The following is a 115,343-nucleotide window of genomic DNA, read 5'->3' as shown; positions in this document are numbered from 1 at the left end:
GTTCAGTTCCTTCAGCATCATGCCCAGCGTGGCGCTCATGATCCCCGCGCCTATCAGTACCACATCGGGCCCTATAATATCCTTTTCCTCGTTGTTATGCATCATAGTATACTTTCTTGATTTATCAGCCTGCCGCCTGGGGGCGGCAAAAGCAATTAACTTGAACTACGGAAAAAAGCGGAGGCATGGCGAAAATCTTCTGCAAGAGTGGCCGGCTGTATCGCCAAAAAGTATAAACCTTACCTAGGCCGCCGCAATGGTGGCGATGCTCACCTCCTCCGCACCCGCTGCCAGCAGGGCGCGGGCACAGGCTTCCAGGGTAGCGCCCGTGGTCAGCACATCGTCCACCAGCAGGATGCGCCTGCCCTGCACCTGCTCCGGACTGGCCACCTCAAACACCTGCTCCACGTTTTGCCAGCGGTCGAGGCGGCTCTTGCGGGTCTGGGTGCCGGTGTGGGTGTTACGACGTATGGCCTGGCCGCTGTAGGGTAGTTTCATACTTTGGGACAGCCCCCTGGCGAAACTCTCGGCCTGGTTGTAGCCCCGGCGGCGCAGCTTATACTTGTGCAGGGGCACCGGCACGATTACATCGAACTGGCTGCTGTAGTGGTAATCGGAGAGGAGGGAGCCGTAGCGCTGCCCCAGGTGCTCGCCCAGTTCTTTGGCGCCTTTATACTTTAGCTGGTGCAACAGCCGCTGCACACGCCCCTTGGGCATAAAGTATAGATAGGAGAATGCGAACCGCACCGGCACCTTGCCCCAGAACCTGCGCTGCAGCGGGTTCAGCTCGGTGGCCCCGTGCACGTGGAAATCGGTATAGGGTAGTTTTACGCTGCAGTTGGTGCAGATATACTTTTCGCCGCGCGCCAAAGAGCCGCTGCAGGCGTAGCAGGTTTCCGGAAAAAGCAGGCTCAGCAGGTCTTCGAACATGGGCTGGCATGATGGTTTAAGGTATTCTGATGATTTTGCCGTAACTTTATACTTGGACTTATTACAAAGTCATCCTAACAAAGAACAACCTAACAATGAGCTTAGTAGAAGAATTCAACGACTACCGCACGCGCATGAACGAGCGCATCATGTCATACGACAATAAGGTGATCAAGCGTTTCTTTAACCTCGACACCAACACCTACGCGGCCGGCGCCCTGGACGTGAAAACGAAGGAAATGCTGGGCCTGGTGGCCTCCATGGTGCTGCGCTGCGACGACTGCATCAAGTACCACGTGGGCAAGTGCTACGAGGAAGGCCTGACCGATGAGGAGATCATGGAAGTATTCTCCATCGCCAACCTGGTGGGCGGCTCCATCGTGATCCCGCACTTCCGCCGGGCAGTGGAGTATTGGGAGGAGCTGAAAGCAAGAGGCTCGGCCGAGTAAGAATTTATTGATGCTTGTTAATTGTTGATCGTTTATACTTTATGCGGATCAACATTTTAACAACCCAACGATTTAACAATCAAATGATATACGATAGCGATAACCTGGAACATAACTGGACACAGTTGCGGGCCAATATGATGAAGCGCTTCGGCAAGAAGCCGGACATGAACGCCATCCTGTTCCTGATCGGGATACAGGAACTGGGCATGGGCATCCGGGAGTTTACCAAGGAGGAGAAGCAGGACTTGATGCACATCGCCACCTGCCGCGTCTTCGCCGAGTCGGGCTACTACGAGTTCACCGGCCGCGACGAGGAGGGCTGGCCGCACTTCAAGGCGGTAAAGTCCCTTCCTTTCGCCAACCTGAAGGAGCAGGAGAAGATGCTGAAATGGCACGTGATCGAGTACTTTAACCATGCCGACGAAATCCGGAAACCCTAAAGCGTAGCACGTATTTCGTATCACGTAGCACGACTTCCATCAAAGTATAAACTCAAAGTATAAGCTTATGCAGAAGTATAAAATCCTCAAACTTATACTTGTAGCTTCACTCTTTCTACTTCCCAGTGATAGTGGAAAGAAGACAAATCGTGCCACCTGATACGGGCTGCGTGTGTCGCAAAAATTTCACCCATGAGAATTATTACCTATAACGTGAACGGCATCCGTGCCGCTGTTACCAAAGGCTTCGGTGACTGGCTGAAAGCCGCCAACCCCGATGTGCTGTGCCTGCAGGAGATCAAGGCCGATGAATCCAAATTCGACAAGGCCTTGTTTGAGGATATGGGCTACCATGTGTACCTGCATCCGGCCGTAAAGAAGGGCTACAGCGGCGTGGCCATCCTTTCTAAGGAAAAACCGCAGCACGTGGAGGTGGGCTGCGGCATAGACTGCTACGATTTCGAGGGCCGTGTTTTGCGCGCTGACTACGGCGATGTGTCGGTGATGAGCGTATACATGCCTTCCGGGTCCAGCGGGGAGGAGCGCCAGAAGTTCAAGTTCCAGTGGATGGATGATTTCCACGGCTACGTGGGCGACCTGAAGCAGACGCTGCCGGGGCTGGTGGTGAGCGGCGACTACAACATCTGCCACAAGCCCATCGACATCCATAACCCAAAATCCAACGCCAAGAGCTCTGGCTTTCTGCCCGAGGAGCGCGAGTGGATGTGCAAGATCGTGGACAGCGGCTTTATTGATACGTTCCGCCACTTTAACCAGGAGCCCCACAACTATACCTGGTGGAGTTACCGCGCCGGCGCACGCAACAAAAATCTGGGCTGGCGTATTGATTATAACATGGCCACCGAAAACCTGCGCGACCGTTTGAAGCGCTCCGCCATACTTACCGAAGCCCGCCACTCGGACCATTGCCCGGTGTTGCTGGAACTGGAGTAGGGGAGGCATACTAAAACGCGCTGGTATAGAGTTATACTATAGGCATTTATACTTTTTTACCACCTGAAGTATAAGGTGTTAGATGGATTTGCTTAACTTACAACTATAGCCGCCATGCCTTAACCTTGTAATAGCGAGACATGAAACATACCGATGCACTCGATCAGTTGCTGCATCAATTGCAGGAGTTCAAGCAGAAATTCTACCTCAACATGCTGTTGCGGGGCGGGATATTCGCGGTTGGGCTCCTGCTTTCCGTTTACATTGTCTACAGCCTGCTGGAGTACATGTTCTACTTTCCGGAGTATGTGCGCGCCTTTTTGCTGTTCTCGTTTGTGGCGGTGGTGGTTTATGTGTTTGTGCGCTGGATTGCCTTGCCCACAGCGGCGCTGGCGCGGCTGCGGCGGGTGCTCTCCGATGAGCAGGCGGCACAGCAGGTAGGGGCCTACTTTCCCGAGATCCGCGACAAGCTGCTTAACGCCATCCAGCTGCAGCAGCAGGACCGCAGCAACGAGTTGATCCGGGCGAGTATCGCCCAGCGCAGCCAGCAGTTGCTCTCCTTTAAGTTTAAGGAGGCTGTTTCGTACCGCGAAAACAGGCCGCTGCTGAAGTATATCGCGTTGCCTGCCCTGATCGCCTTCCTAATCATGCTGGTGTACCCGGCCATTTTCGTGCAGGGCACCGAGCGCATCATCCACTATAAAACGCATTACACGCCGCAGGCCCCTTTCAATTTTGTGGTGCAGAACGAGGGGCTGCAGACATTCCGCGGCGAGGATTTTATACTTAAGGTTGGAGTGGAGGGCAAAACCGTGCCCAGCGAGGTATACATCAACTACAACGGGCGCCGCCAAAAGCTAAGCCAGGACCCTGACGGCAGTTATACTTATACCTTTAAGCAGCTGCAGCGCCCCTTGGATTTCCAGCTGGAGGGCTCCGGATTCTTCTCCGACAACTATACCCTGAACCTGCTCTCGCGCCCGAACCTGAAGGATTTCCGGATGCTGGTGCAATACCCGAAGTACCTGAATCGCAAACCGGAGGAGATACAGAACACCGGCAACGCTACCGTGCCCGAGGGCAGCACCATCACCTGGAACTTCTCCACCTCCGAAACAGATAGTATAAAACTTACCTTCGAGGAGCCTGTTCAGAGTATAACAGCGCAGAAAGACGGCAGCACCTTTGCCGCCAGCAAGGATTTCAGCCAGAGCCAGAACTATAGCATCAGCCTGCGCAACGAGCATAGCACGAACAAGGAGCAGATCAGCTACCAGATCACCACCATCCCGGACCGAAACCCGCAGATCAGCCTGGAGCAGTACCAGGACACGGCGCTGTACTCCTTTATGGTGTTGGGCGGCGATGTGTCGGATGATTACGGCCTGACGCGGCTGGCGCTGCTGTACCGCATCAGCAACAGTAAAAACCCGCAGGCAAAGTATAAAAGCCAGGCGCTGCCCCTGAACAAGCAGCAGCTCAGCCAAACATACTATCACCAATGGAACACCGCCGCCCTGAACCTGCAACCCGGCGACAAGCTGGAGTACTTTGTGCAGGTATGGGACAATGATGGCATCCATGGCCCCAAGAGCGCCCGCACTCGCACCTATGAGCTCAAGGTTCCGGACAAGCGCGAGCTGCAGAAGGAGCTGGACAATAATTCTCAATCGGTGGCCAGCCAGATGAGTAAAACCCTGGAGCGGGCAAACCAGTTGGAGCAGGAGCTATCCCGGTCGGAGGAGAAGATGAAGACCAAGCGCGACCTGAACTGGCAGGACAAGAAGCAGCTCGAGGACCTGGCCGCGAAGAAGAAGCAATTGGAGCAGGACATCAACTCTATGAAGGAACTGTTTGAGGAGCTCAACAAAAAGCAAAATATGCTCAACGAGCCAAACAAGCAACTGGCCGAGAAGGCGCAGGAGCTGCAGAAGCTCATGAACGACCTGCTGGACCCGGAAACGAAGAAGCTGTACGAGGAGCTGGAGAAACTACTGCAACTGCAGCAGCCCAACGACCAGGACCTGCAGCAACTCCTGAGCAAGCTCGATAACCGCGAGAAGAACCTGGAGCGCGAGCTGGAGCGGGCGCTGGAGCTGTTCAAGCAACTGCAGTTCGAGCAGAAGCTCGACAACATTGCCAACAAGCTGGAGGAGATGGGGGAGAAGGAGGAACAGCTGGCCCAGAAAACCGAGCAGAAGCAAGAGGAGAACCAATCCCTGCAGGAGCAGCAGCAGGAGCTGCAGGAGGAGTTTGAGGATGTGAAGGAGCAGATGGAAGAGCTGAAAGACCTGAATAAGCAACTGGACAACCCGAACCAGCTAAACGAGGAGCAACAGCAGCAGGACCAGCAAAGTATAGAGCAGCAGATGGAGCAGAGCCAGGAGCAGCTTCAGAAGAACGAGAACAAGAAAGCCAGCGAGTCGCAGCAGAAAGCAGGGCAGCAGATGAAGCAGATGGCCCAGCAGATGGAGGAGATGAAGAGCAGCATGAGCATGTCGGGCATGCAGCAGAACCTCGACAACCTCCGCGACATCCTGGAGAACCTGATCACGCTCTCCTTCGACCAGGAGGATTTGATGAAGCAGTTCCGCAGCGTGAACCAGAGCGACCCGCGCATGGTGGAGCTCTCGCAGCGGCAGCTAAACATCCGTGACAATGCCCAGGTGATAGAGGACAGCCTGTTTGCGCTGGCTAAAAAGGTGTTTCAGATCGAATCGTTCGTGACCCGCGAGGTGGCCGCCATGAACCAAAGTATGGACAACAGCGTGCAGGAACTCCGCGAGCGCAACCTGGGCAAGGCCACTGGGCAGCAGCAGCTCGCCATGACAAGTATGAACAACCTGGCCCTGATGCTCAACGACGCCCTGAAGCAAATGCAGCAGGCGATGCAGCAAATGCAGGGCAGCATGGCCGGAAAACAGAAGGGCAATAAGCCAATGCCCGGCAACATGGGCGAGTTGCAGCAACAATTGAACAAAAAAATCGAAGATCTGAAAAAAGGAGGCAAATCAGGCAAGGCACTTTCTGAAGAATTAGCTAAATTGGCTGCGGAGCAGGAGGCGCTGCGGAACGCTTTGAAAGAACTGGAGAAACAGGGGGCAAAACCTGGCGAAAAGGGCCAAAACGGCAACCTGGGAAATATTAGCAAGATGATGGAACAAAGCGAAACTGATCTCGTTAATAAACGTTTGACTGAGCAAACCATTCAGCGGCAGCGCGAAATCCTGACACGTTTGCTTGAAGCAGAGAAGTCCGCAAGGGAACGGGAATTGGACAATAAACGTGAAGCAACGACAGCTCAGGAGGTTGCCCGCAATGTCCCCCCTTCGTTCGAGCGATATATAAAGGCTAAAGAAAAACAAACGGAACTACTCAAGACCATACCTCCTGCGCTTTCACCGTACTATAAGCAGAAGGTAAACGAGTACTTCCAAAACATAAGCAAATAACCAGCACCTATTTTACACTTAACGATTAATATGAATCAGGTTAAAATTCAGATTCCTTCCCTAATCGAAAACATCAGAGTAATAGAAAGCTTTATCGACAACTCTAAAGATGAGTTTGAGTTTGAAGATGACATCTATGGCAACATCATGGTTGCCGTAACGGAATCTGTAAACAACGCTATTCGCCACGGCAATAAGTTTGATAAAGACAAGAATGTGTACTTGACGTTACAGGTAGAGGAGAATAAGTTACTTTTTGAGGTGGCTGATGAGGGCCCGGGCTTTGACTACGAGCATTTGCCAGACCCCACCGCACCCGAAAACCTGGAGAACCCTGGTGGACGCGGCATCTTCCTGATGCGCAACCTGTGCGACGAGGTAAACTTCCTGGACGAAGGAAAAAAAGTACAGCTAATCTTTAACATCCCCTTTCCAGAGAATGGATCATCCAATTGAGTTCTTTAGCGAGGATGTAGAATTCGAGCTAAACAACCCAGAGCAGGTAGCGGAGTGGATTGCATCCATCGTCGCGCGCCACGGACAAGACCTCAGCAACCTCACCTACATCTTCTGCTCCGACGATTACCTCCACGAGATCAACGTCGAGTATCTCGACCACGATACGCTGACAGACATCATCACCTTCAATAATGCCGACGAGGATGGCATCATTGAAGGTGATGTTTTTATTAGCATAGACCGTGTGCGCGACAATGCCCAGGACCACGGCACTGCGTTTGAAGACGAATTGCACCGCGTCATCATCCATGGGGTGCTGCACCTGCTTGGTTTTAAGGATAAGACAGAAGCGCAAGAGGCACTTATGCGTAAAGAAGAAGATTCTTCGCTATCTTTGCGCAAATTTTAGTGTCTAACGGAATTACCAACCCCTTGCTGATGTTTCACGTGAAACATCTCTTAAACCAGAATACATGTTTCCAGAATACGATATTATAGTTGTTGGTGCTGGGCACGCAGGCTGTGAAGCCGCGGCGGCCGCAGCGAAGATGGGTTCGAAGGTGCTGCTGGCAACCATGAACATGAACACGATCGCGCAGATGTCGTGCAACCCAGCCATGGGCGGCGTAGCCAAAGGGCAGATCGTGCGCGAGGTGGATGCCCTCGGCGGCATGAGCGGCATCATCACTGACCAGACCATGATCCAATTCCGCATGCTCAATAAGTCGAAAGGCCCGGCTATGTGGAGCCCGCGCGCCCAAAGCGATCGCATGCGTTTTGCCGAGGCCTGGCGCCTGAGCCTGGAGCAAACCGAGAACGTGGACTTCTGGCAGGAGATGGTGACAAGCATCGAAGTGGAGAATGGTCGCGCCGTTGGCGTACGCACGAGCCTGGGGATAACTATACGTGGAAAAGCCGTTATACTTACGAACGGCACGTTTCTGAATGGCATTATCCACATCGGTGAGAAGCAGATGGGCGGGGGCCGCTCCGCAGAAAAAGCAGCGAAAGGCATCACCGAGCAACTGAAAGAACTGGGCTTTGAAGCCGGCCGCATGAAGACCGGAACACCGCCGCGCGTAGATGGCCGCTCGCTCGACTACAGCAAAATGGAGGAGCAGTTTGGCGATGAGAACCCAAGCAAATTCTCCTATACTGACACCCAGCCGCTGCCCAAGCAACGCAGCTGCTACATTACCTATACCAATCCGGAGGTGCACGAAATCCTGAAGACAGGCTTTGAGAAATCACCGATGTTCCAGGGACGCATCCAGGGATTGGGGCCACGCTACTGCCCAAGTATAGAAGACAAGATCAACCGCTTCGCCGACCGCACCCGCCACCAGATCTTTGTGGAGCCGGAAGGATGGAACACCGTGGAAGTATACGTGAACGGTTTCTCCAGCTCGCTTCCGGAGCACGTGCAATATGAGGCGCTGCGCAAGATTGAAGGCTTTGAGAACGCGAAGATGTTTCGTCCGGGCTACGCCATCGAGTATGACTTCTTCCCGCCCACGCAGCTGAACCTGACGCTGGAGACAAAGCTGGTACAGAACCTATACTTTGCAGGCCAGATAAACGGTACCACGGGTTATGAGGAAGCAGCGTGCCAGGGATTGATGGCAGCCATCAACGCGCACAACAAGATTAACGACAAAGAACCGTTCATACTTAAGAGATCCGAAGCATACATCGGTGTGCTGATTGATGACCTGGTGAACAAAGGCACCGACGAACCTTACCGCATGTTCACGTCGCGCGCCGAGCACCGCATCCTGCTGCGCCAGGACAATGCCGATATCCGCCTTACCAAGATGGGATATGAGCTGGGGCTGGCCGACGAAAGCCGCATGCAGGCTGTGGATAAGAAGATCACGGAAACGGCAGAAATCATCGCCTACTTGAATAACAAGCCGATTGAGCCCGGAAATATCAACAGCATGCTGGAGGAGCTGGGCTCTGCGCCGATAACAGAAAAGCAACGCGCTGGCCAGCTCATCAAGCGCCCGAACGTGGAGATCGAGGACATCGCCAGAGCCATACCCGCCGTAGCCGAATACCTGAGCAAGTTTAAGCCCGACAGCGTGGAGCAGGCAGGCATTCAGGTGAAGTATGAGACCTACATTGAGAAAGAGTATGCGATGGCGGCCAAGATGGGGGAACTTGAAAACTATACTATCAAAGGAAAAATAAACTACCGCGACATCCCTGCGTTATCTAAGGAAGCAAAGGAAAAACTACTGAAAGTGGAGCCGGAAACAATAGGCCAGGCCTCCCGGATCAGTGGCGTGTCGCCGGCTGACATATCGGTGTTAATGGTATACCTGGGAAAATAAATGAGCTACGAAAGACTGGAGCAATGCCCGATCTGCGGCAAGGAAGCCTTTAAAAACTTTTTAGTAGTAAACGACAACGCTGTCTCGAAAGAGAGCTTTGTGATTGTGGAATGTGAGAACTGCTCGTTCAAGTTCACAAACCCGAGGCCCGACGCGCAGAGTATAAGCCAGTACTATGAGTCAGATGATTACATCTCGCACTCCAACACCACCAACGGAATTATCAACAGGGCCTATCATGTGGTGCGCTCCATCACGACCAAGCAGAAGGTGGAGCTAATCAACAAATACGCACCCGTAAAAGGAAGTATACTGGACTATGGATGCGGCACCGGGGTTTTTCTGAGCGCATGCAAAAAGGATGGCTGGGAGATAAGGGGCATCGAACCAAATTCCAAGGCCCGAAAGAAAGCCACGGTGCAAACCGGAGAGATCATAGCCGAAACGCTGGAAGACATAGAGGGGGAGAAGTATGAAGTGATCACGCTGTGGCATGTGCTGGAGCATATCCATGCGCTGAACGAGACAATGGAGCAGTTGCTGGAGCACCTGCAGGAAGACGGAACCCTGATCATTGCCGTACCGAACGCCGACTCGCATGACGCGCAGGAGTACAAGGAGAACTGGGCCGCCTACGATGTGCCGCGCCACCTCTACCACTTTACGCAGCCTACCATGAAGCGCTTCCTGAAGAAGCATAAGATGAGGCTTGAGGAGGTGCTGCCCATGAAATTCGATGCTTATTATGTGAGTTTGCTGAGCGAGAAGCAAAAGCAGGGCAAGACAAAGATGCTAACGAGCGTGATGAACGGGTACCGCTCCAACAGCTATGCTGAGAAGAACGGCAACGATTACTCCAGTTTGATTTTTATAGCGAAAAGAAAATAATAGCGCCAAATTGCGCAGGAAAAAAAATAGGCAAGCGAGAGTTTGCCTATTTTGATTTGATGACCACACAGCCCATGAAGCTAATAAAAGCATTTATTGCAGCCGCCCTTGCCACAGGAATGGCTGCCTGCGCCACGCAAAGCCCACCGGAGGGAGGACCACGGGACCAGACCCCACCAAAATTGGTGAACAGTAACCCAAAGGACCAGCAACTGAATGTGGATACCCGCACCATCACGCTGGAGTTTGACGAAGAGGTTCAGCAGAATACATTGACCAAGGAGCTCCTCATCACCCCTAATGTCAACAATCCCTACAAGGTGATTCCGAACCGGAATGTGCTGACGCTGGAGTTTGAAAAGCCGCTGGAGGATAGCACCACCTACACCTTCAATTTCAGGAACGGAATAACAGACATCACCGAAAAGAACAAGGCTCAGGACCTCAGGCTGTCGTTCAGCACCGGCTCCTTTATAGACTCCAGCCGCGTGAGCGGAACAGTGGTGGACCTGATGAAGCAGACACCGGAGAAAGAGGCGCTGGTGCTGCTCTACCAGGCAGGAGACACCATGAGCGTGCGCAAGAACAGGCCATACTACCTCACCGCAGCGGATGCACAGGGCAACTTTACGATGGAGAATGTGAAGGAAGGCAGCTACCGCATGTACGCCCTGATAGACAAAAACAGCAACAGCTACTATGACTCGGAGGAAGAGCGGATTGCCTACCTGGCGAAGCCCATTACCATTACGCCGAATACCGATACAGTAAAGCTGCAGACGGTTAGGATAGACACCAAGAAACCCATACTTCTGAGCCGGGGCCGCTTTACTGACAGGTTTGTGGCAGGATACAATGAGGGGATACAGCAGTTCACGGCTATCCCTGTGGCCGGTAAAGACACGCTGATGAGCAAGAGGCTGCTAGACGGAAAAACAGCAGAGCTATTCAAGACAGCGAATTTCGGAGGTGGAAAAGTCATACTTGCGGCTGTTGATTCCGCGGGCAATATCGGCTCGGACACACTGGATATCGCGTTTGAGGGTAAACCTTCTACACGCATAAAAGGGGCCGCAATAAAAGTTATGAACAACGGGAACGCTGGATACAAGGTGGGGCAAGAGGTAGTAGTGGAGCTGCAGACACCCGTTCGCTTAGCCGGTAAAGCACCAGTGACACTGATGGCCGACAGCGTGGTGGTAGAAGCGTTGCAGCACCCCGAGCAGGTAAGCCTGGACAAGACAAACACAGAACTGCGCTTCGCTGTACCAAGCATCAGCAGTAACATCAGGCAACTGACGGTATTGTTGGACAGCACGGCCATACAACCACTGGAGGGACCGGCACTCTCGTTTGCACCGCTGCAGCTGGCCATAGCGGAAGGCAAAGGATCCACCGGAAGCCTGAGCGGCAACATCAGCACGGACCATACTTCCTATACTCTGCAACTCTTAAACAGCGAGTATAAGGTGGTAGAGGAACGCGGCGTAGGCAAGACTTTCCGGTTTCGGAATATTGCTCCGGGCAGTTATTACATTCGGGTGCTGATCGACGAGAACAAGAACGGCAAGTGGGATAAGGCAGATCCTGAGTTTAAAGTACAGCCGGAGCCAGTATACATGCACCCGGCCACGATAGAGGTTCGCGCAAACTGGGAGGTGGAGGACCTGGACCTGAAATTCTAGGACAGCCAAGTATAACGGGAAAAGGAGAAGCGGAAGCCTCTCCTTTTTTTATGCCCCGGCAAGTATAAACTCCAGCAAACAGAAGCATTAAATAAAAAAGACACCTATCTGAGGTACCAGAAACACGAGTCAGAAGGCACGAATACTATAAGAAGTATAGCAAGTGCTGGCCGCATAGACTCCAACAAGCAGGGAAGTATAAAACGTATCGAACCGACGAAGGAACTAAGTATAAACGGACATACTTGATCCAGATGCTTTCTGAAGTATAACTCACTGCCGCGCCAGCGGGCACAAAGTATAAACCAATCCTCAACGGCATCACCATAATAAGCCAAGTATAAATCCCGCTCAATTCCCTTTGCTGCTTTGGCCACAGCTGCAACAAAAGTCTGCCGCATCCTATTTGTCATTGCCATTTCATACTTTACCAAAGCCTCACCTCATACATTTAAAGCTGCTTTGCTGAGCAAAGCATTTACGTTGCTACTGCCAATCACAAACCTGCTGCGTGCGTAAGAAACCAAAGGCACTTACACGTGTGTAAGCTAACGGGCAGAGGTAACGACTACCGGCAAGTATAAAAGGCAGGTAAAAGAATGACTGAAATAGGCAGAAATGAGGAAGAAAACAGGGAGTCAGAAAATTTTTTCACTAATCCACAAAGTTGTGCCTAACCCTGTGGAAAAGCGTGGGTAAAGGTAAGGATAACTTGCACGCACAGATATTACACACCCCGGAATGGCTTACACAAAGGGTAAAAAGTGGATACCGGTGTATAATTCACCCTCCGTTTGGGCCTTTTCCACCTTTCTGTTTCCTGTTCATAAAGAAATACACACAAAAGGGCAAAAAGTGGATAAGAGGGCTAAGCTATTGGTACAAAAGCAGCTAAAATCCACATCTCAACCTTGCGGCTGGTGAAAAGAACAAACGATGTACACAAGTTATGGACCTTACACAAACCTGAGTAAAGTTGTCCACTTATAAACAGACCTAACAATGAAAGAGGATTCTATTTAAAAAATCTTCTTACAAAAATTATTAAGGACTGTGAAGTGTGGAAAGGTCGGGAAAAAAGACTGTGAAACGGGGCGGGGAGCTTACACAGGAGAAAAAAACAAGGAGAAAATCTGTATATTTAGAACTCGCAAAGCAAAAGGATACACACAACAAGATAAACTATGCTTTTAAAGGTAGACCTATCGCTCCCGTTCCACGAGCCAATACTGATATTCACGTTGGTGCTCCTGATCATTCTGGTGGTGCCGATATTCCTGAAAAAATTCAGTATACCGGGAATCGTGGGCCTGATTATAGCTGGGGTGATACTGGGGCCGAACGGGTTTCATATCCTGGAGCGGGACGCGAGCATCGTGTTGTTCGGAACGGTGGGCTTGCTGTATATCATGTTCCAGGCAGGCCTGGAGATAGACATGATAGACTTTAAGCGCTACAAGATACGGAGCATCGTTTTCGGCACCTTCACGTTCCTGATACCCATCTCGGTGGGTACGGTGGTTTTTCTCTACCTGCACGATTACGATATAAAACCAGCCATACTTCTGGCAAGTATGTTTGCCCCGCACACGCTATTGGCATACCCCATCGTCAGCCGACTGGGCTTAAGCAAGAACGAGGCAGTTACCATCACCATAGGTGGAACGCTGATAACCGACACAGCGGTGCTTTTTGTGCTGGCCATCATCATCAATTCAACGCAGGGCGAAACCAGCGCAGGCTTCTGGGTATGGATGGTCATCAAGATGATTGCCTTTGTGGTGGTGGTGCTTTGGGTGTTTCCCAAGATTGCCAAATGGATGTTTAAGCAACTGGAGAGCGAAAAGGGCGCGCAGTACATCTTCGTGCTCACTGTTATCTTCGCCGCAGCCTTCCTCTCGGAGCTGGCAGGCATGGAGGCCATCATCGGCGCATTCCTGGCGGGCCTGGCGCTCAACCCACTCATACCGCATACATCGCCCCTGATGAACAGGGTAGAGTTTGTAGGCAACAACATCTTCATCCCATTCTTTTTGATCAGCACCGGCATGCTGGTGGACCTGAAAGTACTCTTCACGGACACAAACGCCATGCTGATAGCGGCCACAATTGTGGTGCTCTCGCCGCTCACCAAGTATGCCGCTGCATTCCTTACGCAAAAAATATTCGGGTTCAGCGTGCTGCAGCGTAACCTGATATTCGGCCTGAGCAGTGCACACGCGGCGGCAACACTGGCCGTGGTGCTGGCAGGGTACGAGATAGGCCTGATAGGGGAGAGTGCCCTGAACGGTGCGGTGGTACTGATCCTGACCTCAAGTATGGTGAGCTCCCTGACGACGGAAAAGGTAGGCAAGAAACTGGCCATTTTCGAGAGCCGAAGGAAGCCGGACATCAGTCAGAAACCAGACCGGATCCTTGTGCCGATAGGGAATCCGAAAACCATCGAGCAGTTGATCGACCTCTCGATCATGTTGAAGAACCCGGCGCATAAGGCCCCGATTTTCCCATTGGCCGTGGTGATAGACAATGAGCACGCCGAGGAGGAGATCTTCAAGAAGAACAAGATGCTGCAGGAGGCCATCACACACGCCTCGGCCACAGACAATGATGTGCAGCTGGTTTCCAAGATTGACGTGAACGTATCGAGCGGAATTCTGAGGGCCATAAAAGAACTGATGATCACGGAGGTGGTGCTGGGCTGGAACGCCAAGATAACAACCCGCGACAGGATCTTCGGGTCAGTGCTGGACAACCTCCTCGAAAACACAGACGAGATGATCCTGGTATGCAAGATCATCCAGCCCTTGAACACGACGGGAAGGCTGATGGTGATCGTGCCAACGAACGCAGAACTGGAAAGAGGCTTCCTGAGGTGGATCAAGTCCGTGAAGCTGCTATCGACGCAACTGGGGGCGCCTATCGTATTCCGGTCCCGAAGAAGAACCCTCAACAAGCTCAAGAAAGCCGTAAGCGGCAGCAAGCCGACCGTGGAAGCAAGCTACCAGGAGTACACAAGTATGAAAGACATAGCCGGCATGAAGTCAGAGCTGCAGAAGGATGACATGGTGATCGTGATCTCGGCCAGAAAGAAAACGATTTCCTATAACAGCAACATGGATTACGTGCCGCGCGTGCTGTCTAGGGATTATAAGGACAACAGCTTTATCGTGATTTACCCGGAACAGTACTCAGAGCACCAGTCGGTGCCGGTGAAACAGACGACGGAGGCGTATGAAGAAACAAGCGAAAAAAGCGTTTAACTATAAGCTGGACTTCGATAAAACAGATTTCAGGAAGCACCCGGAGCTGTACAGGGTAGGAAAAGGAGAGCAAGGCGTATTGCTGGTGGAGCCGTACAAGTCGGAGATACTGCCGCACTGGCGGTTCAAAAACCCGGAAGTGGCGCGGGAATCGAGCGAGAAGATTTATACTTTGTTTCTGGAATACCTGGGGCAAAACGATTTTGTGGGCGCGGACATGGCCCGCAAGTTCCTGCAGATGGGCTACACCCGCAGCAGGCGCTACGCCAACCATCGCAGCGGCCAGAAGTATAATGGCCCCGTGCCGGACGATAAAAAAGGCCAGAGCGGCGCCCACGGCAGACCGCAACTCCCCCTCGATCCGGATCCCGTAAAAGCCGAGTCAGCGGCGATATTCAGGGAGAAGTGGGAGCAGGCGAAGGAGAACGAGAAGTATAGGCAGCTGATGGAGGAATTCAGAGACCTGCACGAATAGCCCGGGCAGAATAAAAAGAAAACCCAACGAAAGGTAAAAACCGTATCTTTGCACATATAAAAAATCACTATTGAACATGATCAATAAAGACATCAGGTTGGGCAAAGGGCTTGGTAAGATCAAGTTTGGCCTGACAATGGAAGAAGTAGAAGAATTGTTGGGCGAGCCTGAAGAGGTGGAAGAATCAGATGAGGAGGATGAGTTCGAGCATCAGGCCTGGAACTACTGGGAGGAGGGCTACTCGCTCTACTTCGATAAGGAGGACGATTACCGCCTGAGCTGCATCGAGACAGCCAACCGGGACGTGCAGATCTTCGGGGAGCGCGTTTTCGAGATGAGCCGCCAGCAGGTCCTGCAGCTTTTCACCGACCACGAGGTTACCAACCCGGAGGAAGAGGAGGCTGAAACCGGCGAGACCCGCATCTCTTTTGAGAAAGAGATGATCGACCTATACTTCGACGAAGACCAGCTGATCGCCGTAAACTTCGGGGTATTCATCAACGACGACCTGGAAGTAGTATGGCCTGAGAAATAGGTAAAACTGTTTATACTTTAAAAAAGGAAGAGCCCCGGCTAAATGATAGCCGGGGCTCTTTTTATGTCTCGTGCAAAGTATAAATCACCTGCCGTACCACGTGGATAAGTATACGCGAAAGCCACTGCGTTTACTCAAAAGGCCACTTTTATACTTCATGCTTTAAAAGGATGTCCACAGGTCCACCAACAAAAAAGCCCGGCAGCGATGCCAGGCTTTTAAGAGTCAGAAGCAGGTGAGAAGGCTATTCAAAGAAGAAGTTATATAACTCCTCCTGTATCACAGGGTTAATGGCAACTGCCAGGATTATGGAGATGGTCAAACCAATGGCTACCGACAGGATGTCTTTGCCGATCAGATTGAACGTCTTGGCGAACTTAACCGGGGAGTCTTGCGCGCGCAGGCGCATACCCAGCTCGCGGCCGGCCAGCAAACCCACAAAAACCCAGGTTGTGCTCATCGGGATGTTGTTCACTTCCTTGAATAAATAAAGAATGATGGCATACACCAGGTCGATGATGGTGGCGCTGCGAACGTCGCGCACCTCTGATTTCTCGTTGATGATGTTCTGGATCTTATCCCCTTTCTTGTAGAACAGGAAACCAAGGCCCAGGAAAATAAACAGGGTGAAAGTCAGGAACTCATATACATTGAGCTGGCGGGGCAGGTAAACGGCGATGTTGGCCAGGTCTTGGGCCAGCCAGGTGTACCACAGGAAACCGCTGATCACCCACTGGGCAACGGTCCAGGAAATGTGCGCCTTCCCCTTGATAAAACGTTTGATGACCTTGGTAAGCACCAGGTAGATAACCAGGGCCGAGAAAAAGGCCACGAAGTAACCGGCTATACTTTTGTTGATCATGCTCAGGATAGTACCCGATGTGGCCGTGAACACGCTGAGCAGCATGAACGTGGTGGAAACAGGAATGCGGAAACGGGTAAGCAGTAACAGGATGATGGGCGAAGCCAGCTGCAGGTATACAAAGCTGGTCGGTGCCGTCTCCAGACCAGGTGTGGCTAAACGCTGATACGACACATCGCCATCGAATACCACCCAGCTGTAGGTAATCGTGAAAACAAAAATAAGGCCCATGAACAGCCACTGCCAGTACCATTTCTTGTCCTCGTTGGAACCGATGAACGTGCCAATCGTCTGAATACTGTCGTTGGCGATGGCAGAGTAACCGGCAAAGGCAAAGCCCACCCACATGGCGATGGAGGGGTAAGGGTATAGCGCACCCGCAGCTATCAGGGAGAAGGCGATGAAGTATAGGAACTTCTTTTCCTTCTGAAAGACAACATCTACCAAACTATACCGCTTGGTGAACTTGTGTGGCTTGGCTGGTGCTACAGTACTTAGCTTCTTTCTAGTCTTAGCCATCATGAAATGTATGAGTGAGAAATAAAACGCTGCAAAGGTAAGTTATACCAATGTTAAGTCTTGATGTGCAATGTTAAGAAATTGTTACCACGCAGCAGGCAAAAAATTTAGTTTGAGCCAAAGTATGCAAGCGGGAAAACCAGTAAGTGCAGGGATAAAGAAGTGTAAGGGTAAAGGAGGGGCAAATACACGAATAAAAGTATAACTTAGCATTTGGCATAAACAGACACGAAAGAAGTATATTTGCGGCATGGCGACACAAGAAAAAACACCTGTAGAAAACGCTCAGTTAAAAGACATCATCTCGCACGCGAAGGAGTATGGTTTCATATTCCCGTCCAGCGAGATCTATGATGGACTGCAGGCCGTGTATGACTACGGCCAGATGGGCGTGGAGCTGAAGAACAACATCAAGACCCTGTGGTGGAAAAGCATGACGCAGCTAAACCAGAACGTAGTTGGCCTGGACGCGTCGATCTTTATGCACCCGCTGGTTTGGAAGGCCTCTGGTCACGTGGACAGCTTCAACGACCCGATGATCGACAACAAGGACTCGAAGAAACGCTACCGTGCCGACGTGCTGATCGAAGACAAAGCGGCCCAGTACGAGAAAGACGGCCACTACGAGAAAGCCAGCGAACTGCTGGTAGAGATGGGTAGGCTGCTCGGCGCTGAGGACCTGGACAGTGTGCGCGAACTTATCATCAAGGAAAATATCAAATGCCCGGTCTCCGGTACCACCAACTGGACGGAAGTGCGCCAGTTCAACCTGATGTTCTCCACCCAGGTGGGCTCTGTGGCCGAAGATTCGCAGACCATTTACCTGCGCCCCGAAACGGCTCAGGGCATTTTCGTAAACTTCCTGAACGTGCAGAAGACCGGCCGCATGAAGGTGCCGTTCGGTATCGCCCAGATCGGAAAGGCCTTCCGGAACGAGATCGTGGCGCGCCAGTTTATCTTCCGCATGCGCGAGTTTGAGCAGATGGAGCTGCAGTTCTTTGTGCGCCCTGGCACCGAGATGGAGTGGTACGAGCAGTGGAGAGATACGCGCCGTAAGTGGCACGAGGCCATTGGGGTGCCAACCAACAAACTGCGCTTCCACAACCACGAGAAGCTGGCCCACTACGCCAACGCTGCCCTGGACATCGAGTTTGAGTTCCCGTTTGGTTTCAAAGAGGTAGAGGGTATCCACTCCCGCACCGACTTCGACCTGACGCAGCACCAGGAGTTGAGCCGCAAAAAGCTACAGTACTTCGACAACGACCTGAACGAGGAAGGCAAGCCTTACGGCAACTACGTGCCTTACGTGGTGGAGACCTCCGTAGGCGCTGACCGCCTGTTTTTGATGGTACTGTGCAGCGCCTATACCGAAGAAGAGATTACCGAGGGTGAAAGCACCAAGAGCCGCACCTTCCTGAAACTGCACCCGGCGCTGGCCCCGGTGAAAGCCGCCATACTTCCGCTGACCAAGAAAGACGGGCTGCCGGAGAAAGCTTCCGAGATCTACGACAGCCTGAAGTATGATTTCAACCTGATTTACGAAGACCGCGACAGCATCGGCAAGCGCTACACCCGTCAGGATCTGATCGGCACGCCTTTCTGTATTGCTGTAGACCACCAAACGCTGGAGGATAATACCGTAACCGTGCGCGACCGCGACAGCCGTGAGCAGGTGCGCATGCCCATCAGCGAACTGCAGGCCTACATCAGCAAGGCTGTCAGCTTTAAGAGCATTCTGGAAAAGCTGGCCTAAGTATAAAGTATAAAATGGAGAAAGCCGAAGGTGCAGCAGCGCCTTCGGCTTTTTTTATGTTCTTGTGGCTTAGCCTGTTTTAAACCCCCCGATACCGCGGCTCGTTTATAGAAGTATAAATCAAGCATTAAAACCATGAGAGAAACAGAATACAGGGCCCGCGGCAACTGGAATGAGCTAAAGGGCAAAATGAAGCAGCAATACGGAGACTTAACCGATGACGACCTGACCTATGAAGAAGGCAGGCAGGACGAGTGGCTTGGACGGATGCAGCAAAGAGTAGGCAAGACCAAGCACGAGATAAAGGAGTGGATTGACCGCCTCTAAGGCTCCGTAGAACTGCAAGTATACCGTCTTAATAGGGACACCATTCATCGCCCCATCTCCTTCACCGGTGTATGGGGCGATTTGCGTTGAACGCACCGGCCTCATACTTTGCCAACCCCGTTCCAAGTATAAAGTATAGAGCGAAAGAATCACAGGCGTTAGAACTTGTCTTTAAGTGTGAAAGTTATGTAAAGTATAAAATGTGGATTTATGCGTGTTAAAATGTATAAGGAGGAGCGTGAAAACAGTGGATTAGATGTGTAAAAGGCGAAAGCTTGAAAGTTATACACATTTGTGTCGTGTAAAAAACTGCGGGAAATACACATATTGGGAGGAGAACGCGGCACAGGAGGCTAAACAGGCATCAGCATGTGAAAAACAAGTATGAAATCGCGGCAGGAAGTATAAATGGGCCGATTGTACTCCTTTTATGCACAGCCAGCAGCAGGCGCGGGGAGAGGCAGGGAGCGTAAGGGAAGCCCAGCGCTTATCTGACCAGACGTAGCAGATTCATAGCCACTTAGGCAGGTTCGTTTCAGCAGCTTTATGCGTTTGCAGCCTCCCGGTGCCGCAAAAAATCTGTACCTTTGCAGAACCAATGCCATAGCAGCGTGTTGGAATGCAGTGGAAGCTGGCCTCATCGATTGAAATGTGGCCAAACCTGCTTAAATTGCCATCTTGCTGACCACGACTTTACATGCGCTGGAGACCATTCACAGGCAATCAAAGGCAAACTGAACGTGAGGCGGCAAAGCAAGAAAAAGAGAATAACGGTTGAGGAAGTTATAAAACCTATAAACGGTGAAGTACAACGAGTATAAAAACCTGAATTACGCCAAGGTAGGCGAAGAAGTGCTCTCCTTCTGGAAGCAGCACAATATCTTTGAAAAATCAGTAGCCACCCGTGAAGGCAACACGCCTTTTGTGTTTTATGAGGGGCCGCCTTCTGCCAACGGCACGCCGGGAATTCACCACGTAATGGCCCGCGCCGTGAAGGATATTTTCTGCCGCTACAAGACGCTGAAAGGCTTCCAGGTAAACCGCAAAGGCGGCTGGGATACGCATGGACTGCCCGTAGAACTGCAGGTAGAGAAGGAACTGGGCATCACCAAGGAAGACATTGGCAAAACCATCTCGGTAGAAGCGTACAACCAGCACTGCCGCGAAACGGTGATGCGCTTTAAGAACCAGTGGGACACGCTCACTGAGCAGATGGGCTACTGGGTCGACCTGAACAACCCCTACATCACCTTCGAGGATGAGTACATCGAGTCTTGCTGGGCCCTGCTGAAAAGGCTCTACGACAAAGGTTATCTGTACAAAGGCTATACCATCCAGCCCTTTTCGCCGGCTGCCGGCACCGGTCTGAGCTCGCACGAACTCAACCAGCCAGGCTGCTACAAGATGGTGAAGGATACCACCATTGTGGCGCAGTTTGAGGTGAAGAAGATTACCCGCAACATGTTCCTCTTCGAGCATGAGGAGGAGAGAGTATACTTCCTGGCCTGGACCACCACGCCCTGGACACTGCCGGCCAACACAGCGCTGGCCGTAGGCAAGAACATCAAGTATGTAAAAGTACAGACCTACAATCAGTATACGTTCGAGCCGATCTCGGTTATATTAGCCAAGGACCTGGTGAGCCGCTACTTCAACCCCAAAGCCGCTGAACTGGCCCTGACCGGTTACAAGGCAGGCGATAAGCTGATCCCTTACAAAGTCGTGGAGGAATTTACGGGCGCTGACCTGGCAGGCGTAGAGTACCACCAGTTGATGCCCTACGTGCAGCCGGACAAGCCCGCCTTCCGCGTGATCATCGGCGACTATGTAACGACTGAGGACGGTACCGGTATGGTGCACATCTCGCCAACCTTTGGTGCGGATGACGCTCGCGTTGCCGCCCAAAACGATATCCCGGCGCTGCTGGTGCTCGACGAGAACGGCAAACCTGCCCCGATCGTGGACAGGCAGGGCCGCTTTGTACCAGAAATCACCGACTTTGCCGGCATGTACGTGAAGAACTATGCCAAGGAAGATGAGTCTTCCCCAGAGTATAGGCCGACCGACGTAAAGATCGCCATCAAGCTGAAAGAGGAGGGCAAGGCCTTTAAAGTAGAGAAGTATGAGCACACCTATCCGCACTGCTGGCGTACCGATATGCCGGTGCTCTACTACCCGCTGGATAGCTGGTTCATCAAAACCACGGCCGTGAAGGACCGCCTGATCGAGCTGAACAAGACCATCAACTGGAAACCGGAGTCTACGGGCACGGGCCGTTTTGGCAACTGGCTTGAGAACCTGGTGGACTGGAACCTGTCGCGCTCCCGCTACTGGGGTACGCCGCTGCCGATCTGGCGAACAGAAGGCGGCGAGGAAGAGATCTGCATCGGCTCCATCGCGCAGCTGAACGAGGAGATTGCCAGAGCTGTGGACGCCGGTGTGATGGATGCCTCGGTAGAGGTGAAAGACCTGCACCGCCCGTACGTGGATAACGTAGTTCTGTTGAGCGACTCCGGCAAGCCAATGTACAGAGAGCCAGACCTGATCGACGTGTGGTTCGACTCCGGCGCCATGCCTTATGCACAGTGGCACTACCCGATCGAGAACAAGGAAATCTTCGAGCAGAACTTCCCGGCCGACTTCATTGCCGAGGGGGTGGACCAGACACGCGGATGGTTCTTCACGCTGCATGCGCTGGCTGTGATGCTGGAGGATAGCGTGGCCTACAAGAACGTGATCGCTAACGGCCTGGTGCTTGACAAGAATGGCAACAAGATGAGCAAGCGCCTCGGCAACGCCATCGACCCCTTCGAGATGATCGGCCAGTACGGCCCGGATGCCGTGCGCTGGTATATGATCTCGAACGCGCCGCCATGGGACAACCTGAAGTTTAACCCGGATGGGGTAGTGGAGACGCAGCGCCGATTCTTTGGCACGCTGCAGAACACGTACTCGTTCTTCGCGCTCTACGCTAACCTCGATAATTTCACTTATTCTGAGGCCGATGTGCCGATGGCGCAGCGCACCGAGTCGGACCGCTGGATCATTTCCAAGCTGAACACCCTGATACAGGACGTGGACGGCTACTATGCCGACTACGACCCGACCCGTGCTGCCCGTGCCATCCAGGATTTCGTGGTGGACGACCTGAGCAACTGGTACGTGCGCCTCAACCGCAAACGTTTCTGGAAAGGCGAGTACAACCAGGACAAGATGGCCGCTTACCAGACACTTTATACCTGCCTGGAGAACATCGCCATACTTGCCGCGCCGGTGGCGCCGTTCTTTACCGAACAACTCTACCGCGACCTGAACGCGGTGAGTAGTAGGCATAGGGAGGAGTCGGTGCACCTGGCCTATTACCCGGAGGTAAATCACGAGGACATCAACAAGGACCTGGAAGAGCGCATGCAACTGGCCCAGTCTGTTTCCTCACTGGTGCACTCGCTGCGCAAGAAGGAGATGATCAAGGTACGCCAGCCGCTGCAGCGCATCCTGATTCCGGTGCTTAACCCGAAGATGAAGCAGCAGATAGAAGCTGTGGCTGACCTCATCCTGAGCGAGGTGAACGTGAAGACCATCGAGTACATCGACGACACATCGGGTATCCTGGTGAAGAAGATCAAGCCTAACTTTAAAAAGCTGGGGCAGGTGTTTGGGCCGAAGATGAAGCTGGTGGCCGCCGCCGTGCAGCAGATGGAGCAGAAGGACATTGCGGAGCTGGAGCGCGAAGGAGGCTTTAAGATCATGCTGAATGAGGAGGAAACTGCTGTGCTGACGCCGGAGGATGTGGAGATCTCCTCAGAGGACATCCCGGGTTGGCTGGTGGCCAGCGAAGGCAAGCTGACGGTGGCCCTGGACATTACAATCACGGAGGAGCTGAAGCAGGAGGGCATCGCCCGCGACCTGGTGAACCGCATCCAGAACCTGCGTAAGGACTCCAACCTGGAGGTGCAGGACAAGATCCACATCGCCATGCAGCAGTCGGCGCCGGAGGTAAATGCGGCGGTAGCCAACTATAGCAACTACATCTGCGCCGAAACGCAGGCCCTGGGCCTGGAGGTGGTACAGGAGTTGCCAAGCGCCACGCTGCTGGACATTGATGAGTACAAAGTATACATCCGCATCCAGACGGAGCAAAACGCAATTGTGTAAACCAGAGAGCGCCAGGAAACTAAAAGGGGTTCCTGGCGCTTTTATACTTTTAAGGAGGTCTATTGCGGCGGAAAGCAAGTATAAAGCGCTGCTGCTTAATGTTCAGATATGAAATACGGAAAATATTACCTGGCTGCGCTTGCTGTCATCCTCATCGATCAGGTTGTGAAGCTGATCGTGCACTATAACATGGAGATGGGCCTGCCAGGTGAGATCCATTTGATAGGAGACTGGCTGAAGCTGCACTACACCCTGAATCCGGGCATGGCCTTTGGCGTGGAGCTGGGATCAGAGTATGGCAAACTCATGCTGACGTTGTTCCGCCTGGTGGCTATGTTCGGTATTAGTTACTACCTGTACTACCTGGTAAAGCATAAAGCCCCGAAAGGCCTCATCTGGTGCATCGCGCTTATACTTGGCGGCGCCGTGGGCAACCTGATTGATAGCACCTTTTATGGCGTGTGGTTCGATAACGCCCCGTATGGTTCCTCTACACCGTGGTTTCATGGGCAGGTAATCGATATGTTCTATGTAGATATATGGGAGGGCATCGTGCCGAACTGGATCCCGATCTTCGGCGGCAAGCCTATGTCGCTGTGGCCGATCTTTAACGTAGCCGACTCCGCCATATTCATCGGTGTGCTGCTGATCCTGTTCAACCAAAAGCGTTTCTTTGGCGAGCACCACGAAGAGCCGAAGCACAAACTTGCAGAACAGCAGGGGCTGTAATCCGAAGTATAAAGTATAAGTATAAATGCAGATGGCTGCTCCGGGTGGGGCAGCCTTTTTGTTTTGCCTGGGGCTGGTTATCTTTAGCAGGATGAAAAAAGACTTGAACAAGCTCGACCTGATGATAGCGGCGCTATACTTGCGTTATAGGCGAAGGGAAGACCATTGGCTTAGTGCATTCTGGACAAAGCTATTTTTTGGTCTTCTTGGGATGGTATGGGCTTGGTGCCTGTTTGAGTGGAGCTTATACTTGATAGGATTTCCTCGCCCTGACTTCATTCATGAGCCATACTTTATGGGTGTAATATTTGGTCTTTGGTCTTTGAGTGGCTTTATCATCCACAAATCCACGCTATCTTTCGAAGAACTTTCAACGATAGATTTATACCCTGAGGAGTACATCAGAGGCAATAAACTGGCGTTTTATATCACCATATTAACCGCAGTAATTATCCTGCTTCATTGATTTGGCTGGATAGGCAGTAAGGAAACCAATTATTTTATCTGTCATTCTGAAAGAACCTTGGTAGGAGGGAGGTTAAGCAGACGCTACTGGCCTACAAGATCCTTTCAGAAGGACAGAAAGAATAGAGAAGCCCCACTTCCAACGGGGAGAAGTGACATCCTAATCTCGGAAGACAACTCGCCACCTTCTCCCAAAAATTCATACTTTTACTAAAAGCCAAACCCTTACTTCTCCCTTGCCAATCAAAACTCCCATACTTCAAGTCAGAGAATTAGAGACTGTTTTCTCCACACGCCACAGCACCACCAAAGCGGTGGACAAGGTATCGTTTGAAGTATACCCGGGCGAGGTATTGGCCATAGTGGGCGAGTCGGGATCAGGTAAGTCGGTAACGGCGCTCTCGCTGATGCGGCTGCTGGATGCGGCAGGCACAACAGGGGGAGAGGCGGTTTTCCAATCCGGAAAGTATGGCAAGGTAGATTTGCTGCAGCTGTCGGAAAAGCAGTTGCAAGGCATCCGGGGCAGCGAGATAAGTATGATTTTCCAGGAGCCGATGTCGTCACTGAACCCGGTTTATACTTGTGGAAAGCAGGTGGCGGAGGTGCTGCTGTTACACACCAACCTTTCTAAAAAAGAGGCCAAAGAACGCACGATACAGCTTTTCGAGAAGGCAAAGCTACCAAACCCTGACAAGGTTTTTGATACTTATCCACACGAGCTTTCGGGCGGACAACAGCAGCGCGTGATGATTGCCATGGCCATGGCCTGCGCGCCAGGTATACTTATTGCCGACGAGCCCACCACTGCCCTGGATGTGACGGTGCAGGCGCACATGCTGCAACTGCTGGACGAACTCCGGGTAAAGGAAAGCACCGCCATACTTTTCATTACCCACGACCTGGGCGTGGTGGCCGAAATTGCCGACCGCATCCTGGTGATGTACAAAGGCAAGGTGGTGGAGCAGGGTAGGGTGCTGGACATCTTCACTGATCCGCAGCACCCCTACACCAAAGGCTTGCTGGCCTGCCGCCCCAGGCTGTCTGCCCGGCCGCAGTCCATACTTCCCACCGTGGCGGATTTTATGCTGGAGGACGCCCAGGGCAATATCATTGAAAGAAAGAAAAAAGTATGCGAGCCCTCCTTGGCAGATGTGGTGAACACGTACATAGGCACGGTAGCAAGTATAAAACAGGAGCAGGAAAACAAGCAGAAGCCGCCGCTGCTGCAGGTGGAGAACCTGAAAGTATACTTCCCGGTCCGGAAAAGCTTCTTTAGCCGCTCTACTGATTTTGTAAAAGCCGTGGACGGCGTGAGCTTTGAGGTGATGCCCGGCGAGACGATAGGCCTGGTAGGTGAGTCGGGGTGCGGCAAGACTACGTTGGGCCGGGCGCTGCTGCGGCTGGTGGAGCCCACTGGTGGCCGCGTCCTGTTCAACGGCCGCAACATGGCCCATCTCAATCCCAAGCAACTCCGCCAGAGCCGCCACGACTTCCAGATGGTTTTCCAGGATCCGTACGCCTCCCTCAATCCGATGCATACGGTGGGCGAGGCCATCATGGAACCGATGCAGGTGCATAACCTCTACGAAAACAGCCACGAACGCCGTGGAAAAGTCTTGGAACTGCTTGAGAAGGTAGGACTTATGCCGGAGCACTTCCATCGTTATCCACATGAGTTCTCGGGTGGGCAGCGGCAGCGCATCAGTATAGCCCGGGCGCTGGCGCTGCAACCCCAGTGCATCATCTGTGATGAGTCCGTGTCGGCGCTGGATGTGTCGGTGCAGGCGCAGGTGCTTAACCTGCTTAACAGGCTAAAACGGGAGTTTCACATCACCCTTATATTCATTACCCACGATTTAGCAGTAGCAAAGTATATGTCGGACCGTATACTAGTGATGCGCAAGGGCCGGATTGTGGAGAGCGGAACGCCGGAACAGCTCTTCCGTCAACCGCGGGAGGAGTATACGCGTACGCTTATGAATGCCATCCCGAAAGGCGAGCCGGAAGATATTTTAGCCGCGCAGCAGAAACGGGAGGCCCTGAAAGCAGGAGCATAGCCCCGGCAACTTTTGCCGCTGCTGTGCCCTGGCGTAAGTATTTTAGAGGTAGTAACGTATGGAACAGACGCATCACGAACCAGATTGGGAGTTTCATTTCAGGAGCGTAGACAATAAGCCCGGCTCCATAGCCGTAGACCTGGGCCTTGCCAAAGTTGCCCCTGTGGCCGAAAAGCCGAACCTGCTGCAGGTGTCGGTGCAGATGGTGGACCCCAGGCCCGACGGGCTCTCATCGCTGCAGGAGACGATTGTGCTGCAGAGCCTGGAGGATGACCTGGAGGAGGTGCTTCGGGAGTTCTGCAAAGCCACCTACGCGGGCCGCCTGACCTCCAACGGGCACCGCAAAGTATACTTTTACATGGGCGCGCCCAACGGGTACGCGGAGCATGTGCAGCAGGTAATGCAGAGTTACAACGGCCACGCCTATACCGCAAAGCTGACAAAGGACGAGAACTGGAGCCGCTACTTCAACTTCCTGTACCCCGAGCCGGAGCAGCTGCAAAGTATAAAGAACCGCAAGGTGCTGGAGGAACTGGAGAGCAACGGCGACGACCTGAGCAAGGCGCGGCAGGTGGATCACTGGATCTACTTTAAGACCGCAGAAGACAGGGCCTCCTTCCTGCAAAGTATAGCCACGGAGAACTACAGCGTCGTCACCAGCGATTACCTGGCCTCCTCGGAAGACTACCCGCACCGCCTGCACATCAGCCGCACCGACAAGATTGATCAGCTAAGTATAGACAAGGTAGTCCTGCTGCTGCGGCGCCTGGCCCAGAAGCACAACGGCGACTACGATGGCTGGGAGACGTCCATCGAAGTTTAAGCCCTTTCCTTTTACCTTACCCGCGCCCCCAAATTCGCTTCCACACCCCACATATATAGAAAATTCTCTATAAATTGAAGTCGATTTACAGCACACGATAGCCAAAGAGCCCGTAGCGGCGTATAGTAACCTTAAACTATTTAGGCTAAAGATTGTAAATGGCAGAGGCGGCTCTATTGGCTGCCCCCATAGCGACGAAGATACATGAGAAGCAAAAAAGACAACAAAGGCGGCAAAGACAAAGAGAGTCGCAACGACAGAAGTGACCGAGGCCGCTCCCGCAGAAGAGGCGGCGACGCAGCAAGCAATAAAGAGTCAGCCCGGGAGGCATACGCCCGTAAGGAGCCATCCAACCGCAAAGGCGGTCCAAAATCGCCGAAGGCGGTGGTGCTCGAGGTGTTCTCCAACAGCCCCGACACCGTGTTTACCATGCGCCAGGTTACCCGCCGCCTCGGCGCCGTGGACAAAGACGCCAGAGAGCAGGTGCAGAACCTGGTGAAGGCGCTGGTGCGCGAGAACAAGCTGCTGGCCGTGGACGAGGACAAGTACATGATGAACCTGAAAGTGGACATTGTGACGGGCCGCGTGGACCTGGCCAACAGCAAGTACGCCTACATTGTGTCGCCGGAGCGCGAGGAGGACATCCGCGTGCACACCGAGCACTTAAAGTACGCCATGGACGGCGACCTGGTGAAAGTAGAAGTACTGCCCTCAGTAAGAGGCGGCCGCCAGGAAGGCGTGGTGGCAGAGGTGCTGGAGCGCTCGCGCACCGAGCTGGTGGGTTTGATGGAGCTCTCCAAGAACTTCGGTTTTGTAGTGCCTGATTTCAAGCGCTTATACTTTGATATTTTCGTGGGCGAGCGCCACCTCAACGAGGCCCAGTCGGGCGATAAGGTGCTGGTGCGCATTATTGATTGGCCGGACAGGCCGGGCAAGAACCCCACTGGCGAGGTGATCCGCGTATTTGGCCCTGCCGGGGAGCACGAGGCGGAGATTCACTCCATTATGGCCGAGTTCGGCCTGCCCTTCGAGTTTCCGGAGGCAGTGGAGGAAGAGGCGGAAAGTATGTCGGAGAAGATCCCGGCCGGAGAGATCGCCAAACGCCGCGACTTCCGCGACGTGACCACCTTCACCATAGACCCTGCCGATGCCAAGGACTTTGACGATGCCCTCTCTATCCAAAAGCTGGAGAATGGCCATTGGGAAATAGGCGTACACATTGCCGACGTAACGCATTATGTGCAGCCACGAGGCGTGCTGGAGAAAGAGGCCTACCACCGAGCCACCTCTGTTTACCTGGTGGACCGGACCATCCCGATGCTGCCCGAGCGCCTTTCCAACGGCCTGTGCTCCCTGCGCCCGCAGGAGGAGAAGCTGACTTTCTCGGTGGTGTTTGAGCTCGACGACAGCGGCAAACTATACGATACCTGGTACGGCCGCACCGTCATCTACTCCGACCGCCGCTTCAGTTACGAGGAGGCGCAGGAGCGCATTGAAACCGGCGAAGGCGACTTTGCCGAGGAAGTCAACACCCTCAACAACATCGCCAAGAAACTACAGGCCAAGCGCTTCAAGAACGGCGCCATCTCCTTTGAGACGGTGGAGGTGAAATTTAAGCTCGACGAGAACGGCAAGCCGCTGTCAGTGTATGTAAAAGAGCGCAAGGATGCCCACAAACTGATCGAGGAGTTCATGCTGCTGGCCAACAAGCGCGTGGCTGAGTTTGTGTTCGACCTGGGCAAAGGCAAGAAACGCCCTACCATGGTCTACCGCACGCACGGCAACCCCGACCCCGACAAACTGAGCACGTTCTCGCTGTTTGCCCGCAAGTTTGGCTATAAGGTAGATGTGGATGGTGATATCTCCGAGGAGCTCAACCACCTGACCGCTGAGATCGAGGGCAAGCCCGAGCAGAGCGTGCTGCAGAATCTGGCTATCCGCACCATGGCCAAGGCCAAGTATAGCACCGAGCCCGAGGGGCACTTTGGCCTGGCCTTCGACCATTACTCGCACTTTACCTCGCCCATCCGCCGTTACCCAGACATGATGGCGCACCGCCTGCTGCAGCACTACCTCGATGGGGGAAGCTCTGCCGAGAAAGAGGAGTATGAGGAGCGCTGCAAGCACTCTTCGGAGATGGAGAAGCGCGCCGCCGATGCCGAGCGTGCCTCCATCAAGTATAAGCAGGTGGAGTTTATGAAGGATACGATCGGAAATCAATACAAGGGGATTGTGTCCGGTGTCACGGAATGGGGTATCTTTGTGGAGATCGAGGAGAACAAATGCGAGGGCATGGTGCGCCTGGCCGACATCAACGACGATTACTACGAGCTGGACTCGGACAACTACCGCATCATCGGACGCCAGACCAAGCGTATCATTTCGTTCGGCGATGAGGTGCTGGTAGAGGTGAAGAGCGCCAACCTGGCCGACCGGACCATCGATCTGGACCTGGTAGAGACACTAAAACAACATTAAGTATCCTGTGGATATCAACACCCTTTCCGAGAAGTTAAACCATACGTTATCCACGCTGCGCTACGGTGAGAACCCGGTGGAGCTTTACGAGCCGATCCGCTACATCATGGCGCTCGGCGGCAAGAGAATACGCCCGCTGCTGGTGCTGCTGGGGGCCAAAATGTTTGACGACGACGTGGAGAAGGCGCTTTTGCCGGCTGCGGCAGTGGAGGTTTTCCACAACTTCACGCTCATGCACGACGACATCATGGACCGTGCCCCGCTGCGCCGCGGCCAGCAAACCGTGCACGAGAAATGGAACGCCAATACGGCCATCCTCAGCGGTGACGTGATGCTGGTGCATGCTTATGAGCTGCTGCTGAACGTGGAGCCCGACAAACTGCCGCTGGTGCTGCGCCTGTTCAGCCGCACGGCCGCCGAAGTATGCGAGGGCCAGCAGCTGGACATGAACTTTGAGCGCCGCGAGCAGGTAAGCATACACGAGTACATCCACATGATTGCGCTGAAGACGGCCGTGCTGGTGGGCTTTAGCCTGGAGTTGGGTGCCATTCTGCAGAATGCGCCAAAAGCCGATGCCGAGCACCTCAAGGCCTTCGGCGACAATATCGGCATCGCCTTCCAGCTCCGCGACGATTTGCTGGACGTGTACGGCGACAAGGCCAAGTTCGGTAAGCAGGTGGGCGGCGATATCCTCTCGGATAAAAAGACGTTCCTGATGCTGACGGCGCTGGAGCAGGCCAACGCGCAGCAGCGCCAGACCATCATCGGCTGGCGCGACAAAACCGACGAAAGTATAGCCGAAGAGAAAGTAAAGGCCGTGACCGAAGTATACGACCAACTCCACATCCGCCACCAGACGGAGCAGCAGATTGATTTATACTTCCAGAAGGCCCTGCACCACCTCAATGCCATCCAACTCCCGAAGGAGCGCAAAAGCACTGTCCGCGGCCTGGCCTTGCAGCTAATGGAACGCGATAGCTAAACAACGAAAAAGCCCTCTTAAACAGAGGGCTTTTTCGTTGGGCTCTTGGCTACCCCTCAAAAGGTGTGGGAGCAAGTATAAAACTATAAGGCTGCGAAAGTATATAACCCAAGCTGCGATTCACCCACCCCTGCCCCTCCCAAGAGGGGAATATTGCAAAAGAGTAGGTGATTCCCCTCCTCGGAGGGGTTAGGGGTGGGTTTGTACCTGCACTGCAAAGTATAAACTTCAGTGCTTAGAGGCGGTGAGGTAGCATTATACTTACTTTTTGTCATTCTGTTAAGAAACTTGGTGGAAAAAGAGGGCCCCTACCCCCGGAGGTTAAGCCTATACACCTTGCTACCAAGATCCCCCGAATCATGTTCGGGATTTTCAACTTTCAGGATGACAAAGCAAAGAGAAGGAAACGGTCCCGTCGGTTAAAGCGGTTTATACGTTAGCAGCGTCCTTGCGCAGCTTTTCGAAATCCTCCAGGCTAAGGTTGCTGAAATCCTCGGTTACCAGATCGGCTAAAGAAAGGTCCTGGTTGCCGGAGTTAGCAGATTTATAGCCGATGCACTTCATGCCGGCGGCTTTGGCGGCTTTTACGCCGTTGCTGCTGTCCTCTATCACGATAAACTTACCAGGGGAGACCTGGTACCGCTGCGCCACTTCCAGGAATATGTCTGGCGATGGTTTGCCGTCGCGCACGTCCTCGCTGCTCACCACAAAGTCGAAGTAATGCCGGAACCCCAGTTTCTCCAGGATCAGGTCGATGATGAGGTGGGGCGAGGAGGAGGCCACGGAGAGGCGGTAGCCGTTCTCTTTTAAGGCAGCCAGCAGAGTATCCACCGCCGGGATGTGTTGGATCTGCCGGGTCTGCAGCTCGGCGTGCTTCACTTCCTTCTCAAGCTGGAACAGCTCGTCTACCGTATAGGATAGGCTGAACTCCCGGATCAGGGTTTCCCATACCCGTTTGGGGGCCATACCCACGAACGTATGGTGCAGCGTGGTGGATACCTGTATGTTCAGCTGCCTGAAGAGCAGCCTTTCCAGTTCCATGTGGATGGGCTCGCTGTCCACGAGTACGCCGTCCATGTCGAAGATTACAAATTTTTCCATAGGGTGTTTCTGGTGCCTTCCGGCAAGTATAAAAAGGGGCCGGGAGGTAAGATAAACAATATTTGCCTGAATCGGCCTTTATACTTCAGGGCCGGTATCGGGGGCCTGCAAAGTATAAACGCAGCGAAAGCGGCAATATTTAGTAGGTGTCATACGGCTTTGTCTTTTATCTTTGTCCATCACACACATTCACCCACCCAAAACTACCCCATGAGCGTTACCATAATCCTGATCATTATCACCGTCGGCGTTTCGCTGTACGCCTGGCAGAACGAGGGCCTGATGCACAAGTGGATCTTCCAGCCCTACGCCGTGCAGCGCGACAACTCCTGGTACCGCTTCCTCACTTCCGGCTTCCTGCACGCCGACTTTACGCACCTGCTGTTCAACATGTTCACGCTGTTCTTCTTCGGTGATGTGGTGGAGTATGTGTTTAAGACTGCTTATGGCGCTACCACAGGTATACTTTTATACTTGCTCGTGTACCTGGGCGGCATTATTATCTCGGATGTGCCCACTTACTTCAAGCACCGCAACGACCCGCCTTACCGCGCCTTGGGCGCTTCGGGCGGCGTGGCCAGCATCGTGTTCTCCAGCATCCTTTTCTATCCCACGCTGGATATCTGCCTTTTCGCCTTCCTGTGCCTGCCGGGCTTTATCTTCGGGGTGCTGTACATGATGTACTCTTACTTCTCGGGCAAGCGCATGGGCGACAACATCAACCACGATGCCCACCTGTACGGCGCCCTGTTCGGGTTTTTGCTGAGCCTGGCGCTGGTGCCGAGCGCGTTGCCGAGCTTTTTCCAGCAGATAGCCAACTGGCGCATGTTTTAAGGAAACGTCTGGCAGGAATTGTACTTTTGCGGCAGGTAAGTTTTAGCTGAATCCGGCTGTTATAAGGCCGGTTACGTATAATAAAGCGAATGTTACCCTTAACAACATGACGCTGACGCAAAATAACCTATACATACGATTTCTGCTAATTGCACTGTTTGCCGTATGGGGCCGGGTGGGGCAGGCCCAGGAAAACCGGCCTATGATGGAGTACCTGGTGCAGGAGCGCCCTGTGCTGGCCGGCCTCCTCACCAAAGCCGGTTTAACGCCTATGTTGTCCGGGGATGCGCCGATTACGCTTTTTGCACCACCTGAGAGTGCCCTGCAAAGTATAAACGGGGAATCGCCGGAGCGGCTGCGGGCCATCCTTTCGAGCCACATCGTGAGAGGCATACACCTGGAGCAGGACCTGAAGGAGGGCAAAACCCTGAAATCGGCCTGTAGTTCCACCGGCCTCACCGTCTACCGCAAAAAGGGCCAGGCGCTGATAAACGGCGTGCCGATACAGCGCCCTAACCTGCAGGTCCGCAACGGCGTGGTGCACGGGCTGGGCGGCCTTATCCGCAGTTGATTTACTCCTCATTCCCGCACAAGTTAAATTCAAGATCCTCCTACCTGTTGATTAAGTTAGTCGCAGGATAGATAAGTCATACTTTACCCTTTGATAGTATAAGGCAGGTTGCCCCTGAATGCGTATGCTATCAGGTATGACCATGCAAAGCACCGACAATAACATAACACAAGAGAATTCTAAATTGCTGGTAGCCCAGAACAAGTGCTACGAGTTGCTTTACATGCCTCACAGGAACAGGGTTTACCTCCATATTTTCGGTTTTTGGAAAAACAGGAGCCAGGTACCCGAATACTTCCCCGACCTGCAAAAGGCGCTCGCGCTGGTGCAGCCCGGTGGATTTTCGCTGCTGCTCGACCTGCGCACCATGATCACGCATCCGCAGGCGGTTATGAGCAAGCACATAGAGGTTCTGGGCCTGCTGAAGGAAGCCGGGCTGCGGAGAGCCGCCTGCGTAGACCCCGCCGACCGCATTGCCTCGCTGCAGGTAAATGATACCATCGATCAAAGCCACCTGGTCACAAGACGCTTCACCTCCTACTCCGAAGCCGAGGCGTGGCTGAACGAATAGCAGAAGTATAACATGCATGGTGCCAGATAAATAAAAAGTTCCGGCGCTGTAACCGTACCTCCCTATATCAAGTTATAGAATCCCAAAAACGGCTCTCCCATAAAGCCGGGAGCCTGCCCACCTGCCGCACATCATACTTTTTTATGACCGTTGAGATAGGGATTGTGTTAGGGATCATTCTGCTGGCGGTTATACTTTTTGTAACCGACCGGCTCTCTATGGACACCGTCGCCCTCCTGACCATGGTCCTTTTTATGGTGACGGGCATACTTACCCCCGCCGAGGGCTTCGCCGGCTTCAGCAACCCCGCCACCATCACCGTCGGCGCCATGTTCATCATCAGTTCCGCCATCTTCAAATCCGGCGTTCTGAACAGCGTGGGAACGAGTCTTACGCGCATAGGCCGCAATAGCTACCTGCTGTGCCTGCTGGCGCTCATGCTGATCTCGGGGGCACTGTCTGCCTTCATAAACGATACCGCTGTGGTTGCCCTCCTTATGCCTGTCGTGATCCAGGTGAGCAGGGACATCCGCGTAAGTCCCGCCAAGCTGCTTATCCCGCTCAGCTTCGGGGCGTTGCTCGGCGGCATTTGCACCCTTATCGGCACTTCCACCAACATACTGGTAAGTGGTATTGCGCAGGCGCAGGGCCTGGAGCCGCTTCGTATGTTTGAGTTCCTGCCAGCCGGCATCATCTTTCTGGTGGTCGGTGTCGTGTACATGTTTTTGCTGGGCCGCCACCTGCTGCCCGACCGTAAGCACACCGAAAGCCTTTCGGAGGAGTTTAACCTGGGGGATTACCTGACCGAGATCGTGCTGCTGCCTAACTCGCCGCTGGTGGGGGTGCCGCTGCAGCGCTCCAGCCTGGTGCGCGACCTGGATATAGAGGTAATGCAGGTGCTGCGCGAGAAGGAGCGGCTGCAGGTGTTCCCGGCACTCATACTTAGGGCCAACGATGTGCTGAAGGTGCGCATTGGCGTGGAGAAGCTCAAAAAGCTGAAGCAGCAGCAGGGGGTTATCCTTAAGTCGGAGCGCAGGTTCCGGGACGAGGACGTGGGTATGTACGACAGCATGCTCTATGAGGCCATCGTTACCCCGAACTCCTACATGGGGGGCAAATCGCTGAAGGAGCTTAACTTCCGGGCCTACAACTATGGCGCCTCCGTGCTGGCCATCCGCCATCGCGACGAGATCGTGCACGACAGGCTGGCCCACGTAAAGCTCTCTGCCGGCGACGTGCTGCTGATAGCCGCTAACAGCGACCAAGCCGAGAAGCTCCGGCAGAACAATGATATCCTCATCATCTCCCAAACCGTGCGCAGCAACTTTGACTACACTAAGATAGTGCCTGTGCTGCTGATAAGCGTGGGAGTGGTGCTGGCGGCGGCCACGGGGCTGGTGCCCATTGTGCTGAGCGCGATGGTAGGGGCGGTGGTACTGGTGATTTTTGGGTGCATAAAGCCGAAGGAAGCCTACAACGCCATCGATTGGAAGGTGATCTTTATGCTGGGGGGCGTGCTCTCGATGGGGGCCGCGCTGGAGAAGACAGGCGCCGCCAAACTGCTGGCCGAATACCTTATACTTGGGGCGGGCGAACATGGCCCGCACGTGCTGCTCTCGGCGTTCTTCTTCATCACCTTCATGACCACCAACTTTATGTCGAACAACGCCACGGCAGCCCTGCTGGCGCCCATTGCCATTGTAACGGCCCAGGAACTGGGCGTGAGCGAGCGGCCGTTTATCATGGCGGTGGCCTATGCCGCCTCGCTCAGCTTCATGACTCCGGTGGGTTACCAGACCAACACCATGATCTATAGCCCCGGCAATTACCGCTTCTCCGATTACCTCAAAGTGGGCACCCCGCTCAACCTGCTGCTCTGGCTGCTCGCCTCGCTCATCATCCCATACTTCTTCCCCTTCTGACACGGGATGTTCCACGTGGAGAGGATGTTGAAGGGATACGTAGGGCAAATGTAACAGAAGCTACCTATCTTAGCAGATCAGAGGCCGCGCGAAAGTATAGCCGGCCATGGTTTACTTCATACCTTCTTCCAAGCTTACACCATGTCAAGAGAAATTACCCTTTGGAAACACGCGGCTAGCCGCATCATGTGGATGTTCCCCTTCCTGTTGATGGCCTGTACACCATCAGCACCGGAACAGTCAAACACTGATACTGTAGAGAAAGAAGCGGAATGGGTGTCTCTTTTCAATGGGAAAGACATGGACGATTGGATGGTGAAGATCCATCACCACGAGGTGGGGGAGAACTTCGGCAACACGTTCAGGGTAGAGGATGGGATACTGAAAGTGCGCTATGACCAGTATGGCGACTTTAACGATCAGTTTGGGCACCTGTATTACAAGCAGCCGTTTTCCCGTTACCACCTGGTGGTAGAGTACCGTTTTGTGGATGAATGGCAGCAAGATGCTCCTGGGTACACAAAACGGAACAGCGGTGTCATGTTCCACTCCCAGGACCCGAGAACCATGCCGCGCGAGCAGGACTGGCCCATTTCGGTGGAGATGCAGTTTCTGGCGGCACTCGAAGATGGCAAGCCTCGCCCCACGGGCAATATGTGCTCGCCGGGCACAGAGGTGGTGTTTGAAGGAGAGATAGCCCCTGTACATTGCATCAATTCCAGCTCTAAAACCTACGGCATAGACGAGTGGGTACGGGCGGAGCTTATCGTGTTGGGAGATTCGCTGGTGAAACATATCATCAACGGCGATACCGTGCTGCAGTACACCAAGCCGCAGATTGGCGGCGGTGTGGTCAATAACTTCGATCCGGTCCTAAAACAAGACGGTAAGCTGCTAAGCGAAGGCTTTATCGCCCTGCAAAGCGAGGGCCAGGCCATCGACTTCCGAAAGGTGGAGATCAGGGAGCTGGATAAGCATGGGGCGGCAAAGCCCTTAGCGGGACGTAAATAACATCTGTTTTAAAGTATAGCCGACTTACAAATACCCCTTCGCCTGCAGGTGGAACAGCTCGGCATACTTGCCGTTTTGCGCCAGCAGCTCCTCATGCGTGCCCAGTTCCTTTAGCTGCCCCTGCTCCAGAAACAGGATGCGGTCGGCCATGCGCACGGTGGAGAAGCGGTGGGAGATGAGCACGGCGGTGCGGCCCTCGATCAGCTCTGAGAAGCGCAGGAACACCTCGTGCTCGGCGCGGGCGTCCAGGGCCGAGGTCGGTTCGTCCAGTATGAGCAACTGCGCATCGCGCATGTAGGCACGGGCCAAAGCCACCTTCTGCCACTCGCCCCCCGACAGCTCCACGCCTTTGTTAAAGCGCTTGCCCAGCACCTGCTCATACTTGTCCGGTAGGCGCTGGATCACCAGATCGGCCAGGCTTTTGTGGGCGGAGCCCTGAATACGCTCCTTGTCTGAGATGTTGCTGATCTGGCCGATGGCGATGTTGTCGGAGGCCGTCATCTGGAAGCGCACGTAATCCTGGAAAATGATGCCGACCTGGTGACGCAGGTCGTTCAGGTCATACTCGCGCAGGTCAATTCCGTCTAACAGTATACGCCCCTCGGTGGGTTCGTACAGCCGGGCCAGCAGCTTCACCAGCGTGGTTTTTCCGGCCCCGTTCTCGCCCACCAGCGCCAGTTTCTCGCCAGCCATCAAATGGAACGACAGGTGCCGCACGGCCCATTTTTCCGAGTTGTGGTACTTGAACCCGACTTCCTCAAATGTAAAGCCCTGCCGGATGGGCCGTGGCAGCGGCAGCGGGTTGGCGGGCGGCGTGATCTGCGGCTGCAGCTCCAGGAAATCGAACAGGTCCTGCAAGTATAAGGCACTCTCTGTTATCTGGGAGAAGCGCGTCATGATGCCCTGCAGCAGCCCCCGCATGTTGCTGAACGATCCGGCCAGAAAGGTGAGGCTACCCACCGTGATGGCGCCGGCTACCGTGGCGGAAAGTATAAAAATGTAGGCCCCGTAGTAAGCCAGGGTGCCCAGCGAGGAGAGCGCACTGCCCCAGACTGCCCGCCGGACGGTGAGGTTCTTGTTGAGCAGGTAATACTTATCCGATAGTTCCTTAAAACGCTTTGCCAGGAAGCCGGAGAGGTTAAAGGTCTTGATCTCCTTGGCCGTTTCGTCGGAGGCGCCGATGTAGCGGAGGTAATCCAGCTCGCGGCGCTCGGGCGTCCAGGAGCGGGAGAGGGAGTAGCTGCGCTCGTTAAAGTGCGTCTCACCCAGGAAGGAAGGGATTACCGCTACTAAAAGTATACCTATAAGCCAGGGGTTGAAGGCAATCAAACCAACAGCCAGAAAGCCGATGGTAACAATATCCTGCAGCTGCGAGAGCACCTGCGACATGAGCACCACCCGCGTCACGGTCTGCCTTCGTGCCCGCTCCAGTTTATCGTAAAAGGTGGCATCCTCGAACTGCGCCAGGTCCAGCTTGGCGGCATGTTCAATAAGCGTTATCGAAGTGCGGTTCGAGAACAAATCGCCCAGCAGGCTGTCCACCAGCGTAATACCCCGGTTAATTAAATCCGAAAGTATAGCCAGGCCCAGTTCCAGCGCCACCAGCGTCCAGAGGTAGGTCAGGTTTTGCTCGCCGGTTACGTCTATCAGCCGGATCACCTCATCAATGATGAGTTTGCCCACGTACAGCATGGCCAGCGGCAAAGCGGACTTCACCAGGCGCAGCAGCAGGTTGGCAATCGTCAGGCGCGGGCTCGTCTCCCAGATCAGCCGGAAGAACTTGGGCAGGTTCTTCAGCGCCCCCATCTGCTCGCGCAGGCTCTTTTTTTCTTGTTGGTTTATCGTGTCTCTCGTTCCTTTTCGCTCTTTATTCATACTTATACTTTCGGCTTTGGGCCATATAGCTATACAGGCGGCAGGGGGTTTTGTTTAGGCAGAGCTGTTCCTTTATACTTTTCACCCCGTCCCCAGTATCCGAAACAGCCTTTTCATAGTATGATACTCCTATATGACGCGGTATCTGCTATACTTTCTCACGGGTGTTGCCATGGCAACGGTTATACTTTTCTTCAGGGGCTATGTGTCGGTGCCGCACAATGTGTACTCCGATGTGGCGCTGCTGTCGGGCATGGTCCTGTTCAGTATGGCTTCGTGGGTCACGCTGTTCCGGATAAAGGTGGGCACGCTGCTGGCCCTGCTGTGCTCGCTGGCCATGGTGCCGTGGCTGGTGCGCGTGGGGCTGCGGGTGTGGGATGCCAGCGTTAACGCACCGCAGGTGCTGCAGGTGGTACACGCGGTGCTGGCCGTGCTGGCCTTTCTGAGCCTGGTGGTGAGCGCCCGCTATACGTTCAGCAAAGGCTCCTGGAATTCCGGCACAGCGGCGCCGGCCGTGGTACTCAAGCTGCTGTTGGCGCTTATCCCGTTGGCGGTGCTTACCGGTTGGCTGTTGGTAAAGGATGAAGTATAAAGTATAAAAATGAGAAAAGCCCCGCCATTTAATGACGGGGCTTTCTCTCACCTTAAAACAAACTAAACTAATCTAAACTTTATCTAACCTTATCTTTAGTAAACTTACTTCTTTCCGGAGTCGCCAGGCGTATTTATAACGCTGGCTCGCAGAATTGATGTCAGACCACTGAAAAAACTTTTCAAAAAAACCAGAGCAGCGCTTGCACGTTACAATAATCCGTAACTATATTAGCCTTCCGATATAGTGTCTCTCTCAATTCGGGTGCAAAATTACCCCTTTGATTTCATTTTCAAAAGGAAAATCAGAAAAGATTTTCCGCTTTCCCCTATTGCCTCTCCCTGGACGACGTAACTGATTATAATACAACTACTTGCCTGCTTTAAAATCTTTCTAAAATTTTTGGAGAGGCAGGGAAATACGTGCGATTTATACTTTGCGGGCGCTAAAGCCAGGGTTCGCGCCAGCCGGAGCGCCCAGGAGGCAAGAAAAAAGCAGGGTGGAGGCCCTGCTTTTATAGTTTCCAGGTAGCTTGTTCCGCTAGATCATCGCCACGGTCTTGTTGTCGACTTGGGTGCCGTAGGTTTTCTTGTAGTGCACCTTGCGCTCCAGGGCAGCGATCACCGGCTCCGAGAAGTCCACGCCCTCCAGCTCGCTGGCGGTCGGCAGGGCGCCCGGGCTGAACACGTTTATCTCCATCAGCTTGTCGCCCACAATATCCAGCCCCACCAGGAACATGCCATCCTGAATCAGCTTGGGCCTTACGAGCTCCACCAAGTCCAGCATGCGCTGGTCTACCTTGGCGGCCACGGCAGAGCCGCCGGCGTGAATGTTGCTGCGGATATCGTCGGGGCTGTTTACGCGGCGTATGGCGCAGTATTTTCCTTTGTGCTGCAGCGCCTCGCCGTTCATCACAAACAGGCGCACGTCGCCTTCCGTGGCCTCCGGCAGGTACTCCTGCGCTATCACGTAGCCGTCGCGGCTGATGGCCTCCACGATCTGGTTCAGGTTGGTGGCATCCTTCTTCTTCACCATAAACACGCCCGAGCCGCCAGAGCCCTGCAGCGGCTTCAGGATGATGTTGTTCTTCTGCTCGTTAAAGAACTGCTTTATCTCCTCTTTGTCGCGGGTGATGAGCGTGCGCGGACGAACGGCCTCGGGAAAGTGCTGGAAGTACATCTTGTTCACCGCGTCGGAGAGCGAGGTGGGGTCGTTGAGCACGATCACGCCGTGGCGCATGGCCAACTGGCCGAAAATAATGCCGGCGTTCTGCGCCCAGGAGCGGCCCTCCGGCTCCGAGGACGGGTCGTTGCGCAGCATCAGCACATCCAGCTCGCGGGCGGTTATGCGCACCCGCTGCGCTTTGTCGCTGTGGATGTAATCGATGTAGGTGGCCGGTGATTTAAACTTGCGTTCGGGGTCTGCGCACAGGGCATTGGCGCCCATGTAGCCGTCGGGGTAATAGGCTAGGTCGCCCACGCCCATCAGGTAAACGGTGTGGCCGGCATTGTGCAGGCGCTGTGCCAGGAAAATGGTGGTATAGGCTGCCTTTTCAGTTTCTATGTTATTTACTACAAATCCTACTGTCATGAGGGTGCTTTTTTGTTGGTTGATGTGGCTGGAAGATCACAGTAGGTTAAATACTGAAATACCGGCTTTTAGTTGTTCCAGCTTTGGTTTGAGGAGCGGGTCGAGGAGGTAGCGCGGCTTGATGGGCATGGGGCGCAGCACATTGCGGTAGATGAGCTCCTGCACAATGGGGATGTAGTCCTGCCGGATCTTGCCGATGAGCAGCGGCTCCAGCTCGTTGCCCTCTTTTAAGTAGCTGAGCAGGTGCACCAGCCCCCGCAGGTACACGGCATCCTTGGTGAGGCCGCCGCCGCGGTGCACGCGCATGGCCACGTTCCAGGCCGTCTCGTCGTCAAAGCGGTACTCGTCCCTCAGGCGGCAGAAGTTATCAGTAAAACTGCAGCCCTTGGTCAGGTGGTGCACGGCCACCACGCGCGCAGCCAGGATGCGCATGCGGTCCTGGTCCAGGCCGCCTACCAGCCACTCGCTCAGCACGGCCAGTCCCTCCTGCAGCTCCTCGTAGCCGGGGCTGCCCACGTAGAGCTGCTGCAGCGGCTGTGCCTTGCCGTTAAAGTAGGTCAGGATGTGGGTGCCTACCTCGTGCTGGATCAGGGCCTCGGCGCGGTGGCGCGGTATTTTGGCGTCGGTGCCCACGTTCAGCCTGCCCTTCGACACGATCAGCCCCACGATATCATCGCGCACATCCACCCCCGAGTCCAGGGCCGGGTACTGCTCTCTCAGAAAAGCCAGCTCCCGCTCAGCTTGCGCCACAAACTCAGGCACCGGTATGATATCGATCTCTTCGCTGCGGGTGGGCTCGGGTATGGCGGCCAGTATGCCTTCGGCCACTTTCAGCAGCTGGTCATCCACGGTGCCGTAGAGCTGCATGCTGCTGTAGAGGAAGTCGGGCGTGTTGCGGTCCGAGAGCATGGTCAGCATCTTGTCCAGCTCGTGGCGTTTGTCGCGGAACAGGAAGCCCAGCGTGGGGTCGTCCACTTTTTCGATCGGGATGTTGTAGAGCTTGCGCTTGAGCTGATCCGCATCGATGGGCATGAGGCGGTAGTGGAAGGTAGGCGGCTTTTTATACTTTGCCTTCCTGAACTCGGCCCAGGCCTCGTTGTTGTTCACGGGTGTAACCAGCAGCAGGAACCGGAACTGGTCGCTTATACTTGTCAGCTGCCTGTCGATGCGCCACACCACGCGGTTTACCGACTGCCGCCCCAGCGCCTGGAAATGCACCGGGTGGTGGGTGGTCTGCACGCTCATAAAGTCGAAAACGGTTTTCTTGAGGGCATTGGCCACCCTTGCGCGGAGCGTGCGCAGCAGCAGGGGGTAAATCTTGCCGGTGGCAGCGTTTTTATAGATCGGTTTCAGCTGCAGCCCCAGCATCAGGATACCGCTTTTCTTCAGGTCCTCCTCCGGCATCAGGCAGTGCGGCTCCTGCAGCAGCGGCGCGTTGCTCACAATCTCCACGGAAGTAAGTATGCCGGGCAGCTTTATACTTTGCAGCTCCCTTTGGATGGTTTGAGTGGTCGTGGGCAGCTGCTCCTCCGGCCCCAGCACTTTAAAGAGCGGCACCCCGGAAGTATCGGCAGGGGCGGCCATGAGCTCAATGATCATAAAGGCCCCAAAGGTATCGGCCATGGTCCGGGCTATACCTTGCACCAGCGGCCGCAGCTCCTCGGTGCGCTCCTCATGCGAGATGATGTAAGCGGCATAAGCCTTCAGAAAATCGGCGGTGGCATGGTCGGGCTGGCCGGCGGGGTGGCGGAAAAGCAGGAGGAAGGGCAGGGGCCGGTCGATGTACAGCAACCCGCCATCGGGCAGGCGGCGGTGCACCTGCTTGCCGCGCTTCAGGCTCCGGGTGACTTTCTTTACAAAGCTGTCGGTTATACTTTCTATCATTACTAAAGGTGCTTAGCAGGTTGGCAGAGGGTTGCACTGTAAAAGTCTTATTGACGGGGATTTTATGCCGTATCACGTAGCAGGTATCACGTATCACGACTCAAACTTTTAGTATCGTAAATCGTGCTACGACATTCGCACACTACACCTGGCATACCTGCGCCAGCGCCTCCAGCACGGGGCGGGTGCTTTGCTGCAGCGCCTGCCGTATCTCCTGCACCTGCGCCCGGTCGGGCTCCCCGGTCCACTCATCCATAAAGAACTTCTTGAACTCGATGCTCATCACGCATACTTTGTCGCCGAAGGTGTCGTGGATCCAGCGCATAAAGTGGCCGCCTTTAAACTTTACGTTTTCGCGCACATCCAGCCGGCGGCCCTGGTAGTTGTGGTGGCTCAGGCTGTGCATGAGTGCCTCCACCACCGGCGCCCACTTCTCCCGGTTCATGTTACCTGTTCCGATGTTCACCTCCGGGTTTTCTTCGGGGTCGGCGGCAGGTCCGGTTGGGCCCTCGCGGCGGTGGTTGTAAGTATGGAGGTCGTAAAGCACGAGGCAACCATGCTCCTCCAAGAGCTGCGTCAGCATCTGCTTCACATCCTCGTAAAACTTGTCGTAGCGCTTCATCGATTCCCTGGCCAGCTCCTCCGGCAGCTCCTCCTTCCATACCTGCAGGCCCCAGGCGTCCTCAGGCTTGCGGTAGATGGCCTTCGCGGGCGGGCGGTTCAGGTCCAGCTCGAAGCGGGAGTAATGGCCCGTGATCTGGTTATCGGTTATACTTACCCACTCCGCTGTGAAGGGGTCTTCCTCGCGCAGCCGCTCCTGGGGCGTCAGGTTAAACAGGTCCCGCAGGTTATGGCGCACCTCGTGGCCATTATGGATGGCGGTGGCCACCAGGGGGCTGTCGCCGCGGGTGATGGTATAATATACAGTGTCTACTTTGGTCTGTGTCATCGCTTTCGTTATTGTGTACAGTTTTACCCTTTCGGGTTTATGAAGGTTATGTATAGCCTTCCCGGCAAAAAAGCGCAGATAATTTCCGCCAAATAGTACTCTACAAGCTGATTAACCGTTATAACAGCGAATGCTTTGAACAGTATATGTATTTTCTAATAATATCTTATAAATGTGTAAACACAGGTTGTATAAGAGCCTGATGTTTATGTAACTTACTTATACATAAACAAGTATAGGTATTGTATAATATTGGATTGCCTATGACTAAACTATACACCTCTTTCCTGCTCACCTGTGGCGTTTTTCTGTTGGGCCTGTTGATGTACAGCCTCCGGCCGGACACTGTGTCCATAACCCTGGCGCAGGTGCTGCCCCTGCTGCTGCTGTATGCCGTTGGGGTGGTGCTGGGCCTGCTCATAAAGCCGGTGCTGGAGTAAAAGCGACCCTTTCTAGCTTTTTGTGGCGTCGGGTTGTGACACGGCTGCCCCCGTCCATCTATTAAAAAAACAGCCCTGCCTGGGGAGTCACCGGGCCGCATGATGCCGGCCCTTGGGCTGGTGGCATTGCAGCCAACCGCTCCTCCTTCTCTTGCTCATACTTGCCATTGCAAACCAAGCGCTGGAACAGGCGAGTAGTTATACTTGGCCGCTGCACCTGGCATCCCAACGACCTGCTGACGCTGTCCTGCGAGCATTTATACTTTATCCGCCGAGTGTTTATACTTTGAGCGCTATACCTTTTGCTGGCGCTGCTGCACTGCCAAACCGTGGGATGTGCCGAACACCGCCGGAAAATATTTTTGCTGCCACAGGCAACCTTCCGGAAAACCCGGCATCTTTTATGCAGCAATACACCGGATAAACCATTTAATAGAACAACTCAAAAAATCATACTATGAAGATCAACCATCTACACAAAGCGGCGCTCGGGCTGATGTTCCTCGCCTTTACGTTGTTGAATGTGCCGGGTGCCATGGCGCAGAGCCTGCGCGGCAACGGCAAGGTAGCCACGCAAAACAGAAGCGTGTCCGGCATAAAGGGCATTGACGCGGGCGGCGGCTTTGTGGTGGAGCTGACGCAGGGCAGCAACGAAGGGGTGCGCCTGGAGGCAGAGGAGAACCTGCTCGACAATATTAAAACCGAGGTGCGCAACGGCGTGCTGCACATCTACAACGAGAAGGGCGTCAGCAGCACCAAGGGCATGAAAGCCTTCGTAACGCTCAAGGACCTGGAGAGCATCAGCATCAGCGGCGGCGTGAAGGTAATCGGTAACTCCAGCTTTAAATCACCTTCGCTGAAACTGGAGATGAGCGGTGGCTCCAACGTGAAGCTGACCATCGTGACGGAACAGATAAAAGGCAACCTGAGCGGCGCAAGCAAGATAGAGCTGGTGGGCAAAACCGATGAACTGACCATGCAGCTGTCAGGCGCCTCTAAGATGGAGGCTTCGGAGCTGGAGGCGCGCCAGGTGAGCGTGCAGGCCAGCGGAGCCAGCAGCGTGAAAGTGTTTGCGCAGGAGGGACTGGACATCAATGCCTCCGGGGCCTCTGCGGTATATTACAAAGGCAGCCCAAGCATTACCTCTGATGTAACGTCCGCAGCCCGCGTGGGCAAACTATAATGAAGAGAATACAACCCGATTTAAAGCAGAAAGCAGCCCTGTTTCGGGGCTGCTTTTTTGTTCTCCATACTTTGCCCGGGTCGACGTGTAGCGTGTAGCCGTGGGATTATTTCTTGTGCTCCTGCAGCAGCTCTAAAGTATGGCTAAGCAGGGATTGATCGCCCCAGGGGCCGTGGCTGGGCACGACCAGCTCTGCCTTTGGAAAGCGCTGCTGCACCTTCCGAATGGCGCCAGGCCAGCTTTCCAGGTCAGCATCGGTAATGTTTCCCAGGTTCTTAGACCGGGCATCTTTTATAAAACAACCCGCAAACAGGATCTTCTGCTGCGGCAGGTACACCACCACGTTATCGGCTGTGTGCCCGCCGCCGGGGAAGTATACTTCAAACCGCTGCCCGCCTACTGTGAAAATCGTATCTGTGGCGAAGGTAACATCCGGGGTGCCCTTGCCGTGCCGGGCGGCAAGTATGGCTGTAAGTTCTGAGGTCATCACCGGAATTCCCTGCTGCTGCACCGCACCCATGCCGCCTATCTTATCGTCGTGCCAGTGCGTGGGTACGCATACTTTCACGGGTTGCTTCAGGTTGGTTTTTACCCAGGTCAGCAGCTGCTCGGTGGGCTCGTTGCCCCAGCCGGTATCCAGCAGCACCGCGCCTTCTTTGGTAGAAACCACCAGCCCATGTGAGGGGACCAAAACGCCCTGATACGTGCTATAGGATGTATGCACCCATACGTTGGGTGTTAGCTTGGTTACCTTTATCTCCTGCGTTTGCGCCTGTAACCTATAAACCGGAATCAGGAGCAGCAGGCAAAGTATAAAGTGTGGCAGTCGCTTCATGTTGGTGTATGCTTAGCGCACCGGCACCGGAAACACAGGCAGGCTCTCGTGGCCTTCGGCGTCAACGGTCTGCACGGCAAAAAAGTAGTTGTCCTTGGAGTAGGGCAGTGTTACGTTGGTACCCTGCACAAAAAATTTCTTCTCCCACACCGGGCTGCTGGTTTCGCGCATGAGCACGTAATAGCCTGCCGGGCGCTCTCCCTTGGCCGGTGCTTCCCACTGCAGGTCGGTTTTGTTTGTCAGGTTTTTGATGTTGACGCCTACTTTGGCTGGTGCATACGGTGCCCAGGCCAGGTTAGCCAGCGAGGCCAGGTTGAGCGCGGCATTCTTGCGCATGTACTCGTAGTCGATAAACTCAGGCAAATCGCCGTACTGTACGCCATTCTCCACGCGCACATTCTGGTGCTGGTGGCGGTAGTTCTCGTTCATCTCGCACACGCGGATGGCCGGGAAACCATTCTGGCTGAACGGCGTGTGGTCGCCGCCACGCAGGAAACGGTCGTTGCGGTATACCAATTTCACTTCGAGTTGATCTACGTAGCGCTCGCCGATCTCTTTCATGTAGCGGGCCAGCTGGCGGCTCTCGCTGTCGTTTTCGCGGTTGGTGGCGCGGCGCATGCGGGCCTGCTCTTCGGTCTCCACTGCCGGAATGCCTTCGCTGAAAATGCGTACCTGCATGTTGTTGCGTAGCTCTGTCTCGTCGGAGGAAGAGTTGCCGATCATGTCGTTGTTGAGCATGGCGATCAGGTTCCAGTTCTGGGCTTTGGCCTTCTCAGCCAGGTGGCGGGCACCCAGTAACCCTTGTTCCTCGCCGGTGACAGCTACAAAAATAATGGTAGCCGGAAACTGGCGCGAGGCCATGATGCGGGCCAATTCCATCACGGCTGCTACCCCGGAGCCATCGTCGTTCGCGCCAGGGGCCTTGCCTTTGGCATCCATGATATCGGTATTGCGCGAGTCCATGTGCCCGCTGATGATGAGCACGCGGTCGTCGTTGGGGTCGGTGCCTTTCAGGGTCGCCATCACGTTGGCCAGCTCCACATCCTGCGGAATACGCTGCCCGTTTGCTTTCACGTGATACTTATCCAGTTCCACGGTCATGCGCCCGCCCGAAGCCTGGGCATACTTTTCCAGTTCGGCTTTTACCCATTCACGGGCAGCGCCAACGCCTTTTTTCTTGTCTTTCAGGGTGCTCAGTGAGTGGCGGGTGTCAAACGAGGCCAATTTGCGGACCAACGCTTCCAGGTTAGCGGCGGAGATTTCCTCCACCATTTTTTTGATTTCCTCATCCTGGCGAACAATAGTCTGGGCTGTGCCGGTAGGTAAGTTGGTGAAGTATAAGCCAGCCACCAGCACCATGGCCAGCAGGGATTTAAGGGTAGATGTAGTGATCATGTATCTTTTAAAGTATAATCGGAGATACAAGGTACAAAGGATAGGGGAGAAATGGGAGGAGGGGAGGTGTTGTTGTGATTTCGCAGCTTCGCTGGCGGAAAGGGCCGCTTGTGCCCTTTTACTTTCATAGCCATTGTTTACTATAATTTGACACAAGCTATACTTTCTAGCTACTGTTCATCCACAGCCTTACTACCTGCTCGTTCCATCTCCAGCTTTGGCTCCCTCCAGGCCGGGTGGCCTCGTCCTTTGGCATCGCGCTGTGTTCCCTCCTGCCTCCGCTGCGCTACGGCTGCCCTTTCAGGGCACCGGATCTCACAAGGCGCTCAACCCAAGGACTGGGATCATTTCGATAGCCGCTGCTATACAACAGGAGCCGAGCTCCCTCCCCTGTTCTTAGGGGAGGGTTGGGGTGGGGTGAAATTCCCCTCCAGGGAGGGGCTGGGGTGGGTTTATACTTGTAGAGACAGGTCGCGACCTGTCCGCACGATGGCAACAGCTATGAAATTTATACTTGTCACAGCACCCGGTACCTCAGACAATCTTGACAAATTAAAACGCCACTTTACAGCGTTCCTGCTGCAACAGGTGCAGTTCGTCTTCTACCTGAAGTATGGTTTTGGAGTTGGACAGCTCCGTCTGGTAGCGCTTGGAGAGCTCGCGGCGTTTAATGGCTTCCAGGAAACGGCGGGCATCCTCGCGCTTCTCAAGTATAAGGCCGGGCACCGGGGTAGGCCTATCGTCGTCGCCTTTGGCCACCATCGTGAAGTAGGAGGTGTTGGTGTGCTTTATCATGCGGGTCTTCACGTTTTCGGCGATTACCCGGATGCCCACCATCAGTGAGGTGTTGCCCACGTAGTTTACCGAGGCCTTCAGCGATACCAGCTCGCCCACCTCCACGGGCTGCAGAAAGTGCACGCCCTCTACCGTAACCGTAACGCAGTAGTTGCCGGCATGCTTAGAGGCGCAGGCGTAGGCCGCCTTATCCATCAAAGAGAGAAGTATACCGCCGTGTATTTTGCCGCCGAAATTGGCATAGCTCGGGATCATGAGCTCAGTGAGGGTGGTGCGGGAGTAGGAAACGGGGCGGAAGTGCTGGGTGTCGATCATGGGCAAGTATAACTGTTCAGGAAAAGCTATACTTGTTTTCGGGCGGTGCCGTTGCTTTACAGGAAGATGATGTCCTTCACCACGTTGGTGCCCGCCTCAGTGTTCAGGATCTCAATCACCTTGCTTTTAGACATGTTGAGCTCGTGCTTGAGCGGGGCCGAAGTCAGTTTCACGAACAGCTTCCCGTCTTTAAAGTATAGCTGCTGCGTTTTCAGGGCGATCGGCTTGCCCATGATCTTCTCCCAGTTCTGCACCAGCTGCACCTCGCTCAGTTTGCCGTCCAGGCGGTAGGCCTGCATCAGCGCCTTCAGGCTCTCCCCAATCGGCTGGATGTCTGCCTTGCGTTTATCAATCGCCTCTTTCTTCTTGTAGTAGCGCACGTTTTTAATTTTGAATGAGTGGGTGAGTGAATGAGTGAATACTTAAAGGCGGTAAGGGCTCAAAAGTATATAAGAGTGATGAATAGGAGTTAACCTTCATTTAAAAGACTTAGGAACCGAAATTTTTCTGTTAGATCCCTTAAAATTTTGAAGAAATACACTTTAATGATTAGCCGAGTGAAAATATCTTTCGCTGCTTTTGAGTTTGGTTCAAAGTCATTCCTTTCAACGTTTTTCAAAGCGGACAACTTCCAAATGTTAAAGTTTGACAATTTATAATTTAGCTCATGAGCAAAAGCATTTCTCAAACTGTTGATCAATAAAATATCATTGATAAGCTCTTCATCTATAGTTTTCGTCTTTTTAAGAAAGACAACTTTTTTATAAAATGTGTTAAGGCTTTTATTTCCCTTTTTTATATCATGAATATCAAATTCTTTTAATAAGATTTCATTTAAAAGTCTTTCAATATATAGATGTCCTAGTAGGATGAAAGTAATATTATCAGTTGAAGTTGTTACCTTCTTTATAAAATTAGTACCTAGTTTTACCGAGCTTCTTGGGAAAAATGAATCAATGAAATTAGTTAAGGAAGTCTCCAGCACTCCATAATCTGCTTTTTTTGTTTGTTGTAAGTTTAGTAAGATTCTTTGAAGCAGATTATCCACGGCGGTAGATACTTTGATTAATTACAACTCCCCAATCACCTTCACCACTCCCTCCCTCACCTCAAATCTACGGATACTTTCGGAGAGGCCTTCGAGTATTTTGTCGGTGCGTTCCAGGTGGGTGTCTGTCAGGAAGATCTGACCGAAGGTATGGGCGGCCACCATTTGCATGAGCTTGGTGATGCGTTTTTCGTCGAGGCGGTCGAAGATGTCGTCGAGCAGGAGCAGGGGCTTATGGTGCTGGCGCTGGTCCATCACCTCGAAGTGCGCCAGTTTCAGGGCGATCACATAGCTTTTCTGCTGCCCCTGCGAGCCGAAGCTTTTCACGGGGTTGCCATCCATCAGAAACACGAAGTCATCTTTGTGCGGGCCCACGGTAGTGCGCTGCAGCGCCATATCCTTGCGCTCGGCCTGCTGTAGTTTGTAGGCAAAGTCGTCGCCCTCCAGCTGGCTTTTGTAGGTAAGCGATACTTCCTCGTGGCTGTCGGAGATGTGGTGGTAGTGCTTTTGAAAGATCGGCACGAAATCCTGCAGGAAGCGCTGCCGCGCCTGCACCAGCTTCTCGCCGAAAGGCACCAGCTGCTCGTTCAGGATCTGCAGGTAATCGCGGTCGAAGTAGTTACGATCGGCAAACTGCTTCAGCAGCGAGTTGCGCTGCTTCAGGAAATAGTTATACTGTATGAGCTGCTCCAGGTACACGTGGTCGAACTGCGACATGAGGCTGTCGAAGTACTTGCGACGCTCCTCGCTGCCCTCCCGGATCAAATCCGTGTCGTAAGGCGAGATGAGCACCACCGGAAAGCGCCCGATGTGGTCGCTGATCTTCTCATAGAGCGCCTTATTGTGCGTCACGGTCTTCTTCTGCCCCTGCTTCAGGCTCACCTGCACTGTGTGCTTCTCCCCCGAAATATCGAAGCGGCCCTTCGCCATAAAGAAATCCTCGCCCTGCTTTATGCTTTGCGCGTCGGTGCCCGGAAAGGCGCTCTTGGTCATGGAAAGGTAGTGAATGGCGTCGAGCAGGTTAGTTTTGCCGCTGCCGTTGTCGCCGATAAAGCAGTTAATGTGCTCCGAAAAGCTGAGCGCAGCCTCTTCGTAATTTTTGAAAAACAGCAAACCGAGATTTTCGAGGAGCATTTAATTTCTAATTGATATCTTTTTGCTTAATTTCGCAGGATATACCGTTTTGGGCTATATTTGCCGCAGTTTTAGGCGGTTAGCGCCCAAAAGCAGGAACGGACATCTTAAACGCATTATAGACTATTACTCATGGCTGATACGAAAGATAAGGCAAAAGCGAAGTCGGCGAAAGCAAAGGTACAGGCTGAGCCAAAGTTTTCAAAAGAAACATACATGTGGTGGTATGAGAAGATGAAGCTCATGCGCCGCTTTGAGGAGAAATCCGGTCAGTTGTATGGCCAGCAGAAGATCAAGGGCTTCTGCCACCTGTACATCGGCCAGGAGGCCTGCGCGGCCGGTGCCGCCACCGCCCTTCAGAAAGACGACAAGTGGATCACGGCCTACCGCGACCACGCCCACCCGCTGGCGCTGGGCACTAGCCCGAACGCGATCATGGCAGAGATGTTTGCCAAGTCCACGGGCTGCTCAAAGGGCAAAGGCGGCTCCATGCACATGTTCGACAAGGAGGTGAACTTTATGGGTGGCCACGGTATTGTGGGCGCGCAGATTCCAATGGGCGCAGGCATTGCCTTTGCCGAGAAGTATAACAAGACCGGTAACGTGTGCATCACTTACATGGGTGACGGTGCCGTTCGCCAGGGAGCTTTCCACGAGGCCCTGAACATGGCCATGACCTGGAAACTGCCCGTGATCTTCGTGATCGAGAACAACGGCTATGCCATGGGTACCTCTGTGCAGCGTACTTCCAACGTGGTGGAGCTTTACAAACTGGGCGAGAGCTACGACATCCCTTCTGAGCCAGTGGACGCCATGTCGGTAGAAGCCGTGCACGAGGCGGTGGCAAGAGCCGCTGAGCGTGCCCGCGCCGGCGAGGGTCCAACCCTGCTCGAGTTCAGAACCTACCGCTACAAAGGCCACTCCATGTCGGACCCTGCCAAGTACAGAACTAAGGAGGAGCTGGAGGACTACAAAGGCCGCGACTCGATAGAGGCCGTGAAAGCGACGATCCTGAAGAATGGCTGGGCAACTGAGGAGGAGCTCGACCAGATCGATGAGAAGATCAAGCAGGTGGTGCAGGAGTCGGTAGAGTTTGCCGAGAACTCGCCGTATCCGGAGCCGGAAGAGCTTTACACTGATATTTACATCGAGCCGAACTATCCATTTATAATGGACTAAGGCGGATTTTTAAGTAAATCAGGAATTAAAAGTCACAAATTTGATGTTCAGCATCTAGAAGTATTGATTCTAATTACTTTTAATTCATACTTTTGAAGTTATAATACATTAACACACGGATGGCAAAAGAAAAAGTTAAGAACCACAGCGAGTTTGAGGAGCTGGTTGAGAACCCTGATGCACTGGCGCAACGCCTGTACGGCTCAGAGGACTTTGTGAAGAAAAACAAATCGAAACTGCTGGGAGTTTTCATTGCCATCGCCGCTGTTATTGTGGGTGGTTTCCTGTATTATAACTACCGCAGCACGCAGAACGTGGAGGCGCAGAACGCTATGTTCCAGGCAGTATACTATTTCGAGGCCGACTCGCTGAGCAAGGCTCTGAACGGTGACGGCCAGAACGTGGGCCTGCTGGAGATTGCTGATGATTACAGTGGCACCGAGGCCGGTAACCTGGCTAGCTTTTACGCCGGCGTAGCGCTCCTGAAGCAGGGCCAGTTTGCAGAGGCGGCAGAACGTCTGCAGGATTTTGAGTCGGACGACTACCTGCTGCAGGCCCGTGCCTACAGCCTGACCGGCGATGCGCTGCTGGAGCAGGGCAAGCACAGCGAGGCTGCCGACCAGTACAAGAAAGCAGCAAACCACAACGCCAACGAGTTCTTCTCGCCGCAGTACCTGATGAAGGCCGGCATTGCTTACGAGGCTGGCAACAACTACGGCGCCGCCGCAGAAGTATACGACCAGATCATTAAGGACTACGTGGCTTCTGCGGAGGTAACGGACGCTAAGAAGTTTAAGGCCCGTGCCGAAATGCTGGCAGGCGGCAGCAACTAACATATAAACAGGCGCATGCCTCAAGTATAAAAAGCGCTTTTGCTACCGGCAGAAGCGCTTTTTTATTGATATTTTGTCAGCTGAAAGTATGCGGCAGCCAGAAGTATAAAATGTCTGCTGTATTATTTTTAGCACGAATAACTAACAACGCGTAACGAATAACCAACTAAAGTATGGCTACAGCATTGAAGAACCTGAGCGAGTACAGCCAGGAAAAGTTTACAGACATCTCGGAGAAAGCCTTTGGCATTGTGGTAGCCGAGTGGCATGACGATATTACCAGCGTACTGTGCCAGGGAGCCGTGGACACTCTGCTGAAGCATGGCGCTAAGAAAGAGAATATCTACATCAACACCGTACCCGGCAGTTTCGAGCTGACGCTGGGGGCGCAGTTCCTGGCCCTGCAGGAGGAGATCGATGCGGTGATCTGCATTGGCGTGGTCATTAAAGGCGATACCAAACATGATGATTACATCAATCACGCCGTGGCTAACGGGCTCACCAACGTGGCCCTGAAGTTCAACAAGCCCGTGTCGTTTGGCTTGGTGACCACCAATACCCTGGAGCAGGCCCTGGACAGGGCAGGAGGCAAGCATGGCAATAAAGGCATAGAAGCCGCCGCCGCTGCCATTGGTATGCTGAGTTTTTAAGTATGGGCTTAGGGTCTCTGCCGAGTCGGGTCCAACCACCCCTGCCCCTCCTTGTCCAAGGAGGGGAGCCTGTTATTACTTTGGCTGAAGTATAAAGTGCTATAGTCAAAGTATAGAACACCCCTATAGTCCCCTCAAGGGGACACTTTGGTTCAAGTTGCATCAGCAGCGGCTATCGAATTGTTTCCAGCCTTTGGGTTGAGCGCCTATGCGAGTTTTTCTGGTGCCGAACGAGAGTGAGGCATTGCGACGTCAGGAGCAAAGGAAAAGCTCCCAGCGCGATGCCCGAAGGCGAGGCCTCCCGGCCTTGAGGGAGCCAAAGTATAAAATGAAGCGAGACGCTTGTAAGGCTAAGGATGAACGGGAGCTAGTAAGTATAGCTTGTGTCAAGTTGCAGGAAGCGGCGGCTAAGAGAGTATGATATAAAGTATGACTGAGTATAAAGTATAAAGAGGCACAAGCGGACGCTTGCGCCAGAAAAGCAGCTAGCAAGTATGGCAGAAGTATAAACAGAAGTGAACTGCAGTTAAGAGTATAAAAAATCCCGCCTCAGCTAATGGGGCGGGATTTTTATACTTCAGGCTTCCTATACTTAAAAACTATACCCGACTGTAAGCCCTGGTCTGAAGCGGACACCGCTGCCCACCAGGTTCAGGAAGCCCAGGTCAAAATCATCCTCCGTGCCCGACTTCACCTTCAGGCTGCCGCCATTTACGCCCAAACCTAAAAACAGGTCCACCGAAATGCCGCTGTTGAAGATCCATTGGTTACCGGCAGCTATACCGGCTCCTATCGGCTTGTAGGAAGCCTCGTAGGTCTTTCCTTCCTCCTTGTCATCCACCGTCAGCTTATAGTTCAGGATACGGCCATAGCCGGCCACATAAACGCCCCTGGGCGCCTCTTTCGTGTCAGAGAGGTAATAGCGCACCTCCGGCGTAAAGCCGTAGCCGCTAAACTCCACGTCCTTGTAGGAGGCACCCGTGGTAAAGGCACCGAACTGCGCGCTCATGTGCGGGGCAAAGGCATACTCCACAAACCCGGACGCTGTCAGCACAAAGGGACTCAGTACGTTAACCTTCAGCACAACGCTGCGCGAAGGCTCCGCTGCCTGGCGGCGCACCTGGGCAGAGGCCGTGGAGGCTGCAGCCAGTAAAAGTATGGCAGAGAGTAAAAAGGGAAGTTTCTTCATAAAGTTAGTTGTATAAGCTCATTTCGTGACGGCCAGGTGGCCCTAGTGCCGCACTGCAACTATCGTTCCAGCTGTGAGCGGCTGAAATTAAAGTAATTATAGGTGAGAAAAAAAGGTTAATTAACAGGCATCAATAGCAAAGTATAAAGATTACTCTTATTTTTGCAGCAATTTTAGCGGCTTGGCTTCTTAAAACAAAGCGTTCCTGGCTAAGATTTTGTAGTGAATAAGAAAGTTAAACTATATAAGTGCGCCTGATGTTATGGCGCAGGAGACGTTTTGGCTTTCAGCTTGAAACACCCTTCTGTAGCAAAAAGGTTAAAACTATATCACAGTTCTAAAACAGCGTAATGAATACAAACGAAGAAAGACAGCGTTATTCCAAAGAGGAGCTTGCCGAATTTGAGGAAATCATCCTGGAGAAGCTGACAAACGCCCGAAAAGAGGTCACCTTTATCAAGGAAACCCTGAGCCGCCGCAACGACTCCGGAACGGATAACACAGCCTCACAGTCCAAGATGCTGGAAGACGGCGCCGACACTGCCGAGAAAGAAAGCCTGAACCAACTGGCCTCCCGCCAGATGAAGTTCATCCAGCAGCTCGAAAACGCCCTGATCCGGATCAAAAACGGCACGTACGGTGTTTGCATCGTAACAGGCAAGCTGATACCAAAGGAAAGACTGCGTGCCGTGCCGCACACACAGCATTCTATCGAAGCAAAACTTCAGCGTAACGACTAGCACTTTTACTCTTGGATATACTGCAGAACCATATTCAGGCCCTGGTCTTCTGTGCCCAGTCGCCTATCAGCATCGAGGAGATCCAGCGCTGCCTACAGGAGTCGCTCGGGATGGAGGAGATACTGGTGAGCGATGTGCTGGAGGCCGTGGAGGCTATTAACGAGCGGCTGCAGGAGCAAAACTTCGCCTTCCAGATCTACGCGATCGGGGGCGGCTACCAGTTCCTGACCAAGCCCGAGTACCAGGATACGGTCAGCACTTATCTGAAACATAAATCAAAGAAGAAATTGTCAGCGTCTGCCTTGGAGACGCTGGCCATTATTGCCTATAAACAACCGGTTACCAGGAGCCAGATGGAGCAGATACGCGGCGTGGGCTGCGATTATGCCGTGCAGCGGCTGCTGGAGAAAGAACTGATCGAGATAAAAGGCAAGGCCGACACCATCGGGCGCCCCGTGCTCTACGGCACGTCGCAGAAGTTCATGGACTACTTCGGCATCAACCACATCAAAGACCTTCCGCAGCTAAAAGATTTCGCCTTAGAGGAAAATACCATTGGCGAAGCCGCCGATTAGCCCCCAGGGCATCCGCATCCGTATTGAACTATAGTTTTAGCAATTCCATTATTACTGCACAACCAAAGGTACAGTAGCGATACTGCATCGATAAATACTTAGAAATGGCAAAATTTAATGAAAGGCCCGGCCGCGATGACGCTGGCGAAGGCAGAAGAGGTGCTGACAGAGACCGCTCTGACAGGCCAAATAACGACCGCGAAGGCAAGAAAATCTTTAACAGAAGAGATAAATACGAAAGACCTGACGAAGGAAGAGAGGGACGCAGTGAGCGCCGCTCGTTCGGAGACAGAGAAGATAGAAGAAGCAATGACCGCAAGCCGTTTAACGGCGACCGTCGTGAGGGAGGCGAAAGACGCTCTTACGGTGATAGAAGAGAAGGCGGAGAGCGCAAGACCTTCAACTCCGACAGGAGAGAGGGAGGCGAGCGCCGTTCCTTCAGTAGCGACCGCCCTCGGCGTGATGATGGTGAGCGCCGCAGCTACAATGACAGAAGCGAAGGTGGCGAAAGGCGCAGCTTCAACTCCGACCGCCGCGATGACCGCAGAGGCGGAGAAGAGCGTGGCGAGCGTCGCTTCAACAGCGACCGCCCGAACCGCGAAGGCGGGGAGCGCAAGTCTTACAGCGATAGAGGTGATAGAAGAGAGGGAGGAGAGCGCGGTGAGCGCCGCTCGTTCAACGCAGACAGGCCGGAAAGACGCGAAGGCGACAGAAAAAGCTTTAACTCCGATAGACGTGACGACCGCCGTGAAGGCGGAGATCGTCGTGAGGGAGGCGAAAGACGCTCTTACGGTGATAGAAGAGAAGGCGGAGAGCGCAAGACCTTCAACTCCGACAGGAGAGAGGGAGGCGAGCGCCGTTCCTTCAGCAGCGACCGCCCTCGGCGTGATGATGGCGAGCGCCGCAGCTACAGTGACAGAAGCGAAGGCGGCGAAAGGCGCAGCTTCAACTCCGACCGCCGTGATGACCGCAGGGGTGGAGAAGGAAGAGAAGAGCGCGGGGAGCGTGGTTTCAGCCGCGAGGAAAAGCCTTCGTACGGCGAGAAGCGTGGCTTTAAAGAGGACAGAGGCGAAAGAGCCGTGAAAAGCTTTACGCCCAGGGGCCGTTCCAACGACCGTTCCCGTGGCAACGAGGAAGAGCCCAATACCCCGGACTACAACCTGAGCCGCTACAAGAACAACCCGCGCGTTAAAAAGAGCAGCCGCGAAGAGGAGGAGAACGACGGAACCATCCGCCTGAACCGCTACATCGCCAATGCCGGCGTGTGTTCCCGCCGTGAGGCTGACGTGCTGATCGAGTCCGGTGAGATTAAGGTGAACGGAGAAGTAATCACGGAGATGGGCTACAAAGTACAGCCTGCCGACAGCGTGTACTACGGCAAGAAACTCCTGAGCCGCGAGAAAATGGTCTATGTGCTGCTGAACAAGCCAAAGGATTTCCTGACAACCACAGACGATCCGGAAGGCCGCAAAACAGTGATGAGCCTGGTGGCCAATGCCTCCAAGGAGCGCATCTTTCCGGTGGGCCGCCTGGACCGCAACACCACGGGCCTGCTGCTTTTCACCAACGACGGCGAGGTGGCGCAGAAGCTGACGCACCCTTCTAACAACATCAAGAAGATCTACCAGGTAGAGCTCGACAAGCCAATTACCAAAGCTGATTACCTAAAGGTAGCCGAAGGCGTGGAGCTGGAGGACGGCAAGGCCGAGGTGGATGACGTGGCCCTGCTGGGCGAGTCTAACAAGTTTCTGGGGCTGGAGATCCATATCGGGCGTAACCGCATCGTGCGCCGTATTTTTGAGCACCTGGGCTACGATGTAGTGTCGCTGGACCGGGTGCAGTATGCCGGCCTTACGAAGAAGGACGTGCCCCGCGGCGAGTGGCGCTACCTGACCGAGAAAGAAGTAATCCAGCTGAAGTACTTCATGTAAGCCCACATGCGCAACGTCGCTGTAGACATCGGGAACACCGGCACAAAGTATGGCATCTTCGAGGAGGGTGCTCTGGTGGAGCAGGGTTATTTTAAAGGGCAGGACAACCTGCCGCCATCCCTGCTAAACCATACCTTTGACCATGCCATCGTTGCCTCGGTAGGCGTAAGCGCACAAAGTATAAAGGAGAGGCTGTCTGTGACGGGTAAGCTACTGGAGCTAACCCCGCAGGCAGCCTTGCCTGTTATCAACCTGTACAAATCACCCCAGACCCTCGGAGCAGACCGTATTGCCGCGGCCGTGGGGGCTCATTACTTTTTCCCGGGGCGCAGCTGCCTGGTGTTCGACGCGGGCACCTGCATCACCCACGATTTTGTGGACGCGCAGGGGCGGTACCATGGCGGCGGCATAGCGCCCGGGCTCCGCATGAAATTCAAGGCGCTGCATACTTTTACAGAGCGCCTGCCGTTAGTACAGCAAATTGACGAAAATTTTCCGCTGACGGGGCAAAGCACCCAAGAATCGATTCTGAGCGGCGTTTTGGGCGGCAGCGTGGCCGAACTCAACGGTCTTATCCAATCTTACACAGAAAAAGCCTCGGATTTAGTGGTTATACTTTGCGGGGGCGATGCAGGATTTTTTGAAAAAAAGTTAAAAGGACGCATCTTTGTAATTCCTGAGCTGGTCTTGATCGGGCTTCACAGAATATTGACACATAATGTATAAGACACTCCGAGTACTGATAGGCCTCGCGGCACTTTGCCTGGCGCACGCCACGCAGGCGCAGCTTATCGGCAATACGCCCTATTCACGCTATGGCGTAGGCGAGATCAACGAGAACTACGGCAGCATCCGCGGGGCTGGTATGGCAGGGGCAGGCATCAGCGCCGGCAACAGCTTTCAGCCCAACATTGCCAACCCGGCGCTGCTATACTATAACAGCATCACCAACTTTGACTTTAGCGGGGCGGGGCAGTTCAAGAACGTAAAGAGCGAGCAAGCCTCCCAACTGGACGGCAACGCCAACCTGTACAGCCTGTCATTAGCGGTGCCGATCTCCAGGCGCTGGAGCACGGCCGTGGGGCTGCGTCCTTTCTCCACGGTAAATTACGAGATCAACTCCACCTCCGAAGTAGAAGGCAACCCGCAGGCCAGCATCCTGCGCCGCTACAGTGGCGAGGGCGGTCTCTCCGAGGCATACTTTGCCCATGGCATCCGGCTGTTTGGCGGCCTTACCATAGGCGGTAGCGCTTCCTACATTTTCGGCAACACCATCTCCGAAACAGGCAGCACGGTGCAGGACCCGGAGCAGGCAAGCGCCAGCGTGGTTAGCGTTACGCGTGTAGACCGCACGACTTACAGAGACTTTATTTACCGCGCGGGCATCAACTACAGGCAAAAGCTGAAGGATAAGCTGCACCTGAGCGCAGGGGGCGTTTATGCTTTTGCTGCTGACCTTGATGCAGAGCGCAATATCTCGTTTGAGCGCCGCAGCCCGGATGGCAGCCCATTGCAGGGCCTGGATGGCGGGGCGCTAGTCACGAACGAGGACACCCTGAGTAGCTCGATTCACCTGCCGGCCAACTGGCGCGCGGGCATCAGCCTGGATAACGGCAGCAACCTGACCGTCTCAGCCGACATTATCGCCCACGAGTGGTCCAAGTATAAAGGCTTTGACGGAAGCAACGATAACCTGAAGGACAGCTACAAAATGGCCCTGGGGGCGGAGTACACGCCAAACGCCAATGCCATCGACAATTACTTTAAGCGCGTTACCTACCGCGGCGGCCTGTACTACAACGACACGCAGTTCCGCCTCAACGGGGAGGACATCAAAGACAAGGGCGTGACCACGGGCTTCACTTTCCCGCTGGGCCGTGGCACCATGTATGATCTTTATTTGTTAAACGTATCGTTGGGCTATGGCCAGCGCGGCACCACAGACAGCGGCCTGATCCAGGAGAATTACTTCCAGTTCGGCCTTGGCTTTACCGTGAACAGCCGCTGGTTCCTGAAGCGCCGCATCGAGTAGAGCACAAGTATAGCTAAAGTATAAAGGCCGTTCTTGGAGCGGCCTTTTTTGTGGTGACTCCCTGCCAAAGTATAAAAAGCATAAAATTTGCTACCTTCACAGAAACCGAAGTATAAACCGCCCATGCGAAACGCATTTTTAGCCCTGCTGGTGCTGGCCTTCGTGGGCTTCGGCTGCGAGCGGGAGATCAAAAACCCGGATGAGGAGGAGCGCTACACCGGCCCGACGATAGAGAACCACGATGTAACCACGCTCTACAGCGACTCGGCCAGGCTGCTGATGAAGCTGCAGGCACCGGTGCAGCAGGAGTTCGAGACGGGCGACGGTATCTTCCCGGAGGGCTTTTATGTGGAGTTTTACGATAAGGACGGCAAGCTGGAGTCGACGCTGCGGGGCAACTACGGCAAGCAGGACACCCGAACGAATGTATACTATGCCCGGGGCAACGTGGTGGTGGATAACCTGAAGAAGAAAGAGAAGCTGGAGACAGAGGAGCTATTCTGGGACCGGCGAAAGGCCAGGATCTACACCGACAAGTTCGTGAAGATCACCACACCGGAGGAGATCCTCACCGGCAAGGGCCTCACGGCCAACCAGGACCTGTCGCGCTACTCCATCAAGCAGGTAACGGGTAAGTTTAATTTTAGCGAAGAATGAACCGACGGCTCCTATACGTAATTCTGTTGTCGCTGGCCTTTGTGGCCATGGTGATAGGCGTGCACCGCAGCCTGGTGCAGGACGATTTTGCAGGCAACTACTGGATCTTCATGATCGGGTTCCTGTTCTACATCCTCTACGGCTATACCAAGAAGAAAGACAGCGCCTAAGCTGGTTTGTGTCCTGTAAACGATGGTAGACCCCAGTCAGATCATACTTTTATGCGTAGCCCTGCTGTTCTCGGCCTTTTTCTCCGGCATCGAGATGGCGTTTATGGCTGCCAACAAGATCCAGATAGAACTCAGCGATAAGAACGGCGTGCTCTCGGGCCGCATTCTGTGGCGCCTGCTGCAGCACCCCGCCCGCCTGATGGGCACCACCCTGATCGGCAATACCCTGGCGCTGGTGCTGTATGGCTTCTGCATTGCCGGCGTGCTGCACCAGCTGCTTACTGCCTTCCTGCCCGAGCCGCTGCAGCTCAACCTGTTCATACTGGTGCTCCAGGTCTTCATCGCCTCGGTGGTGGTGCTGCTCACGGCCGAGTTCCTGCCGCGCAGCCTGGCTGCCATCAATCCCAACAGGCTGCTGCAAGTGCTGGCCATACCTATCCTGCTGCTGTATTACCTGCTGTGGCCGGTGGTGATGGTGATTGTGGCCCTGAGCAAGTGGGTAGCCGAGAAAGTGTTTAAGATCGAGTACTCGGAAGAGAAGCCCATGTTCGGCTTCACCGACCTCAACGCCTTCATCAAAAACCGCCTCTACCACCCCGAGCATGAGCAGGCCCCGGAGGTAGACCCGCAGATATTCCACAACGCGCTGGAGTTCAAAACCGTGAAGGTGCGCGAGTGCATGGTGCCCCGCACCGAGATAGAGGCCGTGGAGGCGGGGGAGTCGCTGGAGGCACTGCGCGAGGCCTTCACCAGCACCGGCCACTCCAAGATACTGGTGTATGAGGAGAGCATCGACAACATCATCGGCTACTGCCATCAGCTGGACATGTTCCGGCAGCCGCAAAGTATAAAAGAGGTGCTGGCGCCGGTCAGCATGGTGCCTGAAAGTATGCTGGCCAGCGAGCTGTTCGTCAAGTTCGTGTCTGAGCACCGCAGCGTGGCCGTGGTGCTGGATGAGTTTGGCGGCACCTCCGGCATCGTAACCGTGGAGGACGTGATAGAGGAGATCTTTGGGGAGATAGAAGATGAGTTCGACCGGAACGAAGGCCTGCTGGAACAGGTTATACCGGATAAGGGCATGTATATCCTGAGCGCGCGCCACGAGATAGACTACCTGAACGGGAAGTATGAGCTGGACCTACCCGAGGGCGACTACGAAACGCTGGGCGGCCTTTTCTTCTCCGCATTTGGCGAGATACCCATGCCGGGCGATAAAGTGGAGGTTCCACCCTTCACCATCACCGTGCTGACAATGGACGAGAACCGCATCGACGCCGTGAAGCTGGTAAAAAACACAGAGTTTCAGGCAGATGCCAAAAACTAAACAGCAGGATAAAAATTTTGAATTTTAGCCTGATTAACCTTATTTTGCACAATCCTTTTATAAGTTACATACAGAATGGCATTAATTAACAAGATTAGAGAGAAGTCTGGTTGGGCTGTAGGCGCCATTGCCATCGGGCTTGGTGTGTTTGTGGTGGGCGGCGACCTGCTGGGGCCAAACTCCAGGCTCCTGGGCGGCAACGCAAACACAGTAGGCGAAATAGCCGGTGAGGAGATTGACTACCAGGAGTTTGACAATGTGCTGCAGCAGGTAAAGGCTGACTATGAGAACCGCGTGGGCCGTGCCGCCTCTGAGGGCGAGCTGGCGATGCTGCGCGAGCAGGCCTGGAACCAGCTGATCTTTAAGATTGTCCTGGAGAAGGAATACGACCGCCTGGGCCTGGAGGTGACAGACGAAGAACTGGCCGACATGGTACAGGGCAACAACATACACCCTGCCGTAATGCAGGCATTCGCTAACCCGCAGACCGGCGAGTTTGACCGCAGCCAGGTGGTGCAGTACCTGCAGAACCTGGACCAGACCGGCACGCGCCCCATGTGGGTTGGCTTTGAGCAGAGCATCGCCGAGGACCGCCTGCAGAGCAAGTATGCCAACCTCATTGGCAAAACGGTGTACGTAACCGGCGCGGAGGCAAAGAGCTTTTACCAGGCGCAGAACGCAGCCGCCAGCGTAAAGGTGCTGCTCGTGCCGTACAGCGTTATCTCTGACTCAGCCGTTTCGGTAACAGATGCCCAGCTGAAGGACTACTACGAGCGCAACAAAGAGCTTTACAAGGTAGAGGATGGCCGTACCATCGAGTTTGTGACCATTCCGGTGACAGCCTCTCAGGAAGACAGCACCTCTTATAAAGAGGAGTTTGCCACGATCACAAAGCAGTTTGCTAATGCAACAAACGACTCCGCCTTCGTGAACGCAAACTCTGATGTGCCTTTCAATGGCACCTACGTGAACCCGGGCGACCTGCCGGAGGAGCTGCGCAAGCAACTGCCGCTGCAGGAAGGCAAAGTATACGGCCCATACACCAGCAACAGCACGGTAACTTTGTTCAAGGTATCCGATGCCAGAACCTCAGATAAGAACGCGGTAAAGGCAAGCCACATCCTCATCCGCCCGGAGAGCGACACCCCGGAGGGAAAAGCCGCTGCCAAGGCAAAGGCGCAGGACGTGCTCACGCAGCTTAAGAACGGCGCTGACTTCGCGCAGCTGGCCGCGCAGTATGGCTCGGACGGTACTGCCTCCCGTGGCGGTGACCTGGGCTGGTTCCCGGAGGGCCAGATGGTTCCGGCATTCGAGAAAGCGGTATTTGGCTTTAGCGGTACCGGCCTGCTGCCAAACCTGGTGGAGACAGAGTATGGCTACCACATCGTGAAAGTAACAGAGCCTAAGACCAAAGAATCCTACAAGATCGCCGCCATCCAGCGCTCCATCGAGCCAAGCGAATTTACCCGCGATGCCGCCTACGCCGTTGCCGACGAACTGGCCGGTACAAGCGGTAACAGCGAGGAGTTCCGCGAGAATGTGGAGGCGAACAAGTCGCTGGTGAAAGAAGAGGCAGCCAACATCGGCAAAAACCAGGTACTGGTAAACAACCTCTCTGCTGCCCGTGAGCTGGTTCGCTGGACGTATGCCAAAGACACAGAAGTAGGCGACGTTTCCCCGGTATTCGAGATCAACGACGAGTTTGTGGTGGCCACCCTGACGGGTAAGCGTGAGAAAGGCTATGCCTCTATCAACGATAAGGATGTGCGCGATGAGGTGACTGCCGCTGTGCGCGAGGAGCTGAAGGCGAAGCAGATCATGGCGAAACTGGAGGGCCAGAAAGGAACTCTGGACCAGGTTGCCGCAGCCTATGGCCCGGATGCCATCGTGAGAACGGCAGATAACGTAACATTTGCCTCTGCATCTATCCCGGGTGTGGGCGTAGAGCCAGTGGCAGTGGGTAAGGCCTTCGGCCTGAAGCCAGGCGGCCGCACGGCTCCGATAGAGGGACAGGCCGGTGTGCTGATGGTGGAGCTGACAAGCCTGAGCCCGGCACCGGAGATCGATGACTTCTCTAACGTGAAGCAGCAGATCCTGACCACGCGTGCCAGCCGTGCCGAGACGCAGGCTTTTGAAGCTATCAAGGAGAAATCTGAGATCGTAGACAATCGCGTGCGCTTCTTCTAAGCCATCCGGTTATACTTTATACAAGAGCCACTCCCGCGGGAGTGGCTCTTTTTTTATGCGGCAAAGTATAGCCATACTTGCACCGGCCAGAAATCAGCCTGCAAAACCAAACTGATTGAGTATATTCATAGTTAAGAAGAAGGACATACAGAGAGATACAGGCTATTCGTTGTAAGAGAATCATGCGCAGGAACATACTTTATACTTTACTGCTCTCGCTGCTGCTGCTGGCGGCCCCGGCGGCCAGGGCACAGCAGCAGGACCTGGAGCTGGCGCGGCAGTACTTCAGCCAGGGCGACTATGACAAGGCAGGCGAGCTGTATAGCAGGCTGATCAACAACGACCGGCTGTTCCAGGCCGTGTACCCCGATTACCTGAACACGCTGCTGGCCCAGCGGGACCATAAGGAGGCGGAGAAGCTGGTAAAGAAAACGATCAAGCGGTTTCCGGATAATCCGAACTTCGAGGTTGACCTGGGGCGCGTGTACCAGGCATCGGGCAACAAGGGCGCCGCCGAGAGGCAGTTCGACAAGCTGCTGCAAAGTATGAATCCGGAGGGGGTGATCGTGGTGGCCAATGCCTTTATGCAGCACGAGCTGTTCGACTATGCCGAGAAAGCCTACCTGCGCGGCCGCGAACTCAGCAAGGACCAGACATCCTACACCCGCCCCCTGATCGCCCTGTACGCCTATCGCCAAAAGAACGACAAGCTGATACCCGAGGTGCTGAACCTGCTGCAGGAGAACGAGAGCGAACTGGGCTACGTGCAGAGCCGCCTGCAAAACAGCCTGAAAGAGGAGGAGAACTTCGACCTGTTGGAGAAAGAGCTGATCCTGCGGGTGCAGCAGAACCCTGAGAAACTGGCCTACAGTGAAATGCTGATCTGGCTCTACATCCAGCGGAAAGACTTTTACAGCGCCCTGCTGCAGGCCCGCGCCGTGGACAAGCGCACCCGCACAGGCGGCACCCGCGTGATGGAACTGGGTACGATCAGCCTGAAGAACAACGACTACGAGGGGGCCATTGAGGCCTTCCAGTACATTGTGGAGGAGTATCCCGACGGCCCCTACTACCTGGTGGCGCGGCAGCGGCTGATCAACGCCCGCGAGGAGCAGGTGGAGAACACGTTCCCGGTTGATAAAGCGAAGATACAGGCCCTGATCACCGACTATGAGGCCCTGCTAAGTGAGGTGGGCCGAAGGCCGGAGACGGTGGAGGTGCTGCAGCACATGGCCGGCCTGTACGCCTTCCACCTGGATGACAAGGAAAAAGCCATTGCCCTGCTGCAGGAGGCCATTAACATGCCGCGCGCCAACCCCAGCCTGGTGGCGGACAGTAAGCTGACTTTGGGGGATATCTATTTGCTGAAAGGGGAGCCGTGGGAAAGTACGCTGCTGTACTCGCAGGTGGAGAAATCGCATAAGGAGACGCCCATAGGGCACGAGGCCAAGCTGCGCAATGCCCGCCTGAACTACTACAACGGCGACTTTGAACTGGCGCAGGCGCACCTCGACATCCTGAAAATGGCCACCAGCCGCGAGATCGCCAACGACGCCATGGACCTGAGCCTGCTCATTACCGACAACACCGGCCTGGATACCTCCACGGTGGCCATGGAGGAGTATGCGGCCATCGACCTGCTCATTTTCCAGAACAAGCTGCCCGAGGCTTTAGTGGCGCTGGATGGCCTACTGCAGAAGTACCCCGGCCACAGCCTCACCGACGAGATATATTTTCAGAAGGCCAACATTTACGAACGGATGGGGGAGTTTAACCTGGCGGTGGAGAGCCTGCAGCAGATCGTGGGCAACCCGCAGTACGACATCCTGAGCGACGACGCCCTCTACCGCATGGCCTACATCTACGAGGAGAACCTGAACGACAAAGCAAAGGCGCAGGAGCTTTACAACGAGCTGCTGGTAAAGCACCAGGGCAGCGTGTACGCGGCAGAGGCCCGCAAGCGTTTCCGCAACCTGCGCGGCGACAAGCTCAACTAAGCCTGTTTAGGCAAAAAAGATGAAGAGGAAAAGTATAAAAAGAAGGAAGAACCCATACATGACCAGGTCCAGCGAATAATTTTTATACTTTCCGTAGAGTTCTCTGAATCGTTTCACGACTATTCCTGTTAAGGATGGCAAAGTACGAAAATAATCGCGAAGGTGCGAAGCGCCTGCAGGTGCAGGTTAAATTAGCTACCTTTGCGGTTGACCAAGTATAGCGGCACAGTTAGTTTATGGAGAAAAGGTGGGTAATCAGTCCGGAAGCCCCGGCAGAGGTAGTACAGCAGCTTGCAGAGGAGCTGAAGATCAGTTCCACGCTCGCTTCCATACTCTGCCAGCGCGGCATCTGCACCTTTGCCGAAGCCAGGCACTTTTTCCGCCCCTCCCTGCAGGACCTCCACGACCCCTTCCTGATGAAGGACATGGACCGCGCCGTGAACCGCCTGAACGAGGCCCTGCACCACAACGAGAAGATCCTGGTCTATGGCGACTACGACGTGGATGGTACCACCTCGGTGGCGCTCATGTACGGCTTTCTGCGCAACTATACGTCCAGCATCGATTTTTACATCCCCGACAGGTATAAAGAAGGCTACGGCGTATCGAGCCAGGGCATAGAGTGGGCGGCAGAGCACGGGTTTTCGCTTATCGTCAGCCTCGACTGCGGCATTAAGTCTGCCGATAAAGTAGCCCTGGCCTCTGAGAAAGGCATCGATTTCATCATCTGCGACCACCACCTGCCCGACGAAGACATCCCGCAGGCCGTGGCCGTGCTGGACCCCAAGCAAATAGACTGCCCCTATCCCTACAAGGAACTCTCTGGCTGTGGCGTGGGCTTTAAGCTGCTGCAGGCGTTTTGTATGCAGAACGATATAGAGCAGCAGGAAGTATACAAGCTGCTGGATTTGCTGGTGGTAAGTATAGCCGCCGATATTGTGCCGATTACCGGCGAGAACCGCATACTTGCCTATTTTGGACTGAAGCACCTGAACGGTCCGCAGCCGATGCGCCCGGGCCTGGAGGCCCTGAAAGAACTGGCCGATATCCGCAGCGAGATGGACATCACCAGCATTGTATTTGGCTTTGCGCCGCGCATCAACGCCGCCGGCCGCATGGGCGATGCCAAAAACTCGGTGCGCATGCTGCTGTCCCAGACCAAGGAGGAGGCTTTCAAGATGGCCGACATCATCAACGAGTCGAATAAGGCCCGCCGCGACAAGGACAGCAACATTACCAAAGAGGCGCTGCAGATGATTGAGCAGGACGACTACCTGCGTAACGCCAACTCTACGGTGCTGTACAAAGACACCTGGCATAAGGGCGTGATCGGAATTGTGGCCTCGCGCTGCATCGAGCATTACTACCGCCCTACCATCATACTTACCCAATCCAATGGCAAGGCATCGGGTTCGGCCCGGTCGGTGCATGGCTTTAACGTGCACGATGCCATCGAGAGTTGCTCCGACCTGCTGGAGCAGTTTGGCGGGCACATGTATGCAGCCGGCTTAACCCTGCCGGTAGAGAACATCCCAGCCTTCAGGAAGCGTTTTGAGGAAGTGGTGGCCAGCACGATTACCGCAGACCAGAAGATCCCGCAGATCGAGATAGACGCACCGCTTAAGCTAAACCAGATCACCCGCAACTTCTACAACATTGTGCGGCAGATGGAGCCCTTCGGCCCCGGCAACATGCGCCCGGTGTTTGTGTCGGAGTGCGTGTATGATACCGGCAGCGTGCGTGTGGTTGGCGATTCGCACCTGAAGCTGCGCCTCACCCAGGACGGCTACTTTAACATCGACGCCATCGGCTTCGGCCTCAGCGACTACTACGAGCGGATCAGCAAGGGCATTCCGTTTGATGTTTGCTATACGATAGAGGAGAACGAGTACCGGGGCGTGATCACGCTGCAACTCCGTATCAAAGACATCCGCATTAAATAAGAAAGGCTCCCGGTGAGGGAGCCTTTTGTACTTTGGCTATACTTTTTACTTCTCTGGCGCAAGCTGAAAGTCCCGGAGCATTTCGGGGCGTCCGCTTGTGCCTTTTTATACTTGCTGTTCCGGACATCCTTGTCCGGAACCTCTCTGCTGCGGATTTCCCAATCCGCGTAAGCCATATTTTTATACTTGCTGATTTATACTTGAGCTATACTTCCTTAGCCGCTGCTTTTGCTATACAACAAGTATAAACTGTCCCCTTGAGGACAAGTGAGAACGAGAGTTCGAAACTTGCGACCATAGGTCAATAGGGGTGTTCTATACTTTGACTATAGCACTTTATACTTCAGCAAATAGTAATGGCAGGCTCCCCTCCTTTAACAAGGAGGGGTAGGGGTGGTTGGACTACAGCAACTATGGAACATATACTTCCCAGTAGCCTCGGCTTCACCTCCCTTCCCACAGGATCCTTTCAGGATGACAGTGCAAGTATAACAAGTATACTTTCCCTCTGCACTAGCCAAATGCGAGTTCGAAGCTTGCGAGCGTAGCTCTGAGGGGTAGGGGTGGTTGAGCCCGGTATTACGGCATAACTACCTGAGAGGGCTAGGAAGAGGTGAATAGGTTGCGGCTCGGATTTTATACTTCTTAATATGAAGTAGCGGGATGCCACCAAATTCCACACACTTGCCGGAGGCGAGGGCTGCTTAACTAGCAACAATAAGCCATAAACAATTCTAGCCTACGGCAGCGGCTGCAGGTGCTTTAGTTGCGAAAGCGGGCTTTCTCTATCGTAGCGGCTGTAGGCCGTGAACTCCGGCACACACAACAGACTCAGCTGCTCAAAGTCGCCGGCAAAGAAGTTAATATCTACGGCTGAGTTGATGCCGGCAATAGAGCCGCGGTCGGTGAACTGCCAGAACATCCAGCTGTCGGTGTGGTGAATATCCGGCTTTACGTCGCTGTAGCGGGCAATCCAGAAATGATACTCCGGGAAGTGGCCCTTCAGGTAGCGGCGGTAGTAATTCTGGCCGGTGTAGATGATCGGGCGCACGCCATAATGAGTGGTAACGGCCTCCAGCCAGGTGCGCACATCCTGGCGCAATTGCTCCGGTGTCACGTCCCTGTCCATCACCTCCAGGTCCAGCACTGGCGGCAGGTCGCCGGGCTCAATGGTTACGGTGCTCGTAAACAGGTCTATCTGTCGCTGTACCGGTATTTCAGGCTTATAAAAATGGTAGGCACCGCGCTTGATGCCATGGCGCTTCGTCTCCTCCCAGTTACGGGCAAAGAACGGGTCCTGTCGGTAATCGCCCTCGGTGGCCTTTATAAACGAGAAGGCCACCCCGGATTGGCTTACCATATCCCAGTCCACCTCCTTCTGCCACCTCGACACATCGATGCCCCTTATCACGGCGGCACTACTGCTGCTACTGGTTGTAGATGCGGGTTTGGAGTTGTCGTCGTTGCCAGAGGCTGTTGCCACGGCGATGCTGCCGCAGACCAACAGACCCGAGAAGGCAAGCCTCCGGCAGGCTGAAAGGAGTAAACGTGATATCATAAGTAAGGTCGTAGGTTGTAAGCGTGTATCAAATTAAATATTAATCCTACACCATGCAACACCTGATTATAAGGATTATACAGTTTGTTGGATTTGTTTAAATAGTAATTTGCTAATATACATAGGGTATGACCCGACGCTACCCTAACTGGCACGCCCGTTGCAGGATGCCGGCTTTATGCGTAATTTAGCCACGATGATATTGAGAGCAGAAAACCTGATTAAGAAGTATAAATCCCGCACGGTTGTAAACGATGTGAGCGTGGAGGTAAACCAGGGTGAGATCGTGGGTTTGCTGGGCCCAAACGGCGCCGGTAAAACAACCTCTTTCTACATGATCGTGGGCCTGGTGAAGCCGAACTCCGGAAAAATCTTCCTGGATAAGGAGGACATCACGGACCTGCCCATGTACAAGCGGGCCACGCGCGGCGTGGGCTACCTGGCGCAGGAGGCCTCGGTGTTCCGGCAGCTGACGGTGGAGGAGAATATCCTGTCGGTGCTGGAGATGACGGACCTGCCCAAAAAGGCGCAGCACGAGAAGGTGGAGGAGTTGCTGGAGGAGTTCTCGCTCACGCACGTGCGCAAGAACAAGGGCATTGTGCTGAGCGGTGGCGAGCGCCGCCGCACCGAAATTGCCCGCGCCCTGGCCGTAGACCCTAAGTTTGTACTCTTAGACGAGCCCTTTGCCGGCGTAGACCCCATTGCCGTGGAGGAGATCCAGAGCATCGTGGCCAAGCTCAAGAACAAGAACATCGGCATCCTCATCACCGACCACAACGTAAACGAGACCCTTTCCATCACCGACCGCGCCTACCTGCTGTTCGAGGGCAAAATCCTGAAAGCCGGCACCGCCGAGGAACTGGCCGCCGACGAGCAGGTGCGCCGCGTATACCTGGGCAAACATTTCGAGCTGAAGCGGAAGATTTAAGCTTTGATGGCTAGTTGTTAATTGTTGTTTAAGGTAAATGGAAGAGCAAAAGTATCTTAAACTGGATGACACTGAAGCATGCAGGATCAGATCTTTGCTCTAAGCAACAAAGTATGGGACATAGTTGCGCAGTGGAGCCCGATTGCGCAAAACACAGCGGGACAGTAATTTATCACTGCGGCGGATAGCGTCTCAGCAAACATTGCGGAAGGCTTTGGGAGGCACGGAAAGAAAGATAAGATAAATTTTTACCGCTACGCACAAGGCTCTTTGTATGAATGCCTGGATTGGAATGAGAAAAGCCGTATAAGGAAGCTGATTTCGCAGGAAGAGTATGAGCATGTTTTTGGCCTTTTACAGAGATTGCCTAAAATGATAAATACTTTGATAAAGCTGACGAACGATAACTTGAATGATTAGCTGTCAAGCAATTAACAATCAACAATCAGCAATTAGAACTTGGAGATACTGAATTCAATTTTAACGTGGGTGATGAAGAAGCGGATCCATGACATCGATCTGTTTCGGAAGTATCCGCATGAGGTGCAGCTGGAGTTGTTTCAGGACCTGATCAGCACGGCTAAGAGCACGGAGTGGGGCAAGAAGTATGGCTTTGGCGATAACCTGAGCGTGCGGGAGTTCCAGGAGCGTGTGCCCATCAGTACCTACGAGGACATGTACCCCTACATCGAGCGTATGATGAAAGGGGAACAGAATGTGCTGTGGCCTTCCAAGATCGAGTGGTTTGCCAAATCCTCGGGTACCACCAACGCCCGCAGCAAGTTCATACCTGTCAGCCCGGAGTCGTTGGAGGACTGCCACTACAAAGGCGGCAAGGACATGCTCTCCATCTACGTGAACCTGTTCCCCGATACCAAACTCTTTACCGGCAAAGGCCTCTCGATTGGCGGCAGCCATCATCCCAGTGAGTTTAACGCCAAGGTAAACTGCGGCGACGTATCGGCGGTGATCATGCAGAACCTACCCATCTGGGCCGAGGTCATGCGCACGCCACCCCTTAAAGTAGCCCTGATGGACAAATGGGAGGAGAAGATAGAGAAGATGGTGGAGCTGACGGTAAAGGAGAACGTAACCAGCCTGAGCGGTGTGCCCACCTGGACCTATGTGCTGCTCAAGCGCATCCTGGCCGAAACGGGCAAAAACAACATCCTGGAAGTATGGCCGAACCTGGAGCTGTTCACGCACGGGGCTGTGGCTTTCGGGCCCTACCGCCAGCTGTTCCGCGAGATCATTCCCTCCACCCAGATGAACTACCTGGAAGTATACAATGCCTCCGAAGGGTTTTTCGGGATACAGGACCAGGTAGGTACCGAAGACGAAATGCTGCTGATGCTGGACTACGGCGTGTACTACGAGTTTATTCCGATGGACCAGCTGGAGGAGGAGCATCCCCAAACCCTGGCGCTGGACCAGGTGGAGGTGGGCAAGAACTACGCCCTAGTTATCTCGACGAATGCCGGCCTGTGGCGCTATAAGATTGGTGATACCATCCGCTTTACAAGTATAGACCCTTACCGCATTAAGATATCCGGCCGCACCAAGCACTTTATCAATGCCTTTGGCGAAGAGGTGATCGTGGAGAATGCAGAAGAGGCAGTTACCGCGGCATGCGAGGCTACCAGCGCTATTATCTCTAACTTTACGGCCGCCCCTATCTACCTGGAGAGCGACAAGCGCGGCGGGCACGAATGGCTGATCGAGTTTGAGAAGGAGCCTTCGAGCCTGGAGCAGTTTACCCGGGTGCTGGACGAGAAATTGCGCGAGGTAAACTCCGACTACGACGCCAAACGCCAGAACGACATTGCCCTGCAAGCGCCGCTGGTGCATGCCGCTCCCAAAGGCACCTTCCTGAACTGGCTCAGCCACAAAGGCAAACTGGGTGGTCAGCATAAAGTGCCCCGCCTCAGCAACACCCGCGAGTACCTGGAGGAAATAATGGAGGTGAACGGACTGTAGAAAGTTAGAGAGTTTAGGAGTTAGAGAATTTAAGAGTTAGAAAGTTAAAGTATCTCCAACCATTCCTGCTCATCATCTTCTCCTGTCATCCTGTAAGGATCTTGGTAGAAGGGAGGTTAAGCAACAGCTACAAGGCATACAAGTTGCTGTATTGATAGCAGGCTCCCCTCCTGGGGGTAGGGGCCCTCGACAAGGCTAAGGAGGGGTTTGGGGTGGTTGGACCCAGTACTACAAAGTATAAAAGTATAAAATAGCATCCCCGGCAAGTATAAACCTGCCGGGGATGCAGAAGCATCTACTTCATCCTGAAATCTTTAACTCTCCATACTTTGGAAGAGTCTTTCTCTAAAACAACATGAACAGGGGCATTATCTCTGCTTCCTTTCACAGTATAACTAAAGAAGGCTTTACCTCCTTCAGAGGAACTTTCAATTGAACCAGATATTAAGAAGCCGTAACCTTCAACCTCACCTATCGCATCTATTACCGCTGGATTTTCCTTCATGTATTCTTGAGCGGCGATAAAAGCAGCTGTTTCTTTGATCTTTATCGAGATCACAACATTAATAAGTAAGGCGATGACGAAAAGTATGGCAAAAGCACTAATTATAATCTTTGTTAACCTGCTCATTGTAGCGTTTGTAGTTCAGAAGGTAAAGCAAAGTTAACAAAGTATAACGTTATACTTTCCTACTCCAGGAAGCTGCTCATAAAGCCGCCTTCTTTCTTGGCGTTCTCGCCGCGCGGCATCAGTGCTTCGATCAGCTTCTTCACCGGCATCGACTGCAGCCACACACGGCCCGTGCCGCGCAGGGTAGCCAGGAACAAGCCCTCACCGCCAAAGATCATCGATTTTAAACCTCCCGCCCGCTGCACGCTGAAATCGATGCCTTCCTCAAAGGCCACCACGCAGCCGGTGTCTACGCGCAGGGTCTGGTTGTTGAGCTGCTTTTCTACAATCGTTCCGCCCGCATGCACGAAGGCCAGGCCGTCACCCTGCATCTTCTGAAGTATAAAACCCTCGCCGCCAAAAAAGCCGGAACCCAGTTTCTGGTTAAAATGAACGCTCAGTTTGGTGCCCAGGGCCGCCGCCAGGAAGGCGTCTTTCTGCGTAATTAAGGTGCTGTTGCGGGTAGCGCTCAGGTCTATGGGCAGGATGGTGCCGGGGTAGGGGGCCGAGAAGGCTACGCGGCTCTTGCCATAGCCACGCTGCGTAAAGTGCGTCATGAACAGCGACTCGCCCGTGATTAGGCGGCTGCCCGCCGAAACCAGTTTGCCCAGAAAGCCCTGGCTGGGGTTAGAGCCGTCGCCCATCTTGGTCTCGAAGTCAATACCCTCCTCCATGTATACCATGGCGCCGGCCTCGGCAATGACCGTTTCATTCGGGTCCAGCTCAATCTCCAGCACCTGGATGTCGTTGCCGAAAATCTTGTAGTCGATTTCGTGTGAGTTTCTCATAGTTGTAGTTTAGGATATGTGATGGTAGAAAGATAACGGATTTTTAAGAAACAGGACAAAAAAGCCGGTGCCCTACGTATAAAACACCGGCTCTAGGGGCCTTAAAGTATGATCTGGCCAAAGGGCCGCTTTCGCTAATCCTCCTCGTTCTCTTCTTCGTCGTCTTCCGCGCCTTTCTTGCGTCGGCGGGCTTTGGGTAGGTTCTTGTCGTCTTCCTCATCTGAAACCGAGTTGGTGCCGCGCACAAAGTCCTCATCGGTCTCTTCAACTTCCTCGCCTTCCTCCACGTGGTATTCTTCCTCCTCCCGCTTTGCTTTCTCGGCGGCGTCGCGCTTCATCAGCTTTTTATCATCCACGTTTTGGTTCAGGAAATCATTGATCTTGTCGATGCTGTAGTTGGAGGTGATCTCGCCGTGCTCGTTCACTTTGATCTCAAACCCCTCCAGGTCCTTGTGCACCCGCGACTTTTTCTTCTCGCTTTTACTCTCTTTTTTATTCTTAGCCATGATGTTTCTCCTGTGGTTATACTTAGTTGTATAAGCGAGGCAGGTACAAATGGTTGCGGAATTGGGGCAAGGGGCAACAAAAAAGGCCAGCCACCGGGCCAGCCTTTCTTACAGGAAGTATGATTTTTTACGTTATGCCGAAGCGTACTTGCTCAACTTGCTGATAGCGTTTTCGAGGCGCTGGGCGGTTTCCCCGCTTCCGATCACCTCGATGATGTGCATCAGGTCCGGGCCGGCTTCGGCGCCGGTTACAGCCAGGCGCAGGGCCTGCATCACCTGCCCGATCTTCATATTGTGGCGGTCCAGTATACTTACCAGCAGCTCTTTCACCGTGTCGGCGTTGAAGTTCTGCAGCGAGGGCAGTTCGTTCTTGAAATCTTCGAAAACGGCTACTGACGGAGCATTCCATTTCTTAGAGGCTACTTTCTCGCTATACTCTTCCGGCGCCACGAAGAAATACTTGGCCTCCTGCCAGAAGTCCTGCGGAAACGACACGCGCTCTTTCATCAGGCCGGCAATTTTCTCGGCTTTCTCCGGGGTGGTGGTCATGTTGTGCTCCTCCAGGGCTTTGATCAGGTAGCCGGCCAGTTCGCTGTCCGGCTTGGCACGCAGGTACTGCTCGTTAAACCAGCGGGCTTTCTGTATATCGAATCGGGTGCCGGATTTGCCGATGCGCTCCACGGTGAACTCGTTGGCCAGCTCCTCCATCGAGAAGATCTCCTGGCTGGTGCCCGGGTTCCAGCCCAAAAAGGCCAGAAAGTTGATAAAAGCCTCCGGCAGGTAGCCTGATTCGCGGTAGCCGGAGGATATTTCTTTACTAAACGGATCCTCCCAACGCAGTGGGAACACCGGGAAGCCCAGCTTATCGCCGTCGCGCTTGCTCAGCTTGCCGTTTCCATCCGGCTTCAGGAGCAGCGGCAGGTGGGCAAACTCCGGCATGGTATCTTCCCAGCCCAGGTAGCGGTACAGCAGCACGTGCAGCGGCGCCGATGGCAACCACTCCTCGCCACGGATCACGTGCGTGATCTTCATCAGGTGGTCGTCCACGATGTTGGCCAGGTGGTAGGTCGGCATGCCGTCCGACTTCATCAATACTTTATCATCCACAGAAGAAGAGTGCACCATTACCCATCCCCGAATCATATCCTTCAGGCGAATTTCCTCCTTGCGCGGCACCTTCAGGCGGATCACGTAGGGCTCGCCGCTCTCCAGTTTCTGCTTCACCTCATCCTCTGGAAGGGTAAGGGAGTTCTTCATCGTCATGCGGGTGATGGCGTTGTACTGCGGCGTGGCTACCTTGGCGGCCTTCAGGCGCTCGCGCATCTCCTCCAGCTCCTCGGCTGTATCGAAGGCGTAGTAGGCGTGGCCGTCGTTTACCAGTTGCAGGGCATACTGCATGTACATGGGCTTGCGCTCCGACTGGCGGTAAGGCGCGTAGGGCCCGCCTTTCCACGGGCTCTCGTCCAGCTCAATGCCGCACCACTCCAGCGACTCACGGATGTAATCCTCGGCACCCGGCACAAAGCGGTTCTGGTCCGTGTCCTCGATGCGCAGGATCATTTTGCCACCCGTTTTGCGGGCCAGCAGGTAGTTGTAAAGGGCGGTGCGCACACCACCGATATGGAGAGGCCCGGTTGGGCTTGGGGCAAAGCGTACTCTAACTTCTCTTTCCATGTATGGTTGTCTGATTCAGAATCAATGAAATTCGCTGCAAAGGTACGAAATAAAGTATCGTTTCGGTAACGGTAAAATGCTGCGCGCGTTGCAAAACACATACTATAGCCAAGCTGGCGGGGCCTTAGCCCTGCAAAGTATAAACATAACAGGCCGATTGCGTATCAGCAAGTAGTTTAAGCCGCACAGGATGGTAAAGAAGCGCGCATGGTTGATCTGGGGCCTGTTAAAGGAAACCTCCCTGGAGTTCATTGACAATAATTCCTTTCAGAAGGGGGCGGCGCTGGCCTACTATACCATTTTCGCGCTGCCGCCCATGCTCATCATCATCATCAGCGCGGCGGGTTATTTTTTTGGGGAGCAGGCCGTGTCGGGCGAGATTTACTACCGCATCAAGGAGCTGATCGGCACCGAAGGCGCCTACTCGGTGCAGAAGATGGTGGAGAACGTGAATGAGTACGGGGCCTTCAACCTGGCTGCCATCGTGGGTGTCATTGCCCTTTTTATAGCCGCCACCGGGGTCTTTATCTCCCTGCAGGATTCCTTGAACGAGATCTGGAATGTAAAGCCGGTGCCCAGGCGTGGGTACGTCAAGCTTATTCTGGATCGTTTTCTTTCTTTCGGGATGATCCTGACCATTGCCATTGTGCTGCTGCTCTCGCTGTTGGCCAACACCATACTTGTCGCCATCAGTGATTTCCTGACGGCCCGCTTTTCCGGCTGGATAGTATACGTAATACATATGGCAAACTTTTTCTCAGCTTTTTTGCTGATGTCGTTCCTGTTTGCCTGCATCTACAAATTTTTGCCGGACGCCAAGATAAAGTGGCGGGATGTGGGGGTAGGGGCGCTGGTGACCTCGCTGCTGTTCGTGCTGTTCCGCGGCCTGATCGGGTATTACCTGGGCAAGAATGACATGGCCTCGGTGTACGGGGCGGCCGGCTCGGTGGTGATTATACTTACGTGGGTGTTCTTTACCTCGCAGATCATTTTTTTCGGGGCTGTGTTCACGTTCGTGTACTCGCGCAAGTATGGCCATAACATTTATCCGGCAGAGTTTGCGGTGCGGGTGATACGGCAGGAGGTAGAGGTGGGCAACTCGGCGGTAAACGCAGAGCCCGGCAAGCACGAGCGCGAAGTATACGGCGAGCCGGAGGTAGAGCAGGAACCAACCAGTGACGGTGATGCCTCCAAAGGAGCGAATATCTAGAGTTGGAAAGTTAGGAGGTTAAAAAGTTAGAAAGTTATACTTTAGGCATCCCTGATGCAAGTCTTCAGACTTGTATCCTATGATGGTGTCGGGTATGCAACCCGACTGGCTCGCAGAGGCATACTTATACTTGAGCTATACTCTCTTATACCTATTCTGGCGCAAGCTGAAAGTCCCGGAGCATTTCGGGACGTCCGCTTGTGCCTTTATACTTACATAGCGACTGCCTTCCACTTGGTCCAAGCTATACTTTCTAACAGCCGTTCATCCACGGCTTTACAACCTACTTGTTTCATCTCTGGCTTTTGTGCCCTCAAGGCCGGGAGGCCTCGCCTTGGGGGTAGGGGCCCTCGATAAGGGCATCGCGCTGGGAGCTTTTCCTTTGCTCCTAACGTCGCAATGCCTCGCTGTCGCTCGTCACCGGAAAAACCCGCATAGGCGCTCTTTGTCGAGGGCCCCTACCCCCACCCAAAGGCTGGAGTCAGTTTTCGATAGCCACGGCTTTAGCGATACAACAAGTATAAATTCCCCTCTCGGGAGTGGCAGGTTTATACTTTGTAGGGACAGGTCGCGACCTGTCCGCAAGATACCAGCAACTATGCAACTTATACTTCAGCAACAGCAGACTCCCCGCCTTAGCCAAGTCTCGGATCCCGAACTTGTTTCGGGGGAGGGGCCAGGGGTGGTTGGATAAAGTATAAAAACACAAAAGACAGAGAAGCCATACTTTCCTCCCTGTCCTTTGTCAAGAAATCCTTTGTCTCACGAACCTATTTCACTGCGATGCAGGAGATCTCCACGTTCACATCCTTTGGCAGGCGGCTCACCTCCACGGTTTCGCGGGCGGGCGGGTTGCTGCTGAAGTAGCTGCCGTAGGTCTCGTTGATCTTCCCGAAGTTGTTCAGGTCCTTCACAAAAATAGAGCACTTAACCACGTTGCTGAAGTTCATGCCAGCCTCGGCAAGTATAAACTGCAGGTTTTTCATGACCATGTGTGTTTCTTCTTCGATGCTGCTGCTTACCAGTTCGCCGGTTTCCTGGTTCAACGGGATCTGGCCGGAAACATAAAGTATGCCGTTAGCCATAGTTGCCTGGCTGTATGGCCCGATAGGAGCCGGAGCCTTAGGTGAGTTGATGATGGTATGTGCCATAGAGATTCTGTTTTAGTTTGTACCTTTACTATCAAATGTACTGAAAATATGCACATCGTTGTTTTGTCTGGTCCGGAAATGGCCACTGAGTTCAAGCAAAAGTTTCAGGAGGAGCGGGAAGGCGTGCGTTATACTTTCCTGCACAGCCATGGCCTGCTGGATGAGCAACTGAAACCAGCCGATGTGGTGTTCGACTTCCTGCTGCACGAGAACCCGGAGCGCCTGAGCCTATACGCGCCGAACCAGGTGGTGTTCTGCAACGCCGCCACCGTGCAACTGGCCGCACTGGCCAGGCAGGCAGAACTGGAGCAACCGTGCGCGCTTATAGGCTTTAACGGCCTCCCCACACTGTTTAACCGTCCGGTGCTGGAGGTGAGCATACTGCACAAGGGCTGCGAAGCGAAGCTGCAGGAAGTATGCCAGGCGCTGGGCACGGAGTATTTGCTGGTGGATGACCGTGTAGGCCTGGTGACGCCCCGTATCCTCTGCATGATCATCAACGAGGCCTGTTATACGTTGCAGGAGCAGACAGCCGGAATCAGTGACATAGACCTGGGTATGAAACTGGGCACCAACTACCCGAAAGGCCCCTTTGAATGGGCCAACCAGATCGGTGTGAAAATTGTGTACGAGGTGCTGCAGGCGGTGTACGAAGACACCAAAGAAGAGCGCTACAAGGTCTGCCCCCTGCTGAAGACAAAGTACCTGAAAGGGGAGAGCTTCTAAAATATAGCCTAGGATATTAAGATTTTGCAGTACCGGGTCCAACCACCCCTTCCCCTCCTTGTCCAAGGAGGGGAGTTTTGTTCAAGTTGCATAAGCCGCAGCTATCGGATATGTTTCCAGTCCTTGGGTTGAGCGCCTTGTGAGATTCCGGTGCCCGTAAGGGCATTGCGACCGGAGGGTAGCAAAGGAAGGGAACACAGCGCGATGCCCGAGGACGAGCCCTCTCGGGCTTGAGAGCACCAAAGTATGAAATGAAACGGTAGGTTTGTGGGAACTACAGGATCAGCGGTGTTTTGAAAGTATAGCTTGTGTCAAGTAGAAGGAAGCCGTGACTATGGATAAGGAAGTATAGCCGAAGTATGAAGTATAGCCAAAGTATAAACTCCTGCCATCGAAATACTTTTAAATCCCTATACTTCTATATTGCTCCCGCATTCCTTATCTTGAGCGCCTCAAGCATCCTTCATCCCACCTCAATGAGAGCAGCTTTACTCGTATTCATACTTTGCCTGACCGGCGGCGCCACCACAGCTCAAGTCAACGAGGCCGCCAATTACGAGATCACCATCAACGGCAAAACCACTGACATAGCCCTGGGGAAAGAGTATAAGATGAAGCTCGCTAACGGCAAGGAGGTAACAGTGGCCGTGCAGCAGAAAGACATCCTGACTTACCAGGACGATTGGATCTCGCTGCAGTACCCGAAGGGGCTTCAACCTGCCTTCGCCACACCCGACCCGGACCTGGAGCAGATAACCCTTGTAACGGCCAACGGCAACGGCGTGCTGGTGCAGAAGTATAAAACCATCAACCCCACCGAGCTGGTGGACCTGATGCTGAAGGAGGTGACAAACGAGGAGGTGAGCTTTGGCTATAGTATAACTGAACAGCCGTTTGAGCGCAGGCTAAAGTCAGGGCAGCAGGCGAAAGGTAAATCGGTGGAGCTAACGTATGGCAGCGATGTGCAGCGCTACACGGTGGCGGCTTTGGGCGGCGAGAACGAAGGCATCATCTTTATCACCATGCTCAACGCAGCGTATGACCATGAGGATGATAAGCTGATACAGCTGTTCCTGGACTCGTTGGCCTACAACCGGGACTAACCACAGCAGGCATAAAAAAGGGAGCTACATGTAGCTCCCTTTTCTGTTCTTATACTTGGCAGGTTACTCCACCGTCACCGACTTGGCCAGGTTGCGAGGCTGGTCTACGTTACAGCCGCGCATCACCGCGATGTGGTAAGACAGCAGCTGCAGCGGAATAACGGACAGTAGCGGCATCAGGTGCTCGCTTGTCTCCGGAATCTCGACCACGTGGTCAGCCATGGCCGGGATGGTCGTGTCGCCCTCGGTTACAATGGCAATGATTTTGCCTTTTCGGGCCTTCACCTCCTGCACGTTCGAAACGATCTTCTCATACGAGCTGTCCTTCGTGGCGATAACCACCACCGGCATCTGCTCGTCAATCAGGGCGATCGGGCCGTGCTTCATCTCGGCGGCAGGGTAACCTTCCGCATGGATGTAGGAAATCTCCTTCAGCTTCAGCGCGCCTTCCAGGGCAACCGGGAAGTTATAGCCACGGCCCAGGTAAATGCAGTTGGTCGCGTCCTTATACTGCTCGGCAATCTCCACGATCTGGTCGTTGAGCTTCAGCGCTTGCTCCACTTTGGCGGGAATGGTCTCCAACTCCACCATCAGCTCATGCAGCTTAGTTGTCTCCAGGGTGCCGCGCTTGCTGCCAATGATCATGGCGATGAGCGTGAGGACGGTTACCTGTGCCGTGAAGGCCTTGGTGCTGGCCACCCCGATCTCTGGGCCGGCGTGCGTGTAAGCCCCGGCGTCCGTTGCCCTCGCAATAGACGAGCCCACCACGTTACAGATGCCGAAGATCGTAGCGCCCTTTGCCTTGGCCAGCTCCAGCGCCGCCAGCGTGTCAGCCGTCTCACCGGACTGCGAAATAGCGATAACGATGTCCTTTTCGGTGATGATCGGGTTGCGGTAGCGGAACTCGGAGGCGTACTCCACCTCCACCGGGATGCGCGCCAGGTCCTCTATCAGGTACTCAGCTACCAGGCCGGCGTGCCAGGAGGTGCCGCAGGCCACAATCAGAATTCGGTCGGCGTTCACGAACTTGTTCTCAAACTCGCGGATGCCCGCCATCATCATGTGGTTGCTCTCGGCAATCATGCGGCCGCGCATGCTGTCCAGGATAGAGCGGGGCTGCTCAAAGATCTCCTTCAGCATGAAGTGCTCATAGCCGCCTTTCTCAATCGATTCCAGCTCCATCTCCAGGTGCTGCACGTACGGCGTCTGCTTCACGTCCTCCTTGGTACGGATATCCAGCTCGCCGTTGTTGATGATCGCCAGTTCGTAGTCGTTCAGGTACACCACTTCGTTGGTGTACTCGATGATTGGGGTAGCGTCTGATGCCAGGAAATACTCGCCCTCGCCGATGCCCACTACCAGCGGGCTGCCCTTGCGGGCCGCGATCAGCTGGTTGGGGCTGTCTTTGGCCAGCACCACAATCGCATAGGCGCCTACCACCTCGTGCATGGCCAGGCGCACCGCCTCCGGCAGCGTGCAGTTGTTATTCTCGCGGATGTCCTCGATCAGGTTGATGAACACCTCCGAGTCGGTGTCCGACTGAAACGTATGGCCTTTCTCGAGCAGGAGCTTTTTAAGCGAGGCGTAGTTCTCGATGATGCCATTGTGAATGATGGCGATGTTTCGCGAGGTGGAGTAATGCGGGTGCGCGTTCACGTCGTTGGGCTCGCCGTGGGTGGCCCAGCGGGTGTGGCCCATGCCAATGTTGCCGTGCGTGTCCTGCTCAGCAATAAAAGCCTCCAGTTCGGCCACTTTGCCTTTTCTCTTGTAAACGTTCAAATCGCCGTTCATCAGCGCGATGCCCGCACTGTCGTACCCGCGGTACTCCAGCCTTTTGAGGCCTTTGATAATAATTGGGCTCGCTTCGCGGTGCCCAACGTAAGCTACAATTCCACACATAGGATTTTTTTAATTATTAACACATAGGATCACATAGGTAACTGCAAATGTACCCAATTCTTGTATATCTCTATCACTTCTCCGCTTTACCTTTGTGTTTTCAGTTGCGGTTTAGGTGATAACTGTTTTGCGGTAAGCCCTTTGCGTGAAACAAAAAAAGGCTGCCGCTTCTATCACAAAAATGTAATATAAGCGGCAGCCTCTTGTAATATTGTTTTATACCTCCTGGCCAAGAATACCCCTTACACCTTTATACTTTACGTAGAGTGTAAAAAGGGGGCGAAGGGCAGACGGATTTATTTACTCAATTCGTTATACAAATTATAGTAATTATCCAGAAGTGTGTCGTCGGCGCAAACCGTGCTGATGGTTTTCTTCTTCATGAAGTCAGAGAACAGGGCGTTGATGTTATCGCTGAAGTCCTCGTTCGTCTTGATAACCGAATCGGCGTACGCCATGCCGCACTTAATAAAGCCGTTCGTGTCGGCCGACTCCAGGTGCGTCAGCATGCTGTCGTCAATGTCGAGCATCTTCACCTTCTCGAGCAGGTCATCGCTGAACTTGTGCGTGTAGCTGTTGTTGTACACCGTGAACATCGACTTAGAGTCCTTGAAGATCGGGTCCTTTTTGTAGGTGGTTTTCAGGTACATCGGGATCAGGCCCGTCATCCAGTCGTTGCAATGCACAATGTCGGGGGCCCAGCCTAGTTTCTTTACCGTTTCCAGCACACCTTTGCAGAAGAAGATGGCGCGCTCGTCGTTGTCCTGGTGGAATTTGTTGTTCTTATCCACGAAAACCGACTTTCTGTGGAAATAATCTTCGTTATCAATAAAATAAACCTGTAGCTTCGCGTTCGGAATAGAGGCTACCTTGATAACCAGCGGTTTTTCATCGTCACCCACGGCGATGTTGATGCCTGACAGACGCACCACTTCGTGCAAACGGTTCTTGCGCTCGTTAATGAGGCCGAACCGCGGGACAAAGATCCGGATCTCCATCCCTCGTTCCTGCATACCCTGCGGCAGCGTCTGTAAGAACTCTGCTACTTTCGTGGTTTGTAAGAAGGGATTGATCTCGGTGGCGGCGTAAAGGATTCGCAATTTAGACATGGGTATGGAATTAAGATTTTAATAAGCAACAGTATAGGGTCGTGCAAAATTAGTATTTTTTATTCTGATTTTCAATTTAAAACGCTGCAACTTACTTTTGCCGGGTTTACAGGAGCATCATTACAACACACACCACCGACATGGAAGTTATAGAGCGGGTTAGTATTATCCGGGATCGTATGCAGGCTCTGCGCTGCAGCGGCAAGCGTATCGGCTTTGTGCCAACCATGGGCGCCCTGCACGAGGGGCACCTGCAGTTGCTGCGCGCCTCGGCGCAGGAGAACGACGTTACCGTTTGCAGCATCTTCGTTAACCCCACCCAGTTCAACAACCCCGACGATTACAGGCTATACCCCCGCACCCTGGGGCAGGACACCGCGCTGCTGGAGTCAGTTGGCTGCGATATTCTGTTTGCCCCGCACGCAGAGGAGGTATATATTCAACAATCGAAGCTGCAGTTTAGTTTCGGGCCTCTGGAAGCCGTGATGGAGGGCGAGCATCGCCCGGGCCACTTCAACGGGGTGGCCACCGTGGTAGGCAAGCTCTTCCATTTTGTGCAGCCGCACCGCGCCTACTTCGGGCAGAAGGACCTGCAGCAGGTGGCCATTGTGAAGCAACTGGTGCAGGGGCTGAGCTTTGATGTGGAGGTGGTGCGCTACCCCACCATCCGCGAAGAGGACGGGCTGGCCATGTCGTCGCGGAACAAGCGCCTGGACACAGGGCAGCGGCAGGTGGCCACCATGCTTCATGGCGCGCTGCAACTGGCCAAAGGGCAGCTCGGCAGGAAGCCCGTTTATACTTTAAAAGCGACCGTGGAGGCCTACCTGGCAAGTGCAAAGGAGATAAAGCTGGAGTACTTCGAGGTCGTGGACCCCGACACGCTGCAGCCGCTGGCGGATGTGCAGCCGGGGCAGGAGGCGGCGCTGTGCATTGCCGCCTATGTGGGCCCCGTCCGCCTGATCGACAACATCCTGGTGAATCTAAACGAAGTATAGATTGTTGAGGAGAACAGAGGTAGTATGCAGCTGAAAGCCTTGGTAGTTATTATGCAGCCGATTGCCTAACTTTGCGCTCCAATTACAAATTACACCATGTATATTGAGGTTTTAAAATCCAAAATCCACCGTTGTAAGGTTACGCAGGCCGAGCTGCACTATGTGGGCAGCATCACCGTAGATGAGGACCTGATGGACGCCGCCAACATCCTGGAGAACGAGAAGGTGCAGATCGTGAACATCAACAACGGGGAGCGCTTCGAGACCTACGTGATCAAGGGCGAGCGCGGCACCGGCACCATCTGCCTGAACGGCCCCGCTGCCCGCAAGGTGCAGGTGGGCGATGTGGTGATCATCATCTCGTACTGCAGCATCAAATTCGAAGACGCCAGGACCCATACGCCCACGCTGGTGTTTCCGGACCAGCACAACCGCCTGGTATAATCCTTCTGCATGAACAAACTGCTCTCGTTTCTGAAGTATGTGCTGCTGCTGGGCGTGTCCGCGTTTCTGATGTGGTACGCGCTAAAGGAGCTGGACTTCCAGAAAATGTGGGCAGAGTTCCAAAGCGCAGACTACGGCTGGGTAATGGTATCCGTGCTGATGGGCGTGCTGGCTTACTTGAGCCGGGCCATGCGCTGGCAGATGCAGATCAGGCCCACCGGCCACAACCCGCCGCTCCGCAACACCTACAATGCCATGATGGTTGGCTATCTGGCCAACCTGGTGCTGCCCCGCATGGGGGAGGTGGCACGCTGCAGCATGCTGCGCCGCTCCGACAACCTGCCAATCAATACGGGCTTTGGCACCGTGATAGCCGAGCGCATCATCGACATGATGATGCTGCTGCTGGTCATAGCGCTCACCTTCCTGGTGGAGTTTGGCCGCATCCGCGATTTTTTCCTCAGCCTGCTTACAGATAAGTATGAGAGCCTGGAGCAAAGTATAAGCTCGCTGTACTGGGTGTTCTGGGTGATGCTCATTTCGGCGGTGCTGATACTTTCCGTCGTGCTGCGCTACCTGAGCCTGCTGCGCCAGAACGCATACTTCCGGAAGGCAGTGCATTTTGCCAAGGGCATGCTGGAGGGGGTGTTCAGCATCTCCAGGCTTGAGAACCAGTTTGCGTTCTGGGGCCACACCGTGTTTGTGTGGCTGATGTACTATGGCATGAGCCTGGCCGTGTTCTACGCGCTGCCGGCCACTTCCGGACTAGGCTGGGGCGCTGCGCTGTCTGTACTGCTGGCGGGCACGCTGGGTATGGCGGCGCCGGTGCAGGGCGGCATTGGTGTGTATCACCTGATGGTGCAGGCCACGCTGCTGCTCTACGGGGTGCCCAAAGAGGCTGGCATGGCCTACGCGCTGCTGGCCCATACTTCGCAAACACTTTTGGTCGTTGTAATGGGAGTGATTAGTTTTATAGCCAGTATGCTGGGCCGCTCAAAACCGGTAACACAGCAAAGTAGCCATACTTCCGCCAATGCCCATGAACTCAAAGGATAAGATTTATACACTTCCGCAACTGCTGGAGCAGGTGCAAAGCTGGCGTAGCCAGGGCCAGAAAATCGTTTTCACAAACGGCTGCTTCGACTTGCTGCACCTGGGCCACGTCGATTACCTGGAAAAGGCGAAACATCTCGGCGATAAGCTTGTTTTGGGCTTGAATACCGATGCTTCCATCAGTCGTATAAAGGGGCCAAGCCGCCCGCTGCAGGACGAAATGTCACGCGCGCGCGTTATGGCATCCCTTTTGTTCATAGATGCCGTAGTGCTCTTTAACGAGGAAACCCCGCTGGAACTCATCAAGGCCGTGCAACCGGATATACTGGTAAAGGGCGATGACTATGCGGTGGAGCAGATTGTGGGGCACGAGGAGGTGCAGGCCCGTGGCGGAGCGGTCAAGACTGTGCCGCTCGTAAAAGGCTATTCCACCACCAGCATCGTAAAGAAGATAGAAAACCAGTTAAAACGAACATAAACACCTGAACCATGATCTGGATTATAATGATTGCCATGATGCTCGCAAGCTGGCTTGTGAGTTGGCGATTAAAGAGTAAGTTTCAAAAGTATTCGCAGACCCCGCTTAGCTCCGGCCTTTCAGGCCGTGAGGTGGCAGAAATGATGCTGCGCGACAACGGCATTACGGATGTGCGCGTGATATCTGTGGCCGGTAAGCTTACCGACCACTATAACCCTGCCGACAAAACCGTGAACCTGAGCGAGTACGTGTACGAGGCCCGCAGTGCCGCCGCCGCCGCAGTGGCCGCGCACGAGTGCGGCCACGCTGTGCAACATGCCACAGCCTACAACTTCCTGAAGTTCCGTTCCGCCATGGTGCCCGCGCTAAGTATAGCCTCCCGCTACATGCAGTGGATCCTGTTGATCGGTATCTTCATGTTACAGACGACGCCTATTCCGCTGGCTATCGGTGTGGGGCTGTTTGCCCTTACCACGCTGTTCAGCTTTATAACGCTGCCAGTGGAGTTTGATGCCAGCAGGCGCGCTCTGGCCTGGATAGACCAAAGAGGCATCGTGACCACGCAGGAGCACGGCATGGCAAAAGACGCGCTGAAATGGGCCGCCATGACGTATGTGGTTGCCGCGCTTGGCTCACTGGCCACGCTCTTGTACTATGCCTCGCTGCTGATGGGACGCCGAGACTAGGGAATGTCTTATCTGCCTGAATTAAGGAGCGCCGCCTTTGCTTTTGCACTGGCGGCGCTTTCTTTTTGCACGTTTCCGACGTAGGCGCCGGTGAAAATATGAACAAATTGGAGGTGCCCCGCAACAATTATTAGAATATCAGGTTGAATTAATGCAACTGAATTTCATAGTTTTGTGCCGGAATTAAAATCAATCAAATAGCATCCTTTAGATAACAAACATGAACTTCGAACTAACAGAGGAACACTTGGCAGTGCAGGCTGCCGCACGCGATTTTGCCCAGACCGAACTGCTGCCAGGCGTTATCGAGCGCGATGAGCACCAGAAGTTCCCGACTGAGCAGGTCAGGAAGATGGGTGAGCTTGGCTTCCTGGGAATGATGGTGGACCCGCGGTACGGCGGTGGCGGCATGGACACGGTTTCGTACGTGCTGGCTATGGAAGAGATCTCTAAGGTGGATGCCTCTGCGTCTGTGGTGATGTCGGTGAACAACTCGCTGGTGTGCTGGGGTATTGAGAAATTCGGCACGGAGGAGCAGAAGCAGAAGTACCTGACCAAGCTGGCTACCGGCGAGATTATCGGCGCTTTCTGCCTTTCCGAGCCGGAGGCAGGCTCCGATGCCACCTCGCAGCGCACCACAGCCGAGGACATGGGGGATTATTATCTTTTGAATGGTACTAAAAACTGGATAACGAACGGTAGCACGGCTTCCGTTTACCTTGTAATAGCACAAACTTACCCCGAAAAAGGACACCGTGGCATAAATGCACTGATTGTGGAGCGCGGCATGGAGGGCTTTACGGTAGGATTAAAAGAAAATAAATTAGGAATTCGTGGCTCAGATACCCACTCTTTAATGTTTTCTGACGTAAAAGTACCAAAAGAGAACAGGATTGGAGAAGATGGGTTCGGGTTTAAGTTTGCGATGCAAACACTGGCTGGAGGGCGCATCGGCATAGCATCCCAGGCACTGGGCATCGCGTCGGGAGCCATGGAACTGGCCTTGAAGTACGCAAAGGAGCGCAAGGCCTTTGGCGTGGAGATCGCCAAGCACCAGGCAATACAGTTTAAACTGGCCGATATGGCCACAAACATCGAGGCTGCCCGCCTGTTATGCTTACAAGCCGCCTATGACAAAGATGCCCACCGCGACTATAGCATGTCCGGCGCAATGGCTAAACTTTTCGCCTCTAAGGTAGCTATGGAAACAACCGTGGAAGCAGTGCAGATACATGGCGGTTACGGTTTCGTGAAAGAGTACCATGTGGAGCGTCTGATGCGTGATGCGAAGATCACACAAATTTACGAAGGCACGTCTGAGATACAGAAAATAGTAATTTCGAGAGAACTGCTTAAGTAAGAAAGGGCCTAAAATGCTGTTTCCATGTGATTTGAGCTATAGATAGTCTTTGCCGAATTAAAATAAAATTTAAAATTAATTTTGAAGTTTATAAAGATTAGTCTTAGCTTTAAGCCAAATTAAAGGGTTTACAGTATAAAAGTTAGTTGGTAACACACATGGAAGATTACAATAAGATTATTGAGTCGCTTGGGGTGCGATTCATTAAGGCTAAGAATCTGGTGTTGCAGCAGCCGTTTACGGTGCGCAACTACTATGATGTAGGTAACAATCTGATCCTGCTCCACAACGGCAGTATCTTTTTTGGTGACGAGGAACAGGCGGTAGAAGAAGGGGAACTTCTATTCATACCTGGTGGCCGCAGCACCAAAGTTACCTATGGCCCGTCTGGTGAAGGAAAGTCCATCACCAATGACGACCTGATCACGAACAGAGAGAAGTTCTTCAGAAGCAACAACGACCTGGATCTGATCGGTGACGCGGAGGAAAGCCACAGCTATGTGAGCTTCGAGGCCAAAGTATTTGATTCGGTTAACTTCTTTGCATCGCTGGATCTGCCGGCCTTCCTTATCTCCAACAACACCAAACTCGCCAACCTGGTGATAAAAGTGGTGGAGGAGAACATGCAGGAGCTGCCGGGCAAAGAACGCCTGATCAACCTCTACACCGAGCAGATCGTGGTGGAGATCGTGCGCCACATCCTGAAGAACAGAATGTTCGTGGAGCAGCTGGCAACAAACAGCACCTACTTTAAGGACCCTCGCCTGATCGACCTGTTTAACTACATCAAGGAGAACCTGGGCGGCGACCTGTCGAACAAGGTGCTCTCGAACGTAGCCAACGTGTCGGAGGATTATGTGGGCCAGTACTTCAAGATGCTGACCGGCATTAACCCGCAGGACTACATCGAGTATCAGCGTATGGAGCGTGCTGTCTTCTTACTTCGCACCACGAAGAAGAGCATCCGCGAGATCGGAAAGGAAGTCGGTTACAAAGACACGGCTTACTTCTGCCGCCGCTTTAAGATGATGTTTGGTATACCTGCTGGTAAGATGCGCCGCCGCGAATCAGCGATGAACATCTAGGGCAACGTTATACGAAGCAACAAGAGAAGAGACCTCGGCCAGAAAGCCGGGGTTTTTTTCTATGTGGTTACCTACCACAATCAGGTCGGCACCGGCGTCCAGGGCGGCGCTCGCCTTCTCGGCAGTATCAATGCCGCCACCCACTATGATCGGTAGCTCCACGGCCTCGCGCACGGCTGCGATCATCTCGGCAGAAACAGGCTTCATGGCTCCGCTGCCGCCATCCATGTAAATATAGCGTAGCCCGAGCAGCTCACCGGCCATAGCGGTGCAGGCGGCAATGGCCGGCTTGTCGTAAGGCAGGGGTGTGGTGCCGCTCATGTATGAGGCGGTGGTTTGCCGGCCGGTATCGATCAGCATGTAGCCGGTAGGGTATACTTGCAAACGGCTGGCCTTCAGGATGGGGGCCGAGATCACGTGGTGGCCGATCAGGAACTCGGGGTTGCGGCCCGAGATGAGGGAAAGCAGCAGGATGCCATCGGCTTGTGTGTCGATGTGCTGGCTGCTGCTCGGGAAAAGTATGACTGGCACATGGCTGTGCTTTTTCAGCAGGGCGATGATGTCCGCCTGGTTCTGGGAGGTGATGAGACTGCCGCCAACGAAGAAAAAGTCGACGGCATGGGTTTCGCTCAGGGCGATAAGGTGTAGGCAGGAAGCCTCTGTCAGGTTGTCGGGGTCGAGCAGCACGGCCAGGTGCTTCCTGCCTGGGTTAAATGGTTGTTTAGGGCTATGGTTGTTAAATGGCATCCTTCTCCGGAACGATATACTCGGTTGTCTCTATCTCAGTAACCGCTACCACAGGCTCAGCTACAGTAGGCTTAACCGCAATATCGTTATTTTCGGAGACACTGTTTAAGTATTCTTCCAGCTTTTTGGTGCCATACATTACCAGCAGCGCCAGCACTTGCTGTGTCAGGGCGGTGCTCAGCTTCGAACCCAGGAATGGCTCAGGCTTTTTTTTTACGTCCCCGGCGTGGTAGGCGTGCGGCATTTGCTCCGAGGATAAGGTATAATCATCCTCCTGCTCATGCACGTAAGAGTCATAATCAATTAGAGGCGTGGAAGTGTGCGCCGGGTAAGCTGCGGCCACGAACGTGCCGTGCGGCTCATTCCTGCCTCTTTTATCGACCTTGGCTTTCCTGCCTGATTTTACCTTATCTTTGCTGCCGGAGAACATGCGCCTCACCAGCCACCCGGCCAGCAGCACGCCGCCTACCATGGCCGCTTTTTTGCCAATGTCCTGCCCCTGCGACTTGATCTGGTCCACGTCGCCCATCAGCGCTCTCTTATACTCCTCCTTCTGCCGCTCCAAAAACTCACGCTCGTTATCAAATAATGGGTTGTTTAGCTCGCTCATAGCTGTTTCTCTCGTTTGTCTGATTTATAGATGGTGTTGTCAAAAGCCTTGTCCGCCACACCCTGGAACACTTTTTTATCCAGCCCCACTACAAGTATAAGCAAAAGTATGATGTAGAAGAGCGCCACAATGCCAAAGCCCCAGAAAGAGCTGTCGAGGAGGTGGTTGAGCAGCAGGCCCAGGAAGATGTTTAAGAAGATGAGGACCATAAAGGCGATAACCCCCAGCAGGACGCCATGTATGGTGCCCACAAAGGCCGCCTTTAGCTTTTCCTGTATCTCCAGACGTATAATGTCTATGCGGGTATCCACGTACCCCATCAGGTTCTCCATGAGGTGGGGATTCCGCTCCCGGGTTCCGTTATCTTCTTGTTGTAGCGCCATGTTTCTTTTTCAGCTTTTTTTAATACTTGTTCTGTATACGAGGGTAGATAAAAAAATTTACGTAAAGTATAACTTGCTAAAACTGTAGTACGCAATTTGAGGTTAATTGTATAGGTTTAGTTAAATTTAAGACGGATCTTACCTAAAGATTTATACCTGCTTGAACCATAACCACTACCACGTATTAGGGGTAAGCCAGACGGCCACGATGCAGGAGGTGAAGGCGGCATACAAGCGGCTCGCTATCAAGTACCACCCCGATAAGAACCCCGGGAACTTGCTTGCCGAGGAGCTGTTTAAGCAGGCGAATGCGGCTTACCAGGTGCTCTCCAATCCGAGCAAGCGTGCCCTCTACGACCTTCGGCTGCAGTACCAGCGCGAGCAGCAGTACCGCGCCGTGATACAGCACCAGCCCCGGCGCTACGACCCGCGCCACTACACCACCCGCGCCCCCGCAGGCGTGGATGAGCGGCACTACAAAAAGCGCCCACCAAAGGGCAGCAGCTTCTCGCGCAAGGACTGGTACATTACGCTGGCCTTTGCAGGGGGGCTCATACTTTTCAGTTTGCTGCTCAAAGCCGTGATGGACCACATCGCCGGGGAGGACAAGTATAAGACGGCCCTGACCTACATCGCCGACGGCAAGTATACCAGCGCCCACCGCCTGCTCACCGATGCCATCCACTTCATACCCGACAAGGCAGCCGCCTACGAGGCCCGCGCCATGATCGAGCTGGATGTATACGAGAATTATACTTCTGCCCTGCAGGACCTGAACAAGACCATCTCACTGCAGGACCAGCCCTCGGCCCAGGTATATTACATGCGTGGCCGCAGCCTGCAGCAACTGGAGCAGTACCAGCAGGCAGAGGAGGACCTGACCAGGGCGCTGGAGCTGAACGACAGGCTCTGGCATGCCCACCTGAAGCGCGGGGAGGTTCGCCTTTTTTACCTGCACAAGTATGAGGACGCCATCACAGACCTCAGCACCTTCCTGCGCAACAGCTCGACTAGGCCGGAGCAGGTGGAGGCGCTTACCTTCCGGGGGTTTGCCTACTATAAGCAGGGGCAGTTGAGGCAGTCGGAGCAGGACTACCGCGCCGGGCTCATCGCCGATAAGGAGAATGGCCGCCTGTACTACCTGTTAGGGCGCACCGAGCTGGAGCAGCAGCAGGCAGACTCCGCCTGCGCGCATTTCTCCAGGGCCTATGATTTGGGCTATAGCGCCGCGCTGCTTGAGCTACGGGCCAGGTGCCAGCCTTGATGCATTTGAAAAAACCTCATCTGGAACTCTTCGCAGCCCCGGTGCGGGGTACTGGTGCCGGACGGTATACCTAAAGAGACGCTCCGGTATACTTGGTTCTCTTGGGCGGCTGGCATGGTTCTGAAGCTAAAGTATGAATACCGGCCTGCTAGGCATTATGCTGAAACAGCAACTGTAGAGGAGGGAATAAAGTATAGGGAGTGCCTGAAAGGGGAGGGACTAAAAACAAAAAACCCTCACCGTTTAAAGTGAGGGTTGCTGGTGGTGATGATTGGAATCGAACCAACGACACAAGGATTTTCAGTCCTTTGCTCTACCAACTGAGCTACATCACCAGCTCTTGTTGTGTCCCCTAATCCGAAAGGGTATGCAAAAGTAGTAACCAATTTTGAAGTAGCAAACATTCGTCAGAAAAATATTTTAATAAAGTGCGTCAGCATACATATTTCTGAGGATTCTACTATCTTTATCTATAAATTAGTATGTATAACGAATAAATGCCGTGATAGGAATAGAGAACATTATCTTTTTGATTGTGGCTGCCGTTGGCATTGGGCTGTTTGTGTGGCAGATCCGCAAGATTCGCAAGAACGTGCTGCTGGGCCGCGACACCGACCTGGTTGATAATCCCTCGGAGCGCATCAACAAAACCCTGTTGGTGGCCTTTGGGCAGCAGAAAATGTTTAAGCGCATGCTGCCGGCCGTGCTGCACCTGTTCGTGTACGTGGGCTTCCTGGTGATCAACATCGAAGTGCTGGAGATCATGATCGACGGTATTTTCGGGACGCACCGGGTGCTGGGCTTCATGGGCCCGATATACAGTGGGCTGATGGCGATAAACGAGGTGCTGGCCGCGCTGGTGATCATCGCCTGTGCCATTTTCCTGTGGAGACGGAATGTGTCCAGAGTGCCCCGCCTGGCTAATGGCGTGGAGATGCGTGCCTGGCCCAAAATGGATGCCAACGTTATTCTGATCACGGAGATCGTGCTGATGTTTGCCTTGTTTGCGTTTAACATAGCGGACCTTAAACTGGCAGAGCTACGCGGCCACGAGCTGCCCGGCAGCTTCCCGGTAAGCCAGCTCTTTGTAAATGCTTTTGGCGCTGATGCCGGTACGCTGGCAACTGTAGCGGGTGTAGGCTGGTGGATCCACATCATTGGTATACTTGCCTTCATGAATTACCTGCCCAGTTCCAAGCACTTCCACATCATCATGGCCTTCCCGAACGTGTACTTCTCCAAGCTGCTGCCTAAGGGTAAGTTCACCACCAACCCGGCCATTACGCACGAGATCAAGGCCATGCTGGTCCCCAGCTACCAGCCGCCCGCCCCGGAGGTGGATGCGGCCGGCAACCCCGTGGTGCAGCGCTTCGGCGCCAAGGACGTGGAAGACCTGACCTGGAAGCAGCTGATGGACTCCTATACTTGTACCGAGTGCGGCCGCTGTACCTCCGTATGCCCGGCCAATATCACGGGCAAGCTGCTCTCGCCGCGTAAGATCATCATGGACACCCGCGACAGGATGGAGGAGAAGGGCGAGCACCCGGCTATCTTCCGGCCAAACCACTACAAGGAGATGGGCGTGGAGCGCGTAGCGACAACAGAGGAGAAAACGCTGCTGCGCGGCTATATCACCCCGGAAGAGCTTTGGGCCTGCACCACCTGTAACGCCTGCGTGGAGTCCTGCCCGGTCAACATCGACCAGCTGTCCACCATCATGGACCTGCGCCGCTACCTGGTGCTGGAGGAGTCGGCTGCGCCGGCCTCGCTGAACGCCATGTTCACCAACATCGAGAACAACGGCGCACCATGGGCCTTCCCGGCCTCCGACCGCTTTAACTGGGCCGACGAGCTGTATGTGCCGAGCAAGAATTAATTGTTAATTGCTTATTGTTAATTGCTTTATAGTTGCGCGTTGACGAGAGATTGTGAGAGAATAACAATTATCAATCAACAACCAACAATCAAATACTCAGATGGAAGAAAATAAAAGATTGATAAAAGTGCCGACCATGGCCCAGCTGGCTGCCAATGGTGAGGAGCCCGAGATCCTGTTTTGGGTGGGATGCGCCGGCGCCTTCGACGACCGTTATAAAAGGGTTACCCGTGCCTTTGTACAGATTCTGGAGCACGTGGGCGTAAAGTATGCGGTGCTGGGCACCGAGGAAAGCTGTACCGGCGACCCGGCCAAGCGTGCCGGGAACGAGTTTTTGTTCCAGATGCAGGCGCTCACCAACATAGAGGTGCTAAACGCCTACAATGTGAAGAAGATCGTGACGGCCTGCCCGCATTGCTTCAACACCATCAAGAACGAGTACCCCGACCTGGGCGGCAACTACGAGGTGATTCACCACTCCACGTTCCTGCAGCAGTTAATTAACGAGGGTAAAGTACATGTGCAGGGCGGCGAGGCATTTAAAGGCAAGCGCATCACGTATCATGATTCCTGCTATTTAGGCAGAGCCAACGACATTTACGAGGCGCCGCGCGATGTGCTGGCTGCTCTGGATGCCGACCTGGTGGAGATGAAGCGCAGCCGCGCAAATGGTTTATGCTGTGGTGCCGGTGGTGCCCAGATGTTTAAGGAGGCAGAGCCAGGCCGTAAAGAGATCAACATTGAAAGAACCGAAGAGGCGCTGGCTACTTTAGGAGATGGCGAAGGTGTAATAGCCACCGCCTGCCCGTTTTGTATGGTGATGATGAACGATGGCGTGAAGAACAAGGAACAGGAGCAAAACGTAAAAGTGTTCGATATCGCCGAGCTCATCGCCCAGGCCGAAGGGCTTTCTAAATAAATGCTGATCCCTGGTTGTTAATTGCTCTGGGGTTTATACTTCATAGGGCGGTTAACGAGCAACAGTCAACAACTAACAATCAACAATCCAACCATTAACTATGTATATTCCGTTTGATCAATTGCCCCCGCAGTCGCGCGTTTGGATTTACCAGGCCAGCAGACCCCTGACGGAGGCGGAGCAGGCTGAAATAGAGCGCACTATGGAGCGCTTCGCCACAGAGTGGAGCAGCCACGGGAAAGGGCTTCAGTCCTCGGCGGCGCTGCTGCACGGGCGTTTTCTGGTGCTGGCCAACAACGAGGAGGCGACGGCTTCCAGCGGCTGCTCCATCGATGCCTCTGTAAGGTTTGTGCGGGAGCTGGAACAGCAGTTGGGCGTGTCGTTTCTGGACCGCACGCAGCTGGCTTTCCTGAACGAGGGGGAGGTGGAACTGGTAAGCGTGCCGGAGCTGAAAGCCAAAGTGGAGACCGGAGACATCAACAGGAATACGTTATACTTTGATACGCTTATAACCAATTACGGGGAGCTGCAGCAGGCATGGCCACGGCCGGCAGGCAACAGCTGGCTCTCCCGCTATTTCTGATCCGGCTAACCTTAATCCTACTTGTTCATGCACCACATGTCTCCACGAATGCCTCTGGCGAAACGACTGCAACAAACCGGTTTTATCGTGCTGTTCCTGCTGCTGCTCAGCGGTTGCGGCGCCGGCCAGTACCTGAGCAAGGGCGACAAACGCTTTGGGCAGGAAGAATATGAACGTGCCATAGAGTTTTACAAGCAGGCGTTGGGCAGTGCCGCTAATGCCGGCGAGGTAAACTATAAGATTGCCGAGGCCTACCGCCGCTCTAACCGCCTGGCCGCCGCAGAGCCCTACTATAAAGCCGCGCTGGATGCCAACTACCGCAAAGAGGACGCCTACTTCTACTACCCGCTGGCCCTGAAGGCAAATGGCAAGTATGAGGAGGCCCTGCGCCGCATGGGCGAGTATGTGCAGGTAGCCACCAGCCCGCAGTTGCGTTCTATGGCGGTGCGCGAACTGGAGAACCTGCAGCAGCTGAACGAGATCATGGGCCTGGGCGAACGCTTCAAGGTGCAGAACCTGGAGGCGCTGAACACCGAGGGCTCTGAATTTGGCCCCTACGTGCAGGGCAACGAGCTGATCTTCTCCTCCACACGCGGCCCCGGCAAAGAGTACCTGGGCAACGGCGAGGGCTTCCTGGATATCTTCACCACCACCCTGACCGACTCCGCCGCTGAGATGGGAGGGGCCGTGCACAAGTATGAAGGCATCAACAACGAAGAGCTGCACGAGGCTTTTGCCACCTTTGCCAACGACGGCGCCACTATGGTGTTTGCCCGTGGCAACGAGGGCACCAAGAAAGGCCGCAGCAACGTGGATCTGTTCGTGTCGAACCGCCGCGCCAATGGCTGGACCGAGGCGAAGCTGCTAAGTATAAACGATCCCGAGGCCTGGGATTCCTCACCCGCTTTCACGCCAGATGGCAAGACGCTATACTTTTCTTCCAGCCGCAAAGGAGGCTTAGGAGGCACCGATATTTACAGATCAACTTTAGATGACAACGGCCGCTTTACCGCTCCAGAGAACCTAGGCCCGGACATTAACACAGCCGGTAACGAGAGCTTTGTTTCGGTAGGGCCAGACGGCACGGTATACATCGCTTCTGACGGGTTGCCGGGGCTGGGTAACCTCGACCTGTTCCGCATCGAGAACGGAAAGCCTGTTAATTTGGGTAAGCCGGTAAACTCGCCGGGCGATGACTTTGGGATGTACTTCGTGAACGAGCAGGCTGGCTTCTTCTCGTCTAACCGCGAGGGGGGCAAGGGCGGTGACGACCTGTACCGCTTCGTGCGCAGCGACCGTAAGCTGGTGAAATTCTTTGTGGATGGCACCCTGTACCAGCAGCGCGAAGGCGCCAAACAACGCACGGCCGTACCCAACAACACCGTAACGCTGCAGGATGAGGCAGGCAAGCAGGTGGCCATGGCCAGCACCGATGCCGAAGGCAAGTTTTCCTTCCCACTCGACTCCGCTGCCACGTACTCTTTGGTGGCTGAGAAGCCGAACTTCTTTACCGCCCGCCAGCGCGTGACCACCGTCGGGAAAATGCCGGCGCAGAGTGAGCTGAAGGACCCGATGAACGAGGTTCGGCTAACGGCCACACTGGTGCTCAACGAGATCGTGAAAGAGAAAGCCATCGTGCTGGAGAACATCTTCTACGACTTCGACAAAGCCAACATCCGCCCCGACGCAGCCGTGGAACTGGACAAACTGGTGCAGATCCTGCTGGATAACCCGGCCATCTCGATAGAGCTTAGCTCCCACACCGACGCCCGTGGCTCCGATGTTTACAACGAGGACCTGTCGCAGCGCCGTGCCGAGTCTGCTGTGGAGTACATCATCTCGAAAGGCATAGACCGCTCGCGCATCACGGCCAAAGGCTACGGCGAGAGCCGCCCGGTAGTGAAAAACGCTAAAACCGAAGAGCAACATCAGCGCAACCGCCGCACCGAATTCAAGGTGGTACGTATACAGGAGTAATCAGTGTAGCGCTACAATAGCGAGAGCCGCAGGAGTTTTATACTTCTGCGGCTCTTTGCATTTGTCTGGATCAGGGTTTATAGGATGAGGAGGTGAGCATTTATACTTGGGTTATACTTTTATACTTCCCCTGGCGCAAGCTGAAAGTCCCGGAGCATTTCGGAGCGTCCGCTTGTGCCTTTGTCCTTTAGCCGCTGCTTTCTTCAACCTCAATCAAGCTATACTTTCAAAACACCGCTGATCCTCCAGCCTTACTTACCTATAGTTTCATTTCCAGCTTTGGTGCTCTCAAGCCCGAGAGGGCTCACCTTCGGGCATCGCGCTGGGAGCTTTTCCTTTGCTCCTGCGTCGCAATACCTCACTCCGTTCGGTACCGGAAAAACTCGCATAGGCGCTCAACCCAAAGGCTGGGTATCAGTTCGATAGCCACTGCCTTGCTGTCATCTCGACCTTTGGGAGAGATCTCTCTAGAACTCCCGATAGATCTCTCGCCCTGCTCGAGATGACAGGTGAAGTATAGCAAGTACAGAATTCCCCTCCTTGGAGGGGTAGGGGTGGGTTTATACTTGTGCGGACAGGTCGCGGCCTGTCCGCGCAATACCAGCAGCTATAAGACTTATACTTCAGCCAAAGCAATTCCACATTCCCCTCCTTGGACTACCGAGAACGAGAGTTCGAAGGTAGCGAGCGCAGCTCTGAGGGGCAAGGGGTGGTTGGACCCAGCACTGCAAAAACTCCCTCCCCTGTTCTGGGGGTAGGGGCCCTCGATAAAAGGGGAGGGCTGGGGTGGGGTAAATCACCTTCCAAAAGTATACTTCAACCCAACCCCCAGCGTATTCATGCGGGAGTGGCCAAAGTATTCGAAGTTGTTGGTGTTGAGGCCGATGGCAGTAAAGCGGTAATCTAAAGAGATGGCCAGCGGCAGCCTCGGGAACGTATACTCTATGCCCACAGAGCCCAGCAGCACCGCGCCGACTTCCATGTCCTGCTTTTCGTTAAACCGGTCGCGGGTGCCGCCCACAGCGCCGATGCCCAGGCCGGCGTAAGGCCGCAGGCGGCTGGAGGTGAGCAGCTGCGGCTGCCACAGGTAGTGCAGCGAAGCTTGGTAGGCGCCTTGGTAATGCCATTGTCCCACCTGCAGCTCCAGCGCCGACTGCGGCCGTATAAAATGTTTCAGGCGGAGTTCGGTGTTAACGCCCGACGGCCCACCCCAGGTGGTGCGGAAACCGAGGGAGGTTCTGTAGGGCGCCACCGCACCGGGTCTGGAGGAGGGAGTGTCATCGGTTTGGGCCAGCGCAGGCGCAGCAAGGCAGGAGAGGGCACCCAGCAGCGGGAGCAGCAGTTTGGTTTTCATAGGTATAGTGCTTTATGGTGATACTTCTATATTATTGACCCCTGCCGTTACGCAACCGTTGCAACCCGTATCTTTTAAAGTATAAAAATGGCCACTGCTGTCGCGAATGCCGTTCCCTTTGTTAAATTTGTAGGCAAATCATCCTGAACTATGGAAAACAGATATTTGCGTCGCGGCGTATCCGCCTCTAAGGAGGATGTGCACAACGCCATCAAGAACATCGATAAAGGACTTTTCCCGAAAGCTTTCTGCAAGATTATCCCCGACGTGCTGACGGGAGACGAGGACTACTGCGCTATTATGCACGCCGACGGGGCCGGCACCAAGTCCGCGCTGGCTTATATGTACTGGAAAGAGACCGGCGACCTGAGCGTGTGGAAGGGCATTGCCCAGGATGCCGTAGTGATGAACACCGACGATTTGCTTTGCGTGGGCGCCACCGATAAGATCCTGCTCTCCTCCACCATCGGCCGGAACAAGAACCTGGTACCGGGCGAGGTAATTGCGGCCATCATAAACGGCACCGAGGAAGTGCTGCAGATGCTGCGCGACAACGGTGTGGGCATTTACAGCACCGGCGGCGAGACAGCCGACGTGGGTGACCTGGTGCGCACCATCATCGTGGACAGCACCGTAACGGCCCGCATGCGTCGCGACGAGGTGATCTCGAACCACACTATACAGCCCGGCGACGTGATCGTGGGCTTTGCCTCTTACGGGCAGGCTACCTACGAGACCGAGTATAACGGCGGCATGGGGAGCAACGGCCTCACCTCAGCCCGCCACGACGTGTTCCATAAGTACCTGGCCGCCTCTTACCCCGAGAGCTACGACCCCGAACTTCCCGCTGACCTGGTATATTCCGGCAACAAGCGCCTGACGGATGTAGACAAGGAGACAGGTATGGAGATAGGCAAACTGGTGCTCTCGCCAACGCGTACGTATGCGCCCATTGTGATGGAGATACTAAAAGCACACCGCCCGCACATACACGGCATGGTGCACTGCTCCGGTGGCGCCCAGACCAAGGTGCTACACTTCACTGAGAAAGTACACATTATAAAAGACAACCTGCTGCCGGTGCCGCCACTGTTCCGCATCATTCAGGAGCAGAGCCATACCGATTGGAAGGAGATGTACAAGGTCTTCAACATGGGCCACCGCCTGGAGATTTACCTGGCAGAGGAGCATGCCCAGGACCTGATTGCCATTTCGAAAAGCTTTGGCGTGGAAGCCCAGATCATCGGCCGCGTGGAGAAGAGCAAAACCAACGAGCTCACCATCCGGAGCAAGTACGGCGAGTTCTACTACGAAGGGTAATTTATACTTGACTTATACTTTGCAAGCGCCACAGGTACAGCACCTGTGGCGCTTCTTTTTTTCCGGGGCTGATGTGACAAATAGCTGGGGAAATGCCATTGCAAAAGCAGCTTTTGAGGCTATAGTGGCATTTTTTAAGTATAGCAGGATGGAAAACCGACTAAAATCAATGTGACAAAAGGAAGTAAAATCACCTTGTTTTTATAATTTAATATAGATATGTTTATAAGTATTAAGCATAATGTTCCTATTACCATAGCTCAAATGAAAACAAACTTACTTGCCCTTTTGCTGCTGCTTTCCCCGTTCGCTGTTGTGGCGCAGCAAACTTCTAACCCAGATTCTACAGAAAATAAATTCTTTGTCGGGATAGGGGTAAGCAACACGCCCTACCCGATCATGGGGGAGTTGAAGCATGAGTCCTTTAGTGCTATCATGCCGATTGTAAATGCTCATTTTGGGTATAGGCTAAACAAAAGAACAGCTGTACAAATGGGGGTGGGCTATGGAGCTGATGAAATAAACGGGCACGGGACAGGTTCTCTACGAGATGGTGTATTAGGAAAGTTCTATAAATATCAACGCATCCGGGGAGTAGTTACTCCCTTAACCTTGAAATGGACACCTTTTAACCCCTACAAGAGGCTGCAAGTATATGCCAACGCCTCGCTTGCTCCTGTATTTGGGCACATGAAAACAAGAGCCACAGAAACCTATGATGAGGATGTAGTGGTTTTGTATGATGAGAAATTCTATACGTTTGATTTGGTTGCCACGGCAGGCTTAACACTTAACTACAGGCTCAGCAAGCGGATAGATCTTTATGCTGATGGCATCCTGTTCTACAAGAACTTTTTCTTCGAACCGCGCTCAAGCAGTCTTTATGAAGGGAAATCAGCGGGCATAGGCCTCAACTACAACCTTAGCCTGAGGCGGGAGAAGTAAAAACAGCAGCAACCAAAGCCCAATTTTTAACTCATCATGAAAGCGTATATAGTATTTTTATATTTCGTATTTGGCTCTATAGTTGCAGTGGCCCGAGGCCTTTCAGAGGGAGTTTCTAATAAAAGCGGGCTTTACATAGGAGCCAACCTTACCACCGTTTCTTATCACATTTACTATGATGAGCCTGAAATTGAAAAGTATACAATTAAGTCAGGTTATTTTAATCCTTTTTTATTAAGCCTTGGCTATGAAATAAATGAGAGAGCAAGGGTACAAATTGGACTTGCCTATGGAGGAAGCAGAGACAGCTATGATTGGTACCTTGGGGATGCTGATACGCTGCTGTACAAGGACAAATCCCAAACCAGGGTTATTGCCATTCCTGTTACAGGTAAATTTGTGTTTTTCAACGCTAATAAGTGCTTCCCGATTTATGGTACTGCTACGGTAATGCCAGCATTTGGTACCACAGATATAAAGAGAACCGAGGTCCATAGGAATGAATCTGCCGGACATAGTATGCAGGTAAAGGGAACAGATGTTTTTGCCACAGCCGGTATTGGTCTTAACTATAAAATTAGCCATCGGTTTAATGGGTATTTAGAATATCTTTTCTTCAAAAAGAACTTGACAAGTCTAAACTCCCAACACCAAGATTGGAACCAGTTCGCCACCTTACCAAACCGTATCTATAGATCACTCGCATTTGGAATAGAATATAGCTTTGCTTCTAAACATGAATGATTAAGGATTGGCTCATGAAAACATTCTTTGTGTATCTTCTTCTGCCTGCCTCGTTTACTACAAAGGCCCAGCTACTAACTCCCAATGGCACTATAAAAGCCAAACAGCTTTATATTGGTGTTACGGCAACAACGATGGGCTATAATCTCAAGTATAAGCACGAGCCCAAAGGCGGCGATATCCATCGCACGGGGTACTGCATGTAGGCTATAAGCTAAGCCCCGGAACAAGGGTGCATGCGGGCTTTTCTTATGGTACTTGGTACTGCCAAAATAGACCACAGCTATGTTTATGTGGAGGCCGAGGATAGGCTGATTTATTATGATGAGGTGGCCCGCACCTATCTACAGCACTACACGGTTGCAGAAAACAACGCGCCGGGATGAGGTAACCACTGTTACTTACGATGAGAAAGCCTCCGGCTTCAATGCCTACCTCACAGGCGGATTTGGGATTGGGTATCCAATAACAAAAAGCTTGGACGCCTATTTTAACTACTACATGATCAGCCGGAGCATTAACGATGGGCTGAGGAGAAAAGATAAGTACCCCTATCCGGGCTCTTTAGCCATTGGCCTCAACTACAACCTTAGCCTGAAACGGGAGAAGTAAGCTACCTTAACCAAACTGGCACAGAAATTGGGATAGCGCAAGTATAAGCAAAAACATATACTTGCCATGAGAAAGCTTCTACTACCGATCCTGCTTGTGCTGCTGGCGCTGCCGGTATGGGCACAGGCCTCCATACTTGTTTTTACCGCCGAGCGCGGTGAGTCTTTCCAGGTGAAAGTAAACGGGCGCACCCTCAACCACACCGCCTCCAACTATGTGCGCATGAACGCGGTGCGTCCGGGCGAGCACTATATCGAACTTCGTGTGCGCAGCCGGCACGGCGTGTACAAAATGGGCCAGAAGGTATTTGTGCCGCACGGGGTAGAGGCAAGCTATGGCGTGCGCACCCTGGGCCGGAGCGGGAAGGCGCACCTCAAGCTCCTGAGCGAGGTGCCGCTGAGGCCGGTGGTCGTGGTGCCCGCCCCGCCATTGCCCCGCTACCCGGACCACCACCGCCACGACGCGTACTGCGGCCACGACCGCTACGATGACCGGTACGACGATAGGTATAAAGACGACCGCTACCGCGATGACTACAACGATGGCAACTGCCGCAACCTGCTCTCCGGCCGCGAACTGGAGCGCGCCATAGACGCCATCCGCAACCGCGATTTCGAGAGCACCAAACTAAGTATAGCCCGCGATGCGCTGCATGGCAACAGCATCATGGCCGACGACCTGAAGCGCCTGCTGCAGCAGTTCGACCACGAGAGCACCCGCGTAGAGTTCGCCAAGTACGCCTACGACTACCTCTGCGACCGCGACCGCTTCTATTACATCTACGACCTCTTCCGCCACGACAGCAGCGTGCGGGAACTGGAGGAGTATGCGAGAAGGAGAAGGTGAGGGGAGTTTAGGAGTTAGTGAATTTAAAATTTAGTATGAGATATGTTGGAGCGGCGCAGGTTATACTTGCGCCGCTCTTTTTTTGCCTAGCTCTTTGCTAAGAACAGGAGGAAAGTTCTATAGGGCCCGGTCCAACCACCCCTGCCATTCAGAGGTGCGGAAGTATACTTGCTATTTTTACTGTCATCCTGAAAGGATCTTGTGGGAAGAGAGGTGTAGCCGAAGCTACTGACTTTGATATCCAACCACCCCTGCCCCTCCTTGTCTAAGGAGGGGAGCCTGTAATTGCTTCAACCAAAGTATACGTTTCATTGCCACTGTTCTCGCGCGGACAGGTCGCGACCTGTCCCTACAAGTATACACCCACCCCTAGCCCCTTTGAGGAGGGAGATTCTGTATTTGCTATACTTTACTGTCATCCCGACCAGAGGAAGGGATCTATGTAGAATTCTAAAAAGATCTCTCATTTCATTCGAGATGACAGTTAGGGCAGAAGCTATCGAATCAGATCCCAGTCCTTGGGTGGGGGTGGGGGCCCTCGATAAAGAGCGCCTTGTAGATTTACGGTTTCGCTTTAGCGAAATTGCGGAGACCGTAAGGTCAAGCAAAGGAAATGTACACCGCGCGATGCCAAAGGACGAGCCCTCCCGGGCTGGAGGGAGCCAATTAGGAAATGCAACGATAGGTATGTGGGAACTATAGGATCAGCGGAAGCTAGTACGGATAGCTTGCCTCAAATAGCAGGAAGCGGTGGCTAGGGAAGTACAGCCAAAGTATAAAAAGACACGAAAGGCTAGGAAAGTATAACCGATGTACAGCTTAAGTATAAGAAGGCACAAGCGGACGCCCCGAAATGCTCCGGGACTTTCAGCTTGCGCCAGGGAAATATAAAGTATAGCCCAAGTATAAAAGGCACCTCTACGCATAAAATATAAAAGGCGGGTGCCGCCTAAACGACACCCGCCCCTCTGCTATACTTTACGCAGAACTTATCTCAGCCTATCCACCGACCGCACCAGGTTCTCGTCGCGGCGGATGAAGCGGTTGGCCAACGAGTTGAGTACCAGCGCCAGCAACGGCATGTAGAAACCCGCCTCGTACGTGCCTTTCTCGCCAGCCAAAACCAGGTCGGAGCCCACAAAGTAGGCGTAGTACAGCATCGCACCCAGTGTAGCCATAATGATCAGCGTGTTCAGCAGGCCGAGCTTCATCTGGTTCAGGCGGCTCTTGTACTGGAAGATCTCGTAAATGGCAATAACAGCGGCGGCAATGGCCAGCATGCCGATGGCAATGGTGCCCTGCTGCGGCACGTTCCCAGCCGCGCCCGGCGTTCCCTGCTCGGTCAGGAAGTATGATTTCAGGTTCCAGGCGGTTAGCACCACCTCCTCGCCGGTAGTGGGGTCGGTTTTAGACCACAACGGCAGAAACAGCATCGCGATCATGGCAATGGCCAGCAGGGCCAGAAATACGGTTTGAATTCTTTGTATCATGTGATGGTTAAATTATCTTGCAAAGAGCTGCAAAATTAGACAAAGACCTGTAAAACTAAAATTAAGATGCGCACTGCTTACATAGTTGATATACTTCGGACCCCTGTCGGCAAGTTTGGCGGCACCCTCAGCTCGGTACGACCCGATGACATGGCCGCGCTGGTGCTGAAAGAGATCGTGGCCCGCAACCCCAACCTGGACCCCGCACTGATCGAAGACGTGGTGATGGGCGCGGCAAACCAGGCAGGAGAGGACAACCGCAACGTGGCCCGCATGGCGCTGCTGCTGGCAGGGCTGCCACAGGAGATTGGCGGCGTTACCGTCAACCGCCTCTGCGCCTCCGGCCTGCAGGCCATTATCGATGCCAGCCGCGCCATTGCCAGCGGCGACGGCGACGTGTACCTGGCCGGCGGCGTGGAAAGTATGACGCGCGCCCCCTTCGTGATGGCCAAGGCCGAAGCAGCTTTCTCGCGCTCTGCTGAAATCTACGACACCACCATCGGCTGGCGCTTTACCAACCCGGCTTTGTCTAAGCTGCACTACCCGTTCGGAATGGGCGAGACAGCCGAGAATGTAGCGGAGCGCTACGGCATTTCACGTGAAACCCAGGATGCGTTTGCCCATAGCTCGCAGGTAAAGTATAAAGCTGCCGCTGAGGCCGGTAAGTTCAAAGATGAAATCGTGCCGGTGCACATCCCGCAGCGCAAAGGCGAGGACATTGTTTTCGACGCAGACGAACACCCGCGCCTTTCTTCTGTAGAGAAACTGAGCACACTAGCCCCAGCTTTCAAAAAAGGCGGCTCGGTAACGGCCGGTAACTCCTCGGGCATCAACGATGGCGCTGCCGTGTCTATTATCGTGAGCGAGGAGATGCTGAAACGCTACAACCTCACACCGATGGCGCGTGTGGTATCGGCGGCCGTGGCTGGTGTGGATCCGGCGCACATGGGCATGGGGCCGGTGCCGGCCACTCAAAAAGCCCTGAAGCGCGCCGGGCTAAGTATAAACGACATCGGCCTGGCCGAGATAAACGAGGCCTTTGCCGCGCAGGCTGTGCCGTGCGTGCAGCAACTGGAGATCAACCCGGAGATCGTGAACGTGAATGGAGGGTCCATTGCCATTGGGCATCCGCTGGGGGCCAGCGGCACCCGCATCTCCGCCACGCTGCTGCACGAAATGAAGCGCCGCGACAACGTAAAGTATGGCCTGGCCACCATGTGCGTGGGCGTAGGGCAGGGTGTGGCCGTGATCTATGAGAAAGTATAATCAAAACCCTTGCTCCGCATACTTTTATATTGACGAATCATACTTCACCAGGAGAAAAAGACAAGTATAAAATATTGCTAAAAGAGCCCGTTTCAGCTGTGGAACGGGCTCTTTTAATTTATGACATTGGGTTCAACAGCAACATGTAGTATGGCTATATAGTGTTTGGCACCTGCTTTGCATTAGGTGAGCTGAACCTAAGGAAGAAGCATATGAAAAAGTTACTGACGATTGCCTTCATGTTATCTTTTGTGTTTGCAGGACAGGCTGCGCTGGCCGATAGCCACGGGAATGGTAACGGTAAGGGGAAAGCAAAAGGCAAACCATCTTTTGTGGATGAAAAGCACCGCGCCCATGCGGAGTGGAAACGGGAGAAGGAGTACGAGAAAGAATATAAGAAGCGCATGAAGAAGCACGACGATGAGGATCGGGATGATGACAGATGGAACAGGCGCAGGGAGGAGGAAAGAAGAAGGGATGACGAGCGTTGGGAGCGAAGCCGTGAGGAGCAGCGCCGAAGTGAGGAGACCCGCCGCAGAACACGAAACCGCACGCTGGGCCAGGTGATTCTGGATGAGGCCGGCAGGGGCCGCACCACCTCAAACTAATAATTTACCTTCAGCTTTTGCTAAACAGATCCCCGCACATGCTCAAAGCGTGTGCGGGGATTTTTTATACCTTTGCACATGCGGTATTTTTTAGAGATAGCTTACGACGGAACCCGGTTTCATGGGTGGCAGGTGCAGCCCAATGCCCTGTCGGTGCAGGAGGTGTTGGAGGATAGTTTAACCAAGGTGCTGCGCGAGCCGATCAGCACCACTGGCAGCGGCCGCACCGACACGGGCGTGCATGCCAGCCAGCAGTTCGTGCACTTCGATGCACAGCAGCCCCTGGACCCGCAGCACGTGATCTACCGCCTCAACCGCCTTCTGCCGGACGATATCTCCGCCGTCAACTTATACCTGGTGCAGCCTGATGCGCATGCCCGCTACGATGCCTTCGCCCGCACCTACCACTACCACATCACGCTTCGTAAAAATCCATTTAAGCGCTACCATGCCTGGTACCACAGCCGTCCGCTGGATGTGGAAAAGATGAATGAGGCCGCCGCCATACTACTTAAGTACGAGGATTTTACTACCTTCAGCAAAGTAAAGGGCGACACCAAGCATTACCGTTGCCACATGTATGAGGCCGTGTGGCAGCAGGAGGGCGAGGAACTCCAATTTACCATCCGGGCTAACCGTTTCCTGCGCGGCATGGTGCGCCTGGTGGTAGGCACGCTGGTAGATGTAGGCCGCGGCAAGCTGACGGTGCCCGAGTTTGAGCAGATCGTGGCCAGTCAGGACAGGAGCCGGTCCAGCGGAGCAGCGCCATCGGAGGGTTTGTACCTGGCCAAAGTAGCGTATCCATCTGAACTATTTATACCTTAAAACTAATCAACCTTAACCCCTAACTAACCTACTATGCAACTGGAAGAGGACCATCTGGGTCCGCACCTGAACGGAAAGCACGTGCGGCCGGAAAGTTTAATGATGAGCTACGGGTATAACCCCGAGTGGTCGGAAATGGCCGTGAAAGCCCCGATTTACCAAACATCCACCTTTGTTTTTAAAAGTGCCGAAGAGGGCAAAGCGTTTTTTGAACTGGCATATGGCCTGCGCGAGAAGAACGCCGAAGAGCAGCTGGGCCTGATCTACAGCCGCCTCAACAACCCCGACCTGGAGATACTCGAAAACCGCCTCCGCTTCTGGGACGGTGCCGAGGAAGCCGCCGTGTTTGCCAGCGGCATGGCCGCCATCAGCACCACGCTGCTGGCCCTGCTCAAGCCCGGCGACGTGATCCTGCACAGCGAGCCCATTTACGGCGGCTCCGACTATTACATCAAGAACATCCTGCCCAAGTTCGGCATCCAAAGTATAGGCTTTCAGGCTTGTGCCACCCTGGAGGAAATTGCGCAGCAACTGGAGGAGAGCGGCGTAGCCGGTAAACTAGCCATGGTCTTTCTGGAGACGCCGGCGAACCCGACCAACCACCTGGTGGATATTGAGGAATGCGTGGCGCTGGCCCGGAAACATTCCACTGCTGATAAGAAAGTAGTGGTGGCCGTAGATAATACCTTCCTGGGCCCGGTGTTCTCGCATCCGCTTAAGCACGGCGCTGATTTAGTTTTATACTCTGCCACCAAGTATATCGGCGGTCACTCCGACCTGATTGCCGGCGCCTGTGCTGGTTCTTCCGCGCTGCTGAAGCAGGTGAAGGGCATGCGCACTTTCACCGGCTCCATGGCCAGCCCCTGGACCGGCTGGATGCTGATGCGCAGCCTGGAGACCCTGAAAATACGCATGGAGGCGCAAGCCCGTGGCGCAGAAGTCGTGGCCAATTACCTGAAGCAGCACCCGAAAGTGGAGAAGATCTACTACCTCGGCGATTTGCAGGACAACCCGCGCCAGCAGGCCATTTACCAGAAGCAGTGCACCGCTGCCGGCTCCATGATCTCGTTTGATATCAAAGGCGGCGAGAAAGAAGCGTTCAGGTTCCTAAACAGCCTGAAGCTGATCAAGCTGGCGGTAAGTTTGGGCGGCACCGAGTCGCTGGCCGAGCACCCCGCCTCTATGACCCACTCCGACATCTCCCCGACCGACCGCGCCAAAATGGGCATCGGGGAGGGAATGGTCCGCATCTCCGTAGGTGTGGAGCACCCGGAGGATATTATCTCTGACGTGGAACAGGCTTTGGCCAAAGTAGAAATAGCCGTAGAAGCCAAAGTATAAAGTATAGATTCTGAAGTATAGGAAGGCCGGAGCTACGAATAGCTCCGGCCTTTTTGTTTTTTACTGGAGTGGGGCCAACCACCCCTGCTGTGGTAACCCCTCCCCAACCCTCCCCTAAAAACAGGGGAGGGAGCTTCAGCAGCCGATTACATCCCCCTGCCCCCTTCCAAGGGGGACTTTTCCGCCATTGACTGGTGGACAAGTATAGGTTCCATAGCAAAGGCAATAGCTATCGAGGTTGATTCCAGTTTTTCTGTGAGGCGCCTATGCGAGTTTTTCCGGTGACGAGCGGCAGCGAGGCAGCCCGAGGAACGAGGGCAGGAAAATCTCCCAGCGCCGAGCGGGAAGGAGTTTACCCCGAAGCATTTCGGGGAGCCCTCTCGGGCTTGAGAGCACCAAAGCAGGAAATGCAACAGTAGATTTGTGGGAACTACAGGATCAGCGGTTGCTAGCAAGGATAGCTTGTGTTAGGTTAAAGGAAGCGGCGGCTATGGGATGTATAGTTCAAGTATAAAGTATGCCCTACGCGGATTAGGAAATCCGCAGCAGCTTTGGTTCCGGACAAGGATGTCCGGAACAGCAAGTATAAAAAGCATAATGTATAGCCAAAGTATAAAAAGGCACAAGCGGACGCTTGCGCCAGAAAAGAATAAAAGCATGGCCAATACAAGTATGGCTTTTCAAGCCAGCCAAGTCAGAGACCTGGCACCAACGTAGGATACAAGTCTGAAGACTTGCACCAGGGAAGGCAAGTATAGAGTTAAGTATAACCAACAAGTATAGGAATCAGCAGGCAACAATTAGCAATCAGCACCTATCCCTGCTTTATAAATCCTGAGAAACCTGCTCTAAAACCATTAACTTTACAATCGGTTAAACCATAGCCCCCGTACAGAGGAGACAGTGCAGTGGCAATAACCATACTCTAGCAGAAGCATACTTTTGGAAGATACACCTAAACAAACCGGTAAAGTATTCGACTCGGACGTGCTGAAGCGGCTTTTCACGTTTGTGAAGCCCTACATCAGGATCTTCTACTTTATCATATTCCTGACATTCGCGTCGGCCATCCTGGCGGCGGTGCGCCCCTTCCTGATTCAGTGGACCGTGGACAACGAGATCCTGAACAACGACTGGGAGGGCCTCAACCGCATGTTCGTGATCTTGGGCGTGCTGCTGGTGGTGCATGCCGTGGTGCAGTACCTGCATACCTACTTTGCCGGTTGGCTGGGCCAGCACGTGGTCCGCGACATCCGCGTGGTGCTCTACCGCCACATCCTCAACCTGCGCCTCAAGTTCTTCGACCGCACCCCGATCGGCACCCTGGTTACCCGCAACGTGTCGGATGTGGAAACGCTTTCGGACGTGTTCAGCGAGGGACTGGCCGCCATGATCGGCGACATCCTGCAGCTGGTGTTCATCCTGGGCTTCATGTTCTACATCGACTGGGAACTGGCCCTGGTGAGTTTGTCCACGTTCCCGCTCATGCTCATCAGTACCTACATCTTTAAGGAAAAGATAAAAGATACCTTCCAGGAGGTGCGTACGGCGGTGGCGCGGCTCAATTCTTTTGTGCAGGAGCATATCACGGGCATGAGCATCGTGCAGATCTTCACGAACGAGAAGCGCGAGATGGAGAAGTTCCAGGAAATCAACAAGGAGCATACCCGCGCCAACGTCCGCTCGGTTCTATACTACAGCGTCTATTTTCCAGTGGCCGAGATCATTGGCGCGGCGGGCCTGGGCCTGCTGGTGTGGTATGGCGCGTACGGGGTGATAGAGAACGAGATCACGCTGGGCACGCTGATGGCGTTTATACTGTACATCCAGATGTTCTTCCGCCCGATCCGCATGATCGCCGACCGCTTTAACACGCTGCAGCTGGGCGTGGTGAGCACCGAGCGCCTCATGCGCCTGCTCGATAGCAAAGAAATGATTCCGGACAGCGGTACCTATGCCCCGGAGAAGATAAAAGGCAATGTGCGCTTCGAGCATGTATGGTTTGCCTACAAAGATGAGGACTGGGTGCTGCGCGACCTCTCGTTTGACGTGAAGGCGGGCGAAACCGTGGCGTTTGTGGGCGCGACGGGGGCCGGTAAAACGTCCGTTATTAACCTGCTCAACCGCTTTTACGAGATCAACAAAGGGCATATTGTGGTGGATGGCCACGACCTGCAGGAGTATGACCTGAGCGTGCTGCGCCATCACATCGGCGTGGTGCTGCAGGATGTGTTCCTCTTCTCCGGCACCATCGCCGACAACATCAGCCTGGGCAACAAAAGTATAACCGAGGAGCAGATGTGGCACGCCGCCGATTTGGTGGGAGCCCGTAAGTTCATCGAGCGGCTGCCGGGCGGGCTGCACTACCAGGTAATGGAGCGCGGCGCCACTTTATCGGTGGGCCAGCGCCAGCTTATTTCCTTTGTGCGCGCCATGGTCTATAATCCGGAGATCATCATTCTCGACGAGGCCACTTCCAGCGTGGATTCCGAAACCGAAGAGCTGATACAATACGCCATCGACCAGCTCATGCACGGCCGCACTTCCATTGTCATCGCGCACCGCCTCAGCACCATCCAGAAAGCCGACAAAATCCTGGTGCTGGACCGCGGCGAGCTGAAGGAGATGGGCAACCACGAAGAGCTGCTGGAGCACAACGGCTATTACGCGCAGCTCTACCAGATGCAGTACAAGAACATGATCGACCAATAATGAACAAGAAGATTTTCTACACCCTGGCAGGCATTGTCACTGTTGTGCTGGTGTTTTATACTTTCCAGGGCGGATTTACCTCACCCGATGTTACCCTTACCACTTCTAAACCCATGTACGTGGCAGGTGTTTCGTTCGAGGGCTCCATGGAGGACGAGGCGATGGGGAAGGCGTTTCAGCGGGTATCGCAGGTGCTGCAGGAGAAGGCGCTGGAGGGGCACCCCGGCAACATCTACTACAACAACCCTGACAGGAGCGGCGACAGTATCCGCGCCTTCATCGGCATCATCATCCCCGATTCCACAGATAATCTACCCGAAGGCTATACTTTGCGCGCGGTGCCGGGCGGCCGCAAAGTGATCCGTGCCGAGGCAACGGCCAGCATCGCCCTGCTGCCCAAGAAGCTCTACGCCGCCGTGTTCGACTACGCCAAGGAGGAGAAGCTGCAGCTGGAGGAGTTCTACGTGGAGTGGTTCCCGGAGGAGGATAAGGGTGTGCTGGAGGTGCCGGTAAAGGAGTAGCGGCATACTTGCACATATAGATTTATACTATACCTTTGGGAAGAGCGGGTTTATACTTTCCATCCTTTCTGAAACTACAGCAATCATACTTTGGGCAAGAAGGCAGAGGCTAAAAAAGAGCTGATCTTAGAGGCAGCCAAGAGCGTGTTCGGCAGGCTGGGCTACAGCAAGGCCACTCTCGACGATATCGCCGCGGCCATCGGCATGAAAAAGCCCTCGCTCTACTACTACTACAAAAGCAAGGAGCTGCTCTACATCGAGGCCTTCTCGCAGGAGTGGAAGGCCCGCCTCTCGCACATCAAGCAGCTGGCCGAGCATGAACCTAACCCCCACAAGCGCCTGCTGTTATACATCCAGTCCTCGCTGCGCTACTACCAGGAGATCGTCTCGGAGCATACCATCTCTATCAAAGTGCTGATCGAGACGCGCGCCATGTTTCAGGAGCTGTTCCGCGAGTCCAGGGGCAAGGAGACGAACTACTACGCCAACGTGATCAAGGAAGGGATGGCCAAAGGTATTTTTGTGCCCTGCGAGGCCGAGCGGGTAGGCTATTCCATGATGACGGTGAAGGACCTGATCCAGTTTGAGGAGTTCCAGCGCGCCGATTTCCACCAGCTCCCTTCCATCGACTTCGAGAAGATCGAGCGGGACGTGCTTTACACCATCAACCTGATACTTAACGGCATCGCGGTGCGGGAGTAAAGTATAACCTATAAAAAAAGCGGCACTATTGCTGTGCCGCCCGCAGTTGATCCAGTTTCGCCATCAGGGCATCAATATCCGGCTTATGGCCTTTGGCCACCTCGGCAGCGTCAAGCTCTATGAGCATGTTCTTCATCTGCTGCAGGTAAGCGGCCTTGTCTTTCTTCAGGCAGTCCTTTTTGTTCGGCTCATGGCATTGGCCATCCGCATCCATGGGCTTAAACATGCTGCCCTCCCCGTAGATGAGCCACTGCGGGTTCAGGTCATCAAAATGCTTCACAATGGACACCAGCTCATCCAGCACAATGTTGCGGCCGTGGATAATGTTGTTCAGGGTTTCCGCGTCGCTGCCGGTTATGGAAGTCAGGTCCTCCATTTCCAGTTCTCTCAGGTTGGTGTAGAACCTGAACCGTTTTCCAATTTGCTGTAAGTCGATGGCCATATGCAGTGCGTTTAGTGGGTGAAAAGATGATAGTAATTTTGCTATACGTAAGCATAACAGATTTCGCGCTAAAAAAATCCCACAAGCTATGTTTGCAAAGCATAAGTAACCCGAAGTACGGCCAATGGCACCCGGGAGCCGGTAAACGAACTACACGTCCTCCTGCTGCAGCTGCCTTTCGTAGAGCTGCTTGTAGAGCCCGTCCTGGGTGATGAGCTCCTCGTGCGTGCCGTGCTGCACGATCTCCCCGTCGTCCAGCACCAGGATACGGTCTGCCAGCTTCACCGACGATACCCGGTGCGAGATGATGATGCTGGTGCGGTTCTGCATGATGCGGCGCAGGCTGTTGAGGATGGCGTTCTCCGTCTTGGTGTCCACGGCCGAGAGCGAGTCGTCGAGGATCAGGATGCTGGGCTCCCGCACCAGCGCGCGTGCAATAGACACGCGTTGCTTCTGTCCGCCCGAGAGGGTAATGCCGCGCTCGCCCAGCTTGGTGTTAAAGCCCTCCGGGAAGCGGGCGATATTCTCATACACGTCCGCGTCTTTGGCGGCCTGCACCATCTGTTCCTCGGTTATACTTGGCAGGCCAAACCCGATGTTGTTGCGGATGGAGTCGGAGAACAGGAACACGTCCTGCGGCACGTAGCCGATCTGGCCGCGCAGGTTGTCGAGGTTATAGTCGCGCACGTCTACGCCGTCAATAAGTATACGGCCGCCCGTTACGTCATACATGCGCGGCAGCAGGTTGGCGATGGTGCTCTTGCCCGAGCCGGTGTTGCCGATCACGGCCAGCGTCTCGCCGTGCCTGATATCGAACGAAACCCCTTTCAGCGCATGGATGCCGGTATCCGGGTACACAAAGTCCACGTGCTCAAACCGGATATCGCCCATGATCTCCTTGCTGATGTCCTGGCGGGAAACGATGTCGTTTTTGGTGTTGAGGAACTCGTTGATGCGCTCCTGCGAGGCGGCGGCGCGCTGCACCAGGCTGGCCGTCCAGCCCAGCGAGGTAACCGGCCAGGTGAGCATGTTCACGTAGATGATGAATTCGGCGATGTTGCCCGTGGTGATGCTGCCGTTGATCACCTCCTGGCCGCCGATGTAAATGGTGATGATCGTGCTCAGGCCCACCAGAAACAGCACCAGCGGGAAAAACAGCGAGTTCACAAAGTTCAGCTCCAGCGACTTGTCCTTGTAGGTGTTGCTGGCCGTGGTGAAGTTGTTGTGCGAGTCCTCCTCCCGCACAAAGGACTTGATAACCCGGATGCCCGAAAAGGCCTCCTGCACAAAGGTGGTGATGCCCGAGAGGCTGCGCTGTATCTCGTCGGACTTGCGCTGGATGATGTTGTTGACGTAGTAAATGCTGACGGCAAGTATGGGCAGCGGGA

The 115,343-nt window shown here is 54.0% G+C and carries 105 protein-coding genes and 1 tRNA gene (2 of these 106 running past the window's edge); 75 read left to right on the top strand and 31 right to left on the bottom strand.

The features are described 5' to 3' along the window. Together A3841_RS06170 and A3841_RS06165 are read right to left on the bottom strand one after the other, a co-directional pair. Nucleotides 1-102, bottom strand: partial view of a malate:quinone oxidoreductase gene (locus tag A3841_RS06170; RefSeq protein ID WP_139307917.1) — the 5' portion only. The gene continues 1,416 nt to the left of window position 1, outside the view; only the first 102 of its 1,518 coding nucleotides appear in the window; it begins with the start codon at nt 100-102; the stop codon falls past the left edge of the window. Between the two features lie 141 nt (nt 103-243). After that, a complete protein-coding gene (locus A3841_RS06165; RefSeq protein WP_073851448.1) occupies nt 244-930 on the bottom strand; it encodes a ComF family protein in 687 nt (228 codons plus the stop codon). Nucleotides 931-1,025: 95 nt separating this feature from the next. Here A3841_RS06165 and A3841_RS06160 point away from each other — a divergent pair, with 95 nt between their 5' ends. The 12 genes from A3841_RS06160 (at nt 1,026) to A3841_RS06100 (ending at nt 15,866) form a co-directional block, all read left to right on the top strand. Further along, a complete protein-coding gene (locus A3841_RS06160; RefSeq protein WP_073851447.1) occupies nt 1,026-1,379 on the top strand; it encodes a carboxymuconolactone decarboxylase family protein in 354 nt (117 codons plus the stop codon). 83 nt (nt 1,380-1,462) lie between these two features. Continuing rightward, nucleotides 1,463-1,822 (top strand): hypothetical protein, encoded by a 360-nt coding sequence (locus A3841_RS06155; protein WP_073851446.1) that lies wholly within the window; start codon nt 1,463-1,465, stop codon nt 1,820-1,822. A 192-nt stretch (nt 1,823-2,014) separates the two neighbouring features. Then, a complete protein-coding gene (locus A3841_RS06150) occupies nt 2,015-2,776 on the top strand; it encodes an exodeoxyribonuclease III (protein WP_073851445.1) in 762 nt (253 codons plus the stop codon). 140 nt (nt 2,777-2,916) lie between these two features. Continuing rightward, on the top strand, nt 2,917-6,228 hold the full coding sequence (locus tag A3841_RS06145; protein WP_073851444.1) for a DUF4175 family protein: 3,312 nt from the start codon (nt 2,917-2,919) through the stop codon (nt 6,226-6,228). A gap of 30 nt (nt 6,229-6,258) precedes the next feature. After that, the gene (locus A3841_RS06140; RefSeq protein ID WP_073851443.1) at nt 6,259-6,684 is read left to right on the top strand and encodes an ATP-binding protein; all 426 of its coding nucleotides are present in this window, start codon (nt 6,259-6,261) and stop codon (nt 6,682-6,684) included. Beyond that, on the top strand, nt 6,668-7,096 hold the full coding sequence (gene ybeY / locus A3841_RS06135) for an rRNA maturation RNase YbeY (RefSeq protein ID WP_073851442.1): 429 nt from the start codon (nt 6,668-6,670) through the stop codon (nt 7,094-7,096). Before A3841_RS06140 ends, ybeY begins: the two co-directional genes overlap by 17 nt. Nucleotides 7,097-7,160: 64 nt before the next feature. Then, nucleotides 7,161-9,023, top strand: coding sequence for a tRNA uridine-5-carboxymethylaminomethyl(34) synthesis enzyme MnmG (mnmG, locus tag A3841_RS06130; RefSeq protein ID WP_073851441.1), 1,863 nt, complete (start codon nt 7,161-7,163; stop codon nt 9,021-9,023). Next, nucleotides 9,024-9,911: a class I SAM-dependent methyltransferase gene (locus A3841_RS06125; protein WP_073851440.1), complete on the top strand. Its 888-nt coding sequence runs from the start codon at nt 9,024-9,026 to the stop codon at nt 9,909-9,911. A gap of 74 nt (nt 9,912-9,985) precedes the next feature. Beyond that, entirely contained in the window at nt 9,986-11,596 is a 1,611-nt protein-coding gene (locus tag A3841_RS06120; protein ID WP_073851867.1) for an Ig-like domain-containing domain, read from the top strand. Between the two features lie 1,184 nt (nt 11,597-12,780). Continuing rightward, nucleotides 12,781-14,856, top strand: a complete 2,076-nt coding sequence (locus A3841_RS06110; protein ID WP_073851438.1) for a cation:proton antiporter — start codon at nt 12,781-12,783, stop codon at nt 14,854-14,856. After that, the gene (locus A3841_RS06105) at nt 14,828-15,331 is read left to right on the top strand and encodes a DUF4385 domain-containing protein (RefSeq protein WP_073851437.1); all 504 of its coding nucleotides are present in this window, start codon (nt 14,828-14,830) and stop codon (nt 15,329-15,331) included. Before A3841_RS06110 ends, A3841_RS06105 begins: the two co-directional genes overlap by 29 nt. Nucleotides 15,332-15,407: 76 nt before the next feature. Next, complete coding sequence (locus tag A3841_RS06100; RefSeq protein ID WP_073851436.1) at nt 15,408-15,866, top strand: hypothetical protein; 459 nt, start codon at nt 15,408-15,410, stop codon at nt 15,864-15,866. Between the two features lie 244 nt (nt 15,867-16,110). On the opposite strand, the gene A3841_RS06095 is transcribed toward A3841_RS06100, so the two are convergent. Further along, the gene (locus tag A3841_RS06095; RefSeq protein WP_083610264.1) at nt 16,111-17,247 is read right to left on the bottom strand and encodes a hypothetical protein; all 1,137 of its coding nucleotides are present in this window, start codon (nt 17,245-17,247) and stop codon (nt 16,111-16,113) included. A gap of 250 nt (nt 17,248-17,497) precedes the next feature. Here A3841_RS06095 and A3841_RS06090 point away from each other — a divergent pair, with 250 nt between their 5' ends. From A3841_RS06090 to A3841_RS06050, 9 genes are all read left to right on the top strand, one after another. Then, nucleotides 17,498-19,000, top strand: coding sequence for a glycine--tRNA ligase (locus A3841_RS06090; protein ID WP_073851434.1), 1,503 nt, complete (start codon nt 17,498-17,500; stop codon nt 18,998-19,000). A gap of 135 nt (nt 19,001-19,135) precedes the next feature. Continuing rightward, the gene (locus A3841_RS06085; protein WP_073851433.1) at nt 19,136-19,327 is read left to right on the top strand and encodes a CsbD family protein; all 192 of its coding nucleotides are present in this window, start codon (nt 19,136-19,138) and stop codon (nt 19,325-19,327) included. Between the two features lie 801 nt (nt 19,328-20,128). Beyond that, on the top strand, nt 20,129-23,482 hold the full coding sequence (ileS, locus tag A3841_RS06080; protein ID WP_073851432.1) for an isoleucine--tRNA ligase: 3,354 nt from the start codon (nt 20,129-20,131) through the stop codon (nt 23,480-23,482). A 108-nt stretch (nt 23,483-23,590) separates the two neighbouring features. Then, nucleotides 23,591-24,211, top strand: a complete 621-nt coding sequence (locus A3841_RS06075; protein WP_073851431.1) for a lipoprotein signal peptidase — start codon at nt 23,591-23,593, stop codon at nt 24,209-24,211. A 25-nt stretch (nt 24,212-24,236) separates the two neighbouring features. Next, on the top strand, nt 24,237-24,677 hold the full coding sequence (locus A3841_RS06070) for a hypothetical protein (protein ID WP_073851430.1): 441 nt from the start codon (nt 24,237-24,239) through the stop codon (nt 24,675-24,677). Nucleotides 24,678-24,912: 235 nt separating this feature from the next. After that, the gene (locus A3841_RS06065; protein WP_073851429.1) at nt 24,913-26,733 is read left to right on the top strand and encodes an ABC transporter ATP-binding protein; all 1,821 of its coding nucleotides are present in this window, start codon (nt 24,913-24,915) and stop codon (nt 26,731-26,733) included. A 58-nt stretch (nt 26,734-26,791) separates the two neighbouring features. Continuing rightward, a complete protein-coding gene (locus tag A3841_RS06060) occupies nt 26,792-27,556 on the top strand; it encodes a DUF695 domain-containing protein (protein ID WP_073851428.1) in 765 nt (254 codons plus the stop codon). 204 nt (nt 27,557-27,760) lie between these two features. After that, nucleotides 27,761-30,034, top strand: coding sequence for a ribonuclease R (rnr, locus tag A3841_RS06055; RefSeq protein WP_073851427.1), 2,274 nt, complete (start codon nt 27,761-27,763; stop codon nt 30,032-30,034). 7 nt (nt 30,035-30,041) lie between these two features. Continuing rightward, a complete protein-coding gene (locus A3841_RS06050) occupies nt 30,042-31,016 on the top strand; it encodes a polyprenyl synthetase family protein (protein WP_073851426.1) in 975 nt (324 codons plus the stop codon). Between the two features lie 429 nt (nt 31,017-31,445). On the opposite strand, the gene A3841_RS06045 is transcribed toward A3841_RS06050, so the two are convergent. After that, entirely contained in the window at nt 31,446-32,117 is a 672-nt protein-coding gene (locus A3841_RS06045) for an HAD family hydrolase (RefSeq protein ID WP_073851425.1), read from the bottom strand. Between the two features lie 210 nt (nt 32,118-32,327). Between A3841_RS06045 and A3841_RS06040 the strand changes: the two genes are divergently transcribed. The 5 genes from A3841_RS06040 to A3841_RS06020 all read left to right on the top strand — a co-directional run bounded on the left by A3841_RS06040 (nt 32,328) and on the right by A3841_RS06020 (nt 37,026). Continuing rightward, nucleotides 32,328-32,951: a rhomboid family intramembrane serine protease gene (locus A3841_RS06040; protein ID WP_073851424.1), complete on the top strand. Its 624-nt coding sequence runs from the start codon at nt 32,328-32,330 to the stop codon at nt 32,949-32,951. 106 nt (nt 32,952-33,057) lie between these two features. Continuing rightward, nucleotides 33,058-33,522: a fasciclin domain-containing protein gene (locus A3841_RS06035; protein ID WP_073851423.1), complete on the top strand. Its 465-nt coding sequence runs from the start codon at nt 33,058-33,060 to the stop codon at nt 33,520-33,522. A 118-nt stretch (nt 33,523-33,640) separates the two neighbouring features. Further along, complete coding sequence (locus tag A3841_RS06030; RefSeq protein ID WP_139307899.1) at nt 33,641-34,093, top strand: hypothetical protein; 453 nt, start codon at nt 33,641-33,643, stop codon at nt 34,091-34,093. Between the two features lie 143 nt (nt 34,094-34,236). Further along, complete coding sequence (locus A3841_RS06025; protein ID WP_073851421.1) at nt 34,237-36,015, top strand: SLC13 family permease; 1,779 nt, start codon at nt 34,237-34,239, stop codon at nt 36,013-36,015. Between the two features lie 141 nt (nt 36,016-36,156). Then, on the top strand, nt 36,157-37,026 hold the full coding sequence (locus A3841_RS06020) for a 3-keto-disaccharide hydrolase (protein WP_394332885.1): 870 nt from the start codon (nt 36,157-36,159) through the stop codon (nt 37,024-37,026). 24 nt (nt 37,027-37,050) lie between these two features. Here A3841_RS06020 and A3841_RS06015 read toward each other — a convergent pair whose 3' ends face one another. Further along, the gene (locus A3841_RS06015; RefSeq protein ID WP_073851420.1) at nt 37,051-38,901 is read right to left on the bottom strand and encodes an ABC transporter ATP-binding protein; all 1,851 of its coding nucleotides are present in this window, start codon (nt 38,899-38,901) and stop codon (nt 37,051-37,053) included. A 133-nt stretch (nt 38,902-39,034) separates the two neighbouring features. Here A3841_RS06015 and A3841_RS06010 point away from each other — a divergent pair, with 133 nt between their 5' ends. Continuing rightward, the gene (locus A3841_RS06010) at nt 39,035-39,493 is read left to right on the top strand and encodes a hypothetical protein (protein WP_073851419.1); all 459 of its coding nucleotides are present in this window, start codon (nt 39,035-39,037) and stop codon (nt 39,491-39,493) included. A gap of 540 nt (nt 39,494-40,033) precedes the next feature. Here A3841_RS06010 and A3841_RS06005 read toward each other — a convergent pair. The 3 genes from A3841_RS06005 to A3841_RS05995 all read right to left on the bottom strand — a co-directional run bounded on the left by A3841_RS06005 (nt 40,034) and on the right by A3841_RS05995 (nt 43,916). Continuing rightward, on the bottom strand, nt 40,034-41,083 hold the full coding sequence (locus tag A3841_RS06005) for a glutathione synthetase (protein ID WP_073851418.1): 1,050 nt from the start codon (nt 41,081-41,083) through the stop codon (nt 40,034-40,036). Nucleotides 41,084-41,119: 36 nt separating this feature from the next. Beyond that, nucleotides 41,120-42,967 carry a flavohemoglobin expression-modulating QEGLA motif protein gene (locus A3841_RS06000; protein ID WP_073851417.1) on the bottom strand — a complete coding sequence of 616 codons (1,848 nt, stop codon included), beginning with the start codon at nt 42,965-42,967 and terminating at the stop codon, nt 41,120-41,122. A gap of 142 nt (nt 42,968-43,109) precedes the next feature. Then, entirely contained in the window at nt 43,110-43,916 is an 807-nt protein-coding gene (locus A3841_RS05995; protein WP_073851416.1) for an N-formylglutamate amidohydrolase, read from the bottom strand. Between the two features lie 263 nt (nt 43,917-44,179). Between A3841_RS05995 and A3841_RS20220 the strand changes: the two genes are divergently transcribed. The 3 genes from A3841_RS20220 (at nt 44,180) to A3841_RS05990 (ending at nt 45,539) form a co-directional block, all read left to right on the top strand. Next, nucleotides 44,180-44,356, top strand: a complete 177-nt coding sequence (locus A3841_RS20220; RefSeq protein ID WP_170866148.1) for a hypothetical protein — start codon at nt 44,180-44,182, stop codon at nt 44,354-44,356. 167 nt (nt 44,357-44,523) lie between these two features. After that, nucleotides 44,524-44,646, top strand: coding sequence for a hypothetical protein (locus A3841_RS20695; protein WP_262502559.1), 123 nt, complete (start codon nt 44,524-44,526; stop codon nt 44,644-44,646). Nucleotides 44,647-44,813: 167 nt separating this feature from the next. Continuing rightward, nucleotides 44,814-45,539: a head GIN domain-containing protein gene (locus A3841_RS05990; protein WP_073851415.1), complete on the top strand. Its 726-nt coding sequence runs from the start codon at nt 44,814-44,816 to the stop codon at nt 45,537-45,539. A 106-nt stretch (nt 45,540-45,645) separates the two neighbouring features. Here the strand turns inward: A3841_RS05990 and bla are convergent, their stop codons facing one another. From bla to recF, 6 genes are all read right to left on the bottom strand, one after another. Then, nucleotides 45,646-46,374, bottom strand: coding sequence for a subclass B1 metallo-beta-lactamase (gene bla, locus A3841_RS05985; protein ID WP_073851414.1), 729 nt, complete (start codon nt 46,372-46,374; stop codon nt 45,646-45,648). 12 nt (nt 46,375-46,386) lie between these two features. Continuing rightward, nucleotides 46,387-47,769 (bottom strand): M28 family metallopeptidase, encoded by a 1,383-nt coding sequence (locus A3841_RS05980; protein ID WP_073851413.1) that lies wholly within the window; start codon nt 47,767-47,769, stop codon nt 46,387-46,389. A 552-nt stretch (nt 47,770-48,321) separates the two neighbouring features. Then, nucleotides 48,322-48,879, bottom strand: coding sequence for a hotdog domain-containing protein (locus tag A3841_RS05975; RefSeq protein WP_073851412.1), 558 nt, complete (start codon nt 48,877-48,879; stop codon nt 48,322-48,324). A 56-nt stretch (nt 48,880-48,935) separates the two neighbouring features. Further along, entirely contained in the window at nt 48,936-49,259 is a 324-nt protein-coding gene (locus A3841_RS05970) for a DUF721 domain-containing protein (RefSeq protein ID WP_073851411.1), read from the bottom strand. A gap of 89 nt (nt 49,260-49,348) precedes the next feature. Then, on the bottom strand, nt 49,349-49,927 hold the full coding sequence (locus tag A3841_RS05965) for a hypothetical protein (protein WP_139307898.1): 579 nt from the start codon (nt 49,925-49,927) through the stop codon (nt 49,349-49,351). A 21-nt stretch (nt 49,928-49,948) separates the two neighbouring features. Beyond that, entirely contained in the window at nt 49,949-51,061 is a 1,113-nt protein-coding gene (recF, locus tag A3841_RS05960; RefSeq protein WP_073851409.1) for a DNA replication/repair protein RecF, read from the bottom strand. A gap of 132 nt (nt 51,062-51,193) precedes the next feature. Here recF and pdhA point away from each other — a divergent pair, with 132 nt between their 5' ends. The 3 genes from pdhA to ribH all read left to right on the top strand — a co-directional run bounded on the left by pdhA (nt 51,194) and on the right by ribH (nt 53,723). Next, a complete protein-coding gene (pdhA, locus tag A3841_RS05955) occupies nt 51,194-52,240 on the top strand; it encodes a pyruvate dehydrogenase (acetyl-transferring) E1 component subunit alpha (protein ID WP_073851408.1) in 1,047 nt (348 codons plus the stop codon). A gap of 119 nt (nt 52,241-52,359) precedes the next feature. Beyond that, the gene (locus A3841_RS05950) at nt 52,360-53,073 is read left to right on the top strand and encodes a tetratricopeptide repeat protein (RefSeq protein ID WP_073851407.1); all 714 of its coding nucleotides are present in this window, start codon (nt 52,360-52,362) and stop codon (nt 53,071-53,073) included. A 173-nt stretch (nt 53,074-53,246) separates the two neighbouring features. Then, a complete protein-coding gene (gene ribH / locus A3841_RS05945) occupies nt 53,247-53,723 on the top strand; it encodes a 6,7-dimethyl-8-ribityllumazine synthase (protein WP_073851406.1) in 477 nt (158 codons plus the stop codon). Between the two features lie 592 nt (nt 53,724-54,315). Here the strand turns inward: ribH and A3841_RS05935 are convergent. Beyond that, on the bottom strand, nt 54,316-54,912 hold the full coding sequence (locus A3841_RS05935; protein ID WP_073851404.1) for a DUF3575 domain-containing protein: 597 nt from the start codon (nt 54,910-54,912) through the stop codon (nt 54,316-54,318). A 350-nt stretch (nt 54,913-55,262) separates the two neighbouring features. Between A3841_RS05935 and A3841_RS05930 the strand changes: the two genes are divergently transcribed. The 11 genes from A3841_RS05930 to recJ all read left to right on the top strand — a co-directional run bounded on the left by A3841_RS05930 (nt 55,263) and on the right by recJ (nt 68,468). Then, nucleotides 55,263-55,652, top strand: coding sequence for a TraR/DksA family transcriptional regulator (locus A3841_RS05930; RefSeq protein WP_073851403.1), 390 nt, complete (start codon nt 55,263-55,265; stop codon nt 55,650-55,652). A gap of 11 nt (nt 55,653-55,663) precedes the next feature. Further along, nucleotides 55,664-56,227 carry an SMC-Scp complex subunit ScpB gene (gene scpB, locus A3841_RS05925; protein WP_073851402.1) on the top strand — a complete coding sequence of 188 codons (564 nt, stop codon included), beginning with the start codon at nt 55,664-55,666 and terminating at the stop codon, nt 56,225-56,227. 104 nt (nt 56,228-56,331) lie between these two features. Beyond that, nucleotides 56,332-58,158, top strand: coding sequence for a pseudouridine synthase (locus A3841_RS05920; protein ID WP_073851401.1), 1,827 nt, complete (start codon nt 56,332-56,334; stop codon nt 58,156-58,158). 6 nt (nt 58,159-58,164) lie between these two features. Then, nucleotides 58,165-58,884 carry a type III pantothenate kinase gene (locus A3841_RS05915; protein WP_073851400.1) on the top strand — a complete coding sequence of 240 codons (720 nt, stop codon included), beginning with the start codon at nt 58,165-58,167 and terminating at the stop codon, nt 58,882-58,884. Next, complete coding sequence (locus A3841_RS05910) at nt 58,877-60,190, top strand: PorV/PorQ family protein (protein ID WP_073851399.1); 1,314 nt, start codon at nt 58,877-58,879, stop codon at nt 60,188-60,190. The genes A3841_RS05915 and A3841_RS05910 overlap by 8 nt, the downstream gene beginning before the upstream one ends. Before the next feature lie 123 nt (nt 60,191-60,313). Next, the gene (lptC, locus tag A3841_RS05905; protein ID WP_073851398.1) at nt 60,314-60,847 is read left to right on the top strand and encodes an LPS export ABC transporter periplasmic protein LptC; all 534 of its coding nucleotides are present in this window, start codon (nt 60,314-60,316) and stop codon (nt 60,845-60,847) included. Further along, nucleotides 60,844-61,017: a hypothetical protein gene (locus tag A3841_RS20215; RefSeq protein ID WP_170866147.1), complete on the top strand. Its 174-nt coding sequence runs from the start codon at nt 60,844-60,846 to the stop codon at nt 61,015-61,017. Before lptC ends, A3841_RS20215 begins: the two co-directional genes overlap by 4 nt. 22 nt (nt 61,018-61,039) lie before the next feature. Beyond that, a complete protein-coding gene (locus tag A3841_RS05900) occupies nt 61,040-62,341 on the top strand; it encodes a hemolysin family protein (protein WP_073851397.1) in 1,302 nt (433 codons plus the stop codon). A 75-nt stretch (nt 62,342-62,416) separates the two neighbouring features. Beyond that, complete coding sequence (locus tag A3841_RS05895) at nt 62,417-64,528, top strand: peptidylprolyl isomerase (protein WP_073851396.1); 2,112 nt, start codon at nt 62,417-62,419, stop codon at nt 64,526-64,528. Between the two features lie 182 nt (nt 64,529-64,710). Further along, nucleotides 64,711-66,525 (top strand): tetratricopeptide repeat protein, encoded by a 1,815-nt coding sequence (locus A3841_RS05890; protein ID WP_073851395.1) that lies wholly within the window; start codon nt 64,711-64,713, stop codon nt 66,523-66,525. A 236-nt stretch (nt 66,526-66,761) separates the two neighbouring features. Next, nucleotides 66,762-68,468 (top strand): single-stranded-DNA-specific exonuclease RecJ, encoded by a 1,707-nt coding sequence (gene recJ, locus A3841_RS05885; RefSeq protein ID WP_073851394.1) that lies wholly within the window; start codon nt 66,762-66,764, stop codon nt 68,466-68,468. Nucleotides 68,469-69,207: 739 nt separating this feature from the next. Here the strand turns inward: recJ and A3841_RS05880 are convergent. Beyond that, the gene (locus tag A3841_RS05880) at nt 69,208-70,026 is read right to left on the bottom strand and encodes a glycoside hydrolase family 25 protein (RefSeq protein WP_073851393.1); all 819 of its coding nucleotides are present in this window, start codon (nt 70,024-70,026) and stop codon (nt 69,208-69,210) included. A gap of 196 nt (nt 70,027-70,222) precedes the next feature. Between A3841_RS05880 and lptB the strand changes: the two genes are divergently transcribed. The 3 genes from lptB to A3841_RS05865 all read left to right on the top strand — a co-directional run bounded on the left by lptB (nt 70,223) and on the right by A3841_RS05865 (nt 72,931). After that, nucleotides 70,223-70,954, top strand: coding sequence for an LPS export ABC transporter ATP-binding protein (gene lptB, locus A3841_RS05875; RefSeq protein ID WP_073851865.1), 732 nt, complete (start codon nt 70,223-70,225; stop codon nt 70,952-70,954). Nucleotides 70,955-71,125: 171 nt separating this feature from the next. Then, nucleotides 71,126-71,374 carry a four helix bundle protein gene (locus A3841_RS20820; protein WP_083610232.1) on the top strand — a complete coding sequence of 83 codons (249 nt, stop codon included), beginning with the start codon at nt 71,126-71,128 and terminating at the stop codon, nt 71,372-71,374. A gap of 72 nt (nt 71,375-71,446) precedes the next feature. Further along, nucleotides 71,447-72,931 carry a GH3 auxin-responsive promoter family protein gene (locus A3841_RS05865; RefSeq protein ID WP_073851392.1) on the top strand — a complete coding sequence of 495 codons (1,485 nt, stop codon included), beginning with the start codon at nt 71,447-71,449 and terminating at the stop codon, nt 72,929-72,931. A 295-nt stretch (nt 72,932-73,226) separates the two neighbouring features. On the opposite strand, the gene A3841_RS05860 is transcribed toward A3841_RS05865, so the two are convergent. The 4 genes from A3841_RS05860 to gltX all read right to left on the bottom strand — a co-directional run bounded on the left by A3841_RS05860 (nt 73,227) and on the right by gltX (nt 76,569). Continuing rightward, nucleotides 73,227-73,562 (bottom strand): cytochrome c oxidase assembly factor Coa1 family protein, encoded by a 336-nt coding sequence (locus tag A3841_RS05860; protein ID WP_073851391.1) that lies wholly within the window; start codon nt 73,560-73,562, stop codon nt 73,227-73,229. Between the two features lie 59 nt (nt 73,563-73,621). Further along, a complete protein-coding gene (locus tag A3841_RS05855; RefSeq protein ID WP_073851390.1) occupies nt 73,622-74,389 on the bottom strand; it encodes a TIGR00266 family protein in 768 nt (255 codons plus the stop codon). Nucleotides 74,390-74,523: 134 nt separating this feature from the next. Then, entirely contained in the window at nt 74,524-74,895 is a 372-nt protein-coding gene (locus A3841_RS05850) for a hypothetical protein (protein WP_073851389.1), read from the bottom strand. Between the two features lie 132 nt (nt 74,896-75,027). Continuing rightward, a complete protein-coding gene (gene gltX, locus A3841_RS05845; protein WP_073851388.1) occupies nt 75,028-76,569 on the bottom strand; it encodes a glutamate--tRNA ligase in 1,542 nt (513 codons plus the stop codon). Between the two features lie 190 nt (nt 76,570-76,759). Between gltX and A3841_RS05840 the strand changes: the two genes are divergently transcribed. Continuing rightward, nucleotides 76,760-77,779 carry a YihY/virulence factor BrkB family protein gene (locus tag A3841_RS05840; protein WP_073851387.1) on the top strand — a complete coding sequence of 340 codons (1,020 nt, stop codon included), beginning with the start codon at nt 76,760-76,762 and terminating at the stop codon, nt 77,777-77,779. 770 nt (nt 77,780-78,549) lie between these two features. Here A3841_RS05840 and A3841_RS05835 read toward each other — a convergent pair. Further along, nucleotides 78,550-78,930, bottom strand: a complete 381-nt coding sequence (locus A3841_RS05835; protein ID WP_073851386.1) for a RidA family protein — start codon at nt 78,928-78,930, stop codon at nt 78,550-78,552. Nucleotides 78,931-78,978: 48 nt separating this feature from the next. Between A3841_RS05835 and A3841_RS05830 the strand changes: the two genes are divergently transcribed. After that, a complete protein-coding gene (locus A3841_RS05830; protein ID WP_073851385.1) occupies nt 78,979-79,656 on the top strand; it encodes a 3-hydroxyacyl-CoA dehydrogenase family protein in 678 nt (225 codons plus the stop codon). 476 nt (nt 79,657-80,132) lie between these two features. Further along, nucleotides 80,133-80,759 carry a hypothetical protein gene (locus A3841_RS05825; RefSeq protein WP_073851384.1) on the top strand — a complete coding sequence of 209 codons (627 nt, stop codon included), beginning with the start codon at nt 80,133-80,135 and terminating at the stop codon, nt 80,757-80,759. A 63-nt stretch (nt 80,760-80,822) separates the two neighbouring features. Here the strand turns inward: A3841_RS05825 and glmS are convergent, their stop codons facing one another. Continuing rightward, nucleotides 80,823-82,658, bottom strand: a complete 1,836-nt coding sequence (glmS, locus tag A3841_RS05820) for a glutamine--fructose-6-phosphate transaminase (isomerizing) (RefSeq protein WP_073851383.1) — start codon at nt 82,656-82,658, stop codon at nt 80,823-80,825. A gap of 296 nt (nt 82,659-82,954) precedes the next feature. Next, nucleotides 82,955-83,767, bottom strand: a complete 813-nt coding sequence (locus A3841_RS05815) for a glycogen/starch synthase (RefSeq protein ID WP_073851382.1) — start codon at nt 83,765-83,767, stop codon at nt 82,955-82,957. A gap of 140 nt (nt 83,768-83,907) precedes the next feature. Here A3841_RS05815 and panC point away from each other — a divergent pair, with 140 nt between their 5' ends. The 7 genes from panC to A3841_RS05780 all read left to right on the top strand — a co-directional run bounded on the left by panC (nt 83,908) and on the right by A3841_RS05780 (nt 89,868). Beyond that, entirely contained in the window at nt 83,908-84,762 is an 855-nt protein-coding gene (panC, locus tag A3841_RS05810; protein WP_073851381.1) for a pantoate--beta-alanine ligase, read from the top strand. Nucleotides 84,763-84,858: 96 nt separating this feature from the next. Continuing rightward, a complete protein-coding gene (gene panD / locus A3841_RS05805; protein ID WP_073851380.1) occupies nt 84,859-85,206 on the top strand; it encodes an aspartate 1-decarboxylase in 348 nt (115 codons plus the stop codon). Between the two features lie 9 nt (nt 85,207-85,215). Continuing rightward, a complete protein-coding gene (locus A3841_RS05800) occupies nt 85,216-86,262 on the top strand; it encodes a lysylphosphatidylglycerol synthase transmembrane domain-containing protein (protein ID WP_073851379.1) in 1,047 nt (348 codons plus the stop codon). Next, nucleotides 86,246-86,737, top strand: a complete 492-nt coding sequence (rfaE2, locus tag A3841_RS05795; protein WP_073851378.1) for a D-glycero-beta-D-manno-heptose 1-phosphate adenylyltransferase — start codon at nt 86,246-86,248, stop codon at nt 86,735-86,737. The genes A3841_RS05800 and rfaE2 overlap by 17 nt, the downstream gene beginning before the upstream one ends. An 11-nt stretch (nt 86,738-86,748) precedes the next feature. Beyond that, the gene (locus A3841_RS05790) at nt 86,749-87,423 is read left to right on the top strand and encodes a zinc metallopeptidase (RefSeq protein ID WP_235861305.1); all 675 of its coding nucleotides are present in this window, start codon (nt 86,749-86,751) and stop codon (nt 87,421-87,423) included. 220 nt (nt 87,424-87,643) lie between these two features. Beyond that, complete coding sequence (locus A3841_RS05785) at nt 87,644-88,783, top strand: acyl-CoA dehydrogenase (RefSeq protein WP_073851377.1); 1,140 nt, start codon at nt 87,644-87,646, stop codon at nt 88,781-88,783. Between the two features lie 158 nt (nt 88,784-88,941). Then, complete coding sequence (locus A3841_RS05780) at nt 88,942-89,868, top strand: AraC family transcriptional regulator (RefSeq protein WP_073851376.1); 927 nt, start codon at nt 88,942-88,944, stop codon at nt 89,866-89,868. On the opposite strand, the gene A3841_RS05775 is transcribed toward A3841_RS05780, so the two are convergent. From A3841_RS05775 to A3841_RS05765, 3 genes are read right to left on the bottom strand one after another with little or no spacing between them, the layout of a single operon-like run. Next, entirely contained in the window at nt 89,851-90,615 is a 765-nt protein-coding gene (locus A3841_RS05775) for a geranylgeranylglyceryl/heptaprenylglyceryl phosphate synthase (RefSeq protein ID WP_073851375.1), read from the bottom strand. The two genes, A3841_RS05780 and A3841_RS05775, sit on opposite strands and share 18 nt — an antisense overlap. Continuing rightward, the gene (locus A3841_RS05770) at nt 90,605-91,225 is read right to left on the bottom strand and encodes a hypothetical protein (RefSeq protein WP_073851374.1); all 621 of its coding nucleotides are present in this window, start codon (nt 91,223-91,225) and stop codon (nt 90,605-90,607) included. Before A3841_RS05770 ends, A3841_RS05775 begins: the two co-directional genes overlap by 11 nt. Beyond that, entirely contained in the window at nt 91,222-91,608 is a 387-nt protein-coding gene (locus A3841_RS05765) for a phage holin family protein (RefSeq protein WP_073851373.1), read from the bottom strand. The genes A3841_RS05770 and A3841_RS05765 overlap by 4 nt, the downstream gene beginning before the upstream one ends. Nucleotides 91,609-91,768: 160 nt before the next feature. Between A3841_RS05765 and A3841_RS05760 the strand changes: the two genes are divergently transcribed. Beyond that, complete coding sequence (locus tag A3841_RS05760) at nt 91,769-92,872, top strand: J domain-containing protein (protein WP_073851372.1); 1,104 nt, start codon at nt 91,769-91,771, stop codon at nt 92,870-92,872. Nucleotides 92,873-93,131: 259 nt separating this feature from the next. On the opposite strand, the gene A3841_RS05755 is transcribed toward A3841_RS05760, so the two are convergent. Further along, a tRNA-Phe gene (locus A3841_RS05755) sits at nt 93,132-93,207 on the bottom strand. 167 nt (nt 93,208-93,374) lie between these two features. Here A3841_RS05755 and A3841_RS05750 point away from each other — a divergent pair. From A3841_RS05750 to A3841_RS05735, 4 genes are all read left to right on the top strand, one after another. Next, nucleotides 93,375-94,748 carry a 4Fe-4S dicluster domain-containing protein gene (locus A3841_RS05750; RefSeq protein ID WP_073851371.1) on the top strand — a complete coding sequence of 458 codons (1,374 nt, stop codon included), beginning with the start codon at nt 93,375-93,377 and terminating at the stop codon, nt 94,746-94,748. Nucleotides 94,749-94,848: 100 nt separating this feature from the next. Next, complete coding sequence (locus tag A3841_RS05745) at nt 94,849-95,667, top strand: (Fe-S)-binding protein (protein WP_073851370.1); 819 nt, start codon at nt 94,849-94,851, stop codon at nt 95,665-95,667. A 100-nt stretch (nt 95,668-95,767) separates the two neighbouring features. Next, nucleotides 95,768-96,250 (top strand): hypothetical protein, encoded by a 483-nt coding sequence (locus tag A3841_RS05740; RefSeq protein ID WP_073851369.1) that lies wholly within the window; start codon nt 95,768-95,770, stop codon nt 96,248-96,250. 36 nt (nt 96,251-96,286) lie between these two features. Further along, nucleotides 96,287-98,227 carry an OmpA family protein gene (locus A3841_RS05735; protein ID WP_235861304.1) on the top strand — a complete coding sequence of 647 codons (1,941 nt, stop codon included), beginning with the start codon at nt 96,287-96,289 and terminating at the stop codon, nt 98,225-98,227. 796 nt (nt 98,228-99,023) lie between these two features. On the opposite strand, the gene A3841_RS05730 is transcribed toward A3841_RS05735, so the two are convergent. After that, a complete protein-coding gene (locus tag A3841_RS05730; protein WP_073851367.1) occupies nt 99,024-99,581 on the bottom strand; it encodes a porin family protein in 558 nt (185 codons plus the stop codon). 150 nt (nt 99,582-99,731) lie between these two features. Here A3841_RS05730 and A3841_RS05725 point away from each other — a divergent pair, with 150 nt between their 5' ends. The 6 genes from A3841_RS05725 to A3841_RS05700 all read left to right on the top strand — a co-directional run bounded on the left by A3841_RS05725 (nt 99,732) and on the right by A3841_RS05700 (nt 104,048). Then, nucleotides 99,732-100,901 carry an AIR synthase related protein gene (locus tag A3841_RS05725; RefSeq protein ID WP_073851366.1) on the top strand — a complete coding sequence of 390 codons (1,170 nt, stop codon included), beginning with the start codon at nt 99,732-99,734 and terminating at the stop codon, nt 100,899-100,901. 264 nt (nt 100,902-101,165) lie between these two features. Then, on the top strand, nt 101,166-101,846 hold the full coding sequence (locus A3841_RS05720; RefSeq protein ID WP_073851863.1) for an outer membrane beta-barrel protein: 681 nt from the start codon (nt 101,166-101,168) through the stop codon (nt 101,844-101,846). A 36-nt stretch (nt 101,847-101,882) separates the two neighbouring features. Then, nucleotides 101,883-102,590 (top strand): outer membrane beta-barrel protein, encoded by a 708-nt coding sequence (locus A3841_RS05715; protein ID WP_073851365.1) that lies wholly within the window; start codon nt 101,883-101,885, stop codon nt 102,588-102,590. A gap of 14 nt (nt 102,591-102,604) precedes the next feature. Continuing rightward, nucleotides 102,605-102,796 (top strand): hypothetical protein, encoded by a 192-nt coding sequence (locus A3841_RS05710; RefSeq protein WP_139307897.1) that lies wholly within the window; start codon nt 102,605-102,607, stop codon nt 102,794-102,796. A 154-nt stretch (nt 102,797-102,950) separates the two neighbouring features. Then, entirely contained in the window at nt 102,951-103,202 is a 252-nt protein-coding gene (locus A3841_RS05705; protein ID WP_073851363.1) for a hypothetical protein, read from the top strand. Nucleotides 103,203-103,268: 66 nt separating this feature from the next. Continuing rightward, complete coding sequence (locus A3841_RS05700; RefSeq protein ID WP_073851362.1) at nt 103,269-104,048, top strand: DUF4476 domain-containing protein; 780 nt, start codon at nt 103,269-103,271, stop codon at nt 104,046-104,048. 989 nt (nt 104,049-105,037) lie between these two features. On the opposite strand, the gene A3841_RS05690 is transcribed toward A3841_RS05700, so the two are convergent. After that, nucleotides 105,038-105,538 carry a DUF4293 domain-containing protein gene (locus tag A3841_RS05690; protein ID WP_073851360.1) on the bottom strand — a complete coding sequence of 167 codons (501 nt, stop codon included), beginning with the start codon at nt 105,536-105,538 and terminating at the stop codon, nt 105,038-105,040. A 66-nt stretch (nt 105,539-105,604) separates the two neighbouring features. Here A3841_RS05690 and A3841_RS05685 point away from each other — a divergent pair, with 66 nt between their 5' ends. The 7 genes from A3841_RS05685 (at nt 105,605) to A3841_RS05655 (ending at nt 113,513) form a co-directional block, all read left to right on the top strand. Next, a complete protein-coding gene (locus A3841_RS05685) occupies nt 105,605-106,804 on the top strand; it encodes a thiolase family protein (protein ID WP_073851359.1) in 1,200 nt (399 codons plus the stop codon). A 212-nt stretch (nt 106,805-107,016) separates the two neighbouring features. Then, nucleotides 107,017-107,412 carry a hypothetical protein gene (locus A3841_RS05680; protein WP_073851358.1) on the top strand — a complete coding sequence of 132 codons (396 nt, stop codon included), beginning with the start codon at nt 107,017-107,019 and terminating at the stop codon, nt 107,410-107,412. A 78-nt stretch (nt 107,413-107,490) separates the two neighbouring features. Continuing rightward, nucleotides 107,491-108,237, top strand: coding sequence for a tRNA pseudouridine(38-40) synthase TruA (gene truA / locus A3841_RS05675; RefSeq protein ID WP_073851357.1), 747 nt, complete (start codon nt 107,491-107,493; stop codon nt 108,235-108,237). A 33-nt stretch (nt 108,238-108,270) separates the two neighbouring features. Continuing rightward, the gene (locus A3841_RS05670; protein WP_073851356.1) at nt 108,271-109,578 is read left to right on the top strand and encodes a cystathionine gamma-synthase family protein; all 1,308 of its coding nucleotides are present in this window, start codon (nt 108,271-108,273) and stop codon (nt 109,576-109,578) included. Nucleotides 109,579-110,520: 942 nt separating this feature from the next. Beyond that, entirely contained in the window at nt 110,521-112,290 is a 1,770-nt protein-coding gene (locus A3841_RS05665; RefSeq protein WP_073851355.1) for an ABC transporter ATP-binding protein, read from the top strand. Beyond that, nucleotides 112,290-112,811 carry a GyrI-like domain-containing protein gene (locus tag A3841_RS05660; protein WP_073851354.1) on the top strand — a complete coding sequence of 174 codons (522 nt, stop codon included), beginning with the start codon at nt 112,290-112,292 and terminating at the stop codon, nt 112,809-112,811. Before A3841_RS05665 ends, A3841_RS05660 begins: the two co-directional genes overlap by 1 nt. Nucleotides 112,812-112,901: 90 nt before the next feature. Beyond that, nucleotides 112,902-113,513, top strand: a complete 612-nt coding sequence (locus A3841_RS05655) for a TetR/AcrR family transcriptional regulator (RefSeq protein ID WP_073851353.1) — start codon at nt 112,902-112,904, stop codon at nt 113,511-113,513. Nucleotides 113,514-113,538: 25 nt separating this feature from the next. Here the strand turns inward: A3841_RS05655 and A3841_RS05650 are convergent, their stop codons facing one another. Next, complete coding sequence (locus A3841_RS05650; protein ID WP_073851352.1) at nt 113,539-113,955, bottom strand: hypothetical protein; 417 nt, start codon at nt 113,953-113,955, stop codon at nt 113,539-113,541. Between the two features lie 150 nt (nt 113,956-114,105). Then, on the bottom strand, nt 114,106-115,343 hold the 3' portion of the coding sequence (locus tag A3841_RS05645; RefSeq protein ID WP_073851351.1) for an ABC transporter ATP-binding protein. The gene runs 544 nt beyond the window's last position; 1,238 of the gene's 1,782 nt are visible here — the last part of the coding sequence; its start codon lies off the right edge, out of view — the gene reads right to left on this strand; the stop codon is at nt 114,106-114,108.

The sequence above is a fragment of the Pontibacter flavimaris genome, assembly GCF_001907195.1.
In the GTDB taxonomy this organism is placed as follows: domain Bacteria; phylum Bacteroidota; class Bacteroidia; order Cytophagales; family Hymenobacteraceae; genus Pontibacter; species Pontibacter flavimaris.
The sequence above is the reverse complement of the archived record's forward strand: the minus strand, read 5'-3'. Positions and strand labels throughout refer to the sequence as shown.

Coding starts and splice junctions, on each gene's coding strand:
- A3841_RS05850 (WP_073851389.1), bottom strand. CDS start 74,895: ATGGCTAAGAATAAAAAAGAGAGTAAAAGCGAGAAGAAAAAGTCGCGG.
- A3841_RS06160 (WP_073851447.1), top strand. CDS start 1,026: ATGAGCTTAGTAGAAGAATTCAACGACTACCGCACGCGCATGAACGAG.
- A3841_RS05995 (WP_073851416.1), bottom strand. CDS start 43,916: ATGACACAGACCAAAGTAGACACTGTATATTATACCATCACCCGCGGC.
- panD (WP_073851380.1), top strand. CDS start 84,859: ATGTATATTGAGGTTTTAAAATCCAAAATCCACCGTTGTAAGGTTACG.
- A3841_RS06020 (WP_394332885.1), top strand. CDS start 36,157: ATGTCAAGAGAAATTACCCTTTGGAAACACGCGGCTAGCCGCATCATG.
- A3841_RS05725 (WP_073851366.1), top strand. CDS start 99,732: ATGGAAAACAGATATTTGCGTCGCGGCGTATCCGCCTCTAAGGAGGAT.
- A3841_RS05835 (WP_073851386.1), bottom strand. CDS start 78,930: ATGGCACATACCATCATCAACTCACCTAAGGCTCCGGCTCCTATCGGG.
- rfaE2 (WP_073851378.1), top strand. CDS start 86,246: ATGAACTCAAAGGATAAGATTTATACACTTCCGCAACTGCTGGAGCAG.
- A3841_RS05975 (WP_073851412.1), bottom strand. CDS start 48,879: ATGATCGACACCCAGCACTTCCGCCCCGTTTCCTACTCCCGCACCACC.
- gltX (WP_073851388.1), bottom strand. CDS start 76,569: ATGGAAAGAGAAGTTAGAGTACGCTTTGCCCCAAGCCCAACCGGGCCT.
- A3841_RS05715 (WP_073851365.1), top strand. CDS start 101,883: ATGAAAGCGTATATAGTATTTTTATATTTCGTATTTGGCTCTATAGTT.
- A3841_RS05910 (WP_073851399.1), top strand. CDS start 58,877: ATGTATAAGACACTCCGAGTACTGATAGGCCTCGCGGCACTTTGCCTG.
- A3841_RS05930 (WP_073851403.1), top strand. CDS start 55,263: ATGAATACAAACGAAGAAAGACAGCGTTATTCCAAAGAGGAGCTTGCC.
- A3841_RS06030 (WP_139307899.1), top strand. CDS start 33,641: ATGCGTATGCTATCAGGTATGACCATGCAAAGCACCGACAATAACATA.
- A3841_RS06100 (WP_073851436.1), top strand. CDS start 15,408: ATGATCAATAAAGACATCAGGTTGGGCAAAGGGCTTGGTAAGATCAAG.
- A3841_RS05710 (WP_139307897.1), top strand. CDS start 102,605: ATGAAAACATTCTTTGTGTATCTTCTTCTGCCTGCCTCGTTTACTACA.
- bla (WP_073851414.1), bottom strand. CDS start 46,374: ATGAAGCGACTGCCACACTTTATACTTTGCCTGCTGCTCCTGATTCCG.
- A3841_RS05670 (WP_073851356.1), top strand. CDS start 108,271: ATGCAACTGGAAGAGGACCATCTGGGTCCGCACCTGAACGGAAAGCAC.
- A3841_RS05815 (WP_073851382.1), bottom strand. CDS start 83,767: ATGTCTAAATTGCGAATCCTTTACGCCGCCACCGAGATCAATCCCTTC.
- A3841_RS05890 (WP_073851395.1), top strand. CDS start 64,711: ATGCGCAGGAACATACTTTATACTTTACTGCTCTCGCTGCTGCTGCTG.
- A3841_RS05770 (WP_073851374.1), bottom strand. CDS start 91,225: ATGAGCGAGCTAAACAACCCATTATTTGATAACGAGCGTGAGTTTTTG.
- A3841_RS06075 (WP_073851431.1), top strand. CDS start 23,591: ATGAAATACGGAAAATATTACCTGGCTGCGCTTGCTGTCATCCTCATC.
- A3841_RS05790 (WP_235861305.1), top strand. CDS start 86,749: ATGATCTGGATTATAATGATTGCCATGATGCTCGCAAGCTGGCTTGTG.
- A3841_RS05680 (WP_073851358.1), top strand. CDS start 107,017: ATGAAAAAGTTACTGACGATTGCCTTCATGTTATCTTTTGTGTTTGCA.
- lptC (WP_073851398.1), top strand. CDS start 60,314: ATGCGAAACGCATTTTTAGCCCTGCTGGTGCTGGCCTTCGTGGGCTTC.
- A3841_RS06045 (WP_073851425.1), bottom strand. CDS start 32,117: ATGGAAAAATTTGTAATCTTCGACATGGACGGCGTACTCGTGGACAGC.
- A3841_RS05720 (WP_073851863.1), top strand. CDS start 101,166: ATGAAAACAAACTTACTTGCCCTTTTGCTGCTGCTTTCCCCGTTCGCT.
- A3841_RS06035 (WP_073851423.1), top strand. CDS start 33,058: ATGACGCTGACGCAAAATAACCTATACATACGATTTCTGCTAATTGCA.
- A3841_RS06040 (WP_073851424.1), top strand. CDS start 32,328: ATGAGCGTTACCATAATCCTGATCATTATCACCGTCGGCGTTTCGCTG.
- rnr (WP_073851427.1), top strand. CDS start 27,761: ATGAGAAGCAAAAAAGACAACAAAGGCGGCAAAGACAAAGAGAGTCGC.
- A3841_RS06095 (WP_083610264.1), bottom strand. CDS start 17,247: ATGGCTAAGACTAGAAAGAAGCTAAGTACTGTAGCACCAGCCAAGCCA.
- A3841_RS06085 (WP_073851433.1), top strand. CDS start 19,136: ATGAGAGAAACAGAATACAGGGCCCGCGGCAACTGGAATGAGCTAAAG.
- truA (WP_073851357.1), top strand. CDS start 107,491: ATGCGGTATTTTTTAGAGATAGCTTACGACGGAACCCGGTTTCATGGG.
- A3841_RS06140 (WP_073851443.1), top strand. CDS start 6,259: ATGAATCAGGTTAAAATTCAGATTCCTTCCCTAATCGAAAACATCAGA.
- A3841_RS05730 (WP_073851367.1), bottom strand. CDS start 99,581: ATGAAAACCAAACTGCTGCTCCCGCTGCTGGGTGCCCTCTCCTGCCTT.
- A3841_RS05900 (WP_073851397.1), top strand. CDS start 61,040: ATGGTAGACCCCAGTCAGATCATACTTTTATGCGTAGCCCTGCTGTTC.
- pdhA (WP_073851408.1), top strand. CDS start 51,194: ATGGCTGATACGAAAGATAAGGCAAAAGCGAAGTCGGCGAAAGCAAAG.
- A3841_RS05765 (WP_073851373.1), bottom strand. CDS start 91,608: ATGGCGCTACAACAAGAAGATAACGGAACCCGGGAGCGGAATCCCCAC.
- panC (WP_073851381.1), top strand. CDS start 83,908: ATGGAAGTTATAGAGCGGGTTAGTATTATCCGGGATCGTATGCAGGCT.
- A3841_RS06090 (WP_073851434.1), top strand. CDS start 17,498: ATGGCGACACAAGAAAAAACACCTGTAGAAAACGCTCAGTTAAAAGAC.
- A3841_RS05735 (WP_235861304.1), top strand. CDS start 96,287: ATGTCTCCACGAATGCCTCTGGCGAAACGACTGCAACAAACCGGTTTT.
- A3841_RS06105 (WP_073851437.1), top strand. CDS start 14,828: ATGAAGAAACAAGCGAAAAAAGCGTTTAACTATAAGCTGGACTTCGAT.
- A3841_RS05825 (WP_073851384.1), top strand. CDS start 80,133: ATGAGAGCAGCTTTACTCGTATTCATACTTTGCCTGACCGGCGGCGCC.
- A3841_RS05865 (WP_073851392.1), top strand. CDS start 71,447: ATGAAGAAGCGGATCCATGACATCGATCTGTTTCGGAAGTATCCGCAT.
- A3841_RS05800 (WP_073851379.1), top strand. CDS start 85,216: ATGAACAAACTGCTCTCGTTTCTGAAGTATGTGCTGCTGCTGGGCGTG.
- A3841_RS05690 (WP_073851360.1), bottom strand. CDS start 105,538: ATGATACAAAGAATTCAAACCGTATTTCTGGCCCTGCTGGCCATTGCC.
- A3841_RS20220 (WP_170866148.1), top strand. CDS start 44,180: ATGACTAAACTATACACCTCTTTCCTGCTCACCTGTGGCGTTTTTCTG.
- A3841_RS06120 (WP_073851867.1), top strand. CDS start 9,986: ATGAAGCTAATAAAAGCATTTATTGCAGCCGCCCTTGCCACAGGAATG.
- ribH (WP_073851406.1), top strand. CDS start 53,247: ATGGCTACAGCATTGAAGAACCTGAGCGAGTACAGCCAGGAAAAGTTT.
- A3841_RS06125 (WP_073851440.1), top strand. CDS start 9,024: ATGAGCTACGAAAGACTGGAGCAATGCCCGATCTGCGGCAAGGAAGCC.
- A3841_RS05880 (WP_073851393.1), bottom strand. CDS start 70,026: ATGATATCACGTTTACTCCTTTCAGCCTGCCGGAGGCTTGCCTTCTCG.
- A3841_RS06010 (WP_073851419.1), top strand. CDS start 39,035: ATGACGCGGTATCTGCTATACTTTCTCACGGGTGTTGCCATGGCAACG.
- A3841_RS05950 (WP_073851407.1), top strand. CDS start 52,360: ATGGCAAAAGAAAAAGTTAAGAACCACAGCGAGTTTGAGGAGCTGGTT.
- A3841_RS05935 (WP_073851404.1), bottom strand. CDS start 54,912: ATGAAGAAACTTCCCTTTTTACTCTCTGCCATACTTTTACTGGCTGCA.
- A3841_RS05780 (WP_073851376.1), top strand. CDS start 88,942: ATGGAAGATTACAATAAGATTATTGAGTCGCTTGGGGTGCGATTCATT.
- A3841_RS06150 (WP_073851445.1), top strand. CDS start 2,015: ATGAGAATTATTACCTATAACGTGAACGGCATCCGTGCCGCTGTTACC.
- A3841_RS05650 (WP_073851352.1), bottom strand. CDS start 113,955: ATGGCCATCGACTTACAGCAAATTGGAAAACGGTTCAGGTTCTACACC.
- A3841_RS06155 (WP_073851446.1), top strand. CDS start 1,463: ATGATATACGATAGCGATAACCTGGAACATAACTGGACACAGTTGCGG.
- recF (WP_073851409.1), bottom strand. CDS start 51,061: ATGCTCCTCGAAAATCTCGGTTTGCTGTTTTTCAAAAATTACGAAGAG.
- A3841_RS05830 (WP_073851385.1), top strand. CDS start 78,979: ATGCACATCGTTGTTTTGTCTGGTCCGGAAATGGCCACTGAGTTCAAG.
- A3841_RS06005 (WP_073851418.1), bottom strand. CDS start 41,083: ATGACAGTAGGATTTGTAGTAAATAACATAGAAACTGAAAAGGCAGCC.
- A3841_RS05980 (WP_073851413.1), bottom strand. CDS start 47,769: ATGATCACTACATCTACCCTTAAATCCCTGCTGGCCATGGTGCTGGTG.
- A3841_RS05660 (WP_073851354.1), top strand. CDS start 112,290: ATGAACAAGAAGATTTTCTACACCCTGGCAGGCATTGTCACTGTTGTG.
- A3841_RS06060 (WP_073851428.1), top strand. CDS start 26,792: ATGGAACAGACGCATCACGAACCAGATTGGGAGTTTCATTTCAGGAGC.
- A3841_RS06110 (WP_073851438.1), top strand. CDS start 12,781: ATGCTTTTAAAGGTAGACCTATCGCTCCCGTTCCACGAGCCAATACTG.
- A3841_RS05920 (WP_073851401.1), top strand. CDS start 56,332: ATGGCAAAATTTAATGAAAGGCCCGGCCGCGATGACGCTGGCGAAGGC.
- A3841_RS06145 (WP_073851444.1), top strand. CDS start 2,917: ATGAAACATACCGATGCACTCGATCAGTTGCTGCATCAATTGCAGGAG.
- A3841_RS05685 (WP_073851359.1), top strand. CDS start 105,605: ATGCGCACTGCTTACATAGTTGATATACTTCGGACCCCTGTCGGCAAG.
- A3841_RS05915 (WP_073851400.1), top strand. CDS start 58,165: ATGCGCAACGTCGCTGTAGACATCGGGAACACCGGCACAAAGTATGGC.
- recJ (WP_073851394.1), top strand. CDS start 66,762: ATGGAGAAAAGGTGGGTAATCAGTCCGGAAGCCCCGGCAGAGGTAGTA.
- A3841_RS05775 (WP_073851375.1), bottom strand. CDS start 90,615: ATGCCATTTAACAACCATAGCCCTAAACAACCATTTAACCCAGGCAGG.
- A3841_RS06000 (WP_073851417.1), bottom strand. CDS start 42,967: ATGATAGAAAGTATAACCGACAGCTTTGTAAAGAAAGTCACCCGGAGC.
- A3841_RS05700 (WP_073851362.1), top strand. CDS start 103,269: ATGAGAAAGCTTCTACTACCGATCCTGCTTGTGCTGCTGGCGCTGCCG.
- A3841_RS05855 (WP_073851390.1), bottom strand. CDS start 74,389: ATGAGAAACTCACACGAAATCGACTACAAGATTTTCGGCAACGACATC.
- A3841_RS06070 (WP_073851430.1), top strand. CDS start 24,237: ATGCAGATGGCTGCTCCGGGTGGGGCAGCCTTTTTGTTTTGCCTGGGG.
- glmS (WP_073851383.1), bottom strand. CDS start 82,658: ATGTGTGGAATTGTAGCTTACGTTGGGCACCGCGAAGCGAGCCCAATT.
- A3841_RS06025 (WP_073851421.1), top strand. CDS start 34,237: ATGACCGTTGAGATAGGGATTGTGTTAGGGATCATTCTGCTGGCGGTT.
- A3841_RS05840 (WP_073851387.1), top strand. CDS start 76,760: ATGGTAAAGAAGCGCGCATGGTTGATCTGGGGCCTGTTAAAGGAAACC.
- A3841_RS05740 (WP_073851369.1), top strand. CDS start 95,768: ATGTATATTCCGTTTGATCAATTGCCCCCGCAGTCGCGCGTTTGGATT.
- A3841_RS06015 (WP_073851420.1), bottom strand. CDS start 38,901: ATGAATAAAGAGCGAAAAGGAACGAGAGACACGATAAACCAACAAGAA.
- A3841_RS05785 (WP_073851377.1), top strand. CDS start 87,644: ATGAACTTCGAACTAACAGAGGAACACTTGGCAGTGCAGGCTGCCGCA.
- A3841_RS05990 (WP_073851415.1), top strand. CDS start 44,814: ATGAAGATCAACCATCTACACAAAGCGGCGCTCGGGCTGATGTTCCTC.
- A3841_RS20215 (WP_170866147.1), top strand. CDS start 60,844: ATGAACCGACGGCTCCTATACGTAATTCTGTTGTCGCTGGCCTTTGTG.
- A3841_RS06165 (WP_073851448.1), bottom strand. CDS start 930: ATGTTCGAAGACCTGCTGAGCCTGCTTTTTCCGGAAACCTGCTACGCC.
- A3841_RS05860 (WP_073851391.1), bottom strand. CDS start 73,562: ATGAGCAGGTTAACAAAGATTATAATTAGTGCTTTTGCCATACTTTTC.
- ybeY (WP_073851442.1), top strand. CDS start 6,668: ATGGATCATCCAATTGAGTTCTTTAGCGAGGATGTAGAATTCGAGCTA.
- A3841_RS05745 (WP_073851370.1), top strand. CDS start 94,849: ATGGAAGAAAATAAAAGATTGATAAAAGTGCCGACCATGGCCCAGCTG.
- mnmG (WP_073851441.1), top strand. CDS start 7,161: ATGTTTCCAGAATACGATATTATAGTTGTTGGTGCTGGGCACGCAGGC.
- A3841_RS05895 (WP_073851396.1), top strand. CDS start 62,417: ATGGCATTAATTAACAAGATTAGAGAGAAGTCTGGTTGGGCTGTAGGC.
- lptB (WP_073851865.1), top strand. CDS start 70,223: ATGATATTGAGAGCAGAAAACCTGATTAAGAAGTATAAATCCCGCACG.